We start from the raw sequence: 115,343 nt of genomic DNA on the forward strand, positions 1-115,343 counted from the left end.
ATCCAGAAAAATTTCAGATTCATGTCATGGACTTTATCGCTCACGGCTCGAATCAAGCCGGGCCCCGTTTCGCTTGTGCTGATTTGTTCTTCCAGCCAGTACATGCCGACAAGCTCCAGATTGGAATAATTCGCGGCCTGCCATCTTTGCCGGACCTGATCCAGCCACCACTGAACCGCTTTTTTTCTGTTTTCGAGGGATTTCTCTTGTCCGACGACAGAGGCATTAAAGCTTAACGATTCCCCTGACCCGTCCACATCGCCAAAATCGCTTAAAGATTCCCCGGGATTCGGAATCATGAGCACAACCTTCTCCTTATAATCAGGTTGGTTCAGCTTGGCCCCGACTTCCTTGGTCGCTTCATTCAACTGCTGCATATCTCCCGCAGCTGCAAAGGTTTTGTCCAAATACCAGGTCCAGTCCCCCAGATTGGTTTGCCCAAGACCGAAATCCCGGCCGGCAGGGGAAGCAAGTCCGAGATATAAAACACCGTCAAAAAGCCAGTCGGCAGGTTCCCCGTTCTGATCCACGTAACTGATGTTCGGGATGATCCGTTCCTTGGTCCAGTCCCCCAATCCATCCGCATACTGTCCGTTATACAGCAGATTCAGATTCCGAATCCCGCCCGTAGCGTCGCCCGGCTCCAAAAAATGAGGCTGCTCAGCAGGAACCTCTACCGCTCCGTCAATCTTTCCGTCCGTGCCCATAATTTCAATTTCGTCAATGTATTCCCATAGGGTAGGATGCATCGTGAAAATGACTTTTACATAGCGGGCATAAGCCAGCTTGCCGTCCGCACTCCCGCCTTGGATTCCGTCCCGGCTGCCGTCCCACGCAAACATTTCCTGCCTTGGCGGTCCTTCTCCCCAAAGCAGTTGAGTGGCGTTATGGGAGAGAAGGCCCCAATTCTCCTTATCGTCCGAGACATACATCGATACCGTGAGAGGCACGAGGATGGAGTTGGCAGGGTAATCCTGAAAAAAATGGGCGGTTATTTTCCCGATCGACTTCTCCTCACCCAAATCGAACACGACTTCGCGCGCTTTGCCGCGAACATGTCCTACCCAGGCCGGGTCATTCATATCTAATTGTCCATATTTCCCATCTGTAAGCTTATTCCCGGCATCAGGATGCGACGGATCCGGGGCTTCAGACCATTCATAAGGGAGTCCAAGGGCAAGATTACGGAACTCCGGCTGCACCTCATCCGGTGGCGGCGCAGGATCTTCCGCCGGGGAAATCCCTTTTGCCTGCATCGTCGGAACCAGCTCGCTCGCTTGGGCCGCCGGAACCAGCGACACCATCATGACTGCAGCCATGGCAATCGCAGCCCATCTTTTATACCAACTCATCAAGTTCAGCTCCTTTTCTCAAGTTAAGAAACCGCTTTCAAATTTTGGTCAGCATTTTCTCCGAATCAAACTTTCCGTCACCCCCTCACTGCGATTCGATCTGATAGGTGTAAGTCATGGAGACACCCTTCCGCATGATTGATGGTAAATGGGGCTGTATATTCAAAGCAAGCAACATTTTTTGATGGGTTCGCAATATTTTCATAAGGCTGGAGAGAGGGGGATTTAAAGACTCGTTTTTGCGGGAATAAACGGCTCTTTACGAGATAATCATTACTATGTCATGTGAACTGAGCAAAGAAGGAAATGGGTCCAGGCTGGCGAACTCCTCAGATAACCGAATTTTAATAAGGGGAATTATGGTATGAAGGGGGCAAGGAAATGAAAACGATTCGCAGCATGTTCGAGCAGCTGTATTGGGCCGACAAGCGCATACTGGATGCGCTGGAAGCTGGCGGGGATGGGGAATCCGAAGCTGAAGCGGTCCGGCTGCTAAGTCATACTCTGCGTGCGGAGCAGGTGTGGTTCACCCGGCTGCAGGGACAGGACAGCAACCACCTGCCGCTTTGGCCAAACGACAGTCTGGAAGACTGTAAACGTCTTGCGCAAGAGATGCGGGAAGCCTTCAGCGCATATCTCGCTGAGCTAACCGACGAACGTCTGGACGATGTGATTACCTACAGCAACCAGTCCGGGAGGTCATATCGGACATCCGTTCAAGACATTTTGACTCATCTTGCGCTGCATGGCCAGTATCACAGGGGGCAAATCAACATGAAGCTGCGCTCCGCCGGCATGGAGCCGGTCAACGTGGATTATATTACATTTGTGCGCCTGCAGGGACAGTAAAACCCCGTTCTCACTCAAGCGAAAAAGTCATAACCACAGATCGTGGGTATGACTTTTTTGGATGACCGGTGCTCCAGTTCGTACGCTAGAAAATATGCCCCAGCTTGTCGGGGTTTCGAACAATATAGATGTTGTGGATCTTCCCATCTTCGAAGTGAAAGAGCAGCACTCCATTGACTGCGCTGTCTTCTGAACGCAGCAGTATGGCAGCTTCTCCATTGACTTGCCCCATTTCGACCGTCGTTCCTTCTCCAAACATGGCTGCTTTACGCATACCGCCGAGAAGGTAACACCCGACCCGTTCCCGGGAGACAACCGGATGGACCGTTGCAACCACTTTGCCGCCACCGTCGGCAACCAGCACGACATCCTGGTCCAGCAGCGATAAAAGCTGATCCATGTTCCCTTTCTTAAGAGCTCCCATAAATCCATGAACCCACTGCTGGCTCTCAGGGTGGATCTGAACGGGCTCGTCGGTTACCCGTCCCATCTTTGCGCTCGCACGGCTGAACAGTTTCCGGCAGCTCACTTCGCTTTTTTCCATAAGCTCGGCGATCTCGTTGTAATTGAAGCCCAGCGCTTCGCGCAGGATGAACACGGCACGCTCGGAGGTCGTCAGATTTTCCAGCAGAACAAGCATTCCATAAGAGAGGAGATCATCCCTTTCCAATGCTTCCGTTGAATCGTCGTTTAACATGAGAAAGGGCTCGGGAAGCCATTCCCCATAATATTCCTCCCTTTGTTTTCGTGCCGATTTCATCATATCTTTACAGTGGTTCGTGACCATTTTGCACAAAAAAGCCTTGGGCTGCGTTAAACGTTCCCGTGGGACATCATGTACCTTAACAAAAACATCCTGCACGGCGTCTTCCGCATCGGAAACCGAACCCGTCAATTGATAAGCAAGCTTGAATAACAGCTTCTTGTACTGCTTGTAAAGATCCTGCATCCGACTTGCTCCTTCCGCAGCTGATTTTCTATTTTCACCTTAAAGGAATCAAGGCTTTTACACAACCTTTACCGCCACTCGACGATCTCATCGAGGCGCTGTCTTGCTTTTGGACGTTTGGGGTCCTCTTGCCGGTATCCGAAAGCAACCATACAGGACACGCCGAAATCGCCGTCACCTATAATACCCTCGTTTTGTAAAATAGAGGTCACCTGCTTTTTATCAAATCCTTCGATGGGACTGGAATCAATGCCGATTTGAGCCGCGGCTGTCATCATGTTGGCCAGTGCGATATACGTTTGTTTGCATGCCCATTCAAACAGGAGACGGTCATTATTTTCGAGCTCCGATTCGATGAAGGTTTTATAGAACCCGGAAACCCGCTGCACCACTTCTTCAGGCATATGCTGGATGTCTTTCAGCATTTTCATGACATGAGCCGAATCATGCCTTAAGCCTTGTCTGGCCAAAATTACAACAAAATGGCTCGCCGTAGGCAGTTGTCCCAGGGCACCGCCCGTGACAGGTTTTAACTTTGCGCGGAGCGCCGCATCCTGAATCACGACAAACTTCCAAGGCTCAAGGCCAACCGAACTCGGGGACAATCTTCCTGCCTCCAAAATAAAGCTGAAGTCTTCATCCGGGATTTTCTGGCTGGTATCAAATACATGGCAAGCATGTCTGAATTGAAAAGCCTTTAAAATTTCTTCTTTTTTATTCTCCGCTGTGATCATATGGGATCAACCTTTCTTTGTGGTTTACACATATAACGAGGTGATGCTGGGATTTGTGACCGCCGCTCAAACATGACTCGTAGTTCATTTACAATGCGGAAGTCCTGTGTTAAATTTAATCGTGTATCAACAAGTGATATGTTGTTTCATCCTATGAAACAAACAGACGACGACCGTGGACAATTCGATTCGGAAGCTGATGATGATATAAGGGGGAGAGTCTATGATGGATGAGTCGAGGAAAAACCAGGTGAAGCAGCAGTTTTCCCGGAATGCAGATAAGTACGTGACGAGTGCAATTCATGCCAAAGGCGAGGATCTGGCCTGGCTTGTGTCATGCGCCAAAGCCAACGAGAATATGAATGTGCTTGATATTGCAACAGGTGGAGGACATGTGGCCAATGCGCTTGCCCCGCTGGTTCGTCATGTAACGGCCTGCGATTTAACCCGTGAAATGCTGGCGGCAGCAGAACGCTTTATCGGCGGAAATGGACACACGAACGTAAGCTACATAACGGGAGACGCGGAGCAGCTGCCTTTTGAAGATGAATCCTTCGATCTGGTGACCTGCCGAATCGCTGCGCATCATTTCACAGATGTTCCGGCGTTTGCCGTCGAGGCTCTGCGGGTTGCCAAACCTGGAGGGAAACTGCTCTTCATAGACAACGTAGCTCCCGAGCAGGACCCTTTGGATCAATTTTATAATGATATCGAAAAGTTACGGGACCCGAGCCATGTCCGGGCATGGAAGAAATCGGAGTGGATTCATTTGCTCGAAAGCACCGGCTTCCGCATCGAGATGGCCGTCTGCTTCCCGAAACCGTTCCGGTTTCAGGATTGGTGCGAGCGGGCAGGGCTTCCGCAAGCGGAGAGAGAGGCTTTAGAGAACAAGATGCTGCAGTCTGCAGAAGATGTACGCCGGTTTTTCTCGATATTTTCTGATGAATACGGCAGGCTTTCCAGCTTTTCCGGAGAATCCGTCTATATTCAGGCTGTCCGGGTGGAGTAAGCAGAGCTTGGACTAACCAAAATCGGGAAGGGGAAATAACGGATAATGAAATGTGCAATTCTGGACGATTATCAACGGGTTGCCTTATCGATGACGGACTGGTCGGCCGTCGCAGAGCGCCTCGAGCTCCGTGTATTCGATCATCATTTCAATGACGAAGAGGAGCTGGCTGCTGCGATCGAAGATTGCGAGATCGTCGTCATCATGAGGGAGCGGACGCCATTCCGGGAATCGCTGTTCCGGCGTCTGCCGGGCCTGAAGCTACTGGTCACGACAGGCATGCGCAACGCCTCGGTCGATCTGGCCGCGGCTGCGGAACGAGGCGTTGTTGTATGCGGGACGCGAGGAGGCGGCGAAGGGACGACGGAGCTGACCTGGGCGCTCATTCTCGGGCTCGCAAGAAGGCTGGTACAGGAGAACGAAGCGCTGCGCAGCGGCGGAGCCTGGCAGAGCACGATCGGTGTAGACCTGATCGGCAAGCGGTTAGGTCTGCTCGGCTTAGGGCATATCGGAAGCAACGTCGCGCGCATCGGGCAGGCGTTCGGCATGGAGGTTATGGCCTGGAGCCAGAACTTGACCGCCGACAAAGCCGCCGCCGCGGGAGTGAAGCTCGCATCGTCGAAGGACGAACTGCTGGAGAGCAGCGACTTCGTCTCCATCCATGTCGTGCTCAGTGACCGCACGAGAGGGTTGATCGGCGCGCAGGAGCTTGGACTCATGCGTCCGTCCGCCTACCTCATCAACACCTCGCGGGCACCGATCGTTGACCGCGAGGCGCTGATCGAAGCCTTGCGCAGCGGCAAGATCGCCGGTGCCGGCCTGGACGTCTTCGAGCAGGAGCCGCTGCCTGTGGACGACCCGCTCCGGACGATGCCGAACGTGCTGGCTACGCCGCATATCGGTTACGTGACCGAAGCTTCCTACCGCGCCTTCTTCCGCGGAATCGTCGAGGCGATCGATGCGTACCTGAAAGGCTCGCCCGTGAATGTGATTGGGTAACGATACATCCCGATTCGTACAGGCATCCGCGAGATGATTTTTTAATGGATTTGGTGATTATTTTAAATCCCTGATTCGTCAGTATCTCTGATGGATCCGGGTTTTTTATTTTCATATGGGGGCATTCTTTGGAGCAGCATATTCAGATACGCCAAACCAAATCAGTGCAGCCCACATTGATGGAAATTCTCCTATTGTGTTAAAATTTCTTGTGTTTGTTCAATCAGATTGCCGAATAATAGCTGGCACAGGAGGGTTCGAACATGAAAATATTGATCGTCGGCGCAACGGGTACGCTTGGAACGGCGGTTCGCCGTGAATTGGAGCAGAGCCATGAGATCATTACGGCCGGACGCAAAGGGGCTGACGTCACCGTCGATATGTCGGTTCCTGATAGCATCATCGCCATGTATGATGCCGTCGGCAAGGTGGATGCGGTGATCTGCACCGCCGGACAAGCTTACTTCGGGCCGCTGCAGGAATTAACGCCGGAACGTAATGAAATCGCGTTCTTAGGGAAGATGAAAGGACAAATCAACCTTGTGCTGCTGGGGTTGGATCATGTAAATGATCAAGGAAGCTTCACCCTGACTACCGGTATTATTATGGACAGTCCCATTGTGGGCGGAATCTCATCAGCAATGGCGGGCGGCGCCATCAAAGCCTTCGTACAGTCGGCAGCCATTGAAATGCCAAGAGGAATTCGGATCAACAACGTCAGCCCAAATGTACTGGAGGAGTCCATGGATACCTATGGACCTTATTTCCCGGGCTTTGAGCCTATACCGGCTAGAAGAGCTGCCTTAGCGTTCCGGAAAAGTGTGGAAGGTGCCCAGACCGGACAAACTTATACGGTCTATTGAAGTAAGACGACCGAAGCGAATGTTGTTGTCCGTAAAGTCGAAGCTAGTTTAACGAATGTAGCTGTCAGCGAACAAGAGCTTTGGCAGATATGCAGAGCCAGTGGTTGGAGGATATCCAGCGACTGGCTCTTTTTATGAAGGTTCTCGTTCTGCTATCCTCTACAGGATCCGAAGGTTGGTAAATCGAATGATGGAACCCCAGCTCCTACCTGCCGCTAGCGTCTTTGTCATAAGTCTGGACGTAAATACCGTCCCCTTCCTGCCATTCGGCGATCAGAACGTCTTTATAATCGGTTATGTGATACGGTTCCAGCTGTGCTCTCAACCAGGATTCGTCAAATCCGAGATCCTTAATTTCGTCCCATAACACCTTCCCGTCGCGGATAATCGTTACGGGAACGTACACCGGTTTGTCCGGCAGTTTCAAGTCCTCCCCGGTCGTTTTCTGATACCGGGACTTTTTTAAAATGCTGAGGGAGCCGTCGGCCTCCAAATAGCAGAAGGCGACCTCCCGAATCGAGAAGGTTTCGCTTTGGCGGAGCAAGCTTTGCAGCTGGTTTATGTTCATCCGGTTTTTCTTCAGCGCCTGAAGATCCAGGACGCCGTTTTTGATCAATGCAGAAGGCTTGCCCTCAAATATCCCCCGGAAAAACAGCGATTTTTGCCCCAGGTATTCGATAATGACAAGCAGCACTCCCCACAGGCAGATGGAATAGATGATATAAGACAGCCCGACTTTCGGTTCATACAAGGCGTTTCCGAGCAGTTCTCCAAACACGATGGAGGCGATGAAGGTGAAGGGGGTAATTTGTTTGATGATTTTTCTTCCGGCAAATCTCACGATCACGAACAATAAAAAAAATCCGACGATTAGTTTGAGGGTTACGGGCCCTAAATGAATTTCCGGCATATGATTAACCTCGCAGCGGTTTCTATTTTGGAATACATTCTATGTATGCCCATATTGCGCCCGATATTTACTATCTACGTTTCAAGCAGGACGGTAACACAAAAGAACCGGCATTTGGCCGGTTCCTGGATTAAGGATAAGTCTGTGCATCTGAGACTTGGATTTCCGATATCGCAAGGAAAGCTTCCGCTAAGTGCACCCTGGTTTCCTTGAAGATTCGTCGATCGACGTTTTCTAATGCGGCGAGTGGCGGAATGAAAGAGAGATGTTACAGTTTGCTTATCGTCAGCAATCTTTTTCCCATGAACCATATGGCAGTGCCGGTACCCCACAGGATCAGGGCGGACCCAAGGCCGACTACGGACATATAAGTATTGATGTGAGCCGCGCCAAAGCTGGCCTCCACAGGCAGGAACAACAGCGTTGCGAGCGCGAGCAGACACAGTAACGCCCCGGTTAGATGATAAAACTTGACCCGGAACAAAGAGGCTAGCGGAAAAAAGTGAATTCCGACAATCAGAGCGGTGACGATGGGGATCAACGCCGTGCGGTCGGCGGCATTACAGACGGCAACCGCAATGGCGATCGCGGCACCCTCTGCCGCAAAGACGATATTGAAACGGATGGCGATCCGTTTGCCGGGCCTTGCATCAGCTACTGCGCTTTGATCCTTGATCTTCCGCGACCCACGGATCAGCGAGGCACCTCCGCTGAACAGCACAACCCCAATGGCGACAGCTGCGGCTAACCACAAAGGAGCTGCGAACTCCTGCAATCCCATGATGCCGGTATACGCCCACAGCGTACCGAATAAGGCCATAAAAAAAACGCCGCTTGCCGTTCCGCGTATGGCGGAACTATGGATGGTGCCAGATGGTTTTTTCATAATGTTAACTCCTCCGAATGGATATGATCTTCACTGGATTCATCATATCAAAAGGACCGAACCCCCCGGTATTCACGGTTGTCATGACTTTGATATGACAGTTGTCATCAATTTCCCTATGCTCCAACGCCGCCATGTTTCGGCAGTATGCCATGCAAAAGAAGCCGACCGGCAATGGGCGCCGGTCAGCTTCTGCAGGTCGTATTATTTTGTCCGCAAATACCGCTTGTCCTTCAGGAATAACCACCAGAACAAAATAAACGCCGGCAGCAGAATGACGGTGCCGAAGCCGTAGCCCCAGAGCAGCGACACGAACATCGAGTGGTTCGTAAAACCGGCCTCCACTGTCAGGTCGGGGTGGACGATATAGGGCATATGCGCTCTCCCGTAGGCGTAGCTCGCCAGGGCAAACTGCAGAATCACGGCGACGACGGACAGGCGCAGCCAGCCTTTTCTGCCGTTATTCCGGCGGATCCACAGTGCACCGTACCCGATGGCAAAAGCGACGACCGACAGCAAGAACCACATCGACTGCTCCTGCATTCGGGCTACGATCCATAACGCTTCCGGAACCATCGTAAACGTCGCCAGGACGGCCATCGCCAGCGCCAGCGGCCCCAGAACGACCGCGATCGAGCGGTAGTGCTGCGAGACCTGCTCGTCGCCGGCTTCCCGGCCGTAGTCGGACAGGAACAAGGCGGACAGGAACAGCTCGGTCAGAATGCCGAAGCCGACGTGGGCGTACAGCGTGGCGCTGGTCAGCAGCTTCCCGAACTCGAGCTGGGGAAACCCCTGGCTCATGTGAATAAATCCGCCGAGCGAAATCGGCAGCACGCTGACGAGCAGACCGGGGATCAGCAGTCCGGTGACGCCGGACACGATCCGGAGCGCCAGTTCATGCTTCTGGACAGAGTACGAATAGACGATGAACGCGCTCCGAAACAGCAGCAGGACGAGCACCAGGCTCACTGGCACGAGCAGGAGCGTGCCCAGGACATAAGCGGCCCGGGGAAAAAAGCCGACCAGCGCGACCACGAGCAGGACGAGGAAGACGTTGGTGACTTCCCAGGAAGGGGACAGGAAGCGATTCGCGATGTCGGCCGCATGCGGATTCCGTCTGCTGAACACCATGGACCAGAAGCCTGCGCCGAAGTCGATGGAACCGGCGATGGAATAGATGAAAATAAAGCACCAGAGAATGGTGATCGCAAGCTGCGTGTCGCTCATAGGCTTCTCCCCTCTCCGTTCACGCCCTCCACCCCGTCGAAGGTGACCGGATGCCGTTTGAAATAGTAGTACATCACCACGGCTGTGACGATGAGCAGAAAAACATACAGGCCGAGGAAAAGGACAAACAGCGAACCGAGATGCTGCGCCTTCGTCGCGGCCGACGCCGTCGTCTGCATATGGTAGATCGTCCACGGCTGACGCCCCGTACAGCTGAACACCCAGCCCGTTTCAATGCCGATCATGGACAGCGGGCCGGCCAGCAGCAGGGCGGACAGCAGCCACCTCGGATAGGGGCGCTTGGTCAGCAGCCGCAGACCGACCGTAAAGGCCGATGCGAGGATCAGCAGCGTGCCGATCCCGACCATGACGTTGAACAGCGTATGAATGATCAGCGGAGGCCACTGATCCTCCGGAAAATCGTTCAATCCTTTCACCACCGTGTCGAACCGGTTGCCCGCCAGAAAGCTGAGCGCCCACGGAATTTCGATGGCACCTTTAATACTGCGGGTTTCTTTATCAGTGACACCGCCGATCGCGAGCGGCGCATAGGCTTGGGTCTCAAAGAGTCCCTCGGCCGCCGCCAGCTTTTCGGGCTGATGCTCATGCAGCATTTGCGCGGTTTCGTGGCCGCTAAGCGCCGTCATGAGCGAAATGATCCCGCCGATGAGCAGTCCAAGGAACAGGCTCTTCTGGTGATAGGACCGCTCGCGTTCCGACGATCCGCGTTTTAGCAGCTTATAGGCAGCTACCGAAGCGACCGCAAACGCCCCGGTCATATAGGCCGACAGCAGGACATGCATGGCCGTCGTCGGCAGGCTCGGGTTGAACACGGCCGCCCATGGATGGACGTCAAACACCCGGCCGTTTTCCATCCGGAAGCCGCTGGGCGTATTCATCCAGGCGTGGGCGTCGGTAATGAGCACAGCGGACATGCTGGATCCGATCGCAACAAAGATGACACTCAGAATCCGCAGGGTTGGCGGAAGCCGATCCGCCGCGTAGACGTAGATGGACATGAACAGCGCCTCGAGGAAAAATGCCCAGATCTCAATCTGGAAGGGAAGCGCGATCACTTGGCCGACGATTTCCATAAAGCCGGGCCACAAGAGGGACAGCATCACGCCGACCAGGGTTCCCGACGGAATGGCGACGCCAAGGAGAATGGCGAGGCCTTTGGTCCAGCGTTTGGCGAGCGTGGCGTAGTCCTTATCCTTTTTCACCTGGTACAAAACTTCCGCGATCACGATCATGAAGGGGATGCCTACCCCGAGTGTCGCAAAGATGATATGAAACGCCATGGACGATCCGAACAGTGACCGTGCAAGCATAACGTTATCCATAAGAAGCCTCCGTTCTGAGCGTAAAGTCGCATCTTATTGTGAACCAAGGTTATCCAAAGTATTCCTGCACAGATAAATAACGCCAAGAGCGTAAAGCGGCCGGAACAGAGAGTAAGCGGGCGGGGACAATGGATTGTGGGTGTATCCATCCTGACTGTATAATGAAGATAAGATGACTAGGAAAGGGGCGGCCCGGAGTGAAAATCAGCGAATTGTCGCAATTAACCCATGTCAGTGCCCGCTCGATCCGTCATTACGAAAATCAAGGTCTTCTCATCGCCGACAGATTGGATAACGATTACCGGGATTTCCCTGAATCGGCTGTCGGGCGGGTCAAGGCGATCCAGCTGTACTTGAAGCTGGGATTGACGGTTGAAGAGATCAAAGCGTTATTCAGAACGGAAGTGGCCGATCCTGACGGTTATGAATATTGCGAGGAGATGCTGGCCACGTATGAGGGAAAGCTGCAGCAGGTAAATGAGCAGATCGAAGCCTTGCAGGGGCTGAAAACATTACTGGAAAGACAAATCGCCCTCACCAACGGGAAAAAGAACATCGTATAGCCAAAACAGCACTGGAGCGGCGGAAGCATGCTCCGGTTTTTTTATGTTGACATTGACACTAGTGTAAACCTTTATGATGGGCTTAATCTCGTGATGAAGGGAGCTTTACCTATGAATACAGGTTTTCCAAATGACAATCTTCAAGCTGGTGATTCGTATGCGGCCGGCCATTCCAAATCAGTCACCCTCATCGGACTCGGCCCGATGGGACAGGCGATGGCGCGCGTGCTGCTTGACCGCGGCTATGCCGTGACCTTGTGGAACCGGACCCCCGGCAAGGTGGAAGAGCTTGTCCGGCAAGGTGCCGTCCAGGCCGAGACAGTGGGCGGCGCTTTGGATGCGAATGAGCTCACGATACTCAGCCTAACCGATTACGACGTCATGTACGCTATTTTCGAACCGGCCATAGAGCGCTTGGCAGGCAAAACGATCGTCAACCTGAGCTCGGACACGCCGGCGAACGCCCGTAAGGCGGCGGAGTGGCTAGCGGACCGCGGCGCCCGTCTCGTCACAGGCGGCGTGCAGGTTCCTCCTTCAGGGATCGGCCAATCCGGATCCTATACGTATTACAGCGGGCCAAGGGAGGCGTTTGAGGGTTATAAGGAGACGCTGGAGGTGTTGACCGGCACCGATTACAGGGGAGAGGATCCCGGACTTTCCATGGTGTATTACCAGATCCAAATGGACATGTTCTGGACATCCATGCTCAGCTATTTACATGCGCTTGCGCTGGCTGACGCAAACGGCATTTCGGCGGAACAGCTTCTGCCGTATGCTTCAGCGACCCTGTCGTCGCTGCCGGGCTTTATCGCGTTCTATACGCCTCGCCTTGACGAAGGGCTGCATCCCGGCGATGTGGACAGACTGGCCATGGGTGTGGCGAGCGTCCAGCATGTCGTGCATACAGCCGAAGATGCGGGGATTGATGCTGCTTTACCGGCTGCCGTGCTCCAGATTTTCATGCGGGGAATGGACCAAGGATATGCCGGGAACAGCTTTACCAGCCTGATTGAAACGTTCAAAGCAGCAAAAGTGCGGAACACATGACCCGCTATACCGAAGCCTGACTCCATTTGGAGTTCAGGCTTTTTTGTACTGTATCTAAGAAGCCGATTGACCTTCGTCAAGGTCTAGGGGTATACTTTATTCAATTTTTCAGAATACGTTTTCGGTGACTCGGCAAGAGCCGGAAAACGATAGTCTGTCTTACATATAACGCTGCATACAGCGTAACGATTTCAAGGAGGTTATCATTTGCTTACTACATTAAATCTAGCCGGAATTTGGGAACTCCAATTGGATGGAGAGAAGTCCGGATTGCTAACGCCGTTCACCGATACGATGGCGCTCCCTGGCACGACATCCCATGCCCGAAAAGGGGAGCGGAACGAAGCCGCAGAGATCGGCTCGCTGACGGATGAGTATCGTTTTGAAGGCTATGCCTGGTTTTCACGGACGTTTGAAGTGGACGCATCACTCGTAGAGTTACCCTGCTTCCTTTACCTGGAGCGTACGCGTGTGACAACCGTTTGGATCGACGGTGAGGAATTGGGCAGCCGTAACAGTCTGAGCACCCCCCATGTGTACGAGATCTCCGGAGGACTGGCGGCAGGGACGCATACGATCCTTATTCGTGTCGACAACACGAACTACCCTACCAAAGGCGGCCATCTCACATCTCCGGATACCCAGACGAACTGGAACGGCATCACCGGACGGATCGAGCTGCAATTTACGGGCCAGCGTTACCTGCAAAATGTCCAGGTCTATCCGGATGCGGCAAGCCGGTCGGTCACCGTCAAGGCGCGTCGCGTGGGCATTTCCGCAGACAAGCTGGTCGTGTCAGCATCCGGATTCAACGGCGATTCCGAGCATCGGCCGGAGGCGCATACGTTCAGCCTTTCCGATGATCTCGAGGTCGTTATCACATACCCGCTCGGTGAAGACGCCAGACTGTGGAGCGAGTTCGATCCCTACCTGTACAAGCTGAACCTTCGTCTGGTAGACGAGGAAGGAACGCTGCTGGACGTGACCGAAATCGTATTCGGACTGCGGTCATTCCAGGCTGACGGCGATAAGTTTACGATTAACGGAATCCGGACCTTTCTGCGCGGGAAGCATGACGGCCTCATTTTCCCGCTGACAGGCTATGCGCCGACGACCGTTGACGAATGGCTGCAGGTGCTTACCATTGCCAAATCGTACGGCATCAACCATTATCGCTTCCATACCTGTTGTCCGCCGGAAGCCGCTTTTACCGCGGCCGATCTGCTGGGGATCTATATGGAGCCGGAGCTGCCGTTCTGGGGAACCGTCACCGACGAATCCGATCCGAACCATAACGCTGCCGAACAGGAATACCTGATTCAGGAAGGGTTCTCCATGCTGGAGAGCTTCGGCAATCATCCGTCTTTTGTCATGATGTCGCTCGGGAACGAGCTGTGGGGGAGCAAGTCGCGCCTCAGTGAGATCCTGGCCGCTTACAAAGCGTTCGATGACCGCCCCTTGTATACGCAAGGATCGAACAACTTCCAGTTCGTGCCGGACATACTCCCGGAGGAGGATTTCTTCTGCGGCGTCCGTTTCTCGCGGGATCGTCTCTTCCGCGGCTCCTACGCCATGTGTGACGCGCCGCAGGGCCATGTGCAGACGGACATGCCAAGCACCCGCAAAGATTATGACGAGCAGATCCAGCCGTCCGTCTTCGGTAAAGGACCGGAGGAAGGATCCCGGAACAGCATCCAGATCCAGTACGGAACAGGTACGAAGACCGTGCAGGCGTCGGCGGTAGAAGAACAATTGATCCCCCGCATTCCGGTCGTTTCGCACGAGATCGGACAGTATGCCACCTTCCCGAATTTTGGCGAGATCGAAAAATACACAGGTCCCCTCAAAGCCCGCAATTTCGAAACATTCCGGAAACGGCTCGAGGATAAGGGGCTCGGCCATTTGGCGGAAGCATACTTTTGGAACTCTGGGCAGCTGGCGGTAGACTGCTATAAGGAGGAGCTGGAAGCCGCTTTCCGGTCCCGACGGCTGGCAGGGTTCCAGCTGTTGGATCTCCAGGATTTCAGCGGCCAAGGGACGGCGCTTGTGGGTGTGCTGGATGCTTTTATGGACAGCAAGGGCTTGGTGACTCCGGAGGAGTGGCGGACGTTCTGCTCCGACGCCGTGCTGCTGGCGCGTTTTGACAAGTATCATTTTACAGCCGGCGAGCGTTTCGACGCGCACGTCGAGCTGGCTTATTTCCGCGGCATACCGCTAAACGCGGCTGAAGTGGTCTGGAACGTTGCAGAAGGCGGGACGATTCTGACCGAAGGAACGCTGGCTGTGGAAGCATCGCAAGACGACAACTACGTGGACTTCGGGGATATCTCCTTTGTGGTTCCGGAACCTGCGGGAATGACGCAGGTTATCTTGTCACTCGCCATCACCGGGACGGATATCCGTAAAACCTACCCGCTCTGGCTCTACCCGGCGGGAGTGACTGTCGATGTATCAGCCGAACAATGGGTAACCGCACTGGACCCAGGCGTCCTGGCGCGTCTTGCGAAGGGGGAGTCTCTGCTGCTTACGCCGGACCCGGCCCGGCTGGAATCCGCCGTAGACGGCACATACTGTACGGATTTCTGGTGTTACCCGATGTTCCGGTCGATATCGGAGAGCATGAACAAGCCTGTGCCTGTCGGTACGATGGGACTGCTGATCGATCACTTGCATCCGGCACTGCGGCATTTTCCAAGCGCATCGCATTCGACGTATCCTTGGTGGAGCATCGCGTCCCACTCACGTCCGATCATTCTGGACGAACTGTCCCATGCTTTGTCGCCGATCGTTCAGACGATTGACAATTTTGAGCGCAACCATAAGCTGGGCCTCTTGTTCGAGTGCCGGGTCGGCGCCGGCAGGCTCCTCGTCTGTCCGCTGAATACGGAAGCTGTGATTGGTACGCCGGAGGGCAAGCAGTTCCTGCACAGCCTGATCGAATATGTACGATCCGAAGACTTTGATCCGCAGGTTGAGCTTGCGCTTTCCGAGCTTCAGGCCATCCTGTAAGCTCACGATCTTCAGGAAGGCTCCATCCAAACCGCACGATGCTGGAACCACGGGGAGAACCTGTACGGTATTATGCGGATGGTATTGGCTGTACCGTGTCATCCATCATGACCATGGGGCAGCCCCTTTCTGTATGCTGATAATGCCTTAGACCATTTCTCCGACCGTTAAGCCGCTCAGGTGAGCCGATCTCTGCTTTTCATGAAGAAGGTGCACTCCATTGGCATACGGACGACGGGAGGTATACAATACCATTTGGGCGAGTATCGCAAATGACCCATGAAAATCTGTTCATAGGAGGGGAACCATGCCGCAGGAAGATGTGATCAAAAGCGTGATGAAACAGTATATTGACCACTTCAATCAGGATGATGTGGAAGGCGTGCTTTCCCTTTTCGGGGAAGAAGCCACCGTGGAAGATCCGGTCGGTTCACCGGCTGTAGAAGGGAAATCCGCAATCGCTGAATTTTACAAAAAGGTGGTTAATGGAAGTACCCGAATCCGGCTTGAGGGACCCATACGGGGATCTCACAGCAATTCGGGAGCCATGGCGCTGCAAATTACGACCTCAGCTGAAGGGAAAACCATTTCCATACCGGTCATTGAAGTGATGACCTTCGACGAACAAGGCAGCATCGCTTCGATGAAGGCATACTGGGGACAGGGGGATATGGTCATCGAGTAATACGGTATTGGCATAGGTGCCGCCGTACTGGAGCACATGCTGCCCGGTGCGGCGGCTTTATGTTTTACTGGGGAATAGGATGCACGGGGATACTCACGACAGCGGATAATCATAAAATTTGATTATTTTCACGTCCGGCAGCAGGTGATATTCTGGGGAGGCGCAGCCCTGAAGTCCATATTATTATATGATTCCGCACTATTATAATATTGTCCTTTCCAATGCATGACGGTAAGATCGTTGTAGTTTGAATTGAAACCGCTTCCTAAAAAGAATTCCATATACGTATTTCTACAGGTATGGATTGCTGATCAACGTGAAAATGAGGTGCAGTTCATGACGGAAATCGAAAAACTTAAACAGCAGTTTGCCGATCCGCCTGCTGAATTCAGCCCTATTCCTTTTTGGTTCTGGAACGATGCCCTGACCGAGGAGGAAATCATCCGCCAAATCCATGATTTTTATGCCAAAGAGGTGGCAGGGTTCGTCATTCACCCGCGGATGGGAATGCCCAGAGATATCCCTTATTTGTCGGAGAAATACATGGACTTGGTCGAAACAGCCGTATCGGAAGCCGCCGATCTGGGGATGCGGGTCATTCTGTATGATGAAGGGATGTATCCTTCCGGCTCCGCCTGCGGACTCGTCGTGCAGCAGAATCCCGCGTTTGCCAGCCGCGGATTGAGGCTTCAGGAGATCCCATGCGATAAAGGATCAGGCCCCGTGAGGGTCCCCATCGCGCTGTCCCCAGGGGAGACGCTGGTGTCGGTTCAAGCCGTCATCAAGCCGTCTGCAGGTGAGGCCCAAGTTGGAACGGCACTCGTGCTCGAATGTGAGAACGACAGCGTGTCGTTCACGCCGCCGGCCGAAGGGAACTGGTCGGTCTTATTGTTCATCGAGACTCCATCGCGGGGAACCATCCGCGGCGTTCATCCCGGACAGGACGATGGCGAGCCGGACGCTCCCTTAGCGGCCGATTTGCTGAATCCGGATGCGATAAAAAGCTTTATTGCGATAACGCATGAAAGATACTATCGAAGGCTGCATCGCTATTTTGGAACGACCGTATTCGCCTTTTTCACCGACGAACCGGATTTGCTCGGCCGCAGCCATATCAGGGGGCTGAAGCCATGGACGAACGGCTTCCTGAATGAGCTTATCGCAGGCGGCTTTCGTGAGCAGGATTTGCCGGCGCTGTGGTTCGAGACGGGAGAATCGGCTGCTTCGGTCCGCGAAGCCTACGAAACGGCGGTCCGCAACCGGCTGGGGCGCACGTATTATAAGCAAATCGCCGATTGGTGCGAAGCGCACGGCATCAGCCTTACCGGTCATCCGGCGGGAAGCGACGACATCGGGCTGCTGGAGCATTTTCATATTCCCGGGCAGGATGTCGTCTGGAGGTACATTGCTCCCGAAGACGGCAAGTCGCTCACCGGCGTGCACAGCACCATGGGCAAGTGCTCATCGGATGCCGCCCGCCACCGGGGGAGACGGAGAAACCTGAACGAATGCTTCGGCGTCTGTGGAATCGAAGGCGGCTGGTCGCTGAGCGCCGACAATATGAAATGGTACCTGGACTGGCTGTTCGTCCGGGGTGTCAATCTGATCAGCCCGCATGCCTTTTATTACTCCATCCGCGGGGAGCGAAGGGACGAGCGTCCGCCGGATGTCGGACCTCATAACATATGGTGGCCGGAGTACGGCCGGTTTGCAAGGTACATCAAGCGGATGAGCTGGATGATGACAGGCGGCGTGAACGGAGCGGAGGTTGCCGTACTGGCGGGGGCCAAGCATCTGCCTTGGCAAATCGTCAAGCCGCTGTATGAGCAGCAGATCGAGTTCAATTACTTGGAGGAATCGCTGCTGAACACTTCCTGCGAGTTAGAGGACAGGACGATTGCGATCGCCGGTTACCGGTATAAAGCGCTCCTGATTGAGGATTCCCTGAGGCTTGCACCGTCCAGCCTGCAGTTCCTGAGGGCGTTTGCCGATCAGGGCGGGGTGATCATCGAATGGAGTCCTGAAGGAAAGGATAGCGCACATATCAGCCAGATCGCGGTAAGCCGTGCCGAAGAGGTTCCGGAAGCGCTGGAGCGCAGGCTGGGCTGGAAGCATAGGCTCGAACCCGCTGCGAAAAGCATTCGGATCAGCCGGGTGATGAAGGACGATATCTGTTTCTATGTCATCGTCAATGAGGGCGAAGCAGGATACGAAGGTGCCTTGCGGATCAATCACACCGGTACGGCGGAATATTGGCGGCCTTGGACGGGGGAATGCGAAGCGGCTGGGACGCATCGAACAGAGGATGGACAGGTCGTCGATTTGCGTATTGAGCGCAGGGAATGCATCATCGTTGCCGTGGATCCGGCCTCGGATGAACAGGGGGCGAGCTTCAGATCGGAGCCGGCGAAGAGCAAGAGGGATGGGGACGTATCGGTGGAGGACCTGTCGGAAGGCTGGCAGGTGGTGGATGGTCCATGGACCGGGGAGCTCCCTTCGCTGTCGTCATGGACTCATTGGGAAGGGATGGACCGCTTCTCGGGAACGGTTGTTTACGAGCGGAGCCTTGAACTCGCAGACCCGTCCGCGTGGGCGGAACTCCTGCTGGATCTTGGCGATGCCCATGAGTTCGTTCAGCTTGAGGTGAACGGCAGGGAGGCGGGGGTCCGGATGTGGAAGCCATACGTTTTTGATATTGCTGAAACGGCGGTGCTTCCCGGAACAAACCGTCTGCGTGTGTCCGTCACGAACAGCCTGGCCAACCGCTACGACGGGAAGTCCTTCCCGTCCGGGTTGATTGGCCCGATACAGCTGATGAAGGTGCCGCATCATTGAGATTTCTTTGGCAGGAAGAACTGAGTTCGTGACGGCAAGTTGTCGAACCACCATATGAAAGGTAACTCTTCGCTGCAGGCTGATCTGTTAGGGATAGCGGATGACGTTTCCCGTTTGACGGCCAGCTTGACGAAGCGGCACAGCGGTTCGAGTTTGAACCGGGACATAACTTTGATGGAGACTGACTTAAAATAACGGCAGAATCTGCTCCTCTTCCCGCGGCTGCACAGCTTCTGTGCAGCCGTCCCGAAGAGGAGTTTTCGTATTTGGCAATCCTCGGTCGCATTCGATGCACGACGATTCTCAAGTATATGGACTCTGCGAAATGGCGAAAATGATGAGAAAGATTCATAAACCGTGCTGCAAGGGGACCGACAAATGTCATTTTTCAAACAACTATGGAAGGCCATGCTCAAGGATGAATCTAAATCGCAGGAAGCCATTGTCGAGGCATATCCTGAAAACAACGAAAGTCCCTCTCTTCAACATACGCTGGAGCAATTTGACAATTGCGCCGATCTGGTGCATCGAACGTACCCCAAACTTCAAGTGGATATCGTGTACTTTAGTCCCATGATGGATATGGACAAGCTGACTCGCGACGTATTAACCCCGCTGCTGCAAGCTGGTGAAGCTGAAGTATCCGGCGTGTTGGAGCAAAGCCAGTTTTCCAAAAATGAGGACAGTAAGCAAATCGTTAAAGGGATTCTTTCCGGGCAGGCAGCTATCTTTTACGGGCAATCCGCCTATTTAGTGGATGTTTTTGGCCCCGAATCGCGCGCCGTTACTCAATCCGAAACGGAGACGGTCATTACAGGCCCCCATGATGCTTTTACAGAACGTGCGGGAACGAATCTGGCGCTCATTCGCAGCCGAATTCGAAGCTCACATCTGAAAGTGATCCGGTTGTCTGTGGGGGAAGTCACCAAAACGGATGTGTTTATCCTTTATATAGAAGGAATTGCAAACATGGATTATGTCCATGAGGCGATAAGCAGAATTAAAGCCATTGAAATGGACGCCGTGTATGACACCTCGATGCTCATCCAATGCATAGAGGACAGCCCGAAATCCGTGTTTCCCCAATTCATTACGTCGGAACGTCCGGACGCGATTGCGTCCAAGCTGGTATCCGGGCGGGTGGTCGGGCTCTGTGACGGGAGTCCTTCAGTATTTAGCGCACCTACATCCGTGTTCGAATTTTTCTCTTCCTCGGACGATTACTACCAACGATGGATGGTCGGTACAGGGATCCGCCTGCTTAGATTCGTTGCCTTTATCATTACGGTAGCCTTCACGGCCCTTTACGTGTCCGTCACGACGTATCATTATGAGATGATTCCTGAAAATCTGCTGATCCCGTTAACGGAATCCAGAAGCAGAGTTCCCTTTCCGCCTTTATACGAAGCTCTGCTGATGGAAACCACGATCGAGCTGCTAAGGGAAGCCGGCGCACGGCTGCCTACGAAAATCGGGCAAACCATCGGTATCGTCGGGGGTATTGTCATCGGGCAGGCAGCCGTTCAGGCCGGTCTGACAAGTAATATTTTAATTATCGCCGTGGCGATCTCTGCGATCTCCTCCTTTGTTATTCCCAGTTATGCCATGAGCGGCTCGATTCGAATCATCCGTTTCGGAATCATCGTATTGGCAGGAATATGGGGGAACTTTGGGATTGCGATCGGTTTCACCGCGATCATTATTCATCTTGGGGGAGTGCTCAGCCTCGGAACGTCATATTTAACTCCCATTGCCCCGTTTAAGTTTAGGGATTGGAAAGATACGTTTATCCGGGCTCCATTTTTTATCCTGGATGAAAGACCTACGCAAACCAAGACTCCAAACCGGATAAGACAAAAGCCCAGAAGGTAGGTGACGGCTCATGAAGGAGAAGTTATCTGCGTTTCACGCCACCATATTAATCTATATGACCCAAGTCGGCGTATTCAGCTTCAGCCTTCCCCGAATGCTTGCCCAGCATTTTGGAACGAACGGTTGGCTTGCGATATTCATTATGGCGGCCTTTGTATTTCTAAACACCGCGATCATTGCTGTTGTTTATCGGCTGTCTAAAGGGAATTCCGTCTTTGAAACGCTGGAAAGGTCGATTCCCAAAATCGTTCTGTACCCGATTTACCTTTTTTTATGCTGTTTCTGGGTAACGATCGGCTGTTTGGCCGCGAAGGAGTACATATTTATCTTTCAAATTATCGCTTTTCCTTCGACCCATCCGATGATCTTTATGTTTATTTTTTGTGTGCTCGCCTATTTATTAATTAATCAGGGAATTTACAATATTGCCAAAGTTTCGACCGTTTTTTATATCATCACGGTGTGGATCCTTTTTTTGTTCTTTTTTTACTATCATGACTTTAAGTGGACCCGGCTTACGCCTTTCATTTTTCAAGGTGGAAGTCCGGACAAAATCAAAGGGTTTTTCGATGTGTATCCGGCTTTTCTCGGATACGAGCTGGTCATACTGCTTTTTCCATATTCGGACAAAAAAACGCATCTAATGCGAACAGCATTTATAAGCTGCGGGCTGGTCACCATCGTATATGCGTTCATTGCCTTTGTCTCATTTGGCTTTTTCAGTTTGGGCTATCTGAAGGTGCTGCAATACCCGATTCTGGTCTTGTTTGCGTATGTTCACCTTCCGCTCATTGAACGCATTGAAAATCTGCTTTACGGTTTTCTCTTGTTTACGACCATGATCACGACGGTGATGAACAGCTGGGCTGCCGTTGAGGTCGGGAAAAGGATGTTCCCAAAATTAAAAAACGCCGTATTAAGCTTTTTGATCATGCTGTTTGGTTATGTGATCTCCTTTATCCCGGAGGTGCTGATGGAGGCCCAGAGGTGGCTGCATTACGCAGCTTACATCGAAACCGGTCTTGCTTTCGGCTTCCCGATTGCTTTGATCCTGTTGTTGCTTATTCAACGAAGCAGAGGTGAATTACAACCATGAACAAAAGATGGCCCGGATTATTGTTGACCCTTGCAATGCTTACGGGATGCGACGATCAGCACATATTGGAGAGAACCGGATTTTGCCACACGATCAGCTATGATCTTTTGCCGGACCATAATTTTAAAATCGGACTGAGCGTACCCAAGGCAGATCCGAACTCCAAGACGGACCGGGAAGTGCTGCAAGCCATCGCCCACAGCAGTAAGGACTCACAACCGAAATTGGTCAGGCAAACCAGTCTGCTGCTGGTTAACGGACAGCTGCGGAACCTTCTCTTCAGCCTGCCTTTAGCCGAGGGCGGTCTCTTGGACCAAATGGATACGCTGAGCCGAGATCCATCGATTCCGCCTAAAGTCAAGATTACTCTGGCTGATGGCGATGCCTATGATTTGCTTAAAAAAAATTACAAGGAGCACCCCCGAACGGACCGGTACATTTATACTTTGCTGGAAAAGGAAGCGTCGTATCAAACGGTGCCTGAGGCTACCCTGTACGAATTCATACGGGATTATTACGATGACGGAATTGATCCGATCGCTCCCATCATCAAAGACGCGGGAGATACGATTACGGTCTCCGGCGTAGGACTGTTTAGAGGGGACAGATATATTACCAGAATCAAACCGGATGATTTGCACATATTGGCTTTGTTACGACATAATCTGCGGCATGCGGATATGACGATCCATCTGGCCTCGGAAGGACAGCACAAAGAGCTGATCACCTTCAACTATCTAAAGAGTGACCGGAAGATCGATGTTCTTCGCGACAAGAGCGGCAAACCCGTGGTGATGATTCATATTAAGGCGTTCGGATCGGTGCTCGAGTATATCGGAAAATTGAAGCTGCACAGTGATGCGGACCGAAATACATTATTGCAGCAGGCAGCCAGGCATCTAGAGAGCAGAGCCGAAGAGATGATCAAGTTTATGCAGGATAACAAGGTGGACAGCATCGGGATTGGGGCTTATGTGCGCAACAGTATGAGTTATGCGTCCTGGAAGAAACTTGACTGGTATGAAGAGTATGCTCATCTTACCGTGAAATGCAAGGTCGATTTAAACATCGTCAACTCTGGACAAACCCTCTAGAAGCGGCTAACTGAGGCAGGGAAGGGGTTATTCAGAAAGACGAAAAAAAGGGGGTTGACACCAACCGCATTTAAGCATAGAATTGTCTCATAATCAAATATCTCAAATTAAAGACAAATGAATTTAAGGTTTTTGAAGGGTGGGAATCGAATGCAATCGACATGCAAAAATAAAGCGTACCTGGCGTTAATGCAGACCTCTAAAGAAATCCAGGAATGCATTAGAGCCGAGCTGGCGAAAACCGACCTTCACGTTACAGAATTTTCAGTATTGGAAGTCCTCTACTTCCATGGTAAGCAGACGATCCACGAAGTGGCGCAGCGCATTTTGGTGTCAAGCGGATCCATGACGTATGTGATCGATAAGCTGGAGCGCAAGAACATGCTCAAACGGGTACCGTGTCCTGACGACCGCCGGGTGATCCATCTGGTTCTTACCCCCGACGGGGAAGCGTTCATGCAGTCCATCATGCCGAGACATCAGGAGCGGGTGGAGCAGCTGTTCGGATCACTGTCTGAAGAGGAGTCGGGAACCTTCGTACAGCTGCTCGGAAAAATCAAGCATCAGCTTCATGTACAAGTTTAATCGTCCTATCTAAAATAATGAAGATCACGGGAGGAATTTAAAATGAGTAAAAAAACGATGGGAATTCACCATATTACAGCGATTGTGGGTCATCCGCAGGAAAACGTCGATTTTTATGCCGGCGTATTGGGGCTTCGCCTGGTAAAGAAAACGGTCAACTTTGACGATCCGGGTACCTATCATTTGTACTTTGGCAATGAAGGCGGTAAACCAGGAACGATCATTACGTTCTTCCCTTGGGCAAATGCGTATCAGGGCAAAATCGGCGACGGCCAGGTTGGAGTCACCTCTTATGTTGTTCCTGCCGGTGCGATGTCCTTCTGGGAAAAACGGCTGGAACAGTTTCAGATTCCTTTTACAAAAACGCAGCGCTTTGGCGAAACGTACTTGACGTTTGACGATCCGCACGGACTCCATTTGGAAATCGTTGAGCGGGAGGAAGGCGAGCCTAATGCCTGGAGCTTTGGCGGCGTAACTGCGGACGTTGCGATCAAAGGATTCGGAGGCGCGACCCTGTATTCTGCGCATCCGGAGCAGACGGCGGAATTGCTGGAGAACGTGATGGGTCTGGAACTCATCGGCAAAGAAGGGGATTTGGCCCGGTATCGTTCTACCGCGGATATCGGCAACGTCATCGATCTGAAGCTGGCCTCGGCAGGCCGCGGCCAGATGGGGGTCGGAACGGTTCATCATATTGCCTGGCGGGCCAAAGATGATCAGGATCAGCTGGACTGGCAAAGCTATGTTGCTGACAACGGCTATCATGTGACGCATGTACGCGACCGCAACTATTTCAATGCCGTCTACTTTAAAGAGCATGGCGAAATCTTGTTTGAAATTGCCACCGATCCTCCAGGATTTGCCCATGACGAGTCTTTGGAAACGATGGGACAGCAGCTGATGCTGCCGGCGCAATATGAACCTCATCGGGCTGAGCTTGAACGGGTTTTGCTTCCGTTTGAAGTCAGAACACTGGACTAATTGAAGGGAGGGGCAACCCGCATGATATCCATCGATCCCCAAGCCCAGAGCGAAAGGGATAACTACAAGCTGCTGATTGGCAGCATCATTCCCAGGCCGATCGCGTTTGTGACGACGAAATCACAGGATGGCGTATTGAACGGAGCGCCGTTCAGCTACTTTAACATCGTGTCCAGTAACCCGCCGATGATTTCCCTGTCCATTCAGCGGTCAGGCGGCGAGCTTAAGGATACGGCCAGAAACATTCGCGACCTGCAGGAGTTTGTCGTTCATATCGTGGATGAGCAGAATGTTCGGCAAGTGAATGAAACGGCAGCCAAGCTGCCTCCGAACCACAGCGAAATCGAATTAGCCGGATTGACGCCAGTCGAAAGCACCAAAGTCTCTGTTCCGGGCGTCGCCGAAGCCAAGATCCGGATGGAGTGCGTGCTCGAACAAGCGCTTGAGCTGGGCGGAGCGGGTTCTGACGGATGCGACTTCATCATCGGCCGAATCGTTCAGTTTCATATCCAGGAGGATTTGTACGAGAACGGTAGGATCGACGCCCGTCGTCTGGCTGCGGTAAGCCGGCTGGCCGGCAACCATTACGCGCGGATCGGGGACATATTCACGATTGAGCGCCCGCAGTAAGTTTGCTCGAATGGAACTGATAAAATGGCGGTGCAGGGGGTTATCCCTGCGCCGCCATTTTTGACTTCCCGTCGATTGCCGCCTCCCTAGGCAAATTACGGGCAAGCGAAGTGATCCGACCTCAAGGCTCACCTTCTGGTTTATGTTGTGCCTTTTCTTACCGGGTGTCGTAAAATGGTCCTTGCCTTCTCCGGAGGGGTGCTCATGATATCGGAAATATAAATTTCATGATGAAGCCCGTTTTGTACCAGATTATGGTCCTTCATAAATGCCTCAATCAAATCCACGGTTTCCTGCTCCCGATCATAGGGGCCGTTATGCATCATTTGCACGCATTTACCCTCATTGATCGTTTCTAGGACGATAGATTGAATGAGCGGATTGTCCATGATCGCATTTATTTTGGTCCTCTCCCAATGGCTCTCCGTCACGTAGTCGGGAACTCGTATGAGCAGTTTCCAATACCATTGCTCCATTGGCACTTCCCGAACAGGCTTATTGCCGTCCACCCACCAGAGCCCCTCCAGAACCGGCACGATAAAATCTTTGCCTTCCTTCATCATCAGTGATTTGACTCCGTATGCAGAGGTGTGAAGTGCTTGTACAGCAGCCAGGTGGGCAGATCCGCCAGGGGCACCCTGATCGGAAATGGTAAGATAAAGGTTGCTTTCAAGCTCAATCAGTTCGGGGTGATCCGGAGCGTGATAATACTTGTTGTCTGTAATCATTAGATTCATCAATGTTTGCCTCTCCTTTCGTTTAAGGTGCAGTGACATTGTACTATACCGATTACGACATCATTATGTCATGAACGGTTCGGGTTTTTTAGGCCAACGTTTTGTGTTTTAATGAGTGTGTATTGAACTATAGTGTGAAGCGGAAATGGAGGACAAGGGCCTTGAAAATTGACAGGCTTCTTGCTATCGTGACGCTGCTGCTGGGGCGCGATAGAATAAGCGGCAAGGAACTCGCCGAACGTTTTGAGGTATCGGTCCGAACGATCTGCCGAGATATCGAAGCAATCAATAAGGCGGGTATTCCTATCGTATCCTATACGGGGATCGCTGGGGGTTACGGACTGATCGATCATTATAAACTAGACCGTCAACTGCTGACGTTTGAAGAACTGTTTGTGATTGAGACGGCCCTGAACGGGATGCTTTCCTCGCTGGATGATCAGAAGATCCAACTGTTAAGGGATAAGGTACAAGCTCTTATCGTAAAAGCGGAACGTGATCAAATGCAGGAGCATAAGCAGAAAATGATCGTAGACTTTAATCCGTGGGGGCACGGACGATCGGAACAAGATATTATAGAACAATTGCGCGGAGCCATTAAGGACAACCTGATGGTTGAATTTGATTACCCAAACACGATTGGCGAATATTATGCTCGCAAAATAGAACCGATGACAATAGCATTAAAAGGTTATCATTGGTATGTGTACGGGTATTGTACGACTCGGAACAATTATCGAATCTTTCGATTATCCCGAATAAACAACCTGCGGATTGCCTTAGAGAGCTTTGTTCGCCGAGATAAAACGATCGAGGATTTAGAAGCTTTATGGAACGATCGCGGTCCGGTTACTCGTTTGGAGTTACATTTTCAGCCGCAGGTAAGAACAAGAGTACAGGACTACTTCAAAGCGGAATCGATCACCCCTTTACCTGACGGCTCACTTCAAGTTAAAGGGGAGTTTCTGGAGGATAGTTGGCTATATGATACGATTCTAAGTTTTGGGCCGAATGTCCTCGTATTGGAACCTGAACACATAAGGGCAGAGATCGCCGATCGAGTACGCAGAACTGCTCAATTATATGATAAATGATTTAACTCATAACAATTGAAAAAGACGTGACCGGATTGGTCGTTAACAGCGACCAGCGTTCCAGTACACGTCTCACGCTTTACGATGACATGCTGCTTAAGAGAGGCTCACGATAGCCCGGCCCCGCATGCGGCCTTGAAGAATTTGGGTCAACGTGTCCGGCAGATTGGGCAGCGCAATCTCGTGAACGACGGAATCGAGCATTTCTTCTTCCGGCAGCCACTCGGCCGCAATCCGTCCCCATACCTTGCGCCGGAGCTCCATAGGGCACTGCACCGAGTCAATGCCGAGCAGATTAACGCCGCGTAAAATAAACGGAAGCACCGATGAGGCGAAGTCCATTCCCCCGGTAAAACCGCTGACAGCGACAGAGCCTCCATAACGGACCGATCTTAGGACATGAGGCAGAAGAGCCCCGCCTACCGGATCGACCGCACCGGCCCATCGCTCCTGCTGAAGGGAGCGTCCTTCAGGCAATTCCAGCTCCTGGGGCGAGATGCATTCGGCGGCGCCTAGTTTTTGCAAATAATCGGCTTCAGCGCTTTTGCGGGAGCTGGCCGTCACGTCATAACCCGACCGCGTCAGCATGGCGACGGCCCAACTTCCCACGCCGCCGGTGGCACCGGTTACGAGCACAGGGCCTTGGCCGGGAGCCAGTCCGTTCTCCTCCATCCGGTGAATGGATAAGGCAGCGGTGAACCCGGCGGTGCCGACCGCCATCGCTGCCTTCGCCGACATACCCGGCGGCAGGGGGACGACCCAAGCAGCGGGCACCCGCGTCATTTGGCTGAAGCCTCCCGGATGGGATACCCCCAATCCGTATCCCGTAACGAGGACTTCGTCTCCCTCACGGAATGCAGGGTCAGACGAAGCGACGACGGTTCCGGACAAGTCGATTCCCGGAATATGCGGGTAACTGTTCACGATATTGCCTCCAGGGATGCTGGCCAGCCCGTCTTTATAATTCACGCCTGAGTATGCAACACGGATCGTTACGTCTCCTTCCGGCAGATCGTCCAGCAAATAGCCCCGTATTTCCGGCTTCAGCTTTTCCCCTTTCCAATCTACCGTTAATGCTTGATAAGTGTTCATTTTTGATGCCGCCTCTCTTAAATAATGATGGATGATTTGCAGAAAATTATGCTCTGAGCATGGATGCAGCGTTTCGGATTCAACTCGGTCCGATCGAATCAACAAACTCTTTGAGTTCCAGATTAAAGCGCTCCATCGAAAATCTATCGTCATCAGGCGATAACCCAGGATCGGAAGGGAGCGATCCCTCCTTATAGTTAGAATATCCTTGTTCTTCTTATTCGTCTAATTTATAATTCGTATATAAATCATGCATAAATGTAATGGATGAGGAGGGGATGAAAATCGAGTGGCAGCAGATTGAGTATTTTATTGCGGTGGCGAAGCTGCAGCATATGACGAAGGCGGCACAGCAGTTATCCCTGTCCCAGCCTGCCTTGAGCCGTTCTATCGCAGGCTTGGAGAAGGAGCTGGGCGTGGCTTTGTTCGAACGGAGCGGACGTAATCTGGTCCTGAACCGGTTCGGGCGTCTTTTTCTGGAACGGGCTGAACATGCTTTTCGTGAAATTGAGCAAGCCAAACAGGAGATCGCGAACCAAATCAATCCGGAGGCGGGTGTGATTTCCCTTAGCTTCCTGCATACGCTCGGAGCTCAGCTGATCCCGAGCCTGCTCGGTTCCTTCCGGGAGCGTTATACCGACATCCGTTTTGAGCTTCATGAGAGCTCCAATCAACAATTGCTTACGCTCATCTCCAATCACGAATGCGATTTCGGCCTTTCCACGCCCGAGCTGCTGGATGACAAGTTCAACTGGCATTTGCTCGGCATGCCCGAATTATTTCTTGCCCTTCCGCAGCATCATCGGTGGAGCAGCAAAAGCCAAATCAGTTTGGAGGAGCTGCAGGATGAGCCTTTTGTCGGTTTAAAGACGTCCTGCGGGTTAAATTTCACCATCAACCAATTGTTCGAAAAAAAACAGATTCGCCCGAACACCGTATTTGAAGCGGACGAATTGGATACGGTGGCCGGGCTCGTTTCTGCGGGTTTTGGAGTTGCCTTGCTGCCGAAGACGATAGGTGTTCAAAATCATCAATTGCACTGGGTGAAGGTCGATGACCCGGCATGCAAGCTTCCGATCGGCGTAGTATGGAAAAAAGACAGGCCGCTTACCCCGGTATCGGAAACTTTCCTTGACTTCATCCGCGAAAAATACCCTTTGGTTCAACAGGAGTAATGCTGTATCATTTCATCTCATTTTGGAAATGCCGCCACTGATCAAATTAACCTTGACGGTAATGATACCAATGCTGCCCCGATCCAGGTTTAATTGTCCTTTGTTGCTTAGTTCCTGCCATTCCTTGGGCATGCTGCGGTACAGCTTTGCCGACAGGCCATACGCGTCGATGTCCTGCTCTAGCCCTTTTAAATACGTATCCATGATCTGGCTTTTAACTTCCTTGGCAGCCTGCAGCTCGAGCTGTTGGCGATGGAGGCTTGTGCTCAGCTGCGGAAGCGTTGCCTGCATGGAAACCTTGATATCGAAGACCGGTTTCCCGTTGAAGATACGTGGCCGGATCGACGATTTGATGTTGTTCATGACCATGACGGCTTGGATTTTCTTTTCTCCCTTGATGACCAGGGGTGTACGTATCGTTTTTTTCTCCGTCCAGCGGAGTCCCAGGATATGTTGGGTCGGAAGACAGCTCCGGAACTTCTGATGGTCCAGAAAGCATACGCCGGCCATGCTGATGTTGGGGGACGGCTTCTGGTTGTCGGTCCAACCCGATACGGTTTCCACGTAAGGCAGATGGACCGTTTCACCTTTTTCTTTCCATTTCCAAATGAATTTGTACATATACAACGGAGCGACAACCGAACTTTGTTCATAAGACCGCATCGGGCTGTTCAACTGCGAGTATATGGCGGACAGTTCGCTGGTTGACGTCGCATTGAGCACCCGCTCCAAGGGTTCCCTGGTGGCCATCGCCCACACGGTATAACGATACTCGTAATACCGGTCCCATACGTCCATCACCTGATCGATCAGCCCGTGCTTTAATGCATTCTCGGTAAAGACAACCGACTTCACGTTGCTCCAGACAATTCGCTGCGGACTCGATTCGTACAGATTGAATATCGCTGTGTCGAACGCATCCCCCTCCGCCTTGCCAACGAACGTTTTCTGCTGCTGGTTCTGACCTGATTCTTTCTTGGCGATCCCCCCAAAGTTGACCATTTGGATGTACACGACAACTTTGTCCTTGACGTAATCAACGCCCAGTGTATTGACGTAAATCATATGCTCGATTTCCCTAGTCCCCCAGCAGCCGGTTAGCAGCGTAGAGAGCAGGATAACGATAGCGATGCAGCGGATCGTTTTCATGCCGTAATTCATCCTTTGTTTTCGGAATGGTCGCTGAATTTCCCTTTGCCCCAAGGCATGCGGAAAAGAACCTTAAACCATTCCTTAAATTGAGGTGGAGACAGAGGGGACAAAAAAGGGGTGCCGAAGGATCGAAGATTGACCAGGAACAGAACGAGAGCCAGCAGACTCGTCAGCGTTCCGAATAGTCCGAGAAATCCGCTGATCAGCAGAATCACTAGCCTTAGCAGGCTGACCACCGTGACTAAGGACTGGTTCACCAGCGTAAAGGTGGAGACGACCGATATTGCCGTAACGACGATGGTTCCCGGTGCCGCAATCCCCGCGCTGATGGCGGCCTGGCCAATAATCAACCCGCCGACGACCGACAGAGTCTGTCCGAAGGATGAGGGCAATCTCATTCCCGCCTCCCTGAAAATCTCGAAGAGCAGCAGGCTCACCACGGCCTCCAACGGGACCGGGAGCGGCACACCTTGCCTGGAGTTGACGATGGTCGCCAGCAGGGTGAAGGGGATTTGATCCTGATGGTATGCCGTAATCGCCGTCCAAAATCCAGGTAAAAAAAGCGACAGCATGACCCCGATTATCCTTAATAACCTTGTGAAGGCAACGAAGGTGTTGACGTAATGAGCGTCTTCCGACGTGTTAAGCAGAAGGTTAAAGGTCACAGGGCCGAAAACCACTGTCGGCGAGCCGTTCATCACGAGCGCGAATTTGCCGTGAAGCAGCGCGTTGACCGTGTAGTCCGGCCGGCCTGTATAGGTCATCAGCGGAAAAAGCGAAAAGCCCGTTAACGTTTCTTCCAGCTGCGTATTGCTGATCAGACCTTTGGTACGTACGCGCGCGAGCCTGGAGCGGATTTCATCGAGCACATGCTTCTGAATTTCATCCTTATGGTACAGAAGAAATACCTCGGTCGACGTTTCCGAGCCGATCGTGAATGCTTCGACCGCCAGCAATTCGGTTTTGAGCCTTCTTCGAATCAAGGCCAGATTGGTGTATGCATCTTCGACAAATCCGTCCCGCGGCCCGCGGCTAGACACCTCCGTATTAGGCTCCTCAGGCTGCCGTATGGGCGGATTGGCCAGAGTTACCGAGTAAATCTGATACGTAGGTTTGAATAGGAGCAGAAGATTTCCGTTCAGCACAGTTTCCTTTATGGCTTCTTCGCGGCCTTTTTCAGGCAGGTTTTTCATGTGAAACGGAACCTTCTGCTGCAGGTTCATCTGGTCCGATCGAAAAATATCTTCAGAAATGTCCTTCAGCGCAGGAATGATATCCTGCTCCACTTTGTTGACGTCACACAACCCTTGGCAGTACAGCAGCTGAACGCTGTAGTCTGCATTGGATAGCTGTAGGGTTATATTTTTAATATCCGCACTCGAATCGAATAAGCGGGAGACCAAAGCATCGATCGCTGAACCGTTCCGGCTGCTTTTTCTCATCATGACGCCGCTTTCCCCCTTCGCTGAGCCAACAGGAGCAGTCCAGCCATAATAACCGAAAACGCCAGTACCCCCCACAGCGATATAGGAAGTACATAGTGAGACATCATTTTTATGAAGGCCTGATCGCTGATCGGCATGGTCGAAATGAAGAGGATGACCGCGTAAAGGCAGCCCAGCATCCATGCCTTTCCCTTAATGCTCTGAATCCGGAATACATCCAGAATGAGAAACATGGTGAGGGATATCCGGATGAACGCGCCGCTGAACCATTGGTACACGCTGAAAAAGTCCAAGTGCTCGATGTAGCGGCCGATCGTGAGCAGCCTCCATTCCTCGTAAGCTGGAAACCTCAGCTTGGCCGCCTCGTCCGTTCCGAATTCGACAATTGAGCCAATGAGTGGACCTAGGGTCAGACCTGCCAAGAGGACGACCACTGTCAAGAAATGCAAGTACGTCAGGCGAGACTGGATGTGATGCTGCATGAAGAGCAGCATGATCAACTCCGCGAAGCCGGCCCCCACATAGACCGCGCCGCTCCAGACCGGCTGCATGCCATGGGCGAGAAGCGGCTTAAGCAGGGAGTAATCTTTATGCGGAGTATTCGAAAACATGACGAAAAAACCGAGCAGGACGACAACGGGCAGCAGGACGCTGGCTGTATTGGCAATGGATTGGATGCCAAGGTACGCGTTGACCACCGAAATGAAAAGAAAGATCAGGGCAAACACCAGAATCGGTGTTTCAGGAGAAAAGGTCTGATGGATCCAGTAGACGGTGTCCCGGGTCGTAATCGTACATATTGCAAAGAGGTAGATCGCTGCCGATCCGGCCAGCAGGCGTCCTACAATAGGGGAGTAAGCTTTTGAGAAGATGTCAAATATCGGACGCTTGGCGGCTCTGCTGATTCCAAAGTGCAGGATCACAATCCATACCAGCGAGCATGCCCCCGCAAGAACTATAGACATCCAGGAGTCGCGTCCGGCCGCATCCAGCAAAATCGGGATGATGATGACATGGTTCAGCAGCCCCGTGCTCAGCATCATGATCATGACGGATTGAACAAACGTAATAGGGGATTTCATGGTCAGCTTCCTCCTGCTATGGCAATCGTTCCTTTCTTATTGTGGAATATTTTAGATGAATTATACTGTCGAACCAAAATGAAGGCAGAGGATAACAAGAGCTTCTTATGACAGTAGTGGCATCAGATTTATTTAAAAAAGTTAACCTTTGTTAATCGACAACGCCATTTTTCGCTCCTATAATGATTCAATCTTAGGTTTAGGAGTTGATCATATTGCTTTGGCGATGGAGACAGGCTGGATTGTTATTCCTTTGTTTATGCATCGGGCTTCCATCCATTTATTCATTTCCGCCTGTACAAGCATTCGCTTCTTCAGCGGCTGCGCCTTACGATATTCAAGACATAGCGGCTGGCGGTTATCACTCCCTCATGCTGACAGCTGACGGTACCGTTTGGGGTTGGGGGAGCAACGAGGCTGGCGAAGTAGGCAACGGGACGAGCGGGAATAACGTCCAGCGTCCAGTGCAAGTGCTGCAAACGGACGGAACGGTCCTGACGGGCGTAACCGGCATAACAGCAGGTACCTGGCATTCAGCCGCCCTAAAGTCGGATGGAACTGTCTGGACATGGGGATTCAATAGGTATGGACAGCTTGGCGACGGAACCATGACGGACCAATCCCGAGCCGTTCAAGTATTAACTTCCGCTGGGGTGCCCCTCACCGACGTAAAAAGAGTTCAAGCGGCTGGCCAAGAAACGTTTGTGATTAAAAATGACGGTACTCTGTGGGGCTTTGGGATCTCGGGCACATTGGCGGGTACCGACAATTCTAGCAATCGGGCAGTCCAAATCAAAGCTTCGGCCAATGCGTATTTAACCGGTGTTAAGGATGTGGCCGGAAGTGAATATCACGTAGTGGCCCTTAAAGAAGACGGGACGGTCTGGGCTTGGGGGTACGGCGGCTATGGAGCCCTGGGAAACGGATCAACCAAAGATGCCGAATACCCGGTGCAAGTAAAAATGAGCAGCGGAGACCTCCTTACAGATGTCGTCGATGTTGCCTCGAATGATATTGCCTCGTTTGCATTAAAGAGTGACGGGACGGTCTGGAGCTGGGGGAACAATTTGTACGGTAACCTCGGAAATGGAGGCGGAAACACAACGACCGCCGTCCAGGTACTCGACTCAACAGGCGCACCGCTTACGGATGTCGTTGGGGTTGCAGGCGGTATCCAAATCAACGTAGCCATGAAGAGCGACGGTACGTTATGGTGGTGGGGTCTTCAAAATTCGGGATATCCCAAAGCGACCAAGGTGAACCTAGCCGGCGTTACCAGCTTCTCGGCCGGAGCCAATTTTGGCGTCGGGCTGCTGAGTGACGGCACGATATGGAGCTGGGGGTGGAACACCGACGACCAGTTTGGAGTGGATACCAACAAGCTCACTTATTCCACAAACCCGATCAGGACCTATCCCGCAGGCGCAAATTTTGCAGCGAATCCTGGATCGGTTCAGGCAGACGGGATTAGCAAGTCAGCTATTACAGTTACGCTGAAGGATGGGATTAACGAGCCGCTTACAGCTGGGGAGGGGCAGCTAGAACTAATGTCTACGCTCGGTCGTCTTAGCGAAGTGACAGATAATGGAAACGGGACCTACAGCGCCGAATTGATGCCGGGCTCTGCAGCAGGTACGGCGAAAATTACGGGGACGATCAACGGCTATCCGTTGTCCGGGCAGGGATCGGTGGTAATCACACCGTTAGCGGCATCGACCGAGGCATCCACCCTTACTGTAGATCCCCTATCCTTGACCGCGGATGGGACGAGTAAAGCCACGGTTACCGTACAATTAAAAGATGCGAACGGGAACAGCCTGACGGCCAGCGGCGGATCAGTAACGCTCAGTACGACGGCAGGGACATTGGGTCCGGTCAGCGACAAGGGGGATGGCACCTATACAGCCATTGTGACTTCGCCGACCACTGTGGGAACGGGTGTCGTCAGCGCGAAGTTGAACGGACAGGCTCTAAGCCAAACGGCAAATGTAAAGTTCATTCCCGGAGCGGCATCGGCTTCCCAATCCGTTCTGTCGGCGAGCCCAACGACGCTTACGGCGAATGGCAGCAGCAAGTCGACCATCACTGTTCAACTGAAGGATGCGAACGGCAACAACTTGACCGCCAGCGGTGGAACAGTGACGCTCAGCACAACGGCGGGAACGCTGGGTGCGGTAACGGACCGCAGAGATGGCAGCTATACGGCCCAGCTTACGGCACCGACAACTGCCGGTACGGCCACGGTCAGAGGGAAAGTATCGGGAACATCCATGAGCCAGACGGCCACCGTCGGCTTTGTCCCCGGCCCGGCATCTGCCGCCAAGTCCACGGTAACTGCGGCTCTATCGTCGATCACGGCAGACGGGAGGAGCAGCACAACCATCGCTGTTCAATTAAAAGATGCGAACGGCAATAACTTGACGGTCAGCGGTGGACTGGTGACGCTGAGCACAACGGCGGGGACGCTGGGAGCGGTAACGGATCACGGCGACGGGAGCTATACAGCCGAGCTCACGGCGCCAACCGCTGCCGGAAAGGCTACGATCAGCGGCAAGCTGTCGGGAACAAGCTTGTCGCAGACTGCTGCCGTAACTTTTGTCCCCGGGGCGTCTTCTGCGGCCAAGTCAACGCTGACGGTAAGTCCGGGTACCCTTACTGCCGATGGGACCAGTAAAGCGACCGTTACCGTCTACCTTAAGGACGCCTACGGAAACAGCCTGACGACCAGCGGCGGAGCCGTGACGCTGGGCACGACGGCCGGCAAGTTAGGTCCCGTGACCGATCACGGAGACGGCAGTTATACAGCCGAGCTCACGGCGCCAACAGCCGCCGGACCGGCCGTCGTCAGTGGGAAGCTGTCAGGCACGGCCCTGGCGCAGACCGCTGCTGTGACTTTTGTTCCAGGTGCGGCATCCGCCGCCAAATCGGCCTTGAGCGCAAGCGAGAGCGCAATCACGGCGGACGGGAGCAGCCGCACGAAGGTTACCGTGCAGCTTAAAGATGCCTACGGGAACCAGCTTACGGCCAGCGGCGGCCCCGTGACATTAAGCACCACGGCCGGGGCATTGGGAGCAGTGACGGATCATGGAAACGGCAGTTATACGGCTGTGCTTACAGCACCGACGGCCGCCGGAACGGCGGTGATCAGCGGCAAGCTGTCGGGAACAAGCATGGCACAGACAGCGACTGTCCATTTTGTTCCGGGTGGGGCATCTGCCGCTGCATCGGCTATTTCCGCACGCGAGGGTTCAATCACCGCGGACGGCAGCAGCCAGACGTTGATTACCGTCCAGCTGAAAGACGCCTACGGGAACGACCTGACGGCCAGCAGCGGCCCCGTGACGATCAGCACAACAGACGGGACGCTGGGCACCGTAACGGATCATGGTGACGGCAGCTATTCGGCCGTGCTTACGGCATCGACAGCCGCTGGACCGGCGGTAATCAGCGGGAAGCTGTCGGGAACAAGCCTGACGCAGACAACGACCGTCCATTTTGTTCCGGGTGCGGCATCCGCCGCTGTATCGGCCATTTCCGCACGCGAGAATTCGATCACGGCTGACGGCAGCAGCCAGACGTTGATCACGGTGCAGCTGAAGGATGCCTACGGGAATAACTTGACGACGAGCGGCGGAGACGTAATGCTCAGCACGACAGGCGGGACGCTGGGCACCGTGAAGGATCACGAAGACGGCAGCTACACAGCAGCATTTACGGCACCGCTCGGAACCGGCAAGGCAGTGATCACCGGGAAGCTTGATGGGGTTGATCTGGAAGGGAAGACAACGGTCGATTTCGTACCGGGAGCAGCTTCACCGGAGACGTCCTTATTGACGGTCAGTCCGAATGTGATCACCGCTGATGGACAGAGCACTTCCACCATCACCGTTCAGCTTAAAGATGCCTATGGGAACAATTTGACCTCAAGCGGGGGAGACCTCGTACTTATGGCCGACTCAGGTTCCATTAGCGAAGTAACCGATTATGGGAGCGGAACGTATTCCGCCGTCCTGACTTCGTCGAAAGCGGCGGGAACGGCCACCGTCACCGGCGTATTAAACGGTGTTGAATTAACGCAGACAGCCACGGTCATCTTCTCGCCGGGGGACCCTTCGGTGGCAGTCTCAACAATCTCTGTTGACAAGGACAGCGTAACGGCAGACGGAATCAGTTCGGCTGCGGTCAGCGTCCGGCTGAAAGACGAGAACGGAAATGACGTTTATTCGGATGACGGCAGTCAGGTGCAGATCTTATCGTCGCTTGGCTCGATCACGGACACAGCGGTTCTTCCGGACGGAAGCTATGAAGCTGCGGTCACGTCGACAACGGCCGGAACAGCTGTTTTGACTGCTACGCTGAACGGAATTCCGCTTGAGGGAAAAGCTGAGGTTGAATTTACGGCTGGACCCTATGTATTGGAAAATTCCGTCATCACAGCCGGCACGACGGAGCTTCCGGCGAATGGACTCGGTCTCTCGGTAATCACGATCGAAATCAAAGACGCTTTCGGTAACCTGACAGATCAGCATCCGGAGATTCATGGTGACACAACGCTTGGCAACCTTTCTGACTTTACCTATAAGAGCCAGGGGGTCTACACCGCGCTGATCAGCTCTTTCCAATCTGGTACAGCGGTGATCCGCGGATTTATTGGCGAGGAAGAGCTGACGCCGGAGATCCGTATCGACTTCGGCGACGGCATGTTTATCGTTCCTTCAGACTATTCCATTGAAGTGGGGGGAAAGGCACCTACGGTGGTGCAAACGGTAGATGGATCATCGACGGTCGATTGGACCTCAGAAGTCCAGTGGCATTACGATCCGGAAATGATCAAAGTGGATCAGGAGGATGACAACTGGTATATTTACGGCTTGAAGCCTGGAACGAGCGTAGTTTCGGCCGTATATGGCGAAGGAGCCGAGGCCCTGTCGGCGACAGCTTCCGTCACGGTGTATGCCGTTCAGAGCGGATTGACATTGGATTCTCCTTCCTACGATTTACGGATGCGCGGACAAATACGGATTCAGGCCATCGCCAGTTATTCGGATCAAACGGAGAAAGATGTGACCGGATTGGCGGACTACCATATCGATGATCCGAACATAGCCAAGGTAGACTCCGATGGACTGGTTACGGGGCTGACAGCCGGGCAAACCGTCATTACGGCAACGTACGGAGGACAGGCGGCGACTGCACTGATCAGGGTCACCGAGCCGGTAATTGCCGGAGGAGGCAGCAGTGGTTCGTCGTCTAACGCTGGCGGTAAACCGCCCGAAACGCCGGCTCTTCAGGCGCTCTCCCTCCAAATCGAGTACGATCAAATGAAAGGGACGATCTTGCTTCACGAGGAAGAGGTCAAGCAAGGGCGCATCCATGTGCGTACCGAGGAAGGAGATCAGAGCTGGGGGCTCCGTCTTTCCGGACCACTCATCCATCGGCTTTTATCCATCAACCCGGATCTGAAGATCGAGTGGGCGACACCGGGTGGCAGCGTTGTATTGCCGCTAGAGGAGATCAAGATGGCGGATTCGGGTAATCCATCGGAAGGTACGAGCGAAGGGTTGTTGTTTACGATGAAACGCCCGGACGCCGGGTTGAAATCACAAATCCAAGACGCCGCAAAGCGCGCGCATGCCGAAATGATAACCGAACCGTTCCAGTTTAATGTCTCGGCGGTTCAGGATGGCGCAGGAATAGCACACGCGGTCAATATAGATAAACTGACTTTTTTGCTTGATGACAGCGCTGGCGGTAAACTTCAGCCTGATCATGCATCTGCTGCCGTTTTACAGCCGACCGGGCAAACCTTCCGTTTCGTTTCGGCTCTGTTTGGAAAGGACGCAGCCGGTTCACAGACAGCTACCGTTCTTCATAAAGGCTTCGAAGCGGATGTGATTGTTCTGCTTCAACGAAACGCATCCTTTGCGGATCTTCAGAACCATTGGTCGCAGGGGGATGTCCTGCTGCTTGCCAACAAATGGCTGCTTCAAGGGAAAACGGCATCCAGCTTCGCTCCCGGTGACACCGTTACCCGGGCGGAATTTGCTGTGCTGCTGGCCCGGGCGCTTCAGCTCCCCGAACAGGCAGGAACAAGTATCTTCGACGATGTTGACGATAAGGACTGGTATGCGGCGGAAGTACAGTCGGCCACGAAGGCAGGAATCATCCAGGGGGCAGGTGACGGCGGATTTCATCCGGAACGCGCGGTAACCCGGCAGGAAATGGCGCTGATGATCAGTAAATCCATGACGTACTCAGGCAAAGCGGATACTCAAGGCAGCGCTGAACAAGTGAGTCTCGAGGGTTTCTCCGATCAAGAAGAGATCGCCAGCTGGGCCCATGATGCGATGATTAAGATCGTTCAGGCGGGAATTATGCAAGGTGACCAGCATGGCGCACTGCGTCCGGACGAGACCTGCACTCGTGCCGAAATGGCGGTCATGATCGTCCGGATGCTGAAGGAAATCCAATTTATCAATTAGGCTGTTCACATGGGCGATTGACGTGACACTTTTCCTGCTTTGCTTTAGGATATAGCGTTTAGTCGCAGAAACATCAGTGTACACAGGATATGGATTAGAGCAGACTTTTATTGTTTGCGATATGTAAAGTCAAGAAAAAACAGCCATTCGCCTGTATGTAACCGGCGATTGGCTGTTTTTGTGCTGGGTCAACATGCGAAAAGAGCGGAGCACCGCATCCAGGTTCCGCTAACCGCTTTGGCTGGTGCTCTGAAGCCAATGCCTTTTGCGGTAGGCACCCGGCGTGATGCCGGTCACCTTTTTAAAGGTCCGGTTGAAAGAGGTGATATTGAGGTACCCGACCTGCTGGCTGATTTCATTCACAGTCAGGCTGGTGCAGGCGAGCAGCTCGCGCGCCTTTTCCATCCGGATGCCCTGCATATGGTCGCTGAAATTCAAGCCGGTCTTGTCTTTGATATAGGCGGATAAATAGGTGCTCGTCAGATTGAATTTGGCCGACAGGTAATCCAGGGACAAATCCTCTGCGTACTGGGTCTGCATGACCTTCAGCAGCTTGGAGATCAGCGGCTCTTCCCGCGCATCCCACTTGGAACGCAGCAGGGAGCAGGACGCTTCGAGCAGCTGGCGGAAGACTTGTCGGTAATCGGTGACGCACTGGCAGTCCTGCAGCCCGCGGGTCCACTGCTTCAGCGACTGAATCTTCGTTGATTCCACCTGGGCAGCTTCCACGAAGTAGATCACCCGCGAGGCGATGGAATCGGCGAAGAAGCGGAATTGGCCGATGCCGGCTTCCTTGCGCAGCATGAAGTCCAGCGCCTGGTCGATCAGCTGCAGGCAGCGGGCGTCCTGGCCCGCTTGCAGGGAAGCGGTGAATTCGCGCTCCTGAGCAGGGCTTAGGGATACGGAAGCGGGAAGGGAGCGGCTGCCGGTAATCAGCTGGGCCTCCTCGACCAATTTGGCCTGGGCCGTCCACGACCGCAGCTCATGGTAAGCCCGGCTGAACTCCGATACCTGGTGGATATCGCCGCTGACGGCGATGCTGACCAGAATCTGGTCCTTCTCCGCCTCCAGCATGCTGCGGATCTCTTCCAGAAAGGAATAAGTCGAGCTTGAGGATGCTCCCTTAATAATAGATATAATTTCATTTTTCTCCAGCTGGAACGTATGGGAGCCCTCGAACTGCCCGGTCGTCAGGATATGAATATGGTCCAGCAGATGCCTGACGGCTGTATCGGCGTGAACAGGCAGATCTGCCGTATGGGACAAGCGGAACCGGATGTGATACAGCACCACGACATAGCGTTCGTCCGCCGTCAGGAAGTCCTTCCATTCGTTGATATCCGTGTTGATGTTTTTAAGGCGGCTGATATACGAATAGCTGGTCAGTACGGACCGCTGCTGTTGGAGCTTGGCCCGGATCTCTTTTTTGTCCCGCTGCAGCTCGTGGATCCTCGCCGCGATCAGATCATATTCCACCGCGCCCTTCCGGAAGGGTGCAGGGGCTGCATCAAAGGGTTTATGGTCCAGCATGGCGGACAGCATGCGCTTGACGGGCGTATGCAGCTTGCGGCTGAGGAGGATGGAAACGCCTACAGAAACGGCGAGCGTCAGCATGAAGATGACCAGGACGGTCCCTGTCACCCGGCTGAACTGCGAGGAGACATGCTTGTAGGGTACGGCCGTAATATAGGTCAGTCCTTGGTCCGACGATGTTTTGAAGTAATAGGTATCGTCAAAGAGCATCTGCTGCTGTCGCGGCTTGAATTCAGGCAGCGTATCCATGCCGATTTTCCCATGCTGATACAGCAGGTTTCCCTCCGGGTCCATGATTCCTACCGTCCGGTTCTGGGTGTTGCCGAAAAACGAACTGGCCGCTTTCTCAATATCGATCAATGCGATCACCTGATATCGTCCGCCAGGCGGCTGGTAGACGTAAGGCAGCAGCTGCTTGGCATCCGGCACCGTGACATTGACGTGAAACGGCGACGCCGGCAGCAGCCGGAACGTCTGCGGATCAGACGACTCGGAGGCGGCCTGCCAAAAAGGCTGCGGGTAAGCTGAGCTGGCATACAGATGGCTGAACAGGTAGGAAGCGCTGCTGCTTCCGGATTTGCTGAGGGCAAAATCTTTTTCGTCAAAATAAATAATAACGTCTTCCAGGTAAAAGAGGGGGTTGTATACATCCCTTCTCATTTGGAGAATCACGCTCCGGGCTTTGAGATAATCGACGTTTTGGCTCTCGGCGCTGTGAAGCTGGCTGTTAAAGCCGATCAAGTCCTCCTGGTTGTACAGATCGTACAGCAGCACCTGCAGACGCTGGAGCTGATTGGTGAAGCGGCCCGCCGCATCGTGCAGATCACTTTGGTTCGACTGGATGATTTCTTCCTGAAGCGTTCCTTTAAACATATGGTAAATGGCCGTATAAACCCCGCCAAACAGCAGGATCAGCGCAAGAAAACTAACGAAAATCTGGACGAACAGCGAGCGCCTGCGTTCCTTGATCCAGCTAATCATCACCGCTTAAGCTCCCTTCAAACCATTTTGGCATGGATACCTATCCCATTAATGTAACGGCTCACTATTAAGTCGATTGGACGCGGACGTTAAGAGAACGTAAAAATTGTATATGCAAATTTTATGATTTAGTTTGATTATTCATGATTTCCGGACTGCAAGTTAGAAGAGTTGAGAGATGGGTAAGCATCTTGAAAATTGTCCATAGCGGCGCGCGGCAAAGCTGTGTCATGATGCATTCGTGTCAGATAGCGTCCAGCATGGGGCATGAATCTTGCACAGAGGATCAAGGGGGAGGGAAATTCGTTGTGGACAGCCAAACGGCGGTGAACAAGATGGCCGGCAAGGGCGGCAGCATGTACGAGAAAAACGGACGAGGGAGCAGCCGGGCGGCGGCATGGCTCCGGAATTGGCAGCTGTATCTGTTGATTGCCCCGGTTCTGGGTTACTTTATCGTCTTCCACTATATTCCCATGTACGGCGTGCAGATCGCATTCAAGGATTACATCGCCTCGAAAGGCATCACGGGGAGTCCTTGGGTCGGACTCAAGCATGTCGAACGCTTTTTTGACAGCTTTTATTTTGCGCGCATTCTGCGGAACACGCTTGGCATCGGGGTGTATGAGTTGATCGCGGGTTTTCCGGTTCCGATCGTGCTGGCGCTCCTGCTGCATGAGGTGCGTTCATCCAAGTTCCGGCGATTCGTCCAGACGGTGACTTATGCCCCGCATTTTTTATCGACTGTGGTTGTGGTCGGCATGCTGATGATGTTTCTGTCTCCGGTCAGCGGACTCGTCAATGCGGTTATCGTATGGCTGGGCGGACAGCCGGTTGCTTTTCTGACCGAGCCGTCATGGTTCAAGAGCATCTATGTCTGGTCAGGCGTGTGGCAGAGCATGGGCTGGAGCTCGATCATTTATTTGGCCGCCTTGTCCGGGATTGACCCGCAGCTTCATGAAGCGGCCAAGGTGGACGGTGCCGGCAGGCTCAAACGGATGTGGCACATCAATTTGCCTGGCATCGCGCCGACGATCGTCGTCCTGCTCATTTTGAACATCGGATCGATTTTGGGTGTCGGTTTTGAAAAGGTGTTCCTGATGCAAAATTCGCTCAATATGGAAGCGTCGGACGTCATTGCCACCAACGTATACCGCAGCGGCATTTTGGGGGCGCAGTACAGCTATTCCGCCGCCGTGGGGCTGTTCAATGCCGTCGTCAATTTCGTGCTGCTCCTGACCGTAAACCGGATCGCGCGCAAAATGGGCGGAAGCAGCCTATGGTAATCTTGACTAGACAACGGAAGGAGGGTCATCCATGCTGGAAACCAGGTCCGAGCGGATCACGGGAATAGGCATCTACGTCCTGTTGGGGGTCGTCACCCTGATCGTTCTGTACCCGCTGTTCTTCGTGCTGATCGCATCGGTCAGCAACCCCGGGTCGGTCATTCGAGGCGAGGTATGGCTGTGGCCCAAAGGGTTCTCGCTCGTTGGTTATGAACGCCTGTTTGGGAACAAGGAGCTGCTTCGTGGCTTTATGAACACGGTCATGTATACGGTTGTTGGAACCGCGCTCAATGTGGTGATGACCGTGGCGGGGGCTTACCCGCTGTCCCGCACGGACTTTAAAGGCAGACACTTCTTTACGTTCCTGATCGTGTTTACGATGTTTTTTGGCGGCGGCATGATTCCGACATACCTGCTGATCAAAAGCCTCGGGCTGCTCAATACGTTCTGGGCCATGATTATTCCGTCCGCCGTCTCGGTATGGAACATTCTGATCATGCGCACGTTTTTTCAATCCTCCATCCCCAAGGAAGTTCAAGAAGCGGCTTTCATGGATGGATGCTCCAATATTAAAATTTTGCTCAAAGTCGTACTGCCCCTGTCGGGACCGGTACTCGCGGTCATGGTGCTGTTCTACGCGGTCGGACATTGGAATGCTTACTTCAGCGCGCTGCTCTATTTGTCGGACCGGGATTTGTACCCGATGCAGCTGTTTCTGCGGGAGATTCTGGTACAGAACCAGATGCAGGAGATGGTCGACATCAGCGATGATACGCTGGCCCGCAGTCTGATGGATGCCGAGGCGATCAAATACGCGGCGGTTATTGTCACGAATCTGCCGATGCTCATTCTTTACCCTTTTCTGCAAAAGTATTTCGTCAAAGGTGTCATGGTTGGTGCGATTAAGGGCTGATCAAGGTCAAATCTTAAATGTTAACGGAGGAGATGGAGTATGAGAAAACAAAAACGGCTTCGTAAGATGCGGGGCAAATGGGGACCGCTCACGCTGTCGCTCGTGATGGCTGCGGGTTTGCTGAGTGGATGCAGCGGCAGTGCGTCGGAAGGTGAAGCGGAGAACAAGACCGACAAGCTGGCCAATCTGAACGAAACGGGCATGCCGATCGTGAAAGAACCGATTGAGCTGACCTTTTTCACAGGCAAGTCGCCGACTAACGGCAGCAAATTTGAAGATACGCTGATTTGGAAAACGTACAGCCAAATGTCGAATATCCAGGTGAAGTTCAATCTGGTGCCATTTGAAACGCTGACCGAGAAAAGGAACCTGGCGCTGGCGGGAGGCGACTATCCGGACGTCTTGTATTCGGCGCGCGTCGGATCGGCTGAGCTCGCACGGTATGGGCAGCAGGGCGTCTTCATCCCGTTAAACGACCTGATCGATAAATATGCGCCCAATTTCAAAATGCTGATGGAGAAATATCCGGACATCCGCAAAGGGCTGACGATGCCGGACGGCAACATTTATTCGCTTCCGTCCTTCTATGACCCGGACCTTCTCTCCATGCTGATCGGCACGCCGCTGTGGATCAACCAGGATTGGCTGAAGAAGCTGGGGATGGAGGAACCGCAGACGACCGAGGAATTTTACAAATACCTGCAGGCGGTCAAGGCGACGGACCTGAACGGGAACGGCAAGCATGACGAGATTCCGTTCAGCGCTGGCGGCGTTACGGCACTGATCGACCACATGAAAGGGGCCTGGGGGCTTGGCACCAGCGGCCTTGGGCATAAGCTGGTGGATGTGAACCCTGGGACAGGCAAGCTTCGTTTTATCAAAACCCTGCCACAGTACAAAGAGGTGCTGCAGTTTATAAGCAAGCTCTATAAGGAGGGGCTGATCGATCCCGAAATATTTACGATCGAGGGCAGCGCCTTGAACGCCAAAGGGCAGGCCGGTCTGCTTGGCTCAACAGTGGTGCCGAACCCTGAAACCGTGATGGGGCGCAAGGAATTTACGGGACTCGGGGCCTTGAAAGGGCCGCATGGCGACCAGCTGTATGCCCATGTCAAAGTTCCGATGGTGCATGTCGGCGCTTTTGCCATTACCAATAAAGATCCGTATCCGGAAGCCACGATCCGCTGGATGGATTACTTCTACAGCGATGAAGGCGCCAAGCTGTATTTCATGGGTAAGGAAGGGGAGACGTATACCAGTGACTCGAGCGGCAATTTGAAATACGTGGACGAAATCACGAACAATCCGGACGGGCTGACACAGGACCAGGCATTGGCCAAATACTTCACCTGGCTGGGTGGAAGCTATCCTGGCTTCGTGACGGAGAAGTATTTCAAAGGGTCGGAGACGCTCCCGAATTCCATAGCCGCGGCCGAAAAAGCCAAGCCTTACGCGGTGAAGAACATCCTGTATAACTTTAACTATACGCCGGAGGAGACGGAGGTCATGTCTTCCATCGGCAAGGACATTGAGGATTACACCGCGGAAATGGAAGCAAAATTCATTAACGGCTCCGCGTCTTTCGATCAGTGGGACGGGTACGTAAATAACTTAAAGAAAATGGGACTGGACCAGTACATGTCCGTGTATCAGGCGGCTTATGATCGGTATCAGGCGGCTTATGATCGGTATCAGGCGGAATAAATCATCATACGAAGCTTGGAATTCTTCCGGGAACAAAGATGACAGGTACACAAGAAAAAATAGTTCCATCCTCATCGGGGAAGAACCGGCCAACGGCCGGTTCTTTCTTCTGACTATCGGCGGATTGTCAATGATCAGGGCCGGTGCTATGGTAGTTATTATCCAAGGAGAAGCGGGCGATATCCGCGATTCGTTCATGGCTGTCGCTCATGGTACTGCCGCCTTCGGGCTGCTCTCAATAAAAAGGAGGTGTAGTTATGGCAAGGCCTGCAACTTTCGGCATTATCGGCGGCGGTGGATTTCGGGCCCAATATTTTTTAAGAATTGCGCAAGCGCTTCCAGATAAATTCCAGGTCACGGGAATGGTGGTCCGGGACTCAGCCAAAGGCCAGGCGATGGAGCGCCAGTGGCAGGTGGCCGCATACAGGACGCTTGAACAGCTGTTGACCGGCCCGCAGCCGGATTTCATGGTCGTGTCGGTCAGCGCATCGGCTTGCGCGGAGTATTTGATTCAGCTGGCGGACCATGGCATTCCCGCATTGGCGGAAACGCCTCCTGCACCTGATTTGGACGGGCTGATCCGGCTGCATGACCAGCTGACACGCCGCGGTGCGCGGGTGCAGGTCGCCGAGCAGTATCCGTTCCATCCGATGAACCAAGCTAGAATGGCCATCATTCGGGAAGGGCTGCTCGGGAACGTAACCCAGGCAACCGTATCGATTTCACACTTTTACCACGGAGCCGCCCTGCTTCGGAAGATGCTCGGTATAGGATTTGAAGACGTCCGCGTTCGGGCAATGCGGTTTGAGTCCGACTGGGTGGCAGGACCTACCCGGAGCGGACCGCCGCCGGAAGAACAGATCGTGACGTCCCGGCGAGATTTGGCCTGGCTGGATTTCGGCGGCAAGCTCGGGATCTACGATTTCACCGCGAACCAGCATCGTTCCTGGATCCGCTCGAACCACCTGTCGGTACAGGGGGAGCGGGGCGAGATATTCGATGACCGGCTGACGGTCCTGAAGGACTTCCGTACGCCGCTTTATTTGAACTTTAAGCGAATCAATAAGGGTGAGCTCGAGAATCAGGAAGGGTACTTTCTGGAGGGGATTATGGCGGGAGAACGGTGGGTGTATAACAATCCGTTTGCCCCTGCAAGGCTGTACGACGACGAAATCGCGATTGCCTGCTGCCTGCAGCAAATGGCTGTCTACGCTGCGGGCGGGCCCAGCTTCTACAGTCTCTCTGATGCTTCGCAGGATCATTATTTGGGCATGCTCATACAGCAGGCGATTCAGTCTGGAGAAACCGTCGTTTCTTCACGTCAGGTTTGGTCAGGCGATGGGTAGATGAAGATCCCGATGACCGAGCCCGGATCATAAGGAAGATTAAAAAACCGCGATACAATCGCGGTTTTTTGCTTTTCATTACAGCCATCATTTGATTTTCAGTTCAACTACGGGCAGATCCTTTAGAAGTTTAGGGACGCCCGCGTCATCCGACTCGATGTACATCTTCAGCACAAGCGATCGGGGCTTGTCGAGCATGCTGCTGCTGAATATTTGCTGGAAGCCCTCGTCGGTCCCGTTTCCGGCTACCGGACTCAGCTGCACAGCCCTTCCATTTCTGTTAGTGGAGACGATAGTCATGGAACGGAACTTATCCCAGATGGATTGCTTTGTTTTGAAATCCAATTCGCTGCCGTTATCGATCACGAAGGTGGCGCGCGTCAACAACGGAGACATTTCCACCTCGGAGAGAACAACCTTATGGCCATCGATGCTGATAGAACGATCAGGCTGCATAACAAAGGTCGGCGTCTTTTCAAATTTTGGTTCTAAATCAACGTCAATTTTCATACGGTCGGAATAACGGAAATCCGCAGCGACCGTCCCGGTTTTCGGGTCGCCCAGTTTTCCGGGATTTACGGAGGCCACCTGAAAGTCGACCTCGATGCGGCTCGGAAAAGGCTGGCTGCGGTCAAGCATCACCGTGCTTTGACCGGACCAGCTGCGACCGTCGCCGTTGCCGATCTGAAATTTGGAATTCAGGAGATTGCCGGAATTTGAGTCGGTCACTTTGACGCTGTTTACCCTGTAGATATCCTGACCGGATTCTGCCGTGGCCGTGTACAACAGCATGATCTTGTTTTTATCAGCTGTGACGGCATCGAGTGTAATTCGGTAAGGACCGGAGGAAACCGACTTGTTGACGATTTGGATGTAATTGTTGCGTACTGCGGATTCGAGTGTCGCATGGTCCACGTCTTTGGTGGATAGGGCCCTGTACCTTTCCAATGCGCCCCAACTCATATCCTTCGCCGTATGCGGTGCAGGAATGCCGATCGGGCCGCCCTGCCACCATCCGGCACCCAGCAGCACGGCCAGCACCACTGCAGCGACGGCATAGGGCAGGAAACGCCGCTTTCGCGAAGTCGATCTATTCGCGAACCCGCGCCGGATCGCCTCGGTAGCTTCCGTGTCGCCGATTTGCATCCTTTCCCGCCGGAGCTGCGCCGCGTCGGCAAGCAGGGCTTGTTCTTCGGGGTTCGTGTTCATTCCCAATCCCTCCGATTTTTCATCCATTTGCGGAGCTGGCCAAGCCCCTTATGCTGCCACGTTTTGACTGTGCCTTCCGGTTTGCCGAAAACCGCGGCGATTTCCGTGAGCGTCAGGTCGTTGTAGTATTTCAGGATCAGTACATGGCGGTATTTTGGCTTCACCTTTTCCAGCAGGGGACCCATGGCGACCTTATCGTGGTTGAACGCTTTGAATGCATCATGAGACTGACTAATCTCCTCAAGCTGCTCATCCACGGTAGGAACGGCACGCTTCCTGCGCCGCTGCTCATCGATGCATACATAAATGAGAATGCGGATGAGCCAAGCCTTCAGCGCCCTGCCGTCTTTCAGCGTCGAGCGTTTGACCCATGCCCTGCACGTCATTTCCTGCAGCGCCTCCAGGGCATCATGACGATTGCGCAAATAGCTGTAAGCGATGTTCAGCAGCGTTTCCCAGTGCTCCATGATGGCGTCATAAACATCGGTTTCTTCTCCGGCTTGTCCCATGCTAACCTTTTTCATTTCTGCGTGAGAGCCCAAGCGGGCAGCCCTCCTTTCTTTGTCTCTGTGGTACAGACGGACCAACGCTTCAAACGGTTTTAAAAATCTTATTTATAATTATTCTAAATAAATATTGACTTTAAATTGATAAGTGTTATCATTTGTTTATGAGGTTTTTGATGATCATTTTACGAAGAAGGTGGAGAGCTAATGAGTACAAATCATTCCGATTCCAATAAACTTACAACAAGCTGGGGAGCCCCGGTTGGGGACAACCAAAATTCCATTACGGCCGGACATCGCGGTCCTACCCTGATTCAAGATGTTCACCTACTGGAGAAATTAGCCCACTTTAATCGCGAGAGAGTTCCTGAGCGTGTCGTTCATGCGAAAGGTGCCGGAGCACACGGTTATTTCGAAGTAACCAACGACATGTCTAAATATACCAAAGCGAAGCTGTTTCATGACAAGGGCAAGCGAACCGACCTCTTTATCCGGTTTTCAACCGTTGCGGGAGAGCTTGGCTCCGCAGACACCGTCCGCGACCCGCGCGGATTTGCTGTAAAGTTCTACACTGAAGAAGGCAATTACGATATCGTAGGCAACAACACGCCGATCTTTTTCATTCGCGACGCTATTAAATTCCCGGACTTTATCCATACTCAAAAGCGCGATCCGAGAACGCACCTGAAAAATCCGAACGCTGTATGGGATTTCTGGTCCTTATCTCCTGAATCGCTGCACCAAGTTACTTACCTGATGGGAGACCGCGGCATTCCGGCAACGCTGCGTCATATGCACGGTTTCGGCAGCCATACGTTCAAATGGGTCAACGAGCAGGGTGAAGCCGTGTGGATCAAGTACCATTTTAAAACAGACCAAGGCGTGAAGAACCTGGATCCGGATCTGGCGGCAAAGCTGGCAGGTGAAAATCCCGACTACCATATTCAGGACCTGCAGCAGGCGATCGAAGCAGGGGACTATCCGTCCTGGACGCTGTATGTTCAGATCATGCCACTGGAGGACGCAAATACGTACCGGTTCGATCCGTTCGACGTGACGAAGACGTGGTCCCAGAAGGATTATCCGCTGATCGAGGTTGGGAAAATGGTGCTCGACCGGAATCCGGAAAACTATTTCGCTGAAGTGGAGCAGGCCACGTTCTCTCCGGGCAACCTTGTTCCCGGCGTTGAACCGTCCCCGGACAAAATGCTGCAGGGCCGCCTGTTCGCTTATGCGGATGCGCACCGTTACCGTGTAGGAGCGAATCACAACCATCTGCCGATCAACCGTCCGAAAGTGCCGGTCAACAACTATCAGCGCGACGGATTCATGAACCCGGGTACGAACGGCGGAGGATCGGTCTATTACGAACCTAACAGCTTCAACGGACCGAAGGAAGATCCGCATGCCCGGATCACTGCGTTAGAGGTTGAAGGCTATGCTGCACAAACGGCTTACGATCACGATGACCACTATACGCAAGCCGGGGACCTGTACCGCTTGATGAGCGAAGAAGAGAAGGCCCGCCTCATCCGGACCATCGTGGAAGCGATGAAGCCGGTAGAGCTGGAGGAAATTAAGCTGCGCCAGATCTCCCATTTCTACAAAGCGGATCCGGATTATGGAACCCGCGTTGCCGAAGGTTTGGGCTTAACCGTCCAAGCGTAAAGCGGGAGCAGCGGTTTTGCCCCTTAAGGCGGCAGCCGCATGGATCGAGGCGTGCGAACAAATGAAAGGGAGGGTGATCCGGCATGATGCTTCAGCCAAGTGTATGCCCCATGTGCCACCAGCCGATCAAAAATTTGAAGCATACGATCATTTGCGGCTGCGGGAGCAAAATCAAAACCAAAATCAAATTCAAATAACATGAAGAAGCTTACCCTTCACGTCAAGGGTGAGCTTCTTTTTTTTGATATAAAGATCGTCCTTCTAACTCCCGCAGGAAATCCCCCGCCGAATTGCTGTCCGGCTTCCTTGATTCCTTGATGCGGCAAGGACTGATAAACGGCTGGTTGCAAAAAAGAGGTCGTATGTTTATATTAAAACACACCACTTTATGATCGAAATGATAAGGTAAGGTCTACACGTAATTCTGAAAAGCCACAAACGAAAAAAATCCCGTACAGTCGAATGACTGCACAGGATCGTTGTGCTTCTCCTTCAGGATGCTTACAGGGCGCGAGTTTGCGTTTTCCCTGATTCTTCCCGCAGGATACGCAGCTGCGTGCGGCGGCCGAGCAGGAGTCCGACCAGAGAGGCCATCATCTGCTGGAAGACCATACCCAGAACGACGGGAACGGCGACCGGTGCGGGAAAATAGGCGACGGCCAGGACGGCGCCCGCGCTAATGTTGCGCATCCCGCCGTTGAAGACGAGGGCGACCTGCTCCGGCTCGCTCCAGCCCATCAGGGCGGAGATCGCGAAGCTCAGCAGGTACCCGGCCGCGGCCAAAAAGACGATAACCGCAGCCATGCCGACCAGCCGGGGGCTGATGTCGGACAGATAGGGAGCGACCACGGAGCCGTTGATCATGATGACCAGCGCCATGGCCAGTTTGGAGAACGGGTTGAGGCGCGGTCCCCAGACCGGAACGATGGCGCCTTTGCTCCATTCGTTCAAGGCCATGCCGAGCAAAGAAGGGACCACGATCATGCCGAACAGGCTGCTGATCATCGGCAAGATGTCCATATGAACGCTCGTTCCGATCAACAGCGACAGAGTGCCCGGAACGGCGAAAGGAGCGATCAGCGTGTCGACAAGGATGATGGACAATGTCAGCGCGATATGGCCCTTGTACAGGCTTACCCATACGAAGCTGCTGACCCCCGTCGGGATGACCGCGGCAAGTACAAGCCCGGTGATCGTATAAGCATCGAGCGGGAATAGAACCCTGCCCGTGCCGAGGGCGACCAGCGGCATGATCACATGCAAAACGAGCAGGCAGGCGAAGAGCGGCAGCGGCCTTTTCATAACACTGAGAAAATCCTTGAAGCTCAAGCTGATGCTTCCGGCAAATGTCATAAAAGCAAACAGCCAGGGGGACATGAACGTATACGAAGACAGCAAACCTCCGCATAAGACGCCGATGACGATGCTGGCCGGCGTAATCAAAGGCATGATTCGGTTGAGTCGGGCATTCAGCGATTGCAGCATAAGCAGTCCGTCCTTATGTTTTCGTATTCATACATTATACATGGCATGACAGTATTGAAAAAGGCTGAATCTGCCAAGATGGGCTCATGAGGGCTGTTTGATTTCGGCATCAGGTCTGCTGATAAAGGGCATCCCGCGAAACAGCGTTCCCTATGAAAATATAGAGCTTCAGCCAACCATGGAATTGGAATTGGCTTTGAAATCTATGATAAAATGAAAGATAAACCCATTTGTACGGAGTAAAGGAGCGGCCTATTATATGAGACCCATACAGTTCGTGGCCAAGACGGCCGGCGTGTCCGTTGCGACCGTGTCCCGGGTGCTGAACAACAGTCCCCTCGTCAAAGAATCGACGCGCAAGAAAGTGATGGAAACGATCAGAGCGCTGGAGTATGAGCCCAATTCCCTCGGCAGGGAATTAAGAAGAGCGGAGACGCGCCGCATTATGGTGCTGACTCCGAGCCTCGTCTTTCCAATTATGGCGGACGTGTATAAGGGCATACAGGATGTAGCTCAGAAGAACGGATATCAGGTGCTGGTCTGCGCCTCCGAGGACGACCATGATAAGGAAGAAGAGCTGCTGCAGATGCTCAAGAAAAAAATCGTCGACGGCGTCATCATCGTGGCCTCCACCTTGAGCGCGGAGGAGCTGGATCAGCTGGCGAAAGATTACAGCATCGTGCAGTGCTCGGAATATGAGCAGGTGCAGCACGCTTACAGCGTTTCGGTCGACAATGAGCAGGCAGCCTTTGATGCGGTGTCTCACCTCCTGTCTTTGGGTCACCGGCGAATTGCCATGGTTAAAGGGGGAAACGCGAAGAGTTCTTCCGCCGCCCGAGAGCAGGGGTACCGGCGAGCGCTGGAATCGGCGGGGATCGAGGTGCGCCAGGAGTGGATCAGGGAGAGCGACTACGAATACCAAAATGGGTACGACCTTGCCGTCGAATGGCTTCAAGCTGCGGAGCATCCGACCGCCATTTTCTGCTCCAGCGACGCTACAGCCATCGGCTGCGTCAACGGAGCGATATCGCTGGGCAAATCGGTGCCGGATGACGTCGCCGTCGTCGGATTCGACGATACGGTGGAATCGCTGATGAGCCGGCCGCCTATCACGACGGTACGCCAGCCCAAGTATGATCTCGGCCGTGCCGCCATGGAGGCGCTCCTGCAAAGCTTGCGCGGAGAAGCGGGCGAGAACAAGACGATCCTGCTGCCCCATGAAATCGTCATTCGGGAGTCGACGGCAAAGCGATCCGGCTGACAGGTGAAAAATGGGGGTTGCGTTCTTCAAAGAAATCGCTTACAATATCGCTTAAAGAAACGGTTACCAAGCAGCCGTTTTTTTTTAAACCGCTGAAATGTAATGCGTTACATTTCTGGATCCGGATTCGCGCGAATCAAAGGTACCGCTTAGCAAAACCAACCAGTAAGGCCAATATCTCTTTTTCATACCTTAAAATGTAACGCATTACATTTTGCCGGAGGAAGGGTGATTTTCCGGATTTATCCGGGTGAAGAGAAGCAAGCATGTTCATCAGGATAGGAAACCGAGAAACCGCATTGTAAAACACAAAAAGTGGTGATGAGACATGGCTCAAGCGGCGGGAAAGCTGTCCTTAAGCGAAAAAATCAGTTACGGCTTTGGAGACTTGGCGTCCAACTTCGTTTGGGGGATGACGACAAGCTATCTGCTCTATTTTTACACGAATGTGTACGGACTGGCCGCCACGGCCATCGGCACCTTGTTTCTGATTACAAGAATTCTTGACGCGGTGATCGACCCGGTGATCGGGGTCATGATCGACAAGACCAGCAGCCGGTTCGGCAAGGCGCGGCCGTTCATTCTCTTTTTGACGATCCCGTTCGCCATCTTCAGCGTCTTAACGTTCATTACGCCGGATTGGTCGGAAGGCGGGAAGCTGATCTACGCCTATTTGACCTACCTGATTCTTGGAATCCTGTACTCCGGCGTCAACCTTCCTTACGGCGCACTGATGCCGATGATGACCAAGGATCCGGAGGAGAAAAATCAGCTCAGCAGCTTCCGGATCATGGGGATGGCCATTGGGGCCATCGCGGTATCGGCGCTCACCAACCCGCTGGTGAAATGGATCGGCGGGGGGAACGACCGCTTGGGGTTCCCGGTTACGATGGGCATTTTCACAGTCGTCGCCGTCGTGATGTTTTATGTGGTGTTTCTCAAATGTAAAGAACGGTTCTCGGAGAGCGCCGAGAAAACCAAAGAGTTTAACACGCTCACATCGGCCAAGCATATGTTTGGCAATCAGCCTTGGGTGATGATCGCCCTGAACTCCCTCTTCATGTTTCTGCGGATCGGCGTCGTGTTCGGCGTGCTGGTGTATTTCGTTCAGTACGTTCTGGGCCAGCCCGAAATGATCCCGCTGTACCTGACACTCGCGAATGTCGCCAACTTTGTCGGAGGCGCACTCGCCCCGTTTGTACTCAGAAGGCTTGGTAAGCGTAACGGCAGCATCTTGGCCTTGACTGGCGCCGTGCTGCTGTACGGATTGCTGTTTTTCCTGGAAAGCAGTCCGCCATTTCTGTATCTCGTCATTTTCTTTATTGCCAACATTGGCATCGGCATTAACAGTCCGGCCAACTTCTCCATGCTCGCCGATACGGTGGATTACCATGAATGGAAGTTCGGCCACCGGTCCGAAGGCATGCTGTATTCGGCTTACAGCTTTGCCACCAAGTTCGGCATTGCCGTCGGCGGCTCCGTTGTCGCTTATGCACTTGGTTTCGCCGGATATGATCCCGATGCGGTCTCGCCGCAGGCGACCGATATGATCCGCGTCCTGTTCTACCTGGGACCGATCCTGCTCACCATTCTGCAAATCGGTTGTCTGGTGCTGTATAAGCTGGACAAGGAGCATAAGCAGATTGTTCAAGATTTGGACCTGCGCACATCGTCGGTCAAAGCCTAAATTTTATAGAGGAGTGATTTCACATGATTCAAATTCCAGTTGGTCTGCAGCTGTTTTCGGTACGGGAAGCGCTGGCTAAAGATTTTGCCGGGACGCTGCAAAGCATAGCGGATATCGGATACAAAAACATCGAGTTCGCGTTTCATAACATCCGGGAAGACGGCACGTTCGAGGTCGACTACACGGCGGCGGAGCTGAAGGCCATGATGGACAAGCTGGGCCTGCAGGTAGTTACGAGCCACGTGGCCTATCATCCGAATCTGGATCTGGATGCGGTCATTCGGTATAACGCGGAGATCGGAAGCAAGGGCATCGTTATGCCGTGCGCCTTTTTCCGTGACCGGGAGGATGCGGTGGAATTGGCCAAGTGGCTCAATGCGTCCGGTCGCAAGTCCAAAGAAGCCGGCATCCAGTTTTACTTCCATAACCATTTTCATGAGTTTCAGGAGTTTGATGGCCAGACTATTATGGACATTCTGCTGGAGCATACCGATCCGGAGCTGGTTCAGATTGAGTTCGACACGTTCTGGGCGCTGCGCGGCGGCGTGGATCCCATCGCTTTTATGGACAAGTACGGCAGCCGGATCGGGCTTCTTCACCAGAAGGACCTTGCCCCGTCGGCCAATCCGGTGAATCTGCTGGAGAAGGTTTCAGGACATCTTACCGATGAAGTGGTGTTCTCAGCCGCAAACCAGGAGGATTTCACCGAGATCGGCGCAGGCGTCATGGACATTCCGTCGATTCTGAAAAAAGCGGTAGAGCTCGGAACGGTTCAATACATCATCGTCGAACAGGATCAGACCGTAAAAGGCGAGCTGGCCAGCGTTAAGGAAAGCTTCGACAACATCCAGCGGCTGCTGGCACAGTAAGGCAGAACTTCGGATAGACAACCAACCGGGAGGGAACCAGATGACTACTTTGAAAATCGGCATTATCGGATGCGGCGGGATCGCCAAGGGCAAGCATTTGCCCGCGCTGGCCAAGCAGCGCCACAAGGCGGAAATGATGGCTTTTTGCGACATCGAGCTGGATCGCGCGGAGCTTGCGGCCAAGGAGTATGGAACGGAAGAAGCCAAGGTGTATACGGATTATAAGGAGCTGCTCAAGGACCCGTCGATCGACGTGGTGCATGTGCTTACCCCAAACAGCACGCATGCCGTCATTACGGTCGCCGCGCTGGAAGCCGGCAAGCATGTCATGTGCGAAAAACCAATGGCGATGAATACCGCCGAGGCGCAGCAAATGCTGGATGCGGCGAAGCGCACGGGCAAAAAGCTGACGATTGGCTACCAGAACCGGTTCCGTGCGGATTCGAGAGCGCTGTATGCGGCATGTGAACAAGGGGATCTTGGCGAGGTTTATTTTGCAAAGGCGCATGCCATCCGCAGACGCGGCGTTCCGACATGGGGCGTGTTTATGGATATCGAAAAGCAGGGCGGCGGCCCGCTGATCGACATCGGCACGCATGCCTTGGATCTGGCCTTGTGGACGATGGACAATTACAAGCCGAAGCTCGTCGTCGGGTCCGCGTTTCATAAGCTGAAGGACAAGATGGACGGCAACATGTTCGGCCCATGGAATCCGGAAGAGTTCAAGGTGGAGGATTCGGCCTTTGGCTTCATTAAGATGGAAAATGGAGCGACGATAACGCTGGAAGCTTCGTGGGCGCTGAACATGATCAACGCAAAAGAAGCGCAGGTCACCCTGTGCGGTACCGAGGGCGGGGCCGAAATGTTCGGCGACGCCTGGGATAACAAGGGCACGGTGACGTTTAACCATACGCGGTATGGGCAGCTGGTCGAAACGAGCACTTCTGTAGGGGGCGGCATCGCCTTCTATGAAGGAGAATCGCTGAACGCCGGCGAGCTGGAGGCGAAGCAGTGGATCGATGCCATTCTGGAAGATCGGGAGCCGCTGGTTAAGCCGGAGCAGGCGCTTGTGGTGACGCAGATTCTCGAGGCCATCTACAAATCGTCGGAAACCGGCAATGCGATCACGTTATAATCACCTTTATATATGAAGAGAACTGCCTGTCCCACGCGATGTGGACAGGCAGTTCTTCGTTTGGGGCAGGGATGTCAGATTAACATGCCTCCGGAAACCTCGATCCGCTGCGCGTTCACCCAGCGGTTGTCTTCGGAGAGGAGGGAAGCAATCATCGGCCCGATGTCATCCGGAAGTCCGGCGCGTCCAAGCGCCGTCATGCCGGCGATCTGCTGATTCAGCTCGGCGTTGTCGCGCACCATGCCGCCGCTGAAGTCGGTCGCGATCGCTCCGGGTGCCACCGTATTGACGGCGATGCGGCGCTCGCCGAGCTCCTTGGCCAGGTACCGGGTAAGCACCTCGACCGCGCCCTTCATCGAGGCATAAGCGGCGCTTCCCGGGATGCTCATGCGGGTCAGCCCCGAGGAGATGTTAACGATGCGCCCGCCATCGTTAATGAGGGGGAGCAGCTTTTGCGTCAGGAAAAAGACGCCTTTGAAGTGGACGTTGTACAGCTGGTCCAGTTCTTCTTCGGTTGTCTGCTCGATGGAGTTGTGATGCGAGGTTCCGGCATTGTTAACCAGGTAATCGAACCGCTTCGCCCCAAGCTCCGCCAAGACTTGGCGGACGTTCTGGGCGAAACCGTCAAAGGAAGATGTGTCTGCCGTGTTCAGCTGCAGGGCGACAGCCTCCCGCCCCAGATCCCGGACGGACTGGACGACTTGCTGCGCTTCGGCTTCATTGGTGTGATAGGTAAAGATCGAATCGACGCCGCGCTTGGCAAGCTGAAGAATCGTATTGCGGCCCAGGCCGCGGCTTCCGCCGGTCACGAGTGCGATTTTTCGATCAGAGGATTGTAATGTCATCAAGATGACCTTCTTTCCATGAATTTTGCCAGCCATCAAGTTTACTAACTAACTGGTTAGTTCATAATATATAACTAACTAACCGGTTTGTCAATGGCTTAAAAATCGTGATATAGTAAATCCTATGCAAAAACACGGGAGGAACCACTATGCGTAACGCCGAAGCTACAAAAGAGAAAATACTGGAGGCGGCCATGGCCGAGTTCTCCGCCTACGGAATTGCCGGCGCCCGGGTGGACCGGATCGCCAAGATGGCGAAGTGCAACAAGAACATGATTTATATTTATTTTGAAAATAAAGAGCAGCTTTTCTCGACCGTGCTGGAAATGCATTTGACGAGAGTGTACGAGGAGTTTGCCTTTACTCCGGAAGATCTTCCGGGGTATGCCGCGCGGGTTTTTGATTTTATGATGGCCAATCCCGACCTGATGCGGCTGATGACATGGTTTACGCTGGAGCAGAAGACGGAGCAGCTGGATCAGAGGAAGGAAGCCCATAACCGCAAAATTGCGGAGCTGGCGAAAGCACAGGAGGCCGGGCATATCGGAACGGATTTTTCCCCGGCGTTTCTTCTGACCAGCATCATGGTTCTGGCCACGGCCTGGATGCCGACCAATCCGTTCGGTCCATCGATCGATCCGGCTAGTAGCGGCAAAACCGATGAGCTGCGGGAAGCGATCATGAGGGCGGTCGGACGGTTGGCGGGCGAACCCGCCTCTACGGAAAACCGCTGATCACAGGTAAAAAAAGGGAACCCTCATTAGATATGTCTTAAAGGGAGGTTTTTTGGATGAAGATCATGGCAGACTGGGTGCAGGGCTATAAAGACAGAAAAATATCCTATACCTTATTGTCTAAAGCTGAATCCAACACCAGCGGCTTGGCGATCATTTTTCCGGGACAGGGATACACTGCACAGGCACCTCTTTTGTACTACTCCATGGGGATTTATCTGAACCAAAACTACGACGTGCTGCAGGTGAACTATCAGTACAACGATCCGTTCTACCGGGATTTCAGCTTTGATGAGATCGCCGAAGCGATTCGCACCGATGTCTGCGCCGTCATTGACCACGCGCTGCAGAATGCATCCTATGACGATTATGTTCTGATCGGCAAGTCCATTGGAACGATTGCGCTTGGGTTTGAGGTGCAGCGTGATCTGTTCCGAAAGGCCAAGGTCATCTGGTTTACTCCCCTGCTGGGCAGAGATTTCGTCTGGAACGCAATGATGCACAGTAAGCAGAGAAGCCTATGTTTCATCGGCGACAACGACAGCTGCTATATCGAGGAGAGATTTCAGCAGCTTCGGGTAAATTCGAATCTGCTGCTGCGCTTGATCCCCGGCGTGAATCACGGTCTGGAATACGAAACCGATCTTTTGGCGTCGATGGACGTGTTAAAACAGGTGATGAAGGAAGTCGAAGCATTTTAGTTCGGTATTTCGTTCAAGCCCGCTCTTGGAGCGGGTTTTTTGTTTGCTTAAAAAAGTGGCTTGCACCTGACGCGGCGTCACCTTTTATAATGGGCCTACCGGTAAAAAATAGGCGCCTAAAAAATTGAGCCTGTAGGAGGACATTGGCATGACGATCGGTAAGAACGAAATTATTTCCACACGGGTGTTCGACGCACCGCAGCACCTTGTGTATCAGGCCTGGACAACCCCGGATTTATTGGCCCGCTGGTGGGGGCCTCACGGGTTCACGAATACGTTCCATGAAATCGACATCACGCCGGGCGGAGCCTGGAAATTCACGATGCACGGACCGGATGGCCGGGATTATCCGAACGAGAGCGTTTTTGTAGAAATTGTCCCTATGGAGCGGGTCGTCCTGGAACATCTCTCCGAGCCCCAGTTCCGCGTTACGGCGACGTTTGAAGAAGAAAAGGGCCGGACAAGTGTTGTTTTTCGCCAGACGTTCAAAAAGGAAAAGCAGTTTGAGCAGATCAAACAAATGTGCATCAACGGCAATGAGGAAAATTTCGACCGGTTCGGCCAACTGATGGAGGAAATGAAGTCAGGCACCGCGGGTTAAGCGCAGCTTAAGGGGAGCGGGATGTGACAGTCAAGGCAGGTGGCATTCACGAGTAATAAAAAAGGCCCAGGGGCATGATCCCTTGGGCCTATGTACGTTGATATCAAATGGCAAATACATGACGTCCGATATTTACGGTACGGGCGCGCGTCCAAATCCACTTGTTCGTTGCCGTTTTCGGGTTATAGTAGTAGAGCGAGTTATGGGTCGGGTCCCATCCGCGCACGGCGTCGATGGCGGCACGGTAGGCGGTCCGGTTCGGCTTCATGCCGTACTGGCCGTCGCTGACGGCGGTGAATGCGTTCTTCTGAAAAACGACGCCTTGAATCGTGTCCGGGAACTCGTCCGACTGAATCCGGTTCATGATGACGGCACCGACGGCTACCTGTCCTTTATAGGACTCGCCGCGGGCTTCAGCGTAAATGATTTTCGCCATGATCTCCATATCGTTTTTGCTTAGTGTGTACTTCCGGAGCTGTCTCCATGTAGCGGAACCGACCGTGCCATCCGCAACGGCGCCGTACTCCCTCTGGAATTCCTTGACGCTGGCTTCCGTGCCGGGGCCGTATTTTCCGTCAAGCGTACCGTCATAGAGCCCGAGCACCTGCAGCCGGTACTGTAAATCAGAAACTTTGGGATCCTCGCTCCCTAATTTAAGGACGGGAGCCGCTTCGGCATGATCAGCCTTCCACGCGAAGCTTTGAATGACTAAGAGGACGACGAGGATCGAGGTAACTGCCCATTTTTTGGTTGTCATCGAAATCATCTCCTTCACGAGGCATTATAACGGGAGGAGGACGGACAAGGCAAAGCCATAAATTGGAAAAAATGTGGTAAAACCTTGCGGCTCTAAGCGAAATTTTGGAAAATCGGCGGGGTTAAAATGATGGTGTGGGTTCGTTTTTTTACACGTTATGCATTTGGAACTAATGAATTCGAAGCCGCAGGATGCTATAATTGAACAAATATGAAAGCGTTTTACTAGGACGGCAGACAGAAGATTTAGGAGCCTTACATAAGGAGTGCAGGAACGGATGGGGAAACGGAATTGGTTTTACCGCCAGCTTTTTTCATATATGCCGGCTTTTTTAATCGTCATTTCGTTTATTTTTTTCGTTTTCTTCCAAATGCTGGGGGATCAGAGCCGCAAGGAAGCCGTAAAAGCCAATGAGACGCTGATGCTGCAGGCGATGAGCTCCATTGACTCTTCCCTGAAAACGATCGAGCAGATGCTGATGACGGAACTGCTGAATAATCCGGATTTGTCGACTTTTTACAAGAGCGGAACCGAAAACGACTATTACCTGAACATCCGGATCGTCAAGTTTATGAATAACTTCAGAAATGCCTATCCCTTGGTGGATTCCATATATCTCGTCCGGTCCAGCGACGGATTTGTCCTGAGCAATGCGACCAGCTCCGGCCTGGAAGACTATCCGGATGCGCCTTTTATCAAGCCGTATATCGAGCAGGCGAAGAAGGATGAGGGCTGGAGCGGTGTCCGCCATTTCGAGGAGTTCAGCATCAAAGGGCCGAAGCGGGTCGTGAGCCTTGCATTGAAGGCGCCTTTCCTGAAGACCGGGCAGGGATTTCTGGTCGTGAACGTAACGGCGGATGGGCTGAGCCAGTTGATCGAAAGTATGTACAGCCGGGATGTCAGCTACATCCATATCATCGACAAATCGGGGGCAGACGTGCTTCCGAACGGTAAATCGGAGCAGGAGCGCAGCATCGTGTCGAGCGCGATTTCGCCCGTGACCGGCTGGGATTACCAAAGCGGACTGATTAACGGAAAATGGGTGGACGTGGCCAGCCAGCTCTATAACGTCTGGTTCATCCTCGGTATCGTCATGATCGCCGCAGGCGGCTTATGGATCGTCTATGCCGCACGGAAAAATTACAAGCCGATCGAAAGGATCGTCACCCAGGTTCAGAAGTTATCCCAGACGAAGGCGGCGGCCCTGATGCAGGGCAGCGGCCAGGACGAGTTTACCTTTTTGCAGTCCGCCATTAACCAGATGCTGGAGCAGTCCAACACCTATCAGCGCCAGTTCCGCGAGGATCTGCACGTCAAGAAGGCGTATTTGTTCCAGCAGCTGGTCGAAGGGCAGCATCTTCCGAAATCCGAAGAATGGGAAGCCCTGCGGGACACGATGCAGCTCAACGATCTCGACATGCCGCAGGTCGTGTGCGTCGTGGAAATCGACAAGTTTGCTTCGTTCTGCAGCCAGTTCACCCAAGAGGACCAGTACTTGATGAAGTTCGCCCTGAAGAGCGTCATCCAGGAAACCGCCCAGGAGCACGGAGGGATCGTGTGGACGGAATGGATTTCAGGCGACGGGCTCGGAGTGCTGGTGCAGATCGAGGAGACGGACGATCCCCGCGGCCGGGTCACCGATATGCTGGACCATGCAAGAAGATGGGTGCAGGAGCATTTGAAGCTTACCGTTACGGTCGGTGCAGGAGCGGCAGCCCGGTGCCCGGCGGAAATTCCGGAATCATACGCCCAAGCCCAGCAGGCTCTGAAATATAAAATGGTTCTCGGCAGCAACCGGATCATTTTCTACGATTCGCTGGCCAAAGAGGATCAGGGAGCCATGTTCGACTATTTTCAGCTGGTCCACTCGATCGCCCAATCGTTCCGGCTCGGCAAGCCGGACTGGAAGGATAAATACGGCCAATTGATTCAAGGCATCGGGCAGCATCTGCTGAGCCGCGACCATATTGTCAGCCTGGCGGATTATTTGATCTATTCCATCGGGCGGGAAATGGGCAAAATGACGAAGGAATACCAGGAGCTGTGGGAGGAGACCGGGCACCGTCCCCTGCAGGAGGCGCTGCACGCGTCAGATACCTTTGAGCAGGTGGAAGAGAGCTTCATGAAGACGCTGGAACGGTGTTATGAACAGCTGCTGCAAATTCAAGTCACCCGGAATCATTCGGATACGATCCGCAAGGTCCGCGAAACAATGGAGCGGGAATTCGCTAATCCGGATTTGTCGCTTGATTTTCTCAGTGAACGGTTCGACCTTCCCTCCAAAACGCTCAGCAAATTGTTCAAGGAGGAAACCGGGCAGAAGTTCGTGGATTATTTAATCGAGCTCAGGGTCGGCCGCGCGCGGACGCTGCTGGAGAATACGGACCATGCCGTGCAGGAAATCGCCGAAGAGGTCGGATATTTGAACGTCATTTCGTTTGGTCGGATGTTTAAAAAAATCGTGGGCCTGTCCCCGGGGGAATACCGTGAACACATCACCCGGACAGAGCGGGATTCAGCCGCTCTCTGACAGGCCGTTTGCGCCGTTTCCTCAAGGTGCCGTATCCCGCCGGGACAGATCCCTGCGGGATTTTTTGTGGGTATGGACCAGGCCGGGAAGAAAAAAGTTGCACGGAGAAAAAGGTTTAGCCCTTCAGATTTTTCCTATGGGAACGCCGATTCAGTAACATGGCGGAAATAAGTTGACCGGGCGAAAGTTGTATATTGAACGCATCCGTGCCGTGCCGATAACATGAAGGCAACTCAAGCGCAAAGGAGAGTCGGCAGGTATGGAAGCAACTAGCAGCAAGGCGGCTTCGCCGCATCCCCCCGGATTGGCCGCCCGCCGGAAGAGGGCGGGGTCACAGGCCGGCCGGAAAATCAGGAAGCACTGGCAGTTTTATTTGCTCGTCTTCCTCCCTCTGCTTTATATCGTCATTTTCAAGTACGTGCCGATGTTCGGCGTCATCATCGCATTTAAGGAGTACAACGTCGTACAGGGCATCCTCGGCAGCCCCTGGGCCGGGCTGAAGTACTTCAAGCAGCTGTTCGATACCCCGTTCTTCTGGCAGTACTTTAAGAACACGCTCGAAATTTCGCTGTACGGCATGGCGATCGGATTTCCGGCGCCGATCATTCTGGCGCTGGCGCTGAACGAAATTCGCAACGGCTTGTTCAAGAAATCGGTTCAAATGATTACCTATGCGCCTTACTTTATATCAACGGTCGTGATCGTCTCGATTCTGATCGTCAACTTGTCGCCGAATGTCGGGCTCCTCAGCAACATCTTCAGGTCGCTCGGGATGGAGCCGATCGATTTTATGGGCAAGGCAGGGTACTTCAAAACAATTTACGTCCTCTCGGATGTGTGGCAGTTCACCGGCTACGGGGCCATCATTTATATCGCGGCGCTGTCCGGGGTTAATCCGGATTTATACGAGGCTGCCAAGGTAGACGGAGCTTCACGGTTTCAGAAAATTGTTCATATCGACCTTCCCAGCCTCGTGCCGGTCATCGTCATTATGCTGATTCTGAACCTGGGACAAATCATGGGACTGGGCTTCGAGAAGATCTACTTAATGCAAAATCCGCTGAACCTGAACACGTCGGAGGTCATTTCGACTTACGTCTACAAGATCGGCTTGCTGGGCGCGAATTTCAGCTTCTCGGCCGCGATCGGGCTGTTCAACTCGGTCATTAACTTTGTTCTGCTGATCCTTGTCAATTTCATCGCCAAAAAGATCTCGTCCAACAGTTTATGGTAGGAGGTGCGAAAAGCGTGCAATCAACGAAAATACGCGAAGCGGTAGCGGACCGGCTGTTTCTGGGCATCGTCTACCTGTTTTTATCGCTGGTGCTGATCGTCATTTTATTTCCATTGCTGCATGTGCTGAGCGCATCTTTCAGCTCGCCGGCGGCGGTGACGTCCGGGAAGGTGTGGCTCTGGCCTGTGAATTTTAGCCTGGTCGGCTATAAGGCGGTATTCCAAAATTCCGATATTTTGATCGGATTCGGCAATTCGCTCTTTTATTCGGTCGTAGGTACGCTCATTAACGTTTCGTTCACGGTGATGCTGGCCTATCCGCTGGCACGCAAAACGTTTTACGGCCGTGGGCTGATTATGGTGCTGATCGTGTTTACGATGTTTTTCGACGGCGGGCTGATTCCGAACTATCTGCTCGTCAAATCCCTGGGTATGGTCAATACGAGATGGGCCATGATCATCCCCGGCGCGCTGGCCGTATTTCAGGTCATTATCGCCAGGACGTTCTTCCAGTCGCTTCCCGACGAGCTGGCCGAGGCCGCTGAAATGGACGGGTGCAGCGACATGAGATTTTTTCTGCAGGTCGTACTGCCGTTATCCAAGCCCATCCTTGCGGTATTGTTCCTGATGTATGCCATCGGGCATTGGAACGCTTACTTTAATGCACTCATTTACCTGAAAGACAACAGCATGTTCCCTCTGCAAATCTTCCTGCGGAACATTCTCATCCTGAACTCGGAAAATTCCGACATGATGACCAATGTGAACAGCCTGCTCGTGCAGCAGGGGCTGAAGGATTTGCTGAAATATTCGCTCATCGTCGTCTCCAGCGCGCCGGTGCTGATCATTTATCCGTTTGTCCAGAAGCATTTTGTTAAAGGAGTCATGATCGGATCGCTGAAGGGATGATGGCGGTGAACGGAATTTCGTAAGGGGGGTGTGACCGGGTTAACGCTGCAGGATGTTTTGAAGTGGTCATTTGTAAGGGGGCATGGATATGAGCCATTCAACCAAAGGAGGAGTTTCTTTGAAAAAACGGGCATTTATCGGCTTAAGCGTGTTGTTGGTATTATCCCTTCTGCTGTCGGCATGCGGAGGCTCCAAGCAGGAGCAGAATGACGCAGGGGCTGCCGCCTCGGATCCCAGTAAACCGGTGGAGCTGTCAGTGTTCGCGCCGCAGCAGGCGGGGATCGAAAACATGGACGTTAACAAGTTCTCCAAGTACATCGAGGACAAGCTCGGCATCAAGTTTAATTGGAGCACGGTGCCGGACGCCGGCTTCAGCGACAAAAAGCTGCTGCTTCTGGCGAGCGGCGACTACCCGGCTGTCATTATGAACGCGGGCATATCCAAAGCGGACCAGATCAAATACGGCCAGCAGGGGGCCTTCATCCCGCTGAACGATCTGATCGACCAGTACGCCCCCAACATTAAAAAGGCGATGGAGGACGTGTCTTACCTGAAGCAGGGCATGGTCGCCCCGGACGGCAAAATTTACGCGCTGCCGAAGCTGAACGAATGCCTGCACTGCACCTATGGGCAGCGGATGTGGATCAATACTTCCTGGCTGGAGAAGCTGGGCCTGTCGATGCCGACGACGACCGATGAGTTTTACAATGTACTGAAGGCTTTTAAGGAGAAAGACCCGAACGGCAACGGCAAAGCCGACGAAATTCCGTTCACGACCTCCTCCGACGGCGTGTGGGGAGGAGGCGTGGATTCGTTCCTGATGAACGCTTTTATCTATGACAACACTTCGGATTACTTAAGCATCAAAGACGGCCAGGTCATCTATTCACCAGCGCAGCCCGAATGGAAGGAAGGCCTGAAGTATTTGCGGAAGCTGTTTGCCGAAGGCTTGATGGATAAAGCCGTTTTTACGCAGAACAACGATGCGGTGAAGCAGCTGGCCAACAAACCGGACGCCGCCGTGGGCACCGTCGGGTACGCTCTGCTGAGCAGCGCCTTCAGCGTGGACGACTCGAACCCGAGACATAAGGATTACGACGTCGTTCCGCCGCTGAAAGGACCAAACGGAGTCCAGCTGACAGGCTACAGCATTGGCGCGGGCGACGGATCGTTCGTAATCACGAACAAGGCGACGAAAGAGGAGCAGGTTGCTGCCATCAAACTGGCGGATTATCTCTGGTCCGAAGAAGGAACGGTCATGACCTCCTGGGGATTTGAAGGGGAAGGCTGGAAGAAAGCCGACAGCGGCAAGTTGGATTACAACGGCAAACCGGCGAAGTATGATGTGGTTCCGAAGGCTCCGTCCGCGAACGGGGAAACGACGCTGGACAATTTCTGGTGGCAGCTCGGCACGATGCAGATGCTCAACTCCATCCGCGAATCCTTTGCCGCTCCAAGCGATCCGCTGGGCAATGGTGCCTATGAATACCGCTTATGGCTGGCCGCCAAAAAATACGAGCCATTCGCCAAGCCGGAAGTCGTCTATCCTGCGGATACGTTCATTGACCCGGCGGACGCCATGACGATTGCGCAAATGCAGAAGTCGCTGACCGATTATGTGAAATCGAGCCTGGCGCAGTTCGTGACGGGCAATAAAGACATCGACAAGGACTGGGACAGCTACATCGCCGGCTTCAAGGGATTGCAGCTGGATCAATACTTGGCGATCTACCAAAAAGCGTTAAAGAAATAAGGGACAGCAGCCGGATATCTGAGGTGTAAAGCAGGTATCCGGCTTTTACAAGGAGAACAAGGTATGCATACCTGTAATCAAAACCAGGATGGAGGGCATTTCATGATGGTAACGACCGAAAGGATCCGCTACGCCGCACAGGTTCAGCCGACCGAACGGCAGCTGGCCGTGCAGGAGATGGAGTTCTACGCGTTCATTCATTTTACGGTCAATACGTTTACGGACCGGGAGTGGGGGGACGGGAAGGAGGATCCGGCTATCTTTAATCCGGCGGAGCTGGATGCCGGCCAATGGGTGGCGGCTATCAAGTCAGCCGGGATGAAGGGGCTGATTCTGACCTGCAAGCACCACGACGGTTTCTGCCTCTGGCCGAGCCGGTATACGGAGCACTCGGTCAAGAACAGCCCGTGGAAGGACGGGCAGGGCGATGTGGTCCGGGAAGTGTCGGAGGCGTGCCGGAGGGAAGGAATCCGCTTCGGCATTTACCTGTCTCCCTGGGACCGGCATGAGCCTACATACGGCGATTCGCCGGCGTATAACGAATATTTTACCAATCAGCTGAGGGAGCTGCTGACCCATTACGGCGACGTGTTCTGCGTCTGGTTCGACGGCGCCTGCGGCGAAGGGCCGAACGGCAAGCGCCAGGTGTACGACTGGGACGCTTACTACGCGCTGATCCGCGAGCTGCAGCCGGAGGCGGCGATTTCGGTCTGCGGTCCGGACATCCGCTGGTGCGGCAACGAAGCCGGCCACTGCCGGGAATCGGAGTGGAGCGTCGTGCCTGCGTCGCTGCGGGATAACGAGAAAATCCAGGCGAAATCGCAGCAGGAGGACGATCCTACGTTTGCCCGGAGCTACCGGTCGGAGGACGAGGACCTGGGCAGCCGGGCGGTCATCGAACACGAGCAGGATCTGGTCTGGTACCCGGCGGAGGTTAACACGTCGATCCGTCCGGGCTGGTTCTACCACGCCTCCGAAGATGACAAGGTCAAATCGCTGGATGAGCTGATGAACGTATATTATGGATCGGTCGGCGGCAACGCGACGTTCCTTCTTAACCTTCCGCCGGACCGGCGCGGCCTCATTCATGAGCGGGACGTCCGGCGCCTGCAGGAGCTGGGGGACCGGATCCGCAGCACGTTTGGTACCGACTTGGCTGCAGGGGCCGCAGTGGAGGCATCCGTCCAGGCAGAAGGCAATCAGGCAGACCATGTTCTTGACGGACAACCGGACACGTACTGGGCGCCGCCCGAAGGCACGGAGCAGGCTTCGCTCACGCTGGATTTGCAAAGGGAGACCGCCTTTGACCACGTCGTGCTGCAGGAATACCGGTACAGCCAGCGGGTTGAGCGCTTTGAACTCGAGTATCTGGATGGGGACACGTGGAAAACAGCATATGCGGGTACGGTTATCGGCCACAAGCGGATCTGCCGTTTTACCGCCGTCAAGAGCCGTTATATCCGGCTTCAAATCCGGGAGTCCCGGTGGTGTCCGCAGATTTCCTCCATTCGGATCTATCTGCAGCCATAGAGCGGAACAATTATAGCTTCTTTTCAATCGTATACTATGCACACTTATTAAACTCCTCGCTGAGGCGGCCCGTATAGGGTCTGTCCATCGGGGAGTTTTTTTGCGGTTATCCGACATTCCCGCCTCAGTATAATGTTAATGAACTTCGAACCAACAATTTCAAATCATGGAAGGTGGGATATTCGTATTGGATAGATCTTCACTGTACACCGATCTCGTAACGTACCCTTCCGGATGGAAAATGGGCACGCATGTGCATCCCCATTTCGAAATCTGCGTGGTCACTTTCGGACGAGGTGTGTTCTATGCTGAAGACCAGGTCTTTTCGATTCAGGAGGGGGACGTCATCCTGATCACCCCCGGCGTACCCCACGACTACAGCTCCGTTACACCGATCCGCTTCGCCGTCCTGCAGGTTGACCATTTGTCGCATGAGCTCGAACGGTTATTTTTTCAAATGACAAATGAAGAATCGCTGCACCTGTTTCCCCTGGCCCATTATGCATTGGAGCGTTTTGAGAAGTTGTTCAGCGTGTGGCTCCACATGACGTCCGTCCGACCGAATCAGCTGTTTAACCGGTTGTTAAAAACGTGGGTCGAGTTATTTATGCTGTTTTTATTGGACCGCATCGAACAACAGGATTCCAGAATTACCTTGGATGCTATTGCCGAGTATATCCGCACCAACCTGGACAAAGAAATGAGAGTGACCGATTTGGCGCGGATGATCCGCATGTCGGAGAGCGGGCTGCGCTCCTGTTTTAAAAAGACTTACGGTCTCTCACCCAAGCAATATCTACAGCAGTACCGGATGTCCGAGGCCAAAATGCTGCTTACCTTCTCCGACAAGACGGTTCAGCAAATCGCGAGCGGGGTTGGATTCCCCAATATTCATGCCTTCTCCGCCTGGTTTCAAAAACAGACGGGGATGTCTCCCACCGCATGGAGGAAAGAGCAAAGAAGAAGGGGCGGGTGAAAAGTCGCAGGCTGTCTTCGGAAAATGTTCAGCGATAATCGTAAAACTTGTGATGTTTTTTATAAATACAGCGAGAGCGTCCCTTTATAAAATAGGCTTGCACGTTTAAGGAAACGCTGTCAAAGGAGGGGAAATCTGCTAAATCCGCAAAAATCGGCTAGGAGGTGTCTGCTTGTCCCGTTCAAGTGCAGAGGTTCGGCCGTCTGTTCAGGCCCGTTCGTCCAAGGGAACCATGAGCAAAATCGCAAAAGTGAATCTTCGGAACGGTCTGCTGTTCGTTTCACCCTGGCTGGCAGGGTTTGCCGCTTTTTCGCTGCTTCCGTTTCTGCTATCCCTGTACTACAGCTTTACGACCTACGATGTGGTCAGTTCGCCCGTATGGGTAGGGTTGGATAATTTTGTGCAGTTATTCAAAGACCCGTTATTCTGGAAATCGATTACCAACACGATGTACTATACGTTATTTTCGGTTCCGCTCGGCATCGTCTTCGGCGTGGCGCTGGCGCTGCTGCTGAACATGAAGGTTAAAGGAATGGCTTTGTACCGGACGATTTTTTATTTGCCCAGCATCGTTCCGGTTGTGGCCTCTTCCGTACTGTGGCTGTGGCTGTTCGACCCGCAGTTCGGACTGATCAACGGCCTGCTGGATACCATCGGCATTGCGGGTCCCGGGTGGCTGGTCGACCCGGCATGGTCGAAACCTGCCCTGATCGTGATGGGACTGTGGGGCGTCGGCGGCGCGATGATCATCTACCTCGCAGGGCTGCAGGATATTCCGCAGGAAATGTACGAGTCGGCGCAGATCGACGGGGCGGTATGGTGGCAAAAAATCGTCTATATTACGCTGCCGATGCTGAGTCCGGTCATTTTCTTCAATTTAATTATGGGCCTGATCGGTTCCTTTCAGTATTTTACGCAGGCCTACATTATTACGTCCGGCGGACCCAACGATTCTACGCTGTTCTATTCGCTGTATCTGTACAAGAACGCCTTTTCTTACTTCCATATGGGGTATGCCTCGGCTATGGCATGGATTTTGTTCCTGCTGATTATGGCCGTCACGCTGCTGGTATTTAAGAGCTCGGCACGCTGGGTTTTCTATGGCGGGGAAAGGTAAAACGATATCGGAGGTGCATGGAATGAAGTCAACACTCAAACCGTTCTTATCGATGGTGCTGATCATGCTGATGCTTGCCGGTCTAATAGCGTGTTCCTCACCGGGTACTCCGGCAGCCGGGCAGGACGGCAAGAAGGAAGATACGTCCGCCCCGTCTTCCGATCCCGGGAAGAAAGGCGACGGAAAAGCCGTAGAAGTTACATATTGGCATATGTGGACGAGTGACTGGAAGAAGCTGATCGACAGCCTGGTCGATGAGTTCAATCAGACGCATCCCGGCATTCACGTGACCGCGCTCTCCATTACCGGCGATGCCAACGCTAAATTTTTGACGGCACAGGCCGGCGGGGATCCGCCCGACGTCATGACGCAATGGAACCAGATCATTCCCTCGTGGGCGGAAAAGGGAGCCATCGCTTCACTGGACCCGTACATCCAAGCCGACGCGCCGGATTTGGGCGAGTGGATGTACCCTACGGTAAAGGAAATTGGAACGTACAAGGGAAAAATGTATGCGATCCCATTTTCGATGAATACGCTGGCGATGTATTACAACAAGGATATTTTGAAAGAGGAAGGGTTCGATCCGGAAAAACCGCCCACCACGATCCAGGAGCTGGATGCAATGCAGGACAAATTGTGGAAACTGGATAAACGAGGATTCATCCAGCGGGTCGGCTATATGCCGAGCGGGCTTACCCAGTGGAGCACTGCTTTCGGCGGGAAATGGGCGGATGAGGACGGCAAGCCGACGGCAACCGATCCGAACAACCTTGCCACATTGGAATGGTTTCAGTCTTACGCGAAAAAATACGATCCGACCAAAGTCGCCGCTTTTAACAAAAGCATGTCTTCCAACGTGAACTCGGCGTGGTCTTTCCTCAGCGGCAAGCAGGTGTTCGCGATGGACGGCATGTGGAGGCTGGAAGACCTGAAAAATTATGCACCGGACCTTCAGTACGGCGTCATGACGCTGCCCTACCCGGAAGGAACCGGAAAGCCGGACGCGACCTGGGTCAATGGAAACTTTAACATCATTCCGGAAAAAGCCAAGCATCCGAAAGAGGCGTGGGAATTCATCCTGTGGCTGACCGGCTACCATAACGAAGATTGGGCGGCGCAAATGCTGACCAAGGGCGGATGGATCCCGCCATCGCCAAAGATTACGGAGAAGCAGGCTTACCAGGACTTCATGAATGAAATTCCGGCCAGAAAAACGTTCGTCGATCTGCTCGGCAGCCCCAACGCGAAGATCACACCTGTCATTCCGGTGCAGCAGTATTATTGGGACCGGGCGGCAAAAGCCGAAGAGTCCGTCATGACGGGAAACAAAGATCCGAAGCAGGCCTTGGAAACCTTGCAGAAAGAAGTCGAAGAAGAAATAGCCAAAGCCGGAGGCAAATAACGGATAAGGGCAGGGAGGAAAGGGATCCAATTCGGGGTTACCCCTTCCTCCTGCCTTCATAACCGTGAAAGGAGAGGCCCGAGATGCTTGAAATCAACGCACAGCAAACCACGAATTTAAGCAGAACAAAGAAAGGCGTTTTTAAACAGCTGATCGCCCATGTTTGCTTGATCTTGCTGGGCATCACCTTTCTTTTTCCTTTTGTCTGGATGCTGTCCACCGCGCTCAAACCGGAGGCGCAAATTTTCAAATGGCCGCCGGAGTGGATTCCGGATCAGTTCCTATGGTCGAATTTTCCGGAAGCGCTAACGTTTGTCCCGTTCGGTACTTACGTCCTCAATACGTTAACGATTTGCATATGGGCAATGGTCGGCACCTGCGTGTCCTCCGCCCTCGTGGCTTACGGGTTTGCCAAAATCCAATGGCCCGGACGGAACGTACTGTTCATGATTATGCTCAGCACGATGATGCTGCCTTCCCAGGTCACGATGATTCCGATTTTCGTCATTTTCAAAAAGATCGGCTGGGTGGGAAGCTACAAACCGCTCATTATCCCGGCATTTTTAGGCGGTGCGTTTTTTATTTTTCTGCTGAGGCAGTTTTTTCTGACGATTCCGCAGGAACTATCCGAGGCGGCCAAGATCGACGGCTGTTCGGAATTCCGGACCTTCTGGCAGATCATTCTCCCGCTCGCCCGTCCGGCATTTGCCACGGTGGCGTTATTTACGTTCATGAACAACTGGAATGACTTTATGGGACCGTTAATTTATTTGAGCGACGAGAAAATGTACACCGTATCGCTTGGTTTACAGCAGTTTATCGGTCAATACGGCACGCGCTGGGGGATGCTGATGGCGGCTTCCACCGTTGCGACGCTGCCTATTATCATTTTGTTCTTTTTTGCCCAAAAGACCTTTATTCAGGGGATTTCGACAACAGGCATCAAAGGCTGACAGCTGACTGGCCGGGGTTCTGGCCGCATGCAGCTTGATCAAAGGGAGGAATTCGGCAGTGAAGAAGATCGTATTTATCGGGGCAGGCAGTCTCGTGTTCACGAAAAACCTCGTTCGCGACCTGCTTACGTTTCCTGCGCTCGCTGACAGCATCATCGCTTTGGTTGACATTAACGAGGAGCGTCTCGGATTTGCGAAGAAGACGGTGGAGAAAATCATCTCGGCCGGAGGCTATCCGGCGAAAGTTGAGGCGTATACCGACAGGACCAGAGCGCTCGACGGTGCGGACGGAGTCGTCTGCACGATTTTGGCGGGAAGCCTGGACATCTGGCGGAAAGACATCGAGATTCCGAAACAATACGGCGTGGACATTAATGTCGGAGATACGCGCGGGCCATCCGGCATATTCAGGGCGCTCCGCACGATTCCGGTGATGCTGGACATTTGCCGCGATATCGAGCGATACTGTCCGGAGGCGGTATTTCTGAATTATACGAATCCGATGGCGATGCTGTGCAGGGCGATGCAGAGCGAAACGAACGTGACTGTGACAGGTCTGTGCCACAGCGTGCAGGGAACAGCATCGATGCTGGCCAGGTGGATCGGGGCGCCTAAAGAGGAGATCACGTATCTCTGCGCAGGCATCAATCATCAGGCGTTCTACCTGGATTTTCGCTGGAACGGCCAAGACGTGTATCCGCTCATCCGGGAGGCGATGAATCATCCGGACATTTACAATGAGGAGCAGGTCCGAAATGAAATGTTCCTTCACTTGGATTATTACGTCACGGAATCCAGCGGCCATAACTCTGAATACAATGCTTGGTTCCGAAAGCGGCCGGATTTGATTGAAAAATACTGCACGAACGGCAAGGGCTGGAATCCCGGTGAATACGCGTATATTATCAAAGGCTACGAACAGAGGCAGGGCAGCTGGAAGGAACAGATGCGGAGCTGGATGGAAGAGCCTGTCGATTTAAACCGCGGCGAAGAGTACGCCGCGTATATCTTTAACGCTACGATCGGGGACGGTACCCTGTTTAAATTCAACGGCAACGTCCGTAATCATGGCCTGATCGATAATTTGCCGGACGGCTGCTGCGTTGAGGTCCCTGTATTGGCTTCGAAAAGAGGGCTGGAGCCGATTCATGTGGGAGCCCTGCCCGATCAGCTGGCGGCCTTGACCAACATAAGCGCCCGCTGCGAAGAGATGGCTGTGGAAGGCGCGCTTACGGGCGATCCGCGGAAAGTATTCCATGCGGTATGCTTCGATCCGCTGACTTCCGCGGTCCTCAGCCTGGCTGAGATCAAATCGATGGTTGATGAGATGTTTGAAGCCAATCGCGAATATTTGCCGCAGTTTAAACATTTCAAATCATAGCTTATCGTTTCCTGGATGAAACTTTTTCCATTCTGGTTTCGTTTAACAGGGTGGAGGCGATAATACAAGATGAAACTTAATCGAAAAATTGGATTTACACTAGCAGCCGGTTTGATGGGAGCGAGCCTGCTGGCCGCTGCGGCCGGAGCGGCTCCGGCGGGGAGCGTGACTGCTCCGGCGCAAGTGCCGGAACAAACAGTAGAGAAGGTCGTCGTGACCGACGCGACCAAGATCAGCAAGTTGAACCATACCAGCGTCACGCCATTAATCATAGAAGCCGAAAAGCGGTATTTTTATGCCCTGGGCGGCGGCAAGGGATTAGGGGACACATTCGAGGTCGGTGGCCGGCAGTACCGGTACTTGTCCGATGATATCGGAACCCGGGAGAAGCTGATGAACTATTTGAAGTCTGTATATACGGAAAAGGCAGCGGCCTATTTTGTGGACAAATATTTCATTTCTCATGATGGTCGTTTGGCCCAGCTGAACGCCGATGGCGGCAACATTCTGGAATTCGATAAGGCAACGGCCAAACTGCTCAGCATGACGGATACACAGCGCGTGTATAAGCTTAGCGTTCCTTACCCGGAGCATCTTCAGGGCCCGGCATACGTGACGGTCAAGTTTGAGAAAGTTGGGCAATTTTGGAGAGTGGGCACCGCCCCGCATGCGATTTTTTAGTAGGATCTCTACTTTCGAAGTTCCATATGCATTGAGGGAAGAGGAAACAGACGAAGACCCTGCCGGGCGCCGGCGGGGTCTTTATTTAAGAGATCAGAATGTATAAACTCCAGAGCTATTGCTTCCTGATATTTCAAGAAAAATTACCTTTAAACGCGGTCTGTCTTCTTTGAAGGTACGTCGATAGACGTTTTTCTTAAGAGATCAGAAAAGTATAAGTTTCGGAGCTTCTGCTTCCTGATCTCGCAAGAAAAACTTCCTCTAGAAGCGGTCTGTCTTCTTTGAAGGTACGTCGATAGACGTTTTTCTTATAATATCAGAATGTATAAACTCCAGAGCTATTGCCTCCTGATATTGCAAGAAAAATCACCTTTAAACGCGGTCTGTCTTCTTTGAAGGTACGTCGATAGACGTTTTTCTTATTAAAAAACCAGCCTGGACAACGCGTCCAGGTTGGTTTACAAATTTCGTTATCCGTTTTCGTTTGAATTTCGTTCGAGCATTGTGTTTCCGTTGGCTGTGGAGAATCATGTTATTCTCCATGTGTGAACGCCGGATCCGTATCGGAGCGCCCGGATGACCATCAAAACGTTGGACGGTCGTATGTACCTCCAGTTACCCGAATGTTGTATGGACGCTTCGTTCGACGATTTCCCTTAGTTCAGCCTTGTGCGCCGCATATTGATCGGTGCTGATGCTTCCTTTGCGCAGGCGCTCATCCAGCTGACGGGTCAGCTGCGATACTTGCAGATCGATGACTCTCTGGATGTCCGCTCCTTGGTCAGCGGCGATGTCATGCAGGGACTTGCCCTCATACAGCGCTTCATACAGTTCCTCGTCGGAGTCCTGGTGGAGAGCTTCCAGCAGCTCGTCTTTATCCTTTACGCCGGTAGCGGCCCATTTGGCGGCCGGGCTTGCGCTTGTGATGGAGGCGCTTAACGCGGTGCTTCCAAAGGACATGATCACGACCATCGTTCCGACAATCATCACTCGCTTTATGTTCATGGTTAAAAATCCTCTTTTCATGTATTTTGTTACGGGTCATTTGTGTGAACAGGTATGGGGTATGTGAGATCTTCAGCCTAAGGTCATTATAGACAGCAAACCTGAGGAAAACCTTAAAGGTTCTATAACCGTACCTAAAGATTTTACGTGTTGCTTCCCGGATCGGTTTCACTTTAGAGATAAAAACAACGGAAAGCTCACGAGCTTCCCCCAATATCTATTGGCGATTCCGTGAAATGAGGGGATCATCAAGGGTTTGCCGATGGACAGTAACAGGCTGTGCTGCAAGATAGTGATACGGATATTTGGCAAGTTCTTGCGCTTCCCAAAAGTTTGCCTTGTGCTATAATGTAACCGATTCCATAGAGTTCAGCAGACTGTGACAAGGGGAAACGCAAATGAAGAAGATGATGATGGTTTACCTGGTACTAATCATTGCGTTTGGCGTCTATGTATTTATGTACCGGATGGATGACAAGCGTTCTTCTGCATGGCCGGACGGCGGGCTGCACGGCAGCATCGGGGAGAACTATGTGATGGTGACCTTCCAATCCGGAATGGAATATTGGAAAAATATTGTGAAAGGCTTCGAGGATGGAGGCGACGCCCTCGGCGTGTCCGTCGAATACCACGGGGCCACCCAGTACGACGTGCAGGAGCAGATCACCGTGCTCGAGCAGGTCATTGCCAAGAAGCCTGCCGGCATCGCGCTGTCGGCCATCGATTCCGACGCTTTGACCGCGACGATCAACAAGGCGGTGGACGCGGGCATTCCAGTCGTCCTGTTCGACTCGGACGCCCCGGACAGCAAAGCGTATTCTTTTCTTGCGACCAATAACTACGATGCGGGTGTGGCGGCCGCCGATAAAATGGCGCAAATCGTCGGCCGGCAGGGCAAGGTCGGCGTCATCACGCAGTCCGGCCAGCAAAACCACAGCGACCGCACATCAGGGTTCAAGGAAACGATCGCAAGCCGGTATCCGGCGATGTCGGTGGTTGACGTTAAGGAAGGAAAAGGCGACGCCATGATCGCTAAGGCCGCAGCCGCGGACATGCTGGGCAAGCATCCGGACCTTAAAGGCATTTTCGTGACGGAAGCCAGCGGCGGCACAGGGGCGGCGGACGCGGTGATCGCTGCGAATCGGACCGGGAAGGTGAAGATCATCGGGTTTGATACCAATAAAGAGACGCTGGACCGGATATCCGACGGCACGATTTCAGCGACGATCGCGCAGGGGACGTGGAATATGGGCTACTGGTCGCTGCAGTATTTATTCCATCTTCATCATGGGCTGACCGTTCCCGCACCAACGCTGGGCAACGACGTATCCCCGCTGCCGCCGCGGGTGGATACCGGCATTACGATCGTTACCCGCGAGAATGTGAAGGATTATTATGCGAAATAAGCTGCGTAACAATTGGCGGCAGCGTCTGCTGCAGTGGACCCGGTTCGGTGATCTGCCGCTGCGGTACAAGCTGATCATCCTTTTTCTGATGGTAGGTATCCTTCCGTCGATTGCGCTCGGCGCATTGGTCAACTGGACGGTCAACCGGATCGTCGACGGGCAGGTCACGGCGAACACGGTGCAGCTCATCGGCAAAGTCAATCAGACGCTTGATAACGATATGGAAAACTTGCAGAACATTACGTATTTGATCGGCTTCGACCCGGCCATCAACCGGTTCCTGAATGGGCAGATCGCCGCTGAAGGGTCGAGTGCCGCCGGAGGAGTTGCCGGACAAGCGCAGCGCCCGCAGATTAATGACCAAAACGGGGAAGTGTACGCCTTGAAGAAGTATCTGCAGGGCTTCACGACGCTGTATCCGGAAATTGCCGCCATCCTGGTCGTGAACCACAACGGCGACTACATCAGCAACGAAATGTATGCCCGGACGCCGGCCAAGTTGACCCGGGATTCGTGGTATGAGAAGGCTGCAGGACACGAAGGGATTTTTACAGTGCTGGGGCATCCTTCTGAGCGAAACGTCACGACGCATGTGCATTACGCCAACGATGAGCTGATCTCGGTCGTGCGGTCCTTTGTTGATCCGGATACGCGTAAAGTCACCGGAGCTGTGCTGATCGACTTGAAGCTGCGGGCGGTGGCCAGCACGGTCCGGAACGTCACCCTCGGTAAAAACGGGTATTTGATGGTAACCGATGCCGACGGCTCGGCCATCTACACCCCGGATGAACCGTTGGTTCGGGACATTCCTTCATCCTGGATTCCCCGGGAAGACAGCGGCATGTTCAGGCATGAGGTCGACGGCAGGCGGCTGCAGTTTATTTACGGCACCTCGTCTTTTACAGGCTGGCGGACCATCGGCGTATTCGACAGCGGCGAAGCGGTCCGCGAAGTGCGGGAAATCCGCTTCTACGTCATCTGCTTCCTGTTTGTCGTCTGCATGTTCGGCCTGACGGCCTCATATACGCTGTCGCAGTCCGTGTCCCGGCCGATCCGCCAGCTGATGGCCTTTATGCAGAAGGCCGAATCCGGGGATTTGACGATCCGGTATTGGGGCGGAAGACAGGACGAGGTTGGTATGCTGGGCCGCAGCTTTAACCGGATGCTGGCCGAAATCCGCAAGCTGCTGAAGCTGAGCGAGCTTCGGGAACGGCAGAAGCGCGAAGCGGAGCTGCGCAGCCTGCAGGCGCATATCAAGCCGCATTTTTTATACAATACCCTGGATACGATCCATTGGATGGCTAAGAAAAAAGGGGCCGACGATGTGTCCGATATGGTGGAGTCGCTGTCCAGGCTGTTCCGGATCGGGCTCAGCAAAGGGGATGACATCATTCCGATGACCGACGAATGGACGCATATCTCCAGCTATTTGCAGATTCAAAAGACGCGCTACCGGGACCGGCTCACCTACGAGCTGGATCTGCCCAAGGAAGCGGAAGGGCTGTACGTTCTTAAGCTTGTGCTTCAGCCAATCGTTGAAAACGCCATCTATCACGGCATTAAGGCACGCCGAGGCCCGGGCATCATACGGGTATCGGCTGAGGTGGAGGGCGGCGTCCTGCGCCTCCTTGTTAAGGACAACGGGGCGGGGATGTCCCAGGAGCGGCTAGATGCGCTCCGCCACCAGCTTCAAGATCCTTTGGCGGCCATGGATCATCCACCGGAAGAAGGTGGACCGGCCAGCCGCAGCTACGGCATGCTGAACGTCCAGGCGCGGCTTGCGCTGACTTTTGGGGAAAAATACGGAATTAGCATCGAGAGTACGGAAGGCACGGGCACGAGCGTGATGATCGAGCATCCGCTGCTGCATACGGTCCCGGTGCAACGTGTACAAGATGGGAGAGACCGTTAATGAAGAAGCGATATCAGGTACTGATTGCGGACGATGAACCGATTATCCGGGAAGGCATCATGGATTCGGTGGATTGGGAGACGCTTGGCATGGAGGTCGCCGGCGAAGCGGAGGACGGGGAGGAAGCGCTTGAGTTTGCCCTGCGCGAAGCGGTCGACATCGTTCTGGTCGATATGAACATGCCGATCATGGACGGCTTGACGCTGATGAAGCGGCTGAAGGCCGAGCGCCCGGCGTGCCGGTTTGTCATCATTACCGGGCATGACGAATTTGCCTACGCGCAGGAAGCGATCCGCCTCGGCGTCAAGGATTATATTTTGAAGCCGGTCAACAGCGGCCATTTGCAAGAGGTGCTGCAGAGCGTCAAGCAGGAGCTTGATGAGCAGCAGGTGCAGAGCCACTATTTGAAGCAGGCCTCGGAGCAGATTGAGCGGAACATCCCGCTCCTGCGGCAGCGCTTCTGCCAGGAGTGGATTCAGGGGCTGGTGGATGACGGGAACGCGCTCGAGCAGCTGGAGTTTCTTGGCCTGCCTGCCGGTTTCCCGGTAGAGCTGGGGATCGTCAGATGGCCGGAGACGGCCTCAAACCAGACGCTGATGAAAGAGAGCGAGAGACAGCTGTATTTGTTCGCGATCGAGAACATCGTCTCGGAGCTGCTGCAGAATACGCACCATCAGGTATTCCGGGAACATACGGAATTGATCGGCATCTGCTTGTGGAATAACGCGCCGCTGGAAATGGCCGCGAATATTGAATCGGCGGTGCAGCAATATTTGAAAATCACCGTCCACTGCCAGATCGAGGCGGTGCCGGAAGGCCCGGGTGCTATGGCGGCCGCGTATGACGCCTGCCGGGAGGCGGTGTTCCGGGACGCGCAGCTGTCCCCGCTGGTGCGGCGGGCCCGGCAGCTCATCCACGACAATTACGACCGGCCCGAACTTACGCTGGAGTCGTTTGCGGAGAGCCTGCAGGTATCGCCGGTTTATCTGAGCCGGATGCTGAAAAAGGAGCTGGGGACTTCCTTCGTCGGCTTCCTGACGCAGACGAGGATCCGCAAAGCGATCCAGCTGCTGAACGCGACGAACCTGACCATCTACGAAATTGCCGAGCAGGTCGGCTACGACAGCCAACATTACTTCAGCACAGCGTTCAAGAAGGTGATGGGCGTCTCTCCCAACCGGTACCGGCGCGGCGACGCGTATCAGGAAGTGTAGAGGCCCGGGAGGAGCAGGCGGCATCATTATAAACCTAACGACCGACGACCGAAGTTTTTCGGTCGTTTTTTATTTGCCCTTATAACCATCACCGACGTCTTACCCTCGCATGACCCTCTGGCGATGATCCCAACAAAGGTTTGAAATTTATAAAAAAGGTTCGATCCGTGGAAAGACCCCGGCGCGGGTCAGCATGTATCCTTTGAAGTACAGAGAGGCTTTACGATCCATTGGATGTAAGCGCTCTCGACCTTGGGCATACCGGAAAGGAGAACGTACCGATGAAGAAAGCAATGTTAGCGCTCCTGATGGTCGCGATGCTGATGGCCCTGACCGCCTGCAATCTGGCCGAGAGCGGAGCCGGTGATAAAAGCAAGGGCTATGTCGGGCTGGCGATGCCGACCAAATCGTCCGAGCGCTGGGTGAACGATGGCAAAAACATGGAGCGGCTGTTCCAGGAAAAAGGCTACAAGACCGATTTGCAGTTTGCGGAGGATGTGGTTGAGAACCAGATTTCGCAAATCGAGAACATGATTACCAAGGGGGTTGACGTCATTGTCGTCGCCTCGATTGACGGAAACACGCTGACCGACGTCATCAAGAAGGCGCATGATCAGGGGATTAAAGTCATCTCCTATGACCGGCTGATCCGGAACACGCCGTATCTGTCCTACTACGCGACGTTCGACAATTTCAAAGTCGGCGTGCTGCAGGCTTCCTATATTGAGCAGAAGCTAGGTCTTAAGGAAGGGAAAGGCCCCTTCAATATTGAGCTGTTCGGCGGATCGCCGGACGACAACAACTCCTATTTCTTCTACGACGGCGCGATGTCCATTTTGAAGCCGTATATCGACTCCGGCAAGCTGGTCGTCCGCAGCAAGCAGACGACGATGGCGCAGATCGCGACCCTCCGCTGGGACGGCGCCTTGGCGCAATCCCGGATGGATAACCTGCTCAGCGCGAACTACTCGAACGCGAACCTGGACGCGGTGCTGTCGCCGTACGACGGCATCAGCATCGGGATCATTTCTTCGCTGAAGGGCGTCGGCTACGGCACGGCCAAAAAGCCGATGCCGATCATCACCGGCCAGGACGGGGAGCTTGCTTCCATCAAGTCCATCGTCGCCGGGGAGCAGACGCAGACGGTGTTCAAAGACACCCGCAAGCTGGCAGAGCAGGCGGTCAAGATGGCAGAGAGCATCCTGAAGGGCCAGGAGGCGGAAGTCAACGATACGAAGTCTTACGATAACGGCATCCAAGTCGTGCCGGCTTATCTGCTGCCGCCGGTATCGGTCGATGCGACGAACGTCGAGAAAGAGATGGTGGAATCCGGTTATTACACTAAGGCGGAAATCGGCCTGAAGTAGTCCGGAGTTCGGAAACAACATAAGCGAAGCGAGGGGAAGGTGAAGCTCACATGTCGGAATACATTTTGGAAATGCGGAACATTACGAAGGAGTTTCCCGGCGTCAAGGCGCTGAGCAACGTGAACCTTAAAATCCGGGAAGGCGAAATTCACTCCCTGTGCGGGGAGAACGGGGCGGGCAAATCGACGCTGATGAAGGTGCTGAGCGGGGTTTATCCGCAAGGTACCTATGACGGAGAGATTTTATTTAAAGGGAAAACCTGCGAATTTAAAAATATCAAGCACAGCGAGGAGCTCGGCATCGTTATTATCCACCAGGAGCTCGCGCTGATCCCGTATCTGTCGATTGCAGAAAATATATTCCTCGGCAATGAACGGTCGAGCCGCGGCATCATGAACTGGAATGAAACGATCACGGGAGCGAAAGAACTGCTGGAGAAAGTCGGACTGAAGGAAAACCCGAACACGCCCGTGGGCAATATCGGAGTCGGCAAGCAGCAGCTGGTCGAAATTGCGAAAGCGCTCTCCAAAAAGGTCAAGCTGCTCATTCTGGATGAGCCGACGGCGGCCCTCAACGAGGACGACAGCGAAAATCTGCTCCAGCTGATGCTTGAATTCAAGCGGCAGGGCATCTCCTGCATTCTCATCTCCCACAAGCTGAACGAAGTGTCGAAAGTATCCGATTCGATCACGATTTTGCGCGACGGCCAAACGATCGAGACGCTTGACATGAAGGGCGGGGACGTAAACGAGGACCGGATTATCCGCGGCATGGTCGGGCGGGACTTGACGAACCGGTATCCGGAGCGCACGCCGAAGATCGGCGATACGATTCTGGAGGTCAAGGACTGGACCGTGTACGACGAACAGCGGAGCGACCGCAAAATGCTGGATCAGGTCAATCTTCATATCCGGCGCGGGGAGATCGTCGGTATTGCCGGGCTGATGGGGGCCGGGCGGACGGAGCTGGCGATGAGCATTTTCGGCAAAGCTTATGGGCGCAACATCTCCGGAACGCTGATCAAGGACGGAAAGCCGATCCAGAATAACACGATCACGCAGGCGATTGACAACGGCTTTGCGTACGTGACAGAGGACCGCAAGCATTACGGCCTGATCCTGATCGACGATATCAAGCGCAACATTTCGCTGACGGGGCTGCCCAAGCTGGCCAAGGGCACGGTGATCGACGACAAGCAGGAGGTTCTGGTGGCGGAGGAAATGCGGAAGAAGCTGAAGATCAAGACGCCGAACATTTTGCAGAAAACGGGGAATCTCAGCGGAGGCAACCAGCAGAAGGTCGTGCTGAGCAAATGGATTTTTTCCGAGCCGGATATCCTCATTCTCGACGAACCGACGCGCGGAATCGACGTGGGAGCCAAATACGAAATTTATACGATTATCAATCAGCTGGCCGATGAGGGCAAAGGCGTCCTCGTTATTTCTTCCGAGCTCCCGGAAATTCTAGGGATCTGCGACCGCATTTATGTGATGAACGCTGGCCGGATCACAGGCGAAGTGAGCCGTGAAGAAGCTTCGCAGGAGACGCTGATGAGATATATGACCAAGACTGGAGGGGCCAAGCATGGAAACGTTGGTTAAACTGTTTAAAAATAATATCCGGCAGTACGGGATGATCATCGCCCTTGTCGTCATCATGATTTTGTTCGAAATGATTACGGGCGGCCTGCTGCTCAAGCCGATTAACATTACCAATCTGATTTTGCAAAACAGCTACATTCTCGTCCTGGCGATCGGGATGGTGCTTGTCATTATTACCGGGCATATCGACCTGTCGGTCGGCTCGATCGCCGCGTTCGTCGGTGCGGTGGCCGCCATTATGATGGTTGACCTGCACTGGCATCCGGTTGTCGCCGTTATCGCCTCCCTGGTTGTCGGTGCGCTGATCGGCGCTTGGCAGGGCTTTTGGGTCGCTTATGTAAAAATCCCGGCGTTTATCGTCACGCTGGCCGGCATGCTGCTGTTCCGCGGTCTGACGATGATCGTGCTGAAAGGGCAGTCCATCGCGCCGTTTCCGAACGGATTTCAGAAGATCAGCTCCGGCTTCATTCCGGATTTCGGCAGTTCCGGAACGAATATTGTGGCGGTGCTGGCGGGTATTCTATTCACCGTCATCTATATCGTCAATGAGCTCAACGACCGCAGAGCGCAAAAGAAATATAACTTTGAAGTGGTTTCCGGCGGACTGTTCATCCTGAAGCTCGTCGTCATTGCGGCCATCATCAACGCATTTACCTTTATGCTTGCGATCTACGCCGGGCTGCCGAACATTCTGATTCTGCTGCTGGTGCTCATTATCATCTACTCGTTCGTCATGAACAAAACCGTGATGGGACGCCATATTTACGCTCTCGGCGGCAACGAAAAAGCGGCGGACCTGTCCGGCGTGAAGACGAAAAAAGTGACGTTCTGGGTCTTCGTCAACATGGGCGTGCTGGCCGCCATATCGGGCCTCATCTTTGCGGCACGCCTGAACGCGGCCACGCCTAGAGCCGGCACCAATTTTGAGCTGGACGCGATCGCCGCAAGCTTCATCGGCGGGGCATCGGCGACGGGCGGCATCGGAACGGTCTTCGGCGCCATTATCGGCGGCCTCGTCATGGGCGTGCTTAACAACGGGATGTCGCTCATCGGTCTGGGGGTCGACTGGCAGCAGGGGATTAAGGGTCTTGTCCTTTTGGCGGCCGTAGCCTTCGATATATATAATAAGAAGAAAGTGACTTTTCTGAAGTGATCGTTTTGAAGCAGTTTAACGGAAAAGGCTGGCATCCCCCGGATGCCAGCCTTTTTTAATAGCGGTTCGTCTCGTTTACTTCCATGCTGAATAAATATTTTCCGTATACTTTGAAATGGCTTCGTCGTAATCGGGATACGGATATCCGAAACGGTTAGACACCGCTTTGGAATACTTTCTGAAAAGCTCATAACAAGTGAATAAAGACTTCCACATGTACTCGTACCCGTTCTCCGCGTAGGTTGACAGCAGAGTCTCCCAATCTTCAACGGGAAGGTAACGGTCGATAAATTTATAATTTTTTCCTACGCTAAAGGTAAACCCGTGCTCAGAGCCAATTTGCCAAGCCATCATCCTCAGCAAATTGGGCCGGGCGATCTCGTTCAAGTGGTCGATGGCAAACAGGATTTCTTTTCGCGCCAATCCCTTGACTACGTAAGTGGATACCATCCAGAACTCATTGCAGCAATCGTCGAACTCCCTGGCCGTAGGCTTCTTAATCCAATACTGGCGGTCATCCGCGATCACCTCATTTGTAATGACAGCATCCTTATCCAGCAACACCTCGACCAAACCGTCGCTTTGGGAGAAATAGTTCTCCACCTCATTGAATGGAATCAGGGTCAAGTCGACTTTATTGCCGTCTTCCAGGTGAATTAGATAGGAAAACCAATTGCCCAGTTCCGGCGGAAACAGCTCCATATCCTCAGGTTTTTGCATCATGATACGCTTCCCTAAAAAGTCGAGCCACCCGTCATGCTCCTTGAACGAATCCATCTCGGTTACAAAATAAGAAATGTCATAATCCTGGAATGCATCCGGAGGGATATTTGTGTTGGTGCGCGATCCTTCCAGGGTCACCAATCGAATCCGTTCATCGTGTTTTGCATAATCCAAAAGCAGCTTCATCATTTCTTGCTCACTTCGCATTTTGCCTTCAACCTCCCCTATTTTCTAGGTCTGCAATGTCATCCTTGAAGGAAGGCGGTCCGCGAATCCGAAGGAAACAGCGCTCTCGGCCTGAGGCACGTTATAACTTATCCAGCCGCTTTTCCATAAGTCATGGCCCTCCGTTTCTTGAACGATAATGTTTTATTTTACCATAAATAAAAGGCATGCCCCAGCAAAAAACAACATAACGTTTGCACTCCGGGAGGCGTTTATAATCATAGACGAGTCGAAGGAGGCGGGAGAATGGCCTTATTACGAGACAGTTCGCAGCGAGAAGAGCTAAAAGAGCAGTACGATCGTCTTTGGATCGAATTTCAGCATTTGGAGGATCGAAAAGTTTGGGTTGAATAATGTGGAAGGAAGTGAACGGATGTTTTACCGCAGAAAATTTTACATTGTGAAAAATGAATTCGTGGACGTTTTCAACCGCCATTTTAATGAAACCAATTTACCGAATCAAATGAAGCACGGCACCCGCCTGATCGGAAGATGGATGGTGCCTCGTGATGAATCCACAACCGAAATTTTTGCGATTTGGGAATATGACAGCCGCGATCAGTACGAGGAAATTGAGGCTAAAATAAGAAGCGACAAGGAACACGTACAGCGGATACAGAACTGGTACGACCAGCATGGCGGAAGGGACCGCGTGTATAAGGAGTATCTATTAGAGGTCCGAAATGAGGAGCTGTTATCTACGGTTGAACATGACGGATTGGCGGATTCGGAATCGGCCGGGCGGCAGCAGGAAAGAGCGACATGAGGAAAGTTCCATTAACGATGGCATCGATGTTGTTATTCGGTTTCCTGCTCGCCTGTAATCAAAGCGACGATCTACCGGATAACGCATTACCCACTGAGAATTCATCGACGGATGACAACCCTGGCGAAGGTATGCAGCAGCCATCCACTTCTTCCCCGGACACTTCGGCTGAACGGGTCAGCCGATTTCCGAAATCGTTCCTTTCGGGATCGGTTGTGCTTGACGCGGCTTCGGATACGCGAGTGGTTCGTGCAGAAACCGTGACCCGGCAAGGGACTCTTCTCATGATTTCCCAAGGAAGGGAGGAACGGGGGCATTTAGCGGTTCCGAGCAATTACGGACGGGAAGGGGACCTGACGTTTCAGGCCGACTATTCCATCGTTTACAGGCAAGCCGGGAAGGAAGATACTCAGTTACTGGACCTGCCTGCCTTTTTATTTGTAAGACCCACTGACGAGAAGTTTCCTTTCGAGCAGGTACGTTTCCAAGACGCGGATGTTTACTTTCTTGCGCCTCAGTATAAGTCGGGTCATGGAATGGAGGCCTACGTGTTTGCGATCGACCGCCGCAGCGGCGAAGCCACAGCTTTAAAAGTCATGCAAAAGGGGCATGCTTTCGGCACGCTTGTGTATTCGGAAATAGAGCCTTTCCCGCACATTGAAAACGACCGCTTGGTGGTCCATCCCCCGATCGGAGCCGGGACTCCCGAAGAAGACACCCATGATGTGTTATACCGGTTGGATTTGGCCAATAAGCGGATGGTGGCCATCGATAATAAAAATTAATTATAGCTGTGCTGTACATTGCCGCCCCCTTCCCGAGGTGATACGCTGAAGATGTTAAATCCAGGAAGGCGGTGCTTCCATTGGTAAGCGTATGAGGTTGCTGACAACAGAATACAAATATTCGATCCATGGAGGCTATAGGATGCCAAACATAGAGCAAATAACGAAGCGGCTGGACCAGCTGCTGAATGATTATATCGCGCAGGATGGCGCGGCGGCGGGCATGGCTGTAGGAATCGTGTACAATCGCGAGCCTGTCTATGCCAAAGGATTTGGTGTGAAAAGTAAAGAGACCGGAGCCCCGGTGGATGAGAACACGCTGTTTCACATGGCCTCAATTTCCAAAACCTATGTGGCTACGGCGGTTATGCAGCTCGTGGAACGCGGACAAATCAAGCTGGATGAGAAAGTGACGGCGTACCTGCCTTACTTCAGGCTGGAGGACAGGCGTTATCGGGATATCACGATCAGGCACATGCTCACCCATACCTCAGGAATGCCGGATGAGGATGATTATGAATGGGATCGGCCTCAGTTGGATGCAGGAGCGCTGGAGCGTTACGTTCGCAGCGTATCGAACCGAGAGCTGTTATGGGATCCCGGCCAGGGAACATATGCTTACAGCAACATAGCCTTTGAGATTCTCGGTGATATCATCGCGAAGGTCTCGGGGGTTTCCTTTGAACAGTACATGCAGGAGCATATTTTGGATGTGCTTGGTATGGAAACGAGCACTTATACGATGCCGGATGCAGACCAGGGCCTGCTTGCCGCCCCGCACATTATGGGGATGGGCTCCTCTTTTGGAGCCAAGGTCAGCCGCGTTTATCCGTATAACCGGGCGCATGGGCCCAGCTCCACCTTGCTGACGAGTGCGGCGGAATCGTGCAGCTACGCGGCGGCTTACTTAAACGGGGGAAAATGGGGCACCGCACCAATTCTGCAGCCATCCAGCATTGAGGAGCTGTGGCGAAGCCATGCGCCAGCTGACGATTTCGGTTATTACCGGAACATTGGCCTGGGCTGGTTCATGGGACCGTATAAGGGGCTGGAAGCGAAAGCGCACGGCGGATCGGACACGGGATTTCGTTCCAATCTGGTCATCCTCCCCGAACCTGGAATCGCAGTGACCCTCATGTTCAATACCGATTACCTTGGACTCCATCAGGTCAACAACGCCATCTTGGATGTGCTGCTTGGGGAGCAGGTCGAAGTGATTCCGCATTCGCTGACGATGCATGCCGCCGGCATATTGGCCACGGAAGGAATAGACTCGGCCCTGAGTGTATACAAGGCGGGCGGCGAGCAGCGCTCCAAGCTCGGTTATGTACCGTACGAGTTCGACTTCGGCTTTCAGGGCATTGCCGGCAGACTGCTTCGGGGCGGGGAACCGGACGGAGCCGCGGCCATCGTTGATTTGGCGTTAGCGCTGGATCCGGACGATGAAGAGCTGCGTTTGATGAAGGATCAGCTTGCCGATTCTATTGCGCGATCCTGATCGTCGTCGTGGCCGCGGCCGCCATCATGTTTTAAACACAAGCCGGTGAAACAGGAACGCAGCGGCGGCCGAAATCACGAGAGAGATCAACCACACCGATATTTTTTGCGGCGTAATCCACGGACGGTCGGACCCGAATTCAACCGTGGACGGCAAGGGTTCCGCACCGTTTGGATCATAGGCGGCCATCATGTTGGCTGTATGTTTTTTGGTCATATACATGCCGAGGCCCGTCTGGATGCCGGTTTGAATAAGAACAAAACAAACGGCAAAGATCAAAGGTAAAGCGATGTACTTTAGCATAGATTGGTGAAATCCTCCGATTCTATTTTTGTTAAATGTTACCACAATTAAACTAGAATTGTCTCTAGTTCGATAAGCCTTTAACAAGCAAAAATCTGCTGAACCTGTGAAACCCTGAGGAAGCAGTGGATAAAAAGATCCTGGCGATCATGCCAAGGATCTTTTTTAGTGCTTATGCCGGCAATACGGCGGTCGTTCGGGGGCAAAGCTGATAGGATCGATTTTTTTCATAGATTCCGTGTGCCACAGAGCTCGTCTATGATTATAATAGTTTCAAGATGGCGGCTTGCAGCCGTCACAGACGTTAACCTTTCGTAAATGGAGAGTTGTCATGATCCCAAAAATCTTTGCCTTGATGCTGATTTGCGCCCTTTGGCTTCCGGTAAACTCGGAGGCGGTTCGAGCTTCGGATTTATCGTCATGGGAAGGAACGAAACCTCAGAAACACCCCATATCCGTCGTCACAAGCCCGGCTGTATCCCCCAAGCTTTCAGATGAGGAAGCGAAGCGGCTAAGGGAGGCCTACGGCCTCGAGCAGCCCGAAACAGAGATACGGCAGAGCATCGGCGATTTCGGCGCTAGCTTTCGTATTCAAGAGCTGCTGGCATGGATATGCATTTTATTCCTGTCCTGGGCACGGCTGTGATGCAGATTACAGAACCTGATCCAGCCCTGTGCTATGATGGTTTCGGTTGAGTTAGTGATTATTTTCACAAAACAGACAGGGGAGATTGGACATGGCTCTGGCTCATCTATCGCTGATAGGCATTTTGCTGCGGTTCCTTCTGGGAGGCGCAGCCGTGGTGGTGGCATCGCTTATTGCCAAACGCGCGGGAGGAGCCGTCGGTGGCATTTTTGCCGCGTTTCCCGCCGTTTTTCTGGCGGCGCTGCTGACGATGAGGTTCGATTACGGGGCCCGTGAACTGGTCGCCCATTCGATGGATTTGTCCCAAGGCGCTTTGATCGGAATGGCGATTAATGTGGCGTGCGCCGCGGCGGCAGGTTACTTGTGCACCAGCAAAGGATGGAAGAAGGGGCTGACCTTGTCCGTAGGCGGCTGGCTGCTCGTTTCGTTCACGATATCCTATGTGCTGTTCAGCTTGTAAAGGGGGAAACATGAAATGAAATTACGGGAGCTGCTTCTTCGGTTCGTGTTGGGCGGTCTGGCTGTCGTATTGAGCTATATGGCGTCGGCCCTGCTGCCTTGGAAGGCGCTTGGCGGTATTTTTGCGGCGTTTCCCGCCGTGATGGTCGTCGCCGTGCTGATGGTCGGCCTCAGCCAGGGCTCGGAAAAGGCGGCCGCGGTTGCCAGAGGTTCGGTATACGGGATGACCGGCTGCGCTGTCTGTGTCGTGACGGTCTGGTATGCCCTGAAAATAACCGGCGCCTGGTGGCCCAGCCTGATGCTGGGACTTATAGGCTGGTTTGCCGGCTCGTTTGCGCTGCTGAAGGTGAGGGAGAAAGTGCAAAAAAACCAGCACTTGCACCGGCTGCCGCGAAAACAGACAAAGCATGTGTAAATGGTCGACTTGCGTCATGGATCAGTCATGCGCAGGGATGCATGACGTTTCCGTGTTGGTGTGACATTTTTCACAGCGCAGGGTGCCCAGCCGTTTTACAATAAAGTCATGCAAGAGTTCTTTCCCGTTGAAGGAGGCAGATCCCATGGCTACACACATTCATGGCAAACATTTTGAAGTGACACCGGCACTCCAGGCGTATGCCGAGCAGAAGATCGGTTCGGCCCAATCCTGGTTTGACGAGACGGTGACCATTCACGTCACCCTGCTGCTGCAGGCCCGGAAACAGGAGCATGTCGTTGAAGCTACCATTCCCTATCACGGCATGGTCTTTCGGGTCGAAGTGAAGGATGCGGACATGTATGCCGCCATTGACCAGGCCGCGGATAAGCTGGACCGCAAGCTCCGCAAGTACAAGGAGCGGGCGCGCCGCAAGCTGCGCAGCCACGGACGCGAGGTCGGCACCGGCATTCAGGACGGCGGACAGCCGGTACCGGAAGCGCCGGAGGAAACCTTTGTCATTGCAAAAGAAAAGCGGCTCGTGATGAAGCCGGTGGATCTGCAGGAGGCTGTGCTGCAGATGAATTTGCTGGACCACAGCTTCCATCTGTTCTTGAACCGGGATACCAACCGTGAGGAAGTCGTTTACCGCAGGGCGGACGGCACTTACGGGCACCTCTTTGCTGATTAAGCCAGGTTTGTTGTCTTCAAGTCTTGATGACTCCTAACTGCTATTCCTTTGCGCCGAATGGAGAGCCATAGCTCCATTCGGTATTTTTTTGTTTAGACGATAGAATTTCGCAAAAAGCGCCTAACACCGCATTTTTTCGGACCTTTAAAATTTTATAGATCGATGTGAGTAATGTCATAGTTAGCCCCCCTGGGATTCCAGTAGGATGAACTCATCAAGGAGATGAGGGACCGGCAAAGGTCTCCAAGGAGGAGAAAACGATGGCTGTTAAAGAAAGCAAGCTGGAAACAAAGAACTCCGCCCAAGAAGAAGTGAACCGATTGGTCGCCCGCGCCAGGAAGGCGCAGGAAGCGTACCTGAACATGAATCAAGAGGAAATCGACGAAATCGTACAGGCGATGGCGCTGGCCGGTTTGGACCGGCACATGCCGCTCGCGAAGATGGCGGTCGAGGAGACCGGCCGGGGCGTCTACGAGGACAAAATCACCAAGAATATATTCGCGACGGAATACATCTATCACAGCATCAAGCATGACAAGACGGTCGGCGTTATCGAGGAGAACGCGTTTGAGAGCTACAAGAAGGTCGCCGAGCCGGTCGGCATCATCGCCGGTGTTACCCCGGTGACGAACCCGACGTCCACGACCATGTTCAAGACGCTGATCGCAACGAAGACGCGCAATCCGATCATCTTTGCCTTCCACCCTTCCGCCCAAAAGTGCAGCGCAGAAGCGGCCCGCACGCTGCGTGACGCCGGAATCGCGGCCGGCGCGCCGGAGCACGGCGTGCAGTGGATTGAAACGCCGTCCCTGGAAGCGACGCAGCTGCTGATGAACCACCCCGACGTGGCGCTCGTGCTGGCAACCGGAGGCTCGGCGATGGTGAAATCCGCTTACAGCACGGGCAAACCCGCGCTTGGCGTCGGACCGGGCAACGTTCCCTGCTTCATTGAGCAGTCTGCGGATTTGAAGCAGGCCGTGACCGACTTGATTCTTTCGAAGACGTTCGACAACGGCATGATCTGCGCTTCCGAGCAGTCCGTCATTATCGAGGAGCCGGTGTACGACCAGGTCCGGAAGCTGATGAAGGACAGCGGCTGCTACTTCCTGAACAAGGCCGAAACCGAGGCCGTGTCCAAGCTGGTCATCAACAGCGAGAAGTGCGCGGTAAACGGGGTCATCGTCGGCCAGCCGGCGGTAAAAATCGCCGAAATGTCCGGCATTCAGGTGCCGCAGGATACCAAAATCCTCGTGGCCGAGCTGGCGGGCGTCGGTCCGGCCTACCCGCTGTCCGCAGAGAAGCTGAGCCCGGTTCTTGCCTGCTATAAGGTCAAGACGGCGGCGCAGGGCATTGAGCGCGCGGCCGAAGTGGTCCAATTCGGCGGCATGGGACACTCGTCCGTCATCCATTCGAACGATGACGCCATCATCCAGGCGTTCGCCAACCGCCTGCAGACCGGGCGCGTCATCGTCAACTCGCCTTCGACGCACGGGGCGATCGGCGACATCTACAACACGAACCTGCCGTCGCTGACGCTCGGCTGCGGTTCGTACGGACACAACTCGACGACGTCCAACGTCACGTCGGTGAACCTGATCAACGTGAAACGCGTGGCCTACCGGACGGTCAACATGCAGTGGTTCAAGGTTCCGCCGAAGGTCTATTTTGAGAAGGGCGCAACGCAGTACCTTGAGAAAATGCCGAACATTTCCCGTGTGCTGGTCGTCACCGACGAGATGATGGTCAAGCTGGGATACGTCGAAAAGGTGGAATACTACCTGCGCAAACGCGTCAACCCGGTAGCGATCGAAGTGTTCTCCGACGTGGAGCCGGATCCGTCCGTCGAGACGGTAGAGCGCGGCACGAAGCTGATGGAGAGCTTTAAGCCCGATTGCATTATCGCGCTTGGCGGCGGCTCCCCGATGGATGCGGCCAAGGCGATGTGGCTCTTCTACGAATATCCGGACACCAGCTTCCATTCGCTGAAGCAGAAGTTCATGGATATCCGCAAGCGGGTCTATAAATACCCGCGCCTTGGGGAAAAAGCCCAGTTCGTTGCGATCCCGACCACTTCGGGCACCGGCTCGGAAGTGACCTCCTTTGCCGTCATCACGGACAAGAAGGAAGGGAATACGAAGTATCCGCTCGCCGATTACGAGCTGACGCCGGACGTGGCGATCATCGACCCGGAATTCGTGTACAGCCTGCCGAAAACGGCGGTGGCCGACACCGGCATGGACGTCCTCACGCATGCCATCGAGGCGTACGTTTCCGTCATGGCGAGCGATTACACCGATGGGCTTGCGCTTCATGCGATCCGGCTGGTGTTTGAAAATCTGGAAAAGTCCTTCCACACGGCGGATCCGCTGGCCAGGGAGAAGATGCATAACGCGTCGACGATTGCCGGCATGGCGTTTGCCAACGCCTTCCTCGGCGTCAACCACAGCCTGGCCCACAAGTGGGGCGGCCAATACCATACGGCCCACGGGCGGACGAATGCAATCCTGATGCCGCATGTCATTCGATACAATGCGCAGAAACCGACGAAGTTCGCGTCCTTCCCGAAATACAACCATTTCGTGGCCGACCTGCGCTATGCGGAAATCGCACGGATGCTCGGCCTGCCGTCCCGGAATACGGAGGAAGGCGTCAACAGCCTGATCGAGGCGGTGCGCAAGCTGAACCAGTCGCTGGGCATTCCGGAGAAATTCCAGGATCTCGGCTTTGATCCGGCCGATTTCGAGGCCAAAGTGGATTATTTGGCCGACCGTGCGTTCGAAGACCAGTGCACGACGGCCAACCCGCGGATGCCGCTGGTCAGTGAACTGGCGGACGTTTACCGGAACGCCTTCTACGGCAAATTCTAGGAGCTGCACCGCATGATCCAGCCGGCTGCCGACCGAAAGCGTCGGCAGCCTTCTTGTCTCAGAATCGTGATGTGCGTTGATCGCAGTGGAAAGGAGTGATTCATATGCTGTCCGGCGTTATTTTGGCAGGCGGCAATCATGGTTCTACGGAAGGCGCACCTACCCTATTCCGGATGATTCAAGGAGAAACGCTGCTGGAGCGGCAGATCCGTGAGATGCGGAAGTGCTGCGGCGAGATTACGATCGTGACGGACGATCCCCGGCCGCTGCTTCGCCAAGTGGACCGGGATATCCGAATAATTACGGATTATTATGTCGGAAAAGGAATGCTTGGCGGCATGCACGCGGGCCTCTCCCTGTCTAAACACCGGGCCGTGTGGATCATCGGCTGCCACATGCCGTATCCCTCGGCCGACGCCGCTGAGCTGATGGCGCTGAGGCTGGAGGACGGGCTCGACGCCGTCCTGCCGATGATCGGCGGCAGGCTCCATCCGCTTCACGGTATTTATGAACGCTCCTGCGCCGTGTATTTTGGGCAGTTTCTGGAGAGCGGCCATACGGAAGCTGATGGTCTGGTTCGTCAGCTTCGTTATCTGACGGTTGCGGAAACGGATTTCGGATATCAAGGCATGGACGGCGGCTTTGTTCTTACACTCGAAGATGCTTGGGGAGATGCGCTGACCGAATTTTTGGCTGACGAAGGAAAAGCATCAACATCGTTCAAATAAAAATAAGCGGCAGCGAAGATGGTGAGAAAAGTGAAAAGAGTGAGAAAAATCACTGTCATTAACCTGTGAAAAAAGTAACATGAAAGCATAGAAAACGGAGGTGCTTGATCATGGCGATGAAAGAAAGCGAAGTAAAGAACCGGGCTGGATTCGAGGAGGCATGGCGCGGTTTTGCGGGAGGCAGCTGGCAGAAGAACATTGACGTCAATTCATTTATCGGGCGCAACCTCACACCGTATGAGGGCGATGAGCAGTTCCTTGCGCCGCCAACGGAGAACACGCTGGAGCTGTGGAAGCAGGTCAGCCAGCTGTTGAAGGAAGAGCGGGAGCGGGGCGGCGTTCACGACTTGGACGTGAACACGGTCTCCACCATAACCTCGCATGCACCGGGATACATCGACCAGGACAAGGAAACCATCGTCGGATTGCAGACCGACGCACCGCTTAAGCGTGCCGTTCAGCCGTTCGGCGGTATCCGGATGGTCGTTGATGCCTGCAACGCGTACGGGTATCAATTGAACCCGGAATTGGAGCGCATTTTTACCGATCTGCGCAAGACGCATAACCAAGGCGTGTTTGACGCCTATACGTCCGAGATGCGCGCAGCCCGCAAGGCCGGCATCATCACGGGCCTTCCGGATGCCTACGGACGGGGCCGGATTATCGGCGACTACCGCCGCGTGGCGCTGTATGGTGTCGACCGTCTCATCCAAGGCAAGAAGGAGGAGCTGCTCCAGCTCGAAGTCGATGCGATGAGCGAAGACGTCATCCGGCTGCGCGAAGAGCTGTCCGAACAGATCCGAAGCCTCGGCGAGCTGAAGGCGATGGCCGCATCTTACGGACATGATATCTCGAGACCCGCGATGAACGCCAAAGAGGCGGTGCAGTGGCTCTACTTCGCTTATCTGGCAGCTATTAAGGAGCAGAACGGAGCGGCGATGAGCCTTGGCCGGGTATCCAGCTTCCTGGACATATATATCGAACGCGACCTCGCGGAAGGCACGCTGACGGAGAGCCTGGCGCAGGAGATCGTCGACCATTTCGTCATGAAGCTGCGGATCGTCAAATTTTTGCGCACGCCGGACTACAACGAGCTGTTCAGCGGCGATCCGACATGGGTGACCGAGTCGGTCGGCGGCATGGGGCTTGACGGCAAAACGCGCGTGACGCGGAACTCCTTCCGCTTCCTGCATACCCTCTACAACCTGGGACCTGCGCCCGAGCCGAACCTGACGGTGCTGTGGTCGGTGCAGCTGCCGGAGAACTTCAAGAAGTTCTGCGCCAAAGTGTCGGCCGAGACCAGTTCGATCCAGTACGAAAACGACGACCTGATGCGTCCGCACTTCGGCGACGATTACGGCATCGCCTGCTGCGTATCCGCGATGCGGATCGGCAAGCAGATGCAGTTCTTCGGAGCCCGGGCCAATCTGGCCAAGGCGCTCTTGTACGCCGTCAACGGCGGCGTCGACGAGAAGAGCGGCGCCCAGGTCGGACCGGCCATTGCGCCGATCACGTCCGAGGTGCTGGACTATGAGGAAGTGAAAGCGAAGTTCGACGTCATCCAGGATTGGCTGGCGAAATTGTACATCAACACGCTGAACGTGATCCATTATATGCATGACAAATACTGCTACGAGCGCATCGAAATGGCCCTCCATGACCGGGATATTGTCCGGACGATGGCCTGCGGTATCGCCGGCCTGTCGGTCGTAGCCGACAGCCTGAGCGCCATTCGTTACGCGAAGGTTCGCCCGGTCCGCAACGAAAAAGGGATCGCGGTCGATTTTGAAATCGAAGGTGAGTATCCGCAGTACGGCAACAACGACGACCGGGTCGACCAGCTCGCCGTGGAGCTGGCGGAAGGGTTCATGAACCGGCTGCGCAAGCATAAGACGTACCGCGGCGCGATTCCGACCATGTCGGTTCTGACGATTACGTCAAACGTCGTATACGGCAAGAAGACAGGCAGCACACCGGACGGCCGCAAGGCCGGACAGCCGTTTGCACCGGGCGCGAACCCGATGCACGGACGCGACCGCAAAGGCGCGCTCGCTTCGCTGGCTTCGGTCGCCAAAATCCCTTACGAGCACAGCCTGGACGGCATTTCCAATACATTTTCGATCATTCCGAAGGCGCTCGGCAAAGAGGACGCAGCCAGACACAGCAACCTGGCGGCGCTGCTTGACGGCTATACCGCGAGCGGCGGACATCATCTGAACGTCAACGTCTTTAACCGCGAGCAGCTGCTGGATGCAATGGAGCATCCGGAGAACTATCCGCAGCTGACCATCCGGGTATCCGGGTATGCGGTCAACTTCATCAAGCTGACGCGGGAGCAGCAGCTGGATGTCATCAGCCGCACGTTCCACGGAGAGATCTGAGCGTTACCGTTACGATTCGCAAAGCAATGAAGCAATGAAATCAAAAGTTGTCATCAAGAGAGGAGCGTGGCCCGCATGAAAGGCAGAATACATTCCATGGACACCTTCGGTACGGTGGACGGACCGGGCATCCGCTTCGTCCTGTTCATGCAGGGCTGCGCGCTGCAGTGCCAATTTTGCCATAACCCCGATACATGGGATACGAAGGGAGGACGCCAAGTTACCGTCGAGGAGATTCTCCGGGAAATCGAACCCTATGTGCCTTACTATAAAAGCTCGGGTGGAGGCATCACGGTGACGGGAGGCGAACCGACGCTTCAGGCGCCTTTTGTGGCGCAGCTGTTCAAGGCTTGCAAGGAGCGGTTCGGCCTGCATACGGCGCTCGACAGCTCGGGTTTCTGCGAACCGTCTCATGCAGGCGAGCTGATGCAGTATACGGATCTGGTCCTGCTCGATCTGAAACAGCTGAACAACGAGAAGCATGAGCGGCTGACCTCCCAGCCGAATGACCGGATCCTGAAATTTGCGGCATGGCTGTCCGCCATCGGAAAACCGGTATGGATCAGGCACGTGCTGATTCCCGGGATCACTGATCAGGCAGGAGATCTGACGCTGCTGGGTGAATTTATCGGACACCTGCGTAATGTGGAGAAAGTCGAGCTGCTGCCCTATCACCGGATGGGTGTATACAAATGGCAGCAGTTAGGCCGCCCGTACGCCCTGGAAGGCGTGCCTACGCCAACGGACCGCGAGGTGGAGCGCGCAAGAGAGCTGATCGAAGCGGCGCGGAGGGCTGCGGCGTCCCGGCCATAATAGCGAGAAGCGTGTCGGGGATAGGATGCGGCAGCCCATAGCCCCGGCGCTATCGCCGAATTGTTCGCTGGAATCTTCTCTGCCCCTCGGTTCCATCCGAATCCGTCCGGGTATTTCCTGAGCACTGCTTCGTTCCTTTTAAGGGACTGACCTAAGGGATTTACCACGGTAGGTGTGATTTTTCTCATAGGATCAGGGGGTCACCCCTATGAAAAATCAGTGCATCCCCCGATAGGTTAATCCATCCTGACGGGTTATGATAAAGGCAAAGATGTGCGGAAGGGGAAATGAACGATGGGGCAGACCGTGACGGGGACACAGGCGAAGCATCGCCGGGAGGGCTTGGAGCCGCTGCTGTCGCAAGAGAGCTTCGAAAAGCTGGAGAGCATCATGTATAAGCGCAGCGCGGAAAAGGGCAGCTGCCTGTTCTGGGAAGGCGATCCGGCCGACAAGCTGTATTTCATCATCGAGGGCCGGGTCAGAACGACGAAGACCTCGGACAGCGGGCGGGCTTTGACACTGTACCTGCATCATGAAGGGGATCTGGTCGGACAGATGGATCCGTTTCAGGATTCGGTGCACAGCTTCAGCGCCGAGGTCATGGAGGATGCCAAGGTCGGGGTCATTCAGCGCAAAGACCTGGAGGTTCTGCTCTGGCAGCACGGCGATCTGGCCGTTGAGTTCATGAAATGGATGGGCCTGATGCATCGTTTGACGCAAACCAAATTCCGCGATCTCATGATGTTCGGCAAGACGGGAGCGCTCTGTTCGCTGTTGATTCGGCTTGGGAATTCGTATGGAACGGAGCGGGAAGAAGGCGTCTATATCGATTTGAAAATCAACAATTCCGAAATGGCCGACATGATCGGGGCCACGCGCGAAAGCGTGAACCGGATGCTGAGCGATTTGAAAAAGGAAGACGTGATCGAAACGGTGGACGGCCATATCATCATCAAGGATCTTCACTATCTGCGGGATATTTGCCGGTGCGAGAACTGTCCGAAAGAAATTTGCCGTATGTAATCCGGACCGGAGTGGGGAAGACCGGGCAGCTGCTGCCTGGTCTTCCTTTTGCTGCGCAGCAGGCATTCTGTAAGGAGTGAGCTCCAATTACAAACCAAGCTGGCCGTTTTGCATGTATAGGTGGCAGCTCCCTGAGCGGGGAGTCGGGGGATCCCCTTACATACAAACAGGCGGGCTTTTTTTAGAAATCAGAAAATATTAACTTACGAGGTTAAACATCTTGACACTGCAAAAAAAATTCAACTAAACACGGTCCGGATTCATAGAATGTACGTCGCTAGACGTTTCTATTTTCAATAGAACTATTGGGAAAATAAGAATAACGATATTCATGAAGCGCACGACTCGATAGAGGGGGATATGCATGGAAAGGGCAGGGACAGACGACGAATTCGACCGCCGGCTGGAATGGATTCGCTTGAAAAGCGGAAGCGATTTCATCGCTTATGCGCAGCCGGCCGGCAGCTCCCGCAGGATGGGATGGGACCGCATCCTGGGTAGCAGCAATGTCCGGGTGCGGCAGATGACGATCAAGCCCGGCGTTGGTTTGGGCGGCATGGTGATGCGCCATGGCACGGTATATACGGCTCACGAAGGGGAAAACCCGTTCATGCGTGAAGAATGTCCGGTCATGCTCGCCGAAAAGCTGCTCTCCGGTATGGCATTTCCGGTAACCACTGGCCATTCCACTGCGAGCAGCGGTATTCTATTGCTAGGGAGACGGGATGGCAGGGCATATACCAAGACGGAGACGGCGTGGATCAAGTCCGCGTTATCCGGAAGAAGCGCCTGTGAACCCGGCAAGAAATGATATGATTAGATCATAAAAGCAAAAGGAGGACGCCATGATCAACATTATCATTGTGGACGACCATGCCATGGTCCGGTCCGGGCTTCGCATGCTGCTGAGCGCGGCGCCCGACATTGAGGTGGCGGCTGAAGCATCCGAAGGGGACGAAGGCATCCGCATGGCCCTTGAGCATCAGCCGAACGTTGTCCTGATGGACTTAAGCATGCCTCACGGGAAGGACGGATTAACAGCGGCGACCGAGCTGAAGCAGCAGCTGCCAGACGTGGCGGTTCTCATTCTGACCATGCATGACGACGACGAATACTTGTTCCGGGCGATTCATGCCGGCGCCGCGGGCTATGTGCTCAAGAGCGCGCCCCATGAAGAGCTGCTTACCGCGATCCGCACGGTCGCCGGAGGTGACGCCTATTTGTATCCGACGGCGACGAAGCGGCTGATGAACGAGTATGTGGAGCAGATGCGGAGGGGCGAGAGCACCGATTTGTTCGACGGCCTCTCGGAACGCGAGAAGGAGGTCTTGTCGCTGACGGCCATGGGCTATGCCAACAAAGAAATCGCCGAGCAGCTCTTGATCAGCGTCAAGACCGTCGAGACGCATAAGAGCAATCTGATGGAGAAGCTGGGGCTGAAAACCCGGCCAGAGCTGATTAAATATGCCATGAAGAAGGGGCTGCTGCAATTTGAGTAAACTACCTGAACCCGGTAGGAAGATTATCGCCGAGCATGTCGAGTCGCTTCTGTCCCAGCTCGATGAGCAGCTCCCGGAATCCCGGTTCCGCACGGACTTGCGGGAATCGCTGAAACAGCTGGCGGATGTCAAATTCGCCCTGGACGAGTCGTCGATCGTGGCGGTAACCGATCGCCGGGGGAAGATCCAATACGTCAACGATAAATTTTGCGAAATCTCGAAATACGACCGCTCCGAGCTCTTGGGCCAGGACCACCGGATCATCAACTCAGGGACGCATTCCAAAGCGTTTATGCGCGACTTGTGGAGCACCATCTCCTCCGGCCAAGTCTGGACCGGAGATATTCGGAACCGGGCCAAAGACGGGACTTATTATTGGGTGAACACGACGATCGTCCCGTTCATAGGCGAGGACGGGAAGCCTTATCAATATTTGGCCATCCGCAACGAAGTCACCCGCCTGAAAAAGGTGGAAGAAGAGCTGCAGGAAACGCTGGCCAAGGTCATGACCATTCAGGAAGAAGAGCGGCGTAAATTTTCACGCGAGCTCCATGACGGCATCGGGCAGAGTTTATTTTCCCTGCTGATCCAGCTGGACCGGGCCATTGCCTCCCCAGAGCCTGAAAAAGAAGACCTTCGCGGGATCCGCGAGCATGTCGCGGGGGTCATCGAGGAAGTCCGGGGGCTCGCCTGGGAACTACGGCCGTCCGTTTTGGATGACCTCGGCATCGTCCCTGCGATCCGTACTTATATCGAAAACTATGCATCCCATTATGGGATCAAGGTTGCTTTTGAATGCAATTTGCGGAAGCGTCTGGATATCCAGAAGGAAACCGTGATCTACCGGGTCATTCAGGAGGCGCTGACCAATATCGCCAAATATGCCGACGTTTCCGAGGCTGAGGTAGAGATCAGGGAGCAAGAAGAGGAGGTTGCCGTGCGCATCAGCGACCAGGGGGCCGGGTTCGAGCCGTCCCTGCCAACCCAAGGTGTGGGACGTTTCAGTATGGCGGAGCGGGCCCGGATTGCCGGCGGCCGTCTCCGGATCGACTCCGCGCCGGGAAGCGGGACGATGGTAAAGTTGACGCTGCCGAAATCAACGGCGAAACTGTGAGAAAGCTCACTTCTTTTTTCCGGCCTAACCCGTAATATGGGGGCAAGAAGGAGATGACAACGATGAGCGAAAAAGCATTCGTCATGATTAAACCCGACGGCGTCCGGCGGGGGCTGGTCGGCGAAATCGTCAGCCGCTTTGAGAAGAAGGGACTCCGTCTGCTGCGCGGCGAAATCATGGGAATTTCCCAGGAAACGGCGCGCGTGCATTACGGCCATCTTCAGGACAAGCCGTTCTTTGAAGAACTGGTCGAATACATTACGTCCGGACCGGTTTTTGCCATGATCTTGGAGGGGAAGGAAGCGGTGGTTAACACGCGTTCCCTCATCGGTCCCACCAATCCGGCTGAGGCGCCTCCCGGCACGATCCGCGGCGACTTCGGACTGGCCGTTGAAGAGAATGTCATCCACGGATCCGATTCGCCGGAGCATGCGCGCAGGGAAATCCGGTTATTTTTCGAAAAATAGCGTTTGAACGCCACAAGTGTAATATAGGTCACAGTTTCAGTTAGTGTTCGGGTATATAATGAAACTGCAGGGGGAAGCCGAAAAGAGCATGGTATGCCGGACTTTCAAGCATTGTAACTTTGGAGGCCCGGCCTCTTCCGCCCGATGATGTGAAGTGTTTCACAACTCTGGCAGTCTTTCGCATCATGACCTGGATGAGCAGTCCTATCACGAGAAGAGGTGAACGGTGATGACCGAGATCAATCGACTCCGCGACCTGACGACGTTTATGATCCACTGCTGCTATACTTGTCCGAAAGCTTACGAGTGCACGACCGAAGAGCAATGCCTGGCCTGCTGGAAGGCCCAGCATACAGGTGTTGAAGAGGAGCCGGATGCCGAAACGACGGAAAAGCTTTTGAAGGAGTACGCACTTTAGGCCGAGGGTGGCGGGTGAACGCCCTGAGATAGCTAATGCTCCAAAATTAAGGTTTATCCCAAATAGGCTAGATCATTGGGTCGTCGTTTTCGGCGGCCTTTTTTGTTTGGATTTAAATTTTGCATGCGCGAATTGGATTTTTCTATTACACAAGCCGCTGGAGTTCCCCTATATTAATAATTACTACTTTTCTTATAGGATTTATAGAAAATTCCGTTGGTGGCATGGCGGAAAAAATCAGTGGGAGGCGAAGTCCAATATGGCTGATCTGAATGAGTATTTGAAGCAAAAGAGGAGTGCGCTGCTGCTCCGGCGCGCAAAAGCCGAAGCGGAGCCGGCGCAGGCCGTCAACACGCTGCGTGCCAAAGTGTCGGCCAAGGGAAGAAGCGGGGTGCGCGAAATCCGGATCCGGGATTACCGGGTGATCAGCGACAGTCCGCCTGACTTCGCCGGCTATGACCTGGGGCCTTCGTCACCTGAGCTTCAGCTCGGTGTGCTCGGCAGCTGCCTGACGCATATTACGCTCATTCAAGCCGCAGAACGCGAGGTGTCCCTGCACAGCCTGGAAGTCGAAGTGGAGGCGCAGATGCATCCGCTGGCGGGAAGACCCGGATACGAGCATATTCCTATCTACCCGCATGACATCCGCTACCGGCTGATCATTGAATCAGACGAAAGCGAGGAGACGCTGCAGGCGCTGCATGAGGCTGTCGAACGGGTCTGCCCGATTTTCAATTTGCTCCGCGATCCCCAGGCGGTCGAAGGCGAGCTGGTTCTCAGCCGGCCGGAGGAGGCTGTACGATGACCAAAAGGCTATTAAAGCTGGGTGCAAATCTCAATGGCGTCGGCAACAGCATTTCTTTCTGGAGGCATCCCTCTATTCCCACCGATGCGAGCGTAAGCCTGGAGTTTTACAAGCAGCAGGCGCGGAAGGCGGAAGAGGGGAAATTCGATTTGCTGTTCATCGCAGACGGTTTGTACATTAACGAGAAATCCAATCCCCATTTTCTGAATCGGTTCGAGCCGCTGACCCTGTTGTCCGCCCTGTCGGCCGTGACGACGAATATCGGCCTCGTAGCCACCCTGTCCACGTCCTACAGCGAGCCGTTTACCGTAGCCCGGCAGTTCGCTTCCATCGATAAATTAAGCGGTGGCAGAGCGGGTTGGAATGTGGTGACCTCGCCGCTGGAGGGCTCTGCGCTCAATTTCGGCAAGGGAGAGCACCCCCAGCATTCCCTGCGGTACGAAATCGCCGAGGAACATGTGGAGGTCGTCAAAGGGCTGTGGGATTCCTGGGAGGATGACGCGTTTGTCGGGGATAAGGCGGCAGGGGTGTTTTTCGACCCGTCCAAGCTGCATACGCTGCACCATCAAGGCAAGCACTTTTCCGTGCAGGGGCCGCTCAACATCGCACGGTCAAAGCAGGGGCATCCGGTCATCTTTCAAGCCGGATCCTCCGAGTCCGGCAGGGATTTGGCGGCCCGCACCGCGGACGCGATTTATACCGCGCATGAGACGCTGGAGGAAGCACGCGCTTTCTACCAGGACGTCAAAGGGCGAGCCGCATCGTACGGCCGCAAGCCGGAGGAGCTGCTGATCTTCCCGGGAATCGGGCCGATCGTCGGCCGCACTGAGGAGGAGGCGGAGCGGAAATACCGCGAGATTGCTGAGCTCGTTTCGATCGATCAGGCGCTGAATTACTTGGGACGTTATTTCGACCATTTCGACTTTTCGCAATTCCCCTTGGACGAGCCGTTCCCGGACATCGGCGATTTGGGCAGCAACAGCTTCCGCAGCACAACGGACAAAATCAAGCAGGAAGCCAGGGAGCAGGGGCTCACGCTCCGCGAAGTGGCGCTGCGGGCTTCGACCCCGCGCACCTCATTTATCGGTACGCCGGAGCGGGTCGCCGACCTGATTCAGGAATGGTTTGAAGAAGGGGGGGCCGACGGCTTCAATGTCCGGACTGTGGTGCCGAACGGTTTGGCCGATTTCGTCGATCTCGTGGTGCCGATCCTTCAGGCGCGGGGCCTGTACCGGACGGAGTACGAAAGCGATACGCTGCGCGGGAATCTCGGGCTGCCGGTCCCGGCCAACCGGTACGCGGCTCAAAACCTCGCCAAGGCAGTCCACGAAGCTTAGTCGTCATTGCGCCGGCATGCTTGGCGCTGCGATCGGTGCATGGGAAGTACCATGCACCGGTCGCAGCCGTTTCCCAGGATGAATCCGGGAAGTTACGTAATGAGACGGATTACACACTTGAAGGATCTGCCCTTGTGCTGCAAAAGGCTTATCTGTCGCAGTTTCCCGACGGGCCGCAGCCGCTCAGGCTGACCTTCAGCGCAGGAAACGATGCGTTTGTGACGCTGGACGTCCACCCGCAGCCGTGAGTCGTCCAAGGACTGAAGGAAATACCTGCTGACTTTGATGTACATCCCTATACAATTTAAAAACGCTGCGAAAGCCCTCCATGTGGAGGGCTTTCGGCATGTTATAACAGGGTAAGCTTCCAGGAAGGGGACCCGGAACGTCTGCGCCGGCGCTTATGGTTTGCGTGTCTGCCGGTTCGCGCAATGGAAGAACGTGCTCTCCCCTTTTTAAAGGAACGAGTGTGCGGGGAGGCAGGTTTGGATAACGGGCCAGGAGGAGGAATTCCGCCTTCGGTTGGAACATGATGTTCTTTCAGTGCGTTAAAGTTCACCGGTTCAATGGAACATGCTTGCATCGTCCAAGCAATTTCGGGATTGGTAAATACCCGGAGCTCGCGCTCCCGGATCTCTGTCCATTCGGACATGCCCAGCAGCACATCATCCACGTAACCGGGATGGCACATAATCTCGGTAATCCCAATCGGAGCAGAGCGTATATAGTGCAGCAGCCGCTGCAGGCCTTCGCTGTCGCCATAGGTGTCCAGAAGGACCCAGTCCGTCATTTTCAGAGCAGGCGGGGAAAGATGAGGATGTTCAATCTGCGATCTCCGGAGCGGGATCCGGTGCCTGCACGCCAGCTCAGCCAGCACTTGGTAGATCACAGGGTCGTCCTGATGCAGCAGCTGATGTGAATCCAGGTGTGTGGGGAACAGGGACGTCTCCAGGAACCGGTTCCACTGGGCATCCAGCTCGGCGGCAACATCGGCGGCATTCCGGCTGCGTCTGATTTTACCATCAAGAAATACCCCGTTCTCTCTCACCAGCGAAGGGACAGCAGCCGGGTCCGACAAGGGCCGTCCATATGTCAGGTTAAAATGCAGCCCGACGCCGAGACCGGGCAGCGAGCGTGCTGCATGCACAGCGTCCGCCAAACCGGGCATATTGACCATCATCGAGGTGCTGGTGATTCCACCGGCCCGGTATGCCTCAGTAATGCCGCGGTTCACGGCAGGTGACAGGCCAAAATCGTCGGCATTGATAATGACTTGCCGGTTCATCGCAGCGCACTCCCTCCATCGTTCATAGAATCTGGCCATAACTAACCGATGATACAGCTTAATGCGGTACGCAGGCGTTTGGAAACGTACGGACGCCCGGCTGGGAAGGTTTTCCCGCATCGTGCCCGGACAGCGGTGACCGGGCGCATTTTTATACTTTTTTTAGATTTGGTTTAGAGGCGTTTTAGAGACGGAGGATAAGATGGTGATTAGAGGGCCAGGGCGAGTCCGCTCCGAAGGCGGACGGCAGCTGCCATCGCGGGACCCGGGCTTTCTAATTCACGAAACAATGGAGGATATGATGAGAAAAAAATGGTTGTCGGCAGGAGCGGTTGTAGGGCTGGGCGCGGTTATGCTGTTAACAAGCGGGTATTCCGTCATGGCGAACACATCCGGATATGAAGCTTACAAATCAGCGTTTACGCATACGAAGGGCGCTGACAGTATGGCTTCCCATATCGTATGGAGTTTGAGCGATAACGGTACGAAGGTGCTGTCCGGTACGGCGGACATGAAGGTCAATCACGCCAAGCAGGCGATGAGCATGACGGCGGTGGTAGACGACGGTACACGGACACATACGATGCAGACTTACAGACAGGACGGCAAGATGATTCTAAAGAGCAGTGATTCGGAAGTATATCGGGTGATGGACCAGGCGCCAGAGTGGCAGCATGACGGTAAAACGGCCCAAATGCCGCAAGCCGCTGAGCAGGTAATGGAAGCGCTGGTGGGGAACATCAAGGATTTGGCGACGGTGGAGACGGGCAGTGACGGTACGAAGGAGGCGGAGCTCCATTTATCGGGCAGCCAGATTCCGGCCGTGGTGAATGCCGTAGGCTCACTTATCGCTTCCAAGGCCGGCAGCGCGGATGGCTGGAATCACGGTGCGGCGGTTCAGGGACATCTGCCGGCCGGACATTCGGAATGGAAGGTGAATCTGCCGAAGCTGACGGATGAGATCAAGGTGGAGCAGATCGATCTGGATGCCAAAATCGGCAAAAATGCTGCCTTGGAAAACCAGTCGGCGGAAATCCTGGTTACGGGGAAGGATGCGGCAGGAGCAGCGCATGTGCTTACCCTCCAACTGAACGCTGGCTTCTCGGGGTATGACGCAACGACGCCCGACCGGGTCGATCTCGCGGGTAAACAGACCGAGAAGGTCGATAACCGTTGGGAACGAAACGGCTGGAATCGTCACTAAGCAGGAAGGCGGCCGGACAGGAGAAGGTCCGGCCGCCCTTTTTTAGAAGGAGGGATTGAACGCATGAACAGCGTACTTGAAGTGGAGGGAATCACCAAGCTTTTCCGTAACCACCGCGGGGTCAAGGATGTGTCATTTACCGCCTCGGAAGGTGAAGTATTCGGATTCATCGGGCCCAACGGCGCGGGCAAGACGACGGTGCTCAAAATCATAACAGGCTTAATCCGGCCTGATCGGGGAAACGTCCGGATCATGGGGCATGATATCGTGGAGCGTTTTGAACAGGCCGTCAGCCATACCGGGTGTATCATTGAGACCCCGGAAGCTTATGAATACATGAGCGCCCGCGATAATTTGAAGCTGTCGGCACGGTTTTACAAGGATCTGCCGGCGAGCCGGATTGACGAAGTATTGGAGAAGGTCGGTCTCAAGCCATATCGCAATGAACGGGTACGCGGCTTTTCGCTGGGAATGAAGCAGCGGCTGGGGCTGGCTTCGGCGCTGCTGTCCGCTCCGCGGCTGGTGCTGCTCGACGAACCGACGAATGGTCTGGATATCGAAGGAATGGCCGATTTTCGCAGCACGGTCCGGCAGCTGGCAGACCAAGGAATCACCTTCCTCATTTCCAGCCACCTGGTCCACGATCTGAGTTTGATCGCGGACCGCGTCGGTGTGATGCGTGAGGGTCATCTGATCAGCCTGGGAAGGGAAGACGAATGGAACGGGGCAGGTATGTCGCTGGAACAATACGTCACCTTTAAATTGCTCGAGTCCAAGGAGGGGGAGCACGATGCACAGCTTATACGCCAATCTGCTGAATGAAACGGAGAAGCTCTGGCGGCAGCGCCGGACGAAGGGTTTCCTGCTGTTGGCCTTGATCCTTCCGGTCGTTACCGTGCTGCTGTCCAGCCTTCTGAAGATGAGGGCGGGCATGCTGTTTGGACTGGAGGGGAGCCTCCCGGTGGCCATGCTTCACCTGTTCACCTTTGCGATCATTCCGCTCTACATGGCGGCAGCGGCGGCCCACTCGTTTGCCGGGGAGATGGCGGCCCGCACGATGAAGCTGGTTCTGCTGCGGCCCGTCACGCGTGCCCGGGCGTACGCGTCTAAAGTGATCGCCATCGCGGTGTTTGCCGCCCTATGCCTTGGCGTGCTCTGGATCGCCTCAACCGTATCGGCGTGGGCGGTCGGGGGACCGGCAGGCGGCATGGCGGACAGCCTGAAGGCGTACGCCGCTTCCTTTGTGCCGATGATGGCCATCGGCCTAGTGTGCGTATTTATTGCGCAGCTGTTTTCGTCCGGAACCAGCGCTTTAATGACCATCGTGCTGATCTACGCCGCGGCCAAAGCGCTGCCTTTGCTGCTGCCGCAGCTGTCTGCCTGGTCCGTCTTTTCCTACACACGCTGGGATGTGCTGTGGACCGGCAGCGGAGCGCCGGCGGGTACACTGCTCAATACGTTTCTCCTGCTGCTGTCTTATATTATAATGGCTTATGCGGCGGGACTCATGATGTTCGCGAGAAAACAGCTCTAAGGAGATTGGCCCATGTCCATCAAAACAAGACTTTTGCTTTCTTATATTGCGATGACCTTCATCCCGGTCGTTCTGTTCGCTGTGATTGCCGGAGGGCTGTATACTGTATTGTTCAAAAACATCGGGGAAGGCCGCGGCACCCCTGCCATTTGGGAAAAGGCAAGCCTTCGCGGCGAAATGGCCGCCGGCCTCAAGTTTATGATCCAGACCGAACCTGATCGGTTCGCCGATCCCTCCTTCGTGGCCAAAGCGGACGAACAGCTGACCCGATTGGATGCGGGGATCGTCGTAACGGAAGACGGCCGGATCACGTATGCCTCGGATCTGCTCCGCGGCGTCGATGTGGAGAAGGAAATCCAGAAGTGGCAGCCGGCGATGTCCTGGCACCGATGGGGAGCGAAAGGAAGCGGCCGGTTCTCCGTGGAGAAATTCGATGTCGCGTTCAGCGGCCAGCATACGGGGGCGGTCTACGTCTTGACGGATATGAGCACATTTTTTGCGGAAGCCAAAAAGTTATTCCCACTGATGATGCTATCCCTGCTTCTGGTCATCGGGTTAACCAACGGAATTCTGACCTTTCTGGTCTCCCGGAGCCTGGTCAAGCCGCTGTATGCATTAAAGCATGCCGCAGAGCAGATCAAGGACGGGGATCTGAGCCACGAAATCGCGCTGAAGCGCAAGGATGAAATCGGGGAGCTGGGGGAGGCGTTTGAAGAAATGCGGAGCCGCCTGAGCGAATCGATCCGCCTGCAGCTGCAGTACGAGGATAACCGCAAGGAGCTGATCGCAAGCATCTCCCATGACCTGAAGACACCGATTACCGGTATCAAGGCTTGTGTGGAGGGCCTTCAGGACGGTATTGCCGATACCGAGGCGATGCGGGATAAGTATATGGGGATGATCGCGAAAAAGACGGAGGATATGGACCGGCTGATTGAAGAACTGCTACTGTTCTCGAAGCTGGATCTGAAGAAGCTGCCTTTTCATATGGAGCCGACCGATCTGAAGGGATATGTTACGGACTGTGTTCAGGAGCTGCGGCTCGATCCCCGGATGTCCGGCGTGAAGATCGCGTGTGAGCTGCCTGATAGGGAGCGCGTTCAAGTGATGGCGGACCGGGAAAAGCTGCGGAGAGTGATCCTGAATATTATCGACAACAGCCTGAAGTATTTGGATAAAGCGGACAAGGAGCTGTCCGTAAACCTGAGCGACGGGCCGGATGAAGCTGTGATCCGGATCAAGGATAACGGCTCCGGGATTGAAGAAGCGGCGCTGCCGCACATTTTCGACCGGTTCTACCGCGCCGAGCCGTCGCGAAATACGGATACCGGCGGGAGCGGACTCGGGCTTGCGATTGTTAAGCAAATGATCGAGGGCATGGGAGGCAGAGTCTGGGCGGAGAGCCGTACCGATGAAGGAACAAGCATTTATTTTGCTTTGCCAAAGATGACAAGAGATGGCGGTGAGCGGGCGTGAAGCGTATTTTGATCATTGAGGATGAACTGGTCATTGCGGAAGTGGAAAAGGATTATTTGGAGGCGGGCGGATATGCCGTCGACGTCGCGGCTAGCGGGGATGCCGGCCTGAAGAAGGCGCTGGAAGAGGAGTACGATTTGATCATCCTCGATCTGATGCTGCCGAAGGTGGACGGATTCGAAATCTGCCGCCAGGTCCGCGAGGCGAGGAATATTCCGATTCTGATGGTGACCGCCCGCAAGGAGGATATCGATAAAATCCGGGGACTCGGCCTCGGTGCGGATGATTATATTACAAAGCCCTTCAGCGTAGGCGAGCTTGTGGCACGCGTCAAAGCGCATTTATCCCGCTATGACCGGCTGACGTCGGAGCACCGGCGGGAGCCGAAGAGCGAGCTGCGGCTGCGGGGAATCCGGATCGACCAGTTGTCCCGCAAGGTGTTCGTGAACGAACAGGAAGTGCTGCTGACCTCTAAAGAGTATGATCTGCTGCTGTTCCTGTGCAACCACCCGAACCGGGTGTTCAGCAAGGACGACCTGTTCGAACGAATTTGGGGACTGGATGCTATGGGGGATAACGCCACCGTCACGGTGTATATCAGCAAATTAAGGGAGAAAATCGAAGCGAACCCCTCCAAGCCGCAATATATCGAGACGATTTGGGGTGTGGGTTACCGCTTTAATGTATAGATGAAGATGCGCAATGGACCCTAATAACGCGTTTTGGGAAGGCCTTTACTGTCGGTAAAGGCCTTTTTGCGTTTTCGGAGCTTGGAGGCCCGAGCGTGTTTTTATACTTTTTTTAGATTCGGTTTAGAGCCGGTTTAGAAACGAGATCTATGCTGAAGAAGGAGGTGAATCGGATGAAAAAAATGACGGTGAAGCAGCGGAAATGGCTGCTGACCCTGCACTTGCTGTTTTCGGCCGTCATGCTGGGCACGGCTGTTATTTTCTTGTTCTTGAGCATTATGGCAGCCGCCACAAAGGATGAGGGTGTATTTCGCGCATGCTACAGCATTATGCATATGCTGTCCGAAAAGACGGTGCGCGTGTCCACGATCGCAACGCTCGTAACCGGCATCATGCTGTCGGTCTGGACGCCGTGGGGATTGTTCAAATATTACTGGATCATCGTCAAGGAAATCCTGACGCTGCTTCTGGTCATTCTCGGGCCCGTCGGCATGTATTTCTGGACGCTGCAAGCGGTCCAATACGTCTCCGAGCCGGGAATGCAGGGTATCCTCAGCCCGGAATTTACGGTGAACAACGTACAGCTGTGGACCGGGATCATTCTGCAGATCGTTTCGCTGGTAGGGTTATTTATCATTTCGGTATTCAAACCGTGGGGAGCAAGGCGGGACAAAGCAAGAATCAATATTAAAAGATGAAAGGGAGCGGTAAGGAATGAGTGGCAGGAACGAAAAGCAGGGGAAAAATGAAGCAAAAGGAGGATTCGGCACGAAATCGGAGCCTGGGCGGCAGTTCAACTCCGGTGATGCAGGAGCTGCAGCGATGCCGGTCCGGATCCGTACCGTAAGGTGGATTTACGGATTGCTGGCTGCGGTTTACCTCGCCTGTGTTGTTGTGCAGGTGTTTATCGCCGGCCTCGGCATTTTGGTGGATCCCGGCGATTTGCAGCTGCATCGTGTCTTTGCGAATGTTTTTGAGTTCGTTCCTATTGTAATGTTTGTCCTGTCCTTCTTGGGGGATATCCGGGGTGGTCTAAGATGGTGGCCGCTCGCGCTGTTCGCCTTGACTGCGCTGCAGCACATCACCATTCAAAATGTGACAGGTTCGCTGCGTGCGCTTCATGCGGTGGATGCGCTGCTGCTGTTCGGATTGTCGGTCCATTTGGCTAGACGTTCCTGGCCTTGGCTGCTGGGTACGAACCGAGCCGGGAAGGCAAGCGCGTCAGGGTCCGAAGATATGAAAGGCTATTACATGTGATGTTTTCTGACGCAATAAAAAATATTAAGCGCTTGCATGAACTTTGTATTTACAAAAATGCGGATCCCTTGTTAGAATAAATAACAAATCAGCTTGTCCTTGCGGCTTATAGGTCGTCCGATGCCGCCCATCGAACATCCCTATGGGTTCAGCAGGAGAGCGAGGAGACGGGGGATGCGTCAATTGTACGATAAAGACACGATCTACATCGTCGGCGATGCACAGACCTCGGTGAATAATCCGATAACCCAGCAGTACAGCGCCTTTTTTATCGGGCTGGTCGTGGACACCGTCAGCCACAAAATCGTGGATGCCGCCTGTTCCTCCACGATTCCACTCACGTCGCAGTTTGTACGCTCCATCTTTCTCGGGAAGAGCATGCTTTCCCTTGAGCCGGTAGCGGAAGAGATTCGGACAAGGTATTACGGCTCTTCGCAGAAGGCGATCATCGTGGCGTTCAAGGATGCGCAGAAGAAGTATAAATCGGCGCTTTCGTCGAGGGAAACTTCGCCGGATTCATGAGCAGAGCTATTCAGAACGATTCATTACCGTGTTTTTCCGTGATCCACCAATTGCATACCGCTGCTTTGTTTATCAGTATGGCGACATACGCGTAAATAAAACCCAGCAAATGACATATGCACGCCCGGGCAGCGCAAGCATATGACGTTTGCCGGGTTTTTTTATACCCAAATACGACAATCGGAGGGACTTGAAGATGAAATTGTACATATCCATTGATATGGAGGGCATTACCGGTCTGGTGGATGCGACATTCGTCGATTCCAGCCGCTACAACTACACCCGGGGCCAGCATATCATGACGGCCGAGGCGAATCACGTCATCGAAACCGCTTTTGAAGAAGGGTTCAGCGAGGTGATCGTCAACGACAGCCACTCGAAAATGAACAACCTGATCATCGAAAATCTCCACCCGGACAGCAAATTGATTTCCGGCGACGTCAAACCGTTTTCGATGATGCAGGGGCTTGACGGAAGTTATGCGGGAGCCGTCTTTCTCGGCTATCACGCAATGGCTGCTCGAAAGGGCGTCCTCAGCCATACGATGATTTTCGGCGTCCGGAACATGTATATCAACGACGTCTCCGTAGGCGAGTTGGGATTTAACGCCTACGTGGCGGGACATTACGGCGTGCCGGTACTGATGGTGGCCGGTGACGACGAGACCGCTATCGAGGCCGAAAGTCTGCTGCCCGGCGTGACGACGGCGATCGTCAAGGAGCGTATTTCCCGCACGTCGGCGCTGTGCCTGTCACCGGAGAAGAGCGGACGGCTGCTCCGCCAGAAGATGGCTGAAGCGATTGCCGGGCGCGACCGCGTCAAGCCGCTCGTTCCGCCGGAACGCCCGCTGCTGACGATCGAATTCGCGAATTACGGGCAGGCGGAATGGGCCCATCTGATGCCAGGCACCACGATCGAACAGGGATCGCCTGTCGTCTCGTTCCAGGCTAAAGATATTCTTGAAGCGTACCAGGCTATGCTGGTCATGACCGAGTTGGCCATGCGGACGTCCTTCTGCTGACGAAGGCCGCCTGTTTTTCGAAAATACGCTGACAGGTTTATCGAAGTAGATGTGCCCGAAAAAATGCACCATATGCCGAGTAAAGAGAGGGTGAGATTCATGGCGCAATACATTTTGAAGCGTTTCTTATCCATGCTGGTCACGCTGTGGCTGATCGTCACGGTCACCTTTTTCCTGATGCACTCGATTCCCGGCTCTCCGTTTGACCGCGACGGGAAGGAAGCAAGCGCAGCGGTCGTGCAGAACATGATGTCGTTCTACCATCTGGACAAGCCGCTGGGCGTCCAGTATTTGCTGTATCTCAAATCGCTGCTGACCTTCGATCTCGGGCCATCGATATCCCATTACCCGACAACGGTGAACACGATGATCGACCGCGGCTTCCCGGTATCCTTCCAGCTCGGCGCGGCGGCCATTCTGCTGGCGATTGCAGCAGGAATAGCGCTGGGTACGGTGGCCGCCCTGAAGCAGAACGGCATCATCGACTATATCGCCATGGTGCTGGCCGTCATCGGCATCGCGGTGCCAAGCTTCGTTATCGCTCCGCTCCTGATCAAGTATGTCGCCGTCAAATGGGGGTTGCTGCCGGTCGCTTCGTGGGGGACGTGGAAGCATGTCGTGCTTCCGGCCTTCGCTCTCTCGGTTGGGCCCATCGCCACGATCGCGCGTCTCACTAGGGCTAACCTGATTGAGGTGCTCACCCAGGACTATATGGAGACGGCACGCTCCAAAGGGCTGTCGCCGGCGAGGATGATCATCAAGCATGCGCTGCGCAATGCGGTGCTGCCCGTGGTGACGCTGCTCGGCGCGCTGCTGGCCAACGTGCTGACGGGGAGCTTCGTCATCGAGAAAATCTTCGCGATCCCCGGCATGGGGAAATACTTCGTGGACGGCATCAACAACCGGGATTACGCCGTCATCATGGGCACGACGGTCTTTTACAGCGCACTCCTCATCTTCATGATGTTTATTGTGGATATCGTGTACGGGTTCATCGATCCCCGTATCAAGCTGCATAGAAAGGGGGCCTGACGCATGCAGGTACCGGACCATTTGTTTACCCCAATGTACAGAACGGCCGGAGAACAGGAGCGGATCGTCAGGCCGCGCCAGTCGTTATGGCAGCAGGCCGTCCGCAGTTTGCTCCGCAACAAGCTGGCCTGCTGCGGACTCGCCCTGATCGTGCTGCTGGCACTGCTGGCCGTGTTCGGCCCGCTGCTGACGGATCAGAGCTACTCCGGCCAGAATCTGCTCAGCGCGAACCAGCCTCC

101 protein-coding genes (2 of these 101 cut by a window edge) are annotated in these 115,343 nt (G+C 54.0%); 78 read left to right on the forward strand and 23 right to left on the reverse strand.

Annotation, left to right across the window (positions count from 1 at the left end; translation table 11 throughout):
- Positions 1-1,352: the 5' portion of a DUF4855 domain-containing protein gene (locus GCU45_RS26520; RefSeq protein WP_152401759.1), read on the reverse strand. It extends 1,303 nt beyond the left edge of the window; the window shows 1,352 of its 2,655 coding nt (coding positions 1-1,352); it begins with the start codon at positions 1,350-1,352; its stop codon lies beyond the left edge, outside the window.
- A 381-nt stretch (positions 1,353-1,733) separates the two neighbouring features.
- Between GCU45_RS26520 and GCU45_RS26525 the strand changes: the two genes are divergently transcribed.
- On the forward strand, positions 1,734-2,201 hold the full coding sequence (locus GCU45_RS26525; protein WP_152401761.1) for a DinB family protein: 468 nt from the start codon (positions 1,734-1,736) through the stop codon (positions 2,199-2,201).
- Positions 2,202-2,286: 85 nt separating this feature from the next.
- On the opposite strand, the gene sigJ is transcribed toward GCU45_RS26525, so the two are convergent.
- Both sigJ and GCU45_RS26535 read right to left on the reverse strand, forming a co-directional pair.
- The gene (sigJ, locus tag GCU45_RS26530; RefSeq protein ID WP_152401763.1) at positions 2,287-3,150 is read right to left on the reverse strand and encodes an RNA polymerase sigma factor SigJ; all 864 of its coding nucleotides are present in this window, start codon (positions 3,148-3,150) and stop codon (positions 2,287-2,289) included.
- Between the two features lie 68 nt (positions 3,151-3,218).
- Positions 3,219-3,884 carry an NAD(P)H-dependent oxidoreductase gene (locus tag GCU45_RS26535; protein WP_152401765.1) on the reverse strand — a complete coding sequence of 222 codons (666 nt, stop codon included), beginning with the start codon at positions 3,882-3,884 and terminating at the stop codon, positions 3,219-3,221.
- 226 nt (positions 3,885-4,110) lie between these two features.
- Between GCU45_RS26535 and GCU45_RS26540 the strand changes: the two genes are divergently transcribed.
- The 3 genes from GCU45_RS26540 (at position 4,111) to GCU45_RS26550 (ending at position 6,755) form a co-directional block, all read left to right on the forward strand.
- Positions 4,111-4,893, forward strand: coding sequence for a class I SAM-dependent methyltransferase (locus GCU45_RS26540; RefSeq protein ID WP_152403348.1), 783 nt, complete (start codon positions 4,111-4,113; stop codon positions 4,891-4,893).
- Between the two features lie 45 nt (positions 4,894-4,938).
- The gene (locus GCU45_RS26545) at positions 4,939-5,892 is read left to right on the forward strand and encodes a D-2-hydroxyacid dehydrogenase family protein (RefSeq protein WP_152401766.1); all 954 of its coding nucleotides are present in this window, start codon (positions 4,939-4,941) and stop codon (positions 5,890-5,892) included.
- Positions 5,893-6,155: 263 nt separating this feature from the next.
- Entirely contained in the window at positions 6,156-6,755 is a 600-nt protein-coding gene (locus GCU45_RS26550) for a short chain dehydrogenase (RefSeq protein WP_152401769.1), read from the forward strand.
- A 205-nt stretch (positions 6,756-6,960) separates the two neighbouring features.
- On the opposite strand, the gene GCU45_RS26555 is transcribed toward GCU45_RS26550, so the two are convergent.
- The 4 genes from GCU45_RS26555 to GCU45_RS26570 all read right to left on the reverse strand — a co-directional run bounded on the left by GCU45_RS26555 (position 6,961) and on the right by GCU45_RS26570 (position 11,121).
- On the reverse strand, positions 6,961-7,665 hold the full coding sequence (locus GCU45_RS26555; RefSeq protein ID WP_152401771.1) for a DUF421 domain-containing protein: 705 nt from the start codon (positions 7,663-7,665) through the stop codon (positions 6,961-6,963).
- Positions 7,666-7,933: 268 nt separating this feature from the next.
- Positions 7,934-8,551 carry a hypothetical protein gene (locus GCU45_RS26560; RefSeq protein ID WP_152401773.1) on the reverse strand — a complete coding sequence of 206 codons (618 nt, stop codon included), beginning with the start codon at positions 8,549-8,551 and terminating at the stop codon, positions 7,934-7,936.
- A 204-nt stretch (positions 8,552-8,755) separates the two neighbouring features.
- Positions 8,756-9,778, reverse strand: coding sequence for a cytochrome d ubiquinol oxidase subunit II (locus GCU45_RS26565; RefSeq protein WP_152401774.1), 1,023 nt, complete (start codon positions 9,776-9,778; stop codon positions 8,756-8,758).
- Positions 9,775-11,121: a cytochrome ubiquinol oxidase subunit I gene (locus GCU45_RS26570; RefSeq protein ID WP_152401776.1), complete on the reverse strand. Its 1,347-nt coding sequence runs from the start codon at positions 11,119-11,121 to the stop codon at positions 9,775-9,777. Before GCU45_RS26570 ends, GCU45_RS26565 begins: the two co-directional genes overlap by 4 nt.
- A 197-nt stretch (positions 11,122-11,318) precedes the next feature.
- Here GCU45_RS26570 and GCU45_RS26575 point away from each other — a divergent pair, with 197 nt between their 5' ends.
- The 11 genes from GCU45_RS26575 (at position 11,319) to GCU45_RS26625 (ending at position 25,518) form a co-directional block, all read left to right on the forward strand.
- Positions 11,319-11,684 (forward strand): MerR family transcriptional regulator, encoded by a 366-nt coding sequence (locus GCU45_RS26575; protein WP_152401778.1) that lies wholly within the window; start codon positions 11,319-11,321, stop codon positions 11,682-11,684.
- A 111-nt stretch (positions 11,685-11,795) separates the two neighbouring features.
- Positions 11,796-12,731, forward strand: a complete 936-nt coding sequence (locus GCU45_RS26580) for an NAD(P)-dependent oxidoreductase (RefSeq protein ID WP_152401780.1) — start codon at positions 11,796-11,798, stop codon at positions 12,729-12,731.
- A gap of 207 nt (positions 12,732-12,938) precedes the next feature.
- The gene (locus GCU45_RS26585; RefSeq protein ID WP_152401782.1) at positions 12,939-15,740 is read left to right on the forward strand and encodes a DUF8487 domain-containing protein; all 2,802 of its coding nucleotides are present in this window, start codon (positions 12,939-12,941) and stop codon (positions 15,738-15,740) included.
- Between the two features lie 307 nt (positions 15,741-16,047).
- Positions 16,048-16,425 carry a nuclear transport factor 2 family protein gene (locus GCU45_RS26590; RefSeq protein ID WP_152401783.1) on the forward strand — a complete coding sequence of 126 codons (378 nt, stop codon included), beginning with the start codon at positions 16,048-16,050 and terminating at the stop codon, positions 16,423-16,425.
- Between the two features lie 336 nt (positions 16,426-16,761).
- Positions 16,762-19,260, forward strand: coding sequence for a glycosylhydrolase-like jelly roll fold domain-containing protein (locus tag GCU45_RS26595; protein ID WP_152401785.1), 2,499 nt, complete (start codon positions 16,762-16,764; stop codon positions 19,258-19,260).
- Between the two features lie 378 nt (positions 19,261-19,638).
- Positions 19,639-21,132: a spore germination protein gene (locus tag GCU45_RS26600; RefSeq protein WP_244364283.1), complete on the forward strand. Its 1,494-nt coding sequence runs from the start codon at positions 19,639-19,641 to the stop codon at positions 21,130-21,132.
- A gap of 10 nt (positions 21,133-21,142) precedes the next feature.
- The gene (locus GCU45_RS26605) at positions 21,143-22,228 is read left to right on the forward strand and encodes a GerAB/ArcD/ProY family transporter (RefSeq protein WP_152401788.1); all 1,086 of its coding nucleotides are present in this window, start codon (positions 21,143-21,145) and stop codon (positions 22,226-22,228) included.
- Positions 22,225-23,322, forward strand: a complete 1,098-nt coding sequence (locus tag GCU45_RS26610) for a Ger(x)C family spore germination protein (RefSeq protein WP_152401790.1) — start codon at positions 22,225-22,227, stop codon at positions 23,320-23,322. Before GCU45_RS26605 ends, GCU45_RS26610 begins: the two co-directional genes overlap by 4 nt.
- Positions 23,323-23,472: 150 nt before the next feature.
- Positions 23,473-23,907 carry a MarR family winged helix-turn-helix transcriptional regulator gene (locus tag GCU45_RS26615; RefSeq protein WP_089546314.1) on the forward strand — a complete coding sequence of 145 codons (435 nt, stop codon included), beginning with the start codon at positions 23,473-23,475 and terminating at the stop codon, positions 23,905-23,907.
- A gap of 42 nt (positions 23,908-23,949) precedes the next feature.
- The gene (locus GCU45_RS26620) at positions 23,950-24,888 is read left to right on the forward strand and encodes a ring-cleaving dioxygenase (protein ID WP_152401792.1); all 939 of its coding nucleotides are present in this window, start codon (positions 23,950-23,952) and stop codon (positions 24,886-24,888) included.
- A 21-nt stretch (positions 24,889-24,909) separates the two neighbouring features.
- The gene (locus GCU45_RS26625) at positions 24,910-25,518 is read left to right on the forward strand and encodes a flavin reductase family protein (protein WP_152401794.1); all 609 of its coding nucleotides are present in this window, start codon (positions 24,910-24,912) and stop codon (positions 25,516-25,518) included.
- A gap of 140 nt (positions 25,519-25,658) precedes the next feature.
- Here GCU45_RS26625 and GCU45_RS26630 read toward each other — a convergent pair whose 3' ends face one another.
- The gene (locus GCU45_RS26630; protein ID WP_167527231.1) at positions 25,659-26,255 is read right to left on the reverse strand and encodes a GyrI-like domain-containing protein; all 597 of its coding nucleotides are present in this window, start codon (positions 26,253-26,255) and stop codon (positions 25,659-25,661) included.
- Between the two features lie 161 nt (positions 26,256-26,416).
- Here GCU45_RS26630 and GCU45_RS26635 point away from each other — a divergent pair, with 161 nt between their 5' ends.
- The gene (locus GCU45_RS26635; protein ID WP_167527232.1) at positions 26,417-27,349 is read left to right on the forward strand and encodes a helix-turn-helix transcriptional regulator; all 933 of its coding nucleotides are present in this window, start codon (positions 26,417-26,419) and stop codon (positions 27,347-27,349) included.
- Positions 27,350-27,445: 96 nt separating this feature from the next.
- Here GCU45_RS26635 and GCU45_RS26640 read toward each other — a convergent pair whose 3' ends face one another.
- On the reverse strand, positions 27,446-28,441 hold the full coding sequence (locus GCU45_RS26640; RefSeq protein ID WP_152401800.1) for an acrylyl-CoA reductase family protein: 996 nt from the start codon (positions 28,439-28,441) through the stop codon (positions 27,446-27,448).
- Positions 28,442-28,719: 278 nt separating this feature from the next.
- Here GCU45_RS26640 and GCU45_RS26645 point away from each other — a divergent pair, with 278 nt between their 5' ends.
- Positions 28,720-29,616, forward strand: a complete 897-nt coding sequence (locus GCU45_RS26645; protein WP_167527233.1) for a LysR family transcriptional regulator — start codon at positions 28,720-28,722, stop codon at positions 29,614-29,616.
- A 12-nt stretch (positions 29,617-29,628) separates the two neighbouring features.
- Here GCU45_RS26645 and GCU45_RS26650 read toward each other — a convergent pair whose 3' ends face one another.
- From GCU45_RS26650 to GCU45_RS26660, 3 genes are read right to left on the reverse strand one after another with little or no spacing between them, the layout of a single operon-like run.
- Positions 29,629-30,765: a Ger(x)C family spore germination protein gene (locus tag GCU45_RS26650; RefSeq protein WP_167527234.1), complete on the reverse strand. Its 1,137-nt coding sequence runs from the start codon at positions 30,763-30,765 to the stop codon at positions 29,629-29,631.
- Positions 30,766-30,773: 8 nt separating this feature from the next.
- Complete coding sequence (locus GCU45_RS26655) at positions 30,774-32,213, reverse strand: spore germination protein (RefSeq protein ID WP_152401806.1); 1,440 nt, start codon at positions 32,211-32,213, stop codon at positions 30,774-30,776.
- Complete coding sequence (locus tag GCU45_RS26660) at positions 32,210-33,295, reverse strand: GerAB/ArcD/ProY family transporter (protein WP_152401808.1); 1,086 nt, start codon at positions 33,293-33,295, stop codon at positions 32,210-32,212. Before GCU45_RS26660 ends, GCU45_RS26655 begins: the two co-directional genes overlap by 4 nt.
- Positions 33,296-33,537: 242 nt before the next feature.
- Between GCU45_RS26660 and GCU45_RS26665 the strand changes: the two genes are divergently transcribed.
- Complete coding sequence (locus GCU45_RS26665; protein ID WP_280117563.1) at positions 33,538-39,777, forward strand: invasin domain 3-containing protein; 6,240 nt, start codon at positions 33,538-33,540, stop codon at positions 39,775-39,777.
- Positions 39,778-40,005: 228 nt separating this feature from the next.
- On the opposite strand, the gene GCU45_RS26670 is transcribed toward GCU45_RS26665, so the two are convergent.
- Positions 40,006-42,291, reverse strand: a complete 2,286-nt coding sequence (locus GCU45_RS26670) for a helix-turn-helix domain-containing protein (protein WP_244364672.1) — start codon at positions 42,289-42,291, stop codon at positions 40,006-40,008.
- Between the two features lie 356 nt (positions 42,292-42,647).
- On the opposite strand from GCU45_RS26670, the gene GCU45_RS26675 reads away from it, so the two are divergent.
- The 4 genes from GCU45_RS26675 to GCU45_RS26690 all read left to right on the forward strand — a co-directional run bounded on the left by GCU45_RS26675 (position 42,648) and on the right by GCU45_RS26690 (position 47,537).
- Positions 42,648-43,574 (forward strand): ABC transporter permease, encoded by a 927-nt coding sequence (locus GCU45_RS26675; protein WP_244364673.1) that lies wholly within the window; start codon positions 42,648-42,650, stop codon positions 43,572-43,574.
- 31 nt (positions 43,575-43,605) lie between these two features.
- Entirely contained in the window at positions 43,606-44,487 is an 882-nt protein-coding gene (locus GCU45_RS26680; RefSeq protein WP_145135339.1) for a carbohydrate ABC transporter permease, read from the forward strand.
- Between the two features lie 39 nt (positions 44,488-44,526).
- Positions 44,527-46,191, forward strand: a complete 1,665-nt coding sequence (locus GCU45_RS26685; protein WP_244364285.1) for a type 2 periplasmic-binding domain-containing protein — start codon at positions 44,527-44,529, stop codon at positions 46,189-46,191.
- Positions 46,192-46,448: 257 nt separating this feature from the next.
- A complete protein-coding gene (locus GCU45_RS26690; RefSeq protein ID WP_152401812.1) occupies positions 46,449-47,537 on the forward strand; it encodes a Gfo/Idh/MocA family protein in 1,089 nt (362 codons plus the stop codon).
- Between the two features lie 87 nt (positions 47,538-47,624).
- Here GCU45_RS26690 and GCU45_RS26695 read toward each other — a convergent pair whose 3' ends face one another.
- Both GCU45_RS26695 and GCU45_RS26700 read right to left on the reverse strand, forming a co-directional pair.
- On the reverse strand, positions 47,625-48,746 hold the full coding sequence (locus tag GCU45_RS26695; protein ID WP_167527236.1) for a DUF4179 domain-containing protein: 1,122 nt from the start codon (positions 48,744-48,746) through the stop codon (positions 47,625-47,627).
- Positions 48,743-49,288 carry a sigma-70 family RNA polymerase sigma factor gene (locus tag GCU45_RS26700; RefSeq protein WP_244364287.1) on the reverse strand — a complete coding sequence of 182 codons (546 nt, stop codon included), beginning with the start codon at positions 49,286-49,288 and terminating at the stop codon, positions 48,743-48,745. The genes GCU45_RS26695 and GCU45_RS26700 overlap by 4 nt, the downstream gene beginning before the upstream one ends.
- Before the next feature lie 171 nt (positions 49,289-49,459).
- Here GCU45_RS26700 and katA point away from each other — a divergent pair, with 171 nt between their 5' ends.
- Entirely contained in the window at positions 49,460-50,920 is a 1,461-nt protein-coding gene (gene katA / locus GCU45_RS26705) for a catalase KatA (protein WP_152401816.1), read from the forward strand.
- Positions 50,921-50,943: 23 nt separating this feature from the next.
- On the opposite strand, the gene GCU45_RS33910 is transcribed toward katA, so the two are convergent.
- Both GCU45_RS33910 and GCU45_RS26710 read right to left on the reverse strand, forming a co-directional pair.
- Entirely contained in the window at positions 50,944-51,120 is a 177-nt protein-coding gene (locus tag GCU45_RS33910; protein WP_167527237.1) for a hypothetical protein, read from the reverse strand.
- Positions 51,121-51,421: 301 nt separating this feature from the next.
- Positions 51,422-52,405 (reverse strand): bile acid:sodium symporter family protein, encoded by a 984-nt coding sequence (locus GCU45_RS26710; RefSeq protein ID WP_152401818.1) that lies wholly within the window; start codon positions 52,403-52,405, stop codon positions 51,422-51,424.
- A 259-nt stretch (positions 52,406-52,664) separates the two neighbouring features.
- Between GCU45_RS26710 and GCU45_RS26715 the strand changes: the two genes are divergently transcribed.
- The 4 genes from GCU45_RS26715 (at position 52,665) to GCU45_RS26730 (ending at position 57,357) form a co-directional block, all read left to right on the forward strand.
- A complete protein-coding gene (locus tag GCU45_RS26715; RefSeq protein WP_152401819.1) occupies positions 52,665-53,666 on the forward strand; it encodes a LacI family DNA-binding transcriptional regulator in 1,002 nt (333 codons plus the stop codon).
- 328 nt (positions 53,667-53,994) lie between these two features.
- Positions 53,995-55,353 (forward strand): MFS transporter, encoded by a 1,359-nt coding sequence (locus GCU45_RS26720; protein WP_152401821.1) that lies wholly within the window; start codon positions 53,995-53,997, stop codon positions 55,351-55,353.
- Positions 55,354-55,376: 23 nt separating this feature from the next.
- The gene (locus GCU45_RS26725; RefSeq protein ID WP_152401822.1) at positions 55,377-56,222 is read left to right on the forward strand and encodes a sugar phosphate isomerase/epimerase family protein; all 846 of its coding nucleotides are present in this window, start codon (positions 55,377-55,379) and stop codon (positions 56,220-56,222) included.
- 40 nt (positions 56,223-56,262) lie between these two features.
- The gene (locus GCU45_RS26730; RefSeq protein WP_152401825.1) at positions 56,263-57,357 is read left to right on the forward strand and encodes a Gfo/Idh/MocA family protein; all 1,095 of its coding nucleotides are present in this window, start codon (positions 56,263-56,265) and stop codon (positions 57,355-57,357) included.
- A 74-nt stretch (positions 57,358-57,431) separates the two neighbouring features.
- Here GCU45_RS26730 and GCU45_RS26735 read toward each other — a convergent pair whose 3' ends face one another.
- The gene (locus GCU45_RS26735; protein WP_152401827.1) at positions 57,432-58,202 is read right to left on the reverse strand and encodes an SDR family NAD(P)-dependent oxidoreductase; all 771 of its coding nucleotides are present in this window, start codon (positions 58,200-58,202) and stop codon (positions 57,432-57,434) included.
- A 149-nt stretch (positions 58,203-58,351) separates the two neighbouring features.
- On the opposite strand from GCU45_RS26735, the gene GCU45_RS26740 reads away from it, so the two are divergent.
- From GCU45_RS26740 to GCU45_RS26750, 3 genes are all read left to right on the forward strand, one after another.
- The gene (locus GCU45_RS26740) at positions 58,352-58,936 is read left to right on the forward strand and encodes a TetR/AcrR family transcriptional regulator (RefSeq protein ID WP_152401829.1); all 585 of its coding nucleotides are present in this window, start codon (positions 58,352-58,354) and stop codon (positions 58,934-58,936) included.
- Between the two features lie 56 nt (positions 58,937-58,992).
- A complete protein-coding gene (locus GCU45_RS26745; RefSeq protein ID WP_152401831.1) occupies positions 58,993-59,637 on the forward strand; it encodes an alpha/beta hydrolase in 645 nt (214 codons plus the stop codon).
- 148 nt (positions 59,638-59,785) lie between these two features.
- A complete protein-coding gene (locus GCU45_RS26750; RefSeq protein WP_152401833.1) occupies positions 59,786-60,238 on the forward strand; it encodes an SRPBCC family protein in 453 nt (150 codons plus the stop codon).
- Between the two features lie 103 nt (positions 60,239-60,341).
- On the opposite strand, the gene GCU45_RS26755 is transcribed toward GCU45_RS26750, so the two are convergent.
- The gene (locus GCU45_RS26755; protein ID WP_425281232.1) at positions 60,342-60,995 is read right to left on the reverse strand and encodes a cell wall hydrolase; all 654 of its coding nucleotides are present in this window, start codon (positions 60,993-60,995) and stop codon (positions 60,342-60,344) included.
- Between the two features lie 277 nt (positions 60,996-61,272).
- Between GCU45_RS26755 and GCU45_RS26760 the strand changes: the two genes are divergently transcribed.
- The 11 genes from GCU45_RS26760 to GCU45_RS26810 all read left to right on the forward strand — a co-directional run bounded on the left by GCU45_RS26760 (position 61,273) and on the right by GCU45_RS26810 (position 75,463).
- Positions 61,273-63,525, forward strand: a complete 2,253-nt coding sequence (locus tag GCU45_RS26760; RefSeq protein WP_152401837.1) for a helix-turn-helix domain-containing protein — start codon at positions 61,273-61,275, stop codon at positions 63,523-63,525.
- A gap of 259 nt (positions 63,526-63,784) precedes the next feature.
- On the forward strand, positions 63,785-64,759 hold the full coding sequence (locus tag GCU45_RS26765; protein ID WP_084203793.1) for an ABC transporter permease: 975 nt from the start codon (positions 63,785-63,787) through the stop codon (positions 64,757-64,759).
- The gene (locus GCU45_RS26770) at positions 64,753-65,667 is read left to right on the forward strand and encodes a carbohydrate ABC transporter permease (protein ID WP_285854925.1); all 915 of its coding nucleotides are present in this window, start codon (positions 64,753-64,755) and stop codon (positions 65,665-65,667) included. Before GCU45_RS26765 ends, GCU45_RS26770 begins: the two co-directional genes overlap by 7 nt.
- Before the next feature lie 88 nt (positions 65,668-65,755).
- Positions 65,756-67,420: an ABC transporter substrate-binding protein gene (locus GCU45_RS26775; RefSeq protein ID WP_425281233.1), complete on the forward strand. Its 1,665-nt coding sequence runs from the start codon at positions 65,756-65,758 to the stop codon at positions 67,418-67,420.
- A 102-nt stretch (positions 67,421-67,522) separates the two neighbouring features.
- The gene (locus tag GCU45_RS26780; protein WP_152401842.1) at positions 67,523-68,950 is read left to right on the forward strand and encodes an alpha-L-fucosidase; all 1,428 of its coding nucleotides are present in this window, start codon (positions 67,523-67,525) and stop codon (positions 68,948-68,950) included.
- Positions 68,951-69,137: 187 nt separating this feature from the next.
- Complete coding sequence (locus GCU45_RS26785) at positions 69,138-69,926, forward strand: helix-turn-helix domain-containing protein (protein WP_076168852.1); 789 nt, start codon at positions 69,138-69,140, stop codon at positions 69,924-69,926.
- 172 nt (positions 69,927-70,098) lie between these two features.
- Entirely contained in the window at positions 70,099-71,043 is a 945-nt protein-coding gene (locus GCU45_RS26790; RefSeq protein WP_244364289.1) for a carbohydrate ABC transporter permease, read from the forward strand.
- Between the two features lie 22 nt (positions 71,044-71,065).
- Positions 71,066-72,448 (forward strand): ABC transporter substrate-binding protein, encoded by a 1,383-nt coding sequence (locus tag GCU45_RS26795; protein ID WP_167527238.1) that lies wholly within the window; start codon positions 71,066-71,068, stop codon positions 72,446-72,448.
- Positions 72,449-72,531: 83 nt separating this feature from the next.
- Positions 72,532-73,401 (forward strand): carbohydrate ABC transporter permease, encoded by an 870-nt coding sequence (locus GCU45_RS26800; RefSeq protein WP_152401846.1) that lies wholly within the window; start codon positions 72,532-72,534, stop codon positions 73,399-73,401.
- 58 nt (positions 73,402-73,459) lie between these two features.
- On the forward strand, positions 73,460-74,782 hold the full coding sequence (gene melA / locus GCU45_RS26805; protein ID WP_152401848.1) for an alpha-galactosidase: 1,323 nt from the start codon (positions 73,460-73,462) through the stop codon (positions 74,780-74,782).
- A gap of 69 nt (positions 74,783-74,851) precedes the next feature.
- Positions 74,852-75,463 (forward strand): DL-endopeptidase inhibitor IseA family protein, encoded by a 612-nt coding sequence (locus tag GCU45_RS26810; protein WP_152401850.1) that lies wholly within the window; start codon positions 74,852-74,854, stop codon positions 75,461-75,463.
- A gap of 615 nt (positions 75,464-76,078) precedes the next feature.
- Here the strand turns inward: GCU45_RS26810 and GCU45_RS26815 are convergent.
- On the reverse strand, positions 76,079-76,468 hold the full coding sequence (locus GCU45_RS26815) for a hypothetical protein (RefSeq protein ID WP_152401851.1): 390 nt from the start codon (positions 76,466-76,468) through the stop codon (positions 76,079-76,081).
- A 398-nt stretch (positions 76,469-76,866) separates the two neighbouring features.
- Between GCU45_RS26815 and GCU45_RS26820 the strand changes: the two genes are divergently transcribed.
- The 6 genes from GCU45_RS26820 to mmsB all read left to right on the forward strand — a co-directional run bounded on the left by GCU45_RS26820 (position 76,867) and on the right by mmsB (position 85,121).
- Positions 76,867-77,874: a substrate-binding domain-containing protein gene (locus GCU45_RS26820; RefSeq protein ID WP_152401853.1), complete on the forward strand. Its 1,008-nt coding sequence runs from the start codon at positions 76,867-76,869 to the stop codon at positions 77,872-77,874.
- Positions 77,864-79,786, forward strand: coding sequence for a cache domain-containing sensor histidine kinase (locus GCU45_RS26825; protein WP_152401855.1), 1,923 nt, complete (start codon positions 77,864-77,866; stop codon positions 79,784-79,786). Before GCU45_RS26820 ends, GCU45_RS26825 begins: the two co-directional genes overlap by 11 nt.
- Positions 79,786-81,000 carry a response regulator gene (locus GCU45_RS26830; RefSeq protein WP_152401857.1) on the forward strand — a complete coding sequence of 405 codons (1,215 nt, stop codon included), beginning with the start codon at positions 79,786-79,788 and terminating at the stop codon, positions 80,998-81,000. Before GCU45_RS26825 ends, GCU45_RS26830 begins: the two co-directional genes overlap by 1 nt.
- 281 nt (positions 81,001-81,281) lie before the next feature.
- Positions 81,282-82,367, forward strand: coding sequence for a multiple monosaccharide ABC transporter substrate-binding protein (gene chvE / locus GCU45_RS26835; RefSeq protein WP_076168834.1), 1,086 nt, complete (start codon positions 81,282-81,284; stop codon positions 82,365-82,367).
- A 50-nt stretch (positions 82,368-82,417) separates the two neighbouring features.
- Entirely contained in the window at positions 82,418-83,968 is a 1,551-nt protein-coding gene (mmsA, locus tag GCU45_RS26840; RefSeq protein WP_152401859.1) for a multiple monosaccharide ABC transporter ATP-binding protein, read from the forward strand.
- Positions 83,952-85,121, forward strand: coding sequence for a multiple monosaccharide ABC transporter permease (gene mmsB / locus GCU45_RS26845; RefSeq protein WP_152401861.1), 1,170 nt, complete (start codon positions 83,952-83,954; stop codon positions 85,119-85,121). Before mmsA ends, mmsB begins: the two co-directional genes overlap by 17 nt.
- Positions 85,122-85,196: 75 nt before the next feature.
- Here mmsB and ant(6) read toward each other — a convergent pair whose 3' ends face one another.
- A complete protein-coding gene (ant(6), locus tag GCU45_RS26850; RefSeq protein ID WP_152401864.1) occupies positions 85,197-86,051 on the reverse strand; it encodes an aminoglycoside 6-adenylyltransferase in 855 nt (284 codons plus the stop codon).
- A gap of 391 nt (positions 86,052-86,442) precedes the next feature.
- Between ant(6) and GCU45_RS26855 the strand changes: the two genes are divergently transcribed.
- From GCU45_RS26855 to GCU45_RS26865, 3 genes are all read left to right on the forward strand, one after another.
- Entirely contained in the window at positions 86,443-86,835 is a 393-nt protein-coding gene (locus GCU45_RS26855) for an NIPSNAP family protein (RefSeq protein WP_152401866.1), read from the forward strand.
- The gene (locus tag GCU45_RS26860; protein ID WP_152401868.1) at positions 86,832-87,620 is read left to right on the forward strand and encodes a hypothetical protein; all 789 of its coding nucleotides are present in this window, start codon (positions 86,832-86,834) and stop codon (positions 87,618-87,620) included. Before GCU45_RS26855 ends, GCU45_RS26860 begins: the two co-directional genes overlap by 4 nt.
- 142 nt (positions 87,621-87,762) lie before the next feature.
- On the forward strand, positions 87,763-89,118 hold the full coding sequence (locus GCU45_RS26865; protein WP_167527239.1) for a serine hydrolase domain-containing protein: 1,356 nt from the start codon (positions 87,763-87,765) through the stop codon (positions 89,116-89,118).
- Positions 89,119-89,142: 24 nt separating this feature from the next.
- Here GCU45_RS26865 and GCU45_RS26870 read toward each other — a convergent pair whose 3' ends face one another.
- Positions 89,143-89,421, reverse strand: coding sequence for a hypothetical protein (locus GCU45_RS26870; RefSeq protein WP_152401872.1), 279 nt, complete (start codon positions 89,419-89,421; stop codon positions 89,143-89,145).
- A gap of 331 nt (positions 89,422-89,752) precedes the next feature.
- On the opposite strand from GCU45_RS26870, the gene GCU45_RS26875 reads away from it, so the two are divergent.
- From GCU45_RS26875 to GCU45_RS26955, 17 genes are all read left to right on the forward strand, one after another.
- Positions 89,753-90,067, forward strand: coding sequence for a hypothetical protein (locus tag GCU45_RS26875; RefSeq protein ID WP_152401874.1), 315 nt, complete (start codon positions 89,753-89,755; stop codon positions 90,065-90,067).
- A gap of 97 nt (positions 90,068-90,164) precedes the next feature.
- Complete coding sequence (locus GCU45_RS26880; protein ID WP_152403362.1) at positions 90,165-90,527, forward strand: DUF3147 family protein; 363 nt, start codon at positions 90,165-90,167, stop codon at positions 90,525-90,527.
- 15 nt (positions 90,528-90,542) lie between these two features.
- Complete coding sequence (locus GCU45_RS26885; RefSeq protein ID WP_152401876.1) at positions 90,543-90,941, forward strand: DUF3147 family protein; 399 nt, start codon at positions 90,543-90,545, stop codon at positions 90,939-90,941.
- 145 nt (positions 90,942-91,086) lie between these two features.
- A complete protein-coding gene (hpf, locus tag GCU45_RS26890) occupies positions 91,087-91,632 on the forward strand; it encodes a ribosome hibernation-promoting factor, HPF/YfiA family (protein WP_152401878.1) in 546 nt (181 codons plus the stop codon).
- Between the two features lie 260 nt (positions 91,633-91,892).
- A complete protein-coding gene (gene adhE / locus GCU45_RS26895; protein WP_152401880.1) occupies positions 91,893-94,499 on the forward strand; it encodes a bifunctional acetaldehyde-CoA/alcohol dehydrogenase in 2,607 nt (868 codons plus the stop codon).
- A gap of 104 nt (positions 94,500-94,603) precedes the next feature.
- Positions 94,604-95,227 carry a molybdenum cofactor guanylyltransferase gene (mobA, locus tag GCU45_RS26900; RefSeq protein WP_152401882.1) on the forward strand — a complete coding sequence of 208 codons (624 nt, stop codon included), beginning with the start codon at positions 94,604-94,606 and terminating at the stop codon, positions 95,225-95,227.
- A gap of 110 nt (positions 95,228-95,337) precedes the next feature.
- Positions 95,338-97,608 carry a formate C-acetyltransferase gene (gene pflB, locus GCU45_RS26905; RefSeq protein ID WP_152401884.1) on the forward strand — a complete coding sequence of 757 codons (2,271 nt, stop codon included), beginning with the start codon at positions 95,338-95,340 and terminating at the stop codon, positions 97,606-97,608.
- Positions 97,609-97,683: 75 nt separating this feature from the next.
- Complete coding sequence (gene pflA / locus GCU45_RS26910) at positions 97,684-98,421, forward strand: pyruvate formate-lyase-activating protein (RefSeq protein WP_152401886.1); 738 nt, start codon at positions 97,684-97,686, stop codon at positions 98,419-98,421.
- A gap of 294 nt (positions 98,422-98,715) precedes the next feature.
- Positions 98,716-99,444: a Crp/Fnr family transcriptional regulator gene (locus GCU45_RS26915; protein WP_105443830.1), complete on the forward strand. Its 729-nt coding sequence runs from the start codon at positions 98,716-98,718 to the stop codon at positions 99,442-99,444.
- Between the two features lie 364 nt (positions 99,445-99,808).
- On the forward strand, positions 99,809-100,255 hold the full coding sequence (locus GCU45_RS26920) for a hypothetical protein (RefSeq protein WP_152401887.1): 447 nt from the start codon (positions 99,809-99,811) through the stop codon (positions 100,253-100,255).
- A 34-nt stretch (positions 100,256-100,289) separates the two neighbouring features.
- Complete coding sequence (locus GCU45_RS26925) at positions 100,290-100,943, forward strand: response regulator transcription factor (RefSeq protein ID WP_152401889.1); 654 nt, start codon at positions 100,290-100,292, stop codon at positions 100,941-100,943.
- The gene (locus GCU45_RS26930) at positions 100,936-102,057 is read left to right on the forward strand and encodes a sensor histidine kinase (protein WP_152401891.1); all 1,122 of its coding nucleotides are present in this window, start codon (positions 100,936-100,938) and stop codon (positions 102,055-102,057) included. The genes GCU45_RS26925 and GCU45_RS26930 overlap by 8 nt, the downstream gene beginning before the upstream one ends.
- Positions 102,058-102,119: 62 nt before the next feature.
- Positions 102,120-102,524: a nucleoside-diphosphate kinase gene (ndk, locus tag GCU45_RS26935; protein ID WP_152401892.1), complete on the forward strand. Its 405-nt coding sequence runs from the start codon at positions 102,120-102,122 to the stop codon at positions 102,522-102,524.
- Between the two features lie 229 nt (positions 102,525-102,753).
- On the forward strand, positions 102,754-102,942 hold the full coding sequence (locus GCU45_RS26940; protein WP_105443826.1) for a hypothetical protein: 189 nt from the start codon (positions 102,754-102,756) through the stop codon (positions 102,940-102,942).
- Between the two features lie 259 nt (positions 102,943-103,201).
- Positions 103,202-103,747 (forward strand): OsmC family protein, encoded by a 546-nt coding sequence (locus GCU45_RS26945; protein ID WP_152401894.1) that lies wholly within the window; start codon positions 103,202-103,204, stop codon positions 103,745-103,747.
- Positions 103,744-105,084 (forward strand): LLM class flavin-dependent oxidoreductase, encoded by a 1,341-nt coding sequence (locus GCU45_RS26950; RefSeq protein ID WP_152401896.1) that lies wholly within the window; start codon positions 103,744-103,746, stop codon positions 105,082-105,084. Before GCU45_RS26945 ends, GCU45_RS26950 begins: the two co-directional genes overlap by 4 nt.
- A gap of 35 nt (positions 105,085-105,119) precedes the next feature.
- A complete protein-coding gene (locus GCU45_RS26955) occupies positions 105,120-105,332 on the forward strand; it encodes a X2-like carbohydrate binding domain-containing protein (protein WP_167527240.1) in 213 nt (70 codons plus the stop codon).
- Positions 105,333-105,433: 101 nt separating this feature from the next.
- Here GCU45_RS26955 and GCU45_RS26960 read toward each other — a convergent pair whose 3' ends face one another.
- Positions 105,434-106,369 (reverse strand): carbohydrate deacetylase, encoded by a 936-nt coding sequence (locus GCU45_RS26960; protein WP_167527241.1) that lies wholly within the window; start codon positions 106,367-106,369, stop codon positions 105,434-105,436.
- A 298-nt stretch (positions 106,370-106,667) separates the two neighbouring features.
- Between GCU45_RS26960 and GCU45_RS26965 the strand changes: the two genes are divergently transcribed.
- The 11 genes from GCU45_RS26965 to GCU45_RS27015 form a co-directional block, all read left to right on the forward strand.
- Positions 106,668-107,573, forward strand: a complete 906-nt coding sequence (locus GCU45_RS26965; protein ID WP_152401902.1) for a hypothetical protein — start codon at positions 106,668-106,670, stop codon at positions 107,571-107,573.
- Positions 107,574-107,636: 63 nt separating this feature from the next.
- The gene (locus tag GCU45_RS26970) at positions 107,637-108,395 is read left to right on the forward strand and encodes an ABC transporter ATP-binding protein (RefSeq protein ID WP_152401904.1); all 759 of its coding nucleotides are present in this window, start codon (positions 107,637-107,639) and stop codon (positions 108,393-108,395) included.
- Positions 108,364-109,107 (forward strand): ABC transporter permease, encoded by a 744-nt coding sequence (locus tag GCU45_RS26975; RefSeq protein ID WP_152401905.1) that lies wholly within the window; start codon positions 108,364-108,366, stop codon positions 109,105-109,107. The genes GCU45_RS26970 and GCU45_RS26975 overlap by 32 nt, the downstream gene beginning before the upstream one ends.
- 12 nt (positions 109,108-109,119) lie before the next feature.
- Entirely contained in the window at positions 109,120-110,583 is a 1,464-nt protein-coding gene (locus tag GCU45_RS26980) for a sensor histidine kinase (protein WP_152401907.1), read from the forward strand.
- Entirely contained in the window at positions 110,580-111,272 is a 693-nt protein-coding gene (locus GCU45_RS26985; protein ID WP_152401909.1) for a response regulator transcription factor, read from the forward strand. Before GCU45_RS26980 ends, GCU45_RS26985 begins: the two co-directional genes overlap by 4 nt.
- A 173-nt stretch (positions 111,273-111,445) precedes the next feature.
- Entirely contained in the window at positions 111,446-111,970 is a 525-nt protein-coding gene (locus GCU45_RS26990; protein ID WP_152401911.1) for a DUF2269 family protein, read from the forward strand.
- 16 nt (positions 111,971-111,986) lie between these two features.
- Entirely contained in the window at positions 111,987-112,529 is a 543-nt protein-coding gene (locus GCU45_RS26995) for a DUF6220 domain-containing protein (RefSeq protein WP_152401913.1), read from the forward strand.
- A 183-nt stretch (positions 112,530-112,712) separates the two neighbouring features.
- Entirely contained in the window at positions 112,713-113,051 is a 339-nt protein-coding gene (locus GCU45_RS27000) for a DUF3870 domain-containing protein (RefSeq protein WP_076169587.1), read from the forward strand.
- Between the two features lie 196 nt (positions 113,052-113,247).
- Positions 113,248-114,072: a M55 family metallopeptidase gene (locus GCU45_RS27005; protein WP_152401915.1), complete on the forward strand. Its 825-nt coding sequence runs from the start codon at positions 113,248-113,250 to the stop codon at positions 114,070-114,072.
- A gap of 99 nt (positions 114,073-114,171) precedes the next feature.
- Positions 114,172-115,104, forward strand: coding sequence for an ABC transporter permease (locus GCU45_RS27010; RefSeq protein ID WP_152401916.1), 933 nt, complete (start codon positions 114,172-114,174; stop codon positions 115,102-115,104).
- A 3-nt stretch (positions 115,105-115,107) separates the two neighbouring features.
- Positions 115,108-115,343 carry the 5' end (the start) of an ABC transporter permease gene (locus tag GCU45_RS27015; protein WP_076168746.1) on the forward strand. The gene runs 682 nt beyond the window's last position, so 236 of the gene's 918 nt are visible here — the first part of the coding sequence; the start codon lies at positions 115,108-115,110; the stop codon falls past the right edge of the window.

It is taken from the genome of Paenibacillus cellulositrophicus (genome assembly GCF_009363095.1).
In the GTDB taxonomy this organism is placed as follows: domain Bacteria; phylum Bacillota; class Bacilli; order Paenibacillales; family Paenibacillaceae; genus Paenibacillus_AQ; species Paenibacillus_AQ favisporus.

Excerpts from the sequence above, each read along its gene's own strand:
- GCU45_RS26625 (WP_152401794.1), top strand. The coding sequence starts at position 24,910 with ATGATATCCATCGATCCCCAAGCCCAGAGCGAAAGGGATAACTACAAG.
- GCU45_RS26690 (WP_152401812.1), top strand. The coding sequence starts at position 46,449 with ATGGCAAGGCCTGCAACTTTCGGCATTATCGGCGGCGGTGGATTTCGG.
- GCU45_RS26940 (WP_105443826.1), top strand. The coding sequence starts at position 102,754 with ATGACCGAGATCAATCGACTCCGCGACCTGACGACGTTTATGATCCAC.
- mmsB (WP_152401861.1), top strand. The coding sequence starts at position 83,952 with ATGGAAACGTTGGTTAAACTGTTTAAAAATAATATCCGGCAGTACGGG.
- GCU45_RS26600 (WP_244364283.1), top strand. The coding sequence starts at position 19,639 with ATGTCATTTTTCAAACAACTATGGAAGGCCATGCTCAAGGATGAATCT.
- GCU45_RS26730 (WP_152401825.1), top strand. The coding sequence starts at position 56,263 with ATGACTACTTTGAAAATCGGCATTATCGGATGCGGCGGGATCGCCAAG.
- GCU45_RS26555 (WP_152401771.1), bottom strand. The coding sequence starts at position 7,665 with ATGCCGGAAATTCATTTAGGGCCCGTAACCCTCAAACTAATCGTCGGA.
- GCU45_RS26630 (WP_167527231.1), bottom strand. The coding sequence starts at position 26,255 with ATGAATCTAATGATTACAGACAACAAGTATTATCACGCTCCGGATCAC.
- GCU45_RS26830 (WP_152401857.1), top strand. The coding sequence starts at position 79,786 with ATGAAGAAGCGATATCAGGTACTGATTGCGGACGATGAACCGATTATC.
- GCU45_RS33910 (WP_167527237.1), bottom strand. The coding sequence starts at position 51,120 with ATGTTATTTGAATTTGATTTTGGTTTTGATTTTGCTCCCGCAGCCGCA.
- GCU45_RS26825 (WP_152401855.1), top strand. The coding sequence starts at position 77,864 with ATGCGAAATAAGCTGCGTAACAATTGGCGGCAGCGTCTGCTGCAGTGG.
- GCU45_RS26710 (WP_152401818.1), bottom strand. The coding sequence starts at position 52,405 with ATGCTGCAATCGCTGAATGCCCGACTCAACCGAATCATGCCTTTGATT.
- GCU45_RS26975 (WP_152401905.1), top strand. The coding sequence starts at position 108,364 with ATGCACAGCTTATACGCCAATCTGCTGAATGAAACGGAGAAGCTCTGG.
- GCU45_RS26800 (WP_152401846.1), top strand. The coding sequence starts at position 72,532 with ATGCTTGAAATCAACGCACAGCAAACCACGAATTTAAGCAGAACAAAG.
- GCU45_RS26760 (WP_152401837.1), top strand. The coding sequence starts at position 61,273 with ATGGGGAAACGGAATTGGTTTTACCGCCAGCTTTTTTCATATATGCCG.
- GCU45_RS26715 (WP_152401819.1), top strand. The coding sequence starts at position 52,665 with ATGAGACCCATACAGTTCGTGGCCAAGACGGCCGGCGTGTCCGTTGCG.
- sigJ (WP_152401763.1), bottom strand. The coding sequence starts at position 3,150 with ATGCAGGATCTTTACAAGCAGTACAAGAAGCTGTTATTCAAGCTTGCT.
- GCU45_RS26595 (WP_152401785.1), top strand. The coding sequence starts at position 16,762 with ATGACGGAAATCGAAAAACTTAAACAGCAGTTTGCCGATCCGCCTGCT.
- GCU45_RS26965 (WP_152401902.1), top strand. The coding sequence starts at position 106,668 with ATGATGAGAAAAAAATGGTTGTCGGCAGGAGCGGTTGTAGGGCTGGGC.
- GCU45_RS26605 (WP_152401788.1), top strand. The coding sequence starts at position 21,143 with ATGAAGGAGAAGTTATCTGCGTTTCACGCCACCATATTAATCTATATG.
- GCU45_RS26525 (WP_152401761.1), top strand. The coding sequence starts at position 1,734 with ATGAAAACGATTCGCAGCATGTTCGAGCAGCTGTATTGGGCCGACAAG.
- GCU45_RS26540 (WP_152403348.1), top strand. The coding sequence starts at position 4,111 with ATGGATGAGTCGAGGAAAAACCAGGTGAAGCAGCAGTTTTCCCGGAAT.
- GCU45_RS26640 (WP_152401800.1), bottom strand. The coding sequence starts at position 28,441 with ATGAACACTTATCAAGCATTAACGGTAGATTGGAAAGGGGAAAAGCTG.
- GCU45_RS27005 (WP_152401915.1), top strand. The coding sequence starts at position 113,248 with ATGAAATTGTACATATCCATTGATATGGAGGGCATTACCGGTCTGGTG.
- GCU45_RS26750 (WP_152401833.1), top strand. The coding sequence starts at position 59,786 with ATGACGATCGGTAAGAACGAAATTATTTCCACACGGGTGTTCGACGCA.
- GCU45_RS26765 (WP_084203793.1), top strand. The coding sequence starts at position 63,785 with ATGGAAGCAACTAGCAGCAAGGCGGCTTCGCCGCATCCCCCCGGATTG.
- pflA (WP_152401886.1), top strand. The coding sequence starts at position 97,684 with ATGAAAGGCAGAATACATTCCATGGACACCTTCGGTACGGTGGACGGA.
- GCU45_RS26550 (WP_152401769.1), top strand. The coding sequence starts at position 6,156 with ATGAAAATATTGATCGTCGGCGCAACGGGTACGCTTGGAACGGCGGTT.
- GCU45_RS26980 (WP_152401907.1), top strand. The coding sequence starts at position 109,120 with ATGTCCATCAAAACAAGACTTTTGCTTTCTTATATTGCGATGACCTTC.
- GCU45_RS26655 (WP_152401806.1), bottom strand. The coding sequence starts at position 32,213 with ATGATGAGAAAAAGCAGCCGGAACGGTTCAGCGATCGATGCTTTGGTC.
- mmsA (WP_152401859.1), top strand. The coding sequence starts at position 82,418 with ATGTCGGAATACATTTTGGAAATGCGGAACATTACGAAGGAGTTTCCC.
- hpf (WP_152401878.1), top strand. The coding sequence starts at position 91,087 with ATGGCTACACACATTCATGGCAAACATTTTGAAGTGACACCGGCACTC.
- chvE (WP_076168834.1), top strand. The coding sequence starts at position 81,282 with ATGAAGAAAGCAATGTTAGCGCTCCTGATGGTCGCGATGCTGATGGCC.
- GCU45_RS26590 (WP_152401783.1), top strand. The coding sequence starts at position 16,048 with ATGCCGCAGGAAGATGTGATCAAAAGCGTGATGAAACAGTATATTGAC.
- GCU45_RS26855 (WP_152401866.1), top strand. The coding sequence starts at position 86,443 with ATGTTTTACCGCAGAAAATTTTACATTGTGAAAAATGAATTCGTGGAC.
- GCU45_RS26820 (WP_152401853.1), top strand. The coding sequence starts at position 76,867 with ATGAAGAAGATGATGATGGTTTACCTGGTACTAATCATTGCGTTTGGC.
- GCU45_RS26570 (WP_152401776.1), bottom strand. The coding sequence starts at position 11,121 with ATGGATAACGTTATGCTTGCACGGTCACTGTTCGGATCGTCCATGGCG.
- GCU45_RS26725 (WP_152401822.1), top strand. The coding sequence starts at position 55,377 with ATGATTCAAATTCCAGTTGGTCTGCAGCTGTTTTCGGTACGGGAAGCG.
- ndk (WP_152401892.1), top strand. The coding sequence starts at position 102,120 with ATGAGCGAAAAAGCATTCGTCATGATTAAACCCGACGGCGTCCGGCGG.
- mobA (WP_152401882.1), top strand. The coding sequence starts at position 94,604 with ATGCTGTCCGGCGTTATTTTGGCAGGCGGCAATCATGGTTCTACGGAA.
- GCU45_RS26560 (WP_152401773.1), bottom strand. The coding sequence starts at position 8,551 with ATGAAAAAACCATCTGGCACCATCCATAGTTCCGCCATACGCGGAACG.
- GCU45_RS26795 (WP_167527238.1), top strand. The coding sequence starts at position 71,066 with ATGAAGTCAACACTCAAACCGTTCTTATCGATGGTGCTGATCATGCTG.
- GCU45_RS26545 (WP_152401766.1), top strand. The coding sequence starts at position 4,939 with ATGAAATGTGCAATTCTGGACGATTATCAACGGGTTGCCTTATCGATG.
- GCU45_RS26925 (WP_152401889.1), top strand. The coding sequence starts at position 100,290 with ATGATCAACATTATCATTGTGGACGACCATGCCATGGTCCGGTCCGGG.
- GCU45_RS26740 (WP_152401829.1), top strand. The coding sequence starts at position 58,352 with ATGCGTAACGCCGAAGCTACAAAAGAGAAAATACTGGAGGCGGCCATG.
- GCU45_RS26645 (WP_167527233.1), top strand. The coding sequence starts at position 28,720 with ATGAAAATCGAGTGGCAGCAGATTGAGTATTTTATTGCGGTGGCGAAG.
- pflB (WP_152401884.1), top strand. The coding sequence starts at position 95,338 with ATGGCGATGAAAGAAAGCGAAGTAAAGAACCGGGCTGGATTCGAGGAG.
- GCU45_RS27010 (WP_152401916.1), top strand. The coding sequence starts at position 114,172 with ATGGCGCAATACATTTTGAAGCGTTTCTTATCCATGCTGGTCACGCTG.
- GCU45_RS26745 (WP_152401831.1), top strand. The coding sequence starts at position 58,993 with ATGAAGATCATGGCAGACTGGGTGCAGGGCTATAAAGACAGAAAAATA.
- GCU45_RS26915 (WP_105443830.1), top strand. The coding sequence starts at position 98,716 with ATGGGGCAGACCGTGACGGGGACACAGGCGAAGCATCGCCGGGAGGGC.
- GCU45_RS26990 (WP_152401911.1), top strand. The coding sequence starts at position 111,446 with ATGAAAAAAATGACGGTGAAGCAGCGGAAATGGCTGCTGACCCTGCAC.
- GCU45_RS26660 (WP_152401808.1), bottom strand. The coding sequence starts at position 33,295 with ATGAAATCCCCTATTACGTTTGTTCAATCCGTCATGATCATGATGCTG.
- GCU45_RS26885 (WP_152401876.1), top strand. The coding sequence starts at position 90,543 with ATGAAATTACGGGAGCTGCTTCTTCGGTTCGTGTTGGGCGGTCTGGCT.
- GCU45_RS26770 (WP_285854925.1), top strand. The coding sequence starts at position 64,753 with ATGGTAGGAGGTGCGAAAAGCGTGCAATCAACGAAAATACGCGAAGCG.
- GCU45_RS26875 (WP_152401874.1), top strand. The coding sequence starts at position 89,753 with ATGATCCCAAAAATCTTTGCCTTGATGCTGATTTGCGCCCTTTGGCTT.
- GCU45_RS26675 (WP_244364673.1), top strand. The coding sequence starts at position 42,648 with ATGTACGAGAAAAACGGACGAGGGAGCAGCCGGGCGGCGGCATGGCTC.
- GCU45_RS26535 (WP_152401765.1), bottom strand. The coding sequence starts at position 3,884 with ATGATCACAGCGGAGAATAAAAAAGAAGAAATTTTAAAGGCTTTTCAA.
- GCU45_RS26810 (WP_152401850.1), top strand. The coding sequence starts at position 74,852 with ATGAAACTTAATCGAAAAATTGGATTTACACTAGCAGCCGGTTTGATG.
- GCU45_RS26970 (WP_152401904.1), top strand. The coding sequence starts at position 107,637 with ATGAACAGCGTACTTGAAGTGGAGGGAATCACCAAGCTTTTCCGTAAC.
- GCU45_RS26960 (WP_167527241.1), bottom strand. The coding sequence starts at position 106,369 with ATGAACCGGCAAGTCATTATCAATGCCGACGATTTTGGCCTGTCACCT.
- GCU45_RS26865 (WP_167527239.1), top strand. The coding sequence starts at position 87,763 with ATGCCAAACATAGAGCAAATAACGAAGCGGCTGGACCAGCTGCTGAAT.
- GCU45_RS26610 (WP_152401790.1), top strand. The coding sequence starts at position 22,225 with ATGAACAAAAGATGGCCCGGATTATTGTTGACCCTTGCAATGCTTACG.
- GCU45_RS26615 (WP_089546314.1), top strand. The coding sequence starts at position 23,473 with ATGCAATCGACATGCAAAAATAAAGCGTACCTGGCGTTAATGCAGACC.
- GCU45_RS26870 (WP_152401872.1), bottom strand. The coding sequence starts at position 89,421 with ATGCTAAAGTACATCGCTTTACCTTTGATCTTTGCCGTTTGTTTTGTT.
- GCU45_RS26995 (WP_152401913.1), top strand. The coding sequence starts at position 111,987 with ATGAGTGGCAGGAACGAAAAGCAGGGGAAAAATGAAGCAAAAGGAGGA.
- GCU45_RS26650 (WP_167527234.1), bottom strand. The coding sequence starts at position 30,765 with ATGAAAACGATCCGCTGCATCGCTATCGTTATCCTGCTCTCTACGCTG.
- GCU45_RS26920 (WP_152401887.1), top strand. The coding sequence starts at position 99,809 with ATGGAAAGGGCAGGGACAGACGACGAATTCGACCGCCGGCTGGAATGG.
- GCU45_RS26695 (WP_167527236.1), bottom strand. The coding sequence starts at position 48,746 with ATGAACACGAACCCCGAAGAACAAGCCCTGCTTGCCGACGCGGCGCAG.
- GCU45_RS26670 (WP_244364672.1), bottom strand. The coding sequence starts at position 42,291 with ATGATTAGCTGGATCAAGGAACGCAGGCGCTCGCTGTTCGTCCAGATT.
- GCU45_RS26720 (WP_152401821.1), top strand. The coding sequence starts at position 53,995 with ATGGCTCAAGCGGCGGGAAAGCTGTCCTTAAGCGAAAAAATCAGTTAC.
- adhE (WP_152401880.1), top strand. The coding sequence starts at position 91,893 with ATGGCTGTTAAAGAAAGCAAGCTGGAAACAAAGAACTCCGCCCAAGAA.
- GCU45_RS26565 (WP_152401774.1), bottom strand. The coding sequence starts at position 9,778 with ATGAGCGACACGCAGCTTGCGATCACCATTCTCTGGTGCTTTATTTTC.
- GCU45_RS26685 (WP_244364285.1), top strand. The coding sequence starts at position 44,527 with ATGAGAAAACAAAAACGGCTTCGTAAGATGCGGGGCAAATGGGGACCG.
- GCU45_RS26780 (WP_152401842.1), top strand. The coding sequence starts at position 67,523 with ATGATGGTAACGACCGAAAGGATCCGCTACGCCGCACAGGTTCAGCCG.
- GCU45_RS26815 (WP_152401851.1), bottom strand. The coding sequence starts at position 76,468 with ATGAACATAAAGCGAGTGATGATTGTCGGAACGATGGTCGTGATCATG.
- GCU45_RS26945 (WP_152401894.1), top strand. The coding sequence starts at position 103,202 with ATGGCTGATCTGAATGAGTATTTGAAGCAAAAGAGGAGTGCGCTGCTG.
- GCU45_RS26950 (WP_152401896.1), top strand. The coding sequence starts at position 103,744 with ATGACCAAAAGGCTATTAAAGCTGGGTGCAAATCTCAATGGCGTCGGC.
- GCU45_RS26775 (WP_425281233.1), top strand. The coding sequence starts at position 65,756 with ATGAGCCATTCAACCAAAGGAGGAGTTTCTTTGAAAAAACGGGCATTT.
- GCU45_RS26860 (WP_152401868.1), top strand. The coding sequence starts at position 86,832 with ATGAGGAAAGTTCCATTAACGATGGCATCGATGTTGTTATTCGGTTTC.
- GCU45_RS26680 (WP_145135339.1), top strand. The coding sequence starts at position 43,606 with ATGCTGGAAACCAGGTCCGAGCGGATCACGGGAATAGGCATCTACGTC.
- GCU45_RS26620 (WP_152401792.1), top strand. The coding sequence starts at position 23,950 with ATGAGTAAAAAAACGATGGGAATTCACCATATTACAGCGATTGTGGGT.
- katA (WP_152401816.1), top strand. The coding sequence starts at position 49,460 with ATGAGTACAAATCATTCCGATTCCAATAAACTTACAACAAGCTGGGGA.
- GCU45_RS26755 (WP_425281232.1), bottom strand. The coding sequence starts at position 60,995 with ATGACAACCAAAAAATGGGCAGTTACCTCGATCCTCGTCGTCCTCTTA.
- GCU45_RS26735 (WP_152401827.1), bottom strand. The coding sequence starts at position 58,202 with ATGACATTACAATCCTCTGATCGAAAAATCGCACTCGTGACCGGCGGA.
- GCU45_RS26580 (WP_152401780.1), top strand. The coding sequence starts at position 11,796 with ATGAATACAGGTTTTCCAAATGACAATCTTCAAGCTGGTGATTCGTAT.